This window comes from Paenibacillus sp. FSL K6-1566 (assembly GCF_038050475.1).
GTDB lineage: Bacteria > Bacillota > Bacilli > Paenibacillales > Paenibacillaceae > Paenibacillus_AQ > Paenibacillus_AQ lactis.
This window is the reverse complement of record NZ_JBBOSR010000001.1, coordinates 5,582,501-5,697,843: the sequence shown is the minus strand read 5'-3', so window position 1 is coordinate 5,697,843 and position 115,343 is coordinate 5,582,501. Positions and strand designations below refer to the sequence as shown.

Genomic DNA, 115,343 nt, shown 5'->3' with positions numbered 1-115,343 from the left:
GCTTGAATCCTCCTTCGGGCTTTTCAGGAAATGAATGGGTTGCATCTAAACGTCAAGATTGTGCTATAAAATGACCGAATATTGATAGTTCCATTAAAAATATATCAGTATAATGATATTATAACGCTTTCAACCCAATAATCAATTTTCAGAATATAGAAAGGCGGTTCCTATCATGAAATTTACGGACGGCAACTGGCTGGTACGTGAAGGCTTCTCGATTGCAGGAGCGGTACAGGCCTATGATTTTGCAGTGAAAGGCAACACGCTCACAGCGTACGCCTCGACAGCCCCGATTCCAGGCAGAGGAGCAACTATCAACGCGCAGCTCATTACCGTGCAGTTCCATTCTCCGGCTCCGGGCGTGATCGGCGTCAAGCTTGTTCATTATGCAGGCGTACGCGACCTTGGACCGGCATTCGAGCTGTATAAGGAAGAAGGCAGCCATGCAGTTATTGAGGAGAATGACGAGGAGGCTGTGCTTCGCAGCGGAAATTTGAGTGTCGTCATCAAGAAAGGCCCGCAGTGGTCGGTTCATTTCTATCGTGGAGACGAGCGTATCACGGGCAGCGGCTTCAAATCGATCGCCCACATCGTTGAGGACGGCGGACAGACCTACATGCGCGAGGAGCTGGATCTTGGCGTAGGCGAATGGGTATATGGGCTTGGCGAGCGCTTCACGTCCTTCGTGAAGAACGGCCAAACCGTCGACATCTGGAATCAGGACGGGGGCACAAGCTCCGAGCAGGCTTATAAAAACATCCCGTTCTACATCACGAACAAAGGCTACGGCGTATTCGTGAATCAGCCGGATCTCGTCTCCTTCGAGGTGGCCTCCGAGAAGGTGAAGAAGGTGCAGTTCAGCGTTCAAGGCGAGTCGCTGGAGTACTTCATCATCGATGGTCCCGATCCGAAAGGCGTGCTCGATAAATATACGAATCTGACAGGCAAGCCGGCGCTGCCTCCGGCCTGGACCTTCGGCTTGTGGCTCTCAACCTCGTTCACGACACAATATGACGAAGCTACGGTCAATTCATTCGTGGACGGGATGCTGGAGCGCGACATTCCTTTGCACGTCTTCCATTTCGACTGCTTCTGGATGAAGGGGCTGAATTGGACCGATTTCCAATGGGATGAGGAAGTATTCCCGGATCCGGAAGGCATGCTGAAGCGCCTGAAAGAGAAGAGCCTGAAAATTTGCGTATGGATCAACCCGTATATCGCCCAGCGCTCGCGCCTTTTTGAGGAAGGACGGGAGAAGGGATATCTCGTGAAGAAGCCTAACGGCGACGTGTGGCAGTGGAATCTGTGGCAGCCGGGGATGGCGCTTGTGGATTTCACGAATCCGGATGCATGCGAATGGTATGCAGGATATCTCCGCGAGCTGGCGGACATGGGCGTGGACAGCTTCAAAACGGATTTCGGCGAGCGGATTCCAACCGATGTCGTATATTTCGACGGATCCGATCCGCATAAAATGCACAATTATTACACCCAGCTCTACAACAAAGTGGTATTCGAAGTGCTTGTGGAGAAATTCGGGAAAAATCAAGCGGCCGTATTCGCGCGTTCCGCTACGGTTGGCGGACAGCAGTTCCCGGTTCACTGGGGCGGCGATTGCTACGCCGATTACGAATCCATGGCGGAGAGCCTTCGCGGCGGCTTGTCGCTCGGCCTAGGCGGCTTCGGCTTCTGGAGCCATGATATCGGCGGCTTCGAGAATACGGCGCCGGCCCATGTGTTCAAGCGCTGGTTGGCGTTCGGTCTCCTGTCGAGCCACAGCCGCCTGCACGGCAGCACGTCCTACCGGGTGCCTTGGGCATACGACGAAGAGGCCGTCGATGTTACGCGCTTCTTCACGAAGCTGAAGAGCCGTCTAATGCCGTATCTGTTCAATACAGCGGTTCAAGCCTCGGAGCACGGGATTCCGAGCATGCGGGCCATGTTCCTGGAATTCCCTGAAGACCCGGCCGTCGAAATGCTGGACCGTCAATATATGCTTGGCGACTCGCTGCTGGTTGCTCCGGTCTTCAGCGAGAAGGGAGAAGTATCGTATTATCTTCCGCACGGGCGCTGGACGCATCTGCTGACCGGCGAAACGGTGGAAGGCGGTTCATGGCGCAAGGAGACCTATGATTTCCTCAGTCTGCCGCTCTTTGTACGGGGCAACTCTTTCCTGGCGCTGGGCGCTAACGACAACCGGCCGGATTATGACTATGCAGACGGAGTGGAGCTGGGGCTGTATGCCTTGGAAGATGGCCAAGAGGCATCGGTAACGGTACGCAACATGGAAGGTCAGATTGAACTGTCCGTACGCGCTGTCCGTGTTGGAAACCGGATTAGCCTGACATCCGAAGGCAGCGGCAAGCCGTTCTCCGTGAAGCTGTACGGCACGGGCGAAGCTGTCTCCGTAGACGGAGAAGGGGCGACTCTGGCGGAAGGCCGGATTGACGTGGCCGGGGGCCGGAAAGCGGAATTCGCCGTTCAGTTGAAAGGATAGTTTTCGGAAGCGCAAGATTGGCTGCTTGTTAATAAGGAAGGTGAGCCCGGACCAGCCCTGTGCTGGAGTCGGGCTTCTTCCATCTTTTGGTTGATCAAGAAGGGGTGTTTATCCTGATATAATTGGGGAGCGGCAGGGAGTTTGGGCCACCATCGGCAATTATTTGTAACCGTTTCCTCGGATCTGCCGACGTCTATGTAAGACAGGAGCGAAAACCATTCGATGTTATCGTATTTCATTCAACTGATGAATGATATGAAAATCCGAACGAAATTGATTTTATCCTTTGTCGTGGTCGTATTTGTTCCGGTTTCAATCGTCAGCATTTTCCTGACGGGAGAGCTCCGTAAGTTTGCATTTAACAATGCCTTGGAGCAAGCGTACCAGAACGTGGACCGGGTGAAGAAGCGGTCGACAGAGGTGCTTAACGTGTCGGATGATCTATCCTACCGGCTTTCATATGATGAGCGGCTCAAAAACCTGGCCAACCGCCAATATGAAAGCGTATACGATGTGTTTGTCGCCTATCGTGCTTATCCGGATCTTCAGCAGGCGAAGCAGATGTATAAAGAGATCTCCAACATTCGCTTTTACAGCGAGAACCAGACCATGCTGAACAACTGGGAATTCATCTATCCGGAAGAAGAGATCCGGCAGGCGGAATGGTACGTCCGGGCCCAGGAAAATATCGGCGTCATTCACTGGGATTATATTGTTGATGAGCGTGACGGGAAGCACTACCTCAGCCTGATCAAGGGAGTGGACCTGGGGAGCAAAGACAACCGCGGCGTGCTGGTTATCAACGTCAACACGGGCATGCTGAATACGATTCTGAATCAGGAATCGTTCTACACGATCATAGCGGACAGCAAGAACAATATCGTTGCTGCCAACCGCCCGGATCTTTACGGCAGGACGCTGTCCGAAATCCATGATGATTCCGGCGCGGTTTATCAACCGAGCGGGTCCTACGAGGCGGTCATTGATCGTGAAGCATCCAAGGTGCTCATTGAACCGCTGAATCCGGAGATGGGGCAGAACAGCCTAAGAATTATCTCGATCTTCTCCATCGACAGCATCGTAGCCGAAGCGAACCGGATTAACCGGCTGGTGATGACGGTCATCATCATTAGCCTGGTGCTGGCCGTCCTGCTGATCTACAGCTTCTCCTCGCTCATTTCAAACCGCCTGCTAAGGCTTAGCAAGCATATTACAAAGGTAGGGACGGGCAACCTTGCCGTGGCGATGGAGATTGACGGCAAAGACGAGATCGGGCAATTGTCCCGCCAGTTCAACTCCATGGTCGGAAGCATTAATGAGCTGATGAACGAAGTGCAGGAATCCAATTTGCAGAAGCGGCGCTTGGAGCAGAAGCAAAGTGAAATCAAGTTTAAAATGATGGCCAGTCAGATCAATCCCCATTTCCTGTTCAATGCCTTGGAAGCGATACGGATGGAGGCCCATTTGAAGGGCGAGCGCGAGATCGCCCGAATCGTCCGGCTGCTCGGGAAGATGATGCGCAGCAATCTTGAGGTCGGAAGCGGAAAGACGACGATCAAGGACGAAATCGAGATGGTGCGATGCTATCTGGACGTTCAGAAATTTCGATATGAAGACCGGTTGAAATATGAGCTGGAGGTGGATCCGGATGCCGAGCCGGTCAGGATCCCTCCGCTGATTATCCAGCCTCTCGTTGAAAATGCCGTCATTCACGGCATGGACCACAAGGAAGACGGCACGTTTATCCGGGTTAGGGTTACAGCCCAGCGTGGCATGATTCTCGTCGTAACCGAGGATAACGGGGCAGGCATTACTCCGGAACGGCTCGAGATGATACACAGCTTCCTGAATGAATCCGACGAGCATGAGGGCGGCCGAATCGGCTTGCGCAACGTGCATGTCAGACTCCAGCTGACTTATGGCCCCGAATCCGGCTTGGCCATTTATAGCGAGCCGGGAGAGGGCACCCGTATAGAATTCAGTATTCCGACAGGAGGAGAAATCGATGATTAAAGTGCTGATCGTGGATGATGAGCCTAAACTGCGTGAAGGTTTGAAGAGTATCGTGCCTTGGAGCGAGCTGGGGTACGAGGTCGTGGACACAGCTGCCAACGGAAACGAAGCGCTTGAGAAGCACAAGCGTTATGCGCCGGACGTCATGCTTGTGGACATTCGCATGCCGGGCATGGACGGTCTGCAGCTGATCGAGGCGGTCCGCTCCGTCGATCCGGCGATTCATCTTCTGATCCTCAGCGGTTACGCCGATTTCGATTATGCCAAGCGGGCTATCTCCCATCGGGTTGACGGATATTTGCTCAAGCCGGTAGATGAGGATGAGCTGTCCGCTTACCTGATGCAGATGAAGGAAACGATCGAGCAGGAGCGTCAGTGGATGGCGCTGAATCAGGCCGCCTCGGAAATCAGCCGCGAGCAGCTCATTCAATCCTGGCTCCGGCAGGAACAGGAGGCGGGAGTGGATGCGGCATCCCGCCAGCTGGCCGAGCAGCTGGGACTTGCTTGGGACCATTATCAGGTTGCACTTGTTTATGTTCACGGCTCCGATGAATCGAGCGATGAACCGGATCGCCTCCTGAAGGAAAAGCTGGTGGAAGCCTTCGAGAGGGAGGGCAGCGGCATCGTATTTTCGTTGCATGGCTTCCTCGGTCTGCTTATGCCGGTACCGGTGCTGTCCGCCTCCGGAAGGAAAGAGCTGCAGGACCGGCTCGAGACGGCAGCAAGCGCGGCCGGAGCCGCTATTACGGCCGCCATGGGGCAGCCTGTGCGGGAGGCCGCCGATACCGTCAAGTCCTACCATGCGGCCAAGAAGCTGCTGCGGCGGCGATTCTTCTATGCCCCTGGCGAGCTGCTATACCCGGAGTCGGTGCCTTTCGGCGGCGAGAACGGGGCTGAGCCATCGGAAGGGTATGAGCCCGGTCCGTTCATGGAGCAGCTGTATTACGCAGTGGATGTCGGCAACGCGGACATTCAGCAGAAGCTGCTCCGCTCCGCCGCCTTGGGCATGATCCGGGATCAATACACCGAAGGGGACATGAAGAGCGCTTTCGTCGAGCTGCTGACCAGCGTGCATAACAAGCTGACGCTGCATCATACCGAGCTGCAATCGCGAACGAAGGAATACTCGGACCGGATAGCTGCAATCTTCCGCCAACGGACCGTATTTGATCTGTGCCGGCACTCCGCCCAATTCCTGGAGGAGCTGGTGTGGCAGGCGGGCAGAGGGGGGCGGGATCAGGAGATGAAGCGCATACTGGACCTGATCCAACGAAATTACAGCGACAATATTAAGCTGGAAACCTTGGCCTCGGTATTCAATTACAACAGCGCTTACTTGGGCAAAATGTTCAAAAATACAACAGGTGAATACTTTAACACGTATCTGGATAAGGTCCGAATCGACAAGGCCAAGGATTTTCTGAAACAGGGGATGAAGGTGTACCAGGTTGCGGAGAAGGTAGGGTATACCAACGTGGATTACTTCCACAGCAAGTTTAAAAAATATGTTGGAACCTCGCCGTCGAATTATCGCAAAGAGCTGGAGCTTTAAGGGAGCAGTGTGTTATCTCACGTCACGGCGGACGCCTTGGACGGGATAGCCGGCTGCAGCTTGATGCCAAGGCTTGCCGGTGCTTTTCGCTTCCGCAGGTAAGGGCTGCCTTGATTCTGCCCGAAGACGCGTCTATGGTGCGCGTCTATTTTTGTTTGTCCCTCCCCATAGGACATGGCCGGGATCGGGAGGAACAATGTCTAATTTTTATATGATTTTTGCACGAATCCTTTGGGTACCCCCTTCCTGCGGCTTCGTTTATCATCAGGGTATACAAGAGAGGAGGGGTTGGCTTGAAAGCGGTAACAGAGAGAGAAGGCAGCGTCCAACCTGCCACCAGAAAGAAGAAAAAGAAAGGCTTTTGGGCCACTTTCAAGGAGCAGAAAATACTGTACGGCATGTCGCTGCCCTTCATCATTGTCGTGTTCATCTTCAGTTATTTGCCGATATGGGGCTGGCTCATGGCGTTCCAAAGTTACAAGCCGGGCAGAAGCGTATTTGAGCAAAAATGGGTCGGGTTCGATCACTTTGTGGCCCTGTTTACGGATGAAAAGTTTTATCTGGTTTTGCGAAATACGCTGGCTATGAGCTTTATGGGGCTGATCGTCGGCTTCACGATTCCGATCCTGTTCGCTGTGCTTCTCAATGAGCTTCGTGGAAGCGTTTTTAAACGGACGGTTCAGACGATTTCGTATCTTCCCCATTTCGTATCCTGGGTCGTTGTGGCCGGGATCGTGACCAAAATGCTGTCCGTTGATGGAGGCGCTGTCAATCAGCTGCTGATGTGGCTCGGCATCATCGACCAGCCGATTCAGTTCATGGCGCAGGGAAGCTGGTTCTGGTATATCGTAACCGGCTCGGATCTGTGGAAGGAAATGGGCTGGAACGCGATCATCTATTTGGCAGCGATTTCAGGCATCGACCAAGAGCAGTTTGAGGCCGCCAAGGTCGACGGCGCAAGCCGCATCCGTCAGATTTGGCATATTACGATTCCAAGCATTGCGCCGACGATTGCGATCCTGCTGATCATGTCGATCGGACATCTGATCAGCATCGGCTTCGAGAAGCAGTTCCTGCTCGGCAACCCGCTGGTGGTGGATTACTCCCAGGTCCTGGATCTCTATGCATTGAATTACGGGCTTGGCATGGGACGCTTTTCCTTCGGTACGGCCATCGGGATGTTCAACTCGATCGTCAGCATCATCCTGCTGCTCATCGCGAACGGCGTTTTCAAAAAATTTACCAAGCAATCGATTATGTAAGGAGGAGGGACCCGCATGGCACGTACCAAAGCAGCATTCAAGCCCTCGCTCTCCGACCGGGTGTTTGATATTGTGAACTACACGTTTATGACGCTTGTCATGATCGTGACCTTATATCCTTTTTTAAACGTACTGGCCATTTCCTTGAACGACTCCGTCGATACGGTTCGCGGAGGAATTACGATATGGCCCCGTCAATTCACTTTCGAAAATTACGTACAGATTTTTCAATACGAAGGACTGCTCACCGGAGCGAAAATTACGGTCCTTCGGACGCTGGCGGGAACGCTGCTCGGCCTGCTTAGCGGCACGATGCTCGGTTATGTGCTGAGCCGGGTCGATTTTCAGGGCAGAAAGTTCATGTCGACTTTTCTTGCGCTGACGATGTATTTCTCGGGCGGCATGATACCGGTATTTATTCTGATCCGGGATCTGAACATGATGAATACGTTCCTGGTCTACATCATTCCGGGAATGGTAAGCGCGTTCAACGTGTTCGTCATCCGGTCATTCATCGACGGCCTGCCGTATTCCTTGCAGGAATCGGCCAAGCTGGACGGCGCCAATGATTTTACGATTTATTACCGGATTATCCTTCCGCTGTGCAAGCCCGTGCTCGCAACGATTGCGCTGTTTCTGGCCGTCGGGCAGTGGAACTCCTGGTTCGATACGTATCTGTACAACGGCTCCGCGCCTCATCTGACAACGCTTCAATTCGAGCTGATGAAGGTGCTGCAGAGCACGCAGGGTCAGCAAAGCGGCATGATGACCGGCCAGAACATGGCCGAGATCGTGAAACAGGTATCTCCGGAATCGATTAAGATGGCCATTACGATTGTGGTAACGGTTCCGATCCTGATCGTCTACCCGTTCCTGCAGCGTTACTTCGTGAAGGGCATGACGCTTGGCGCAGTAAAAAGCTGATGGCTTACAGCTATCAAGCAGGCCCTTATGCCTGTTAAACGATAGATTATTTACACTTTAGATTAGGGGGTAAAGCAATGAAACAGAAGAAGAGAATATCGTTGCTGTTAGCGGTCATGATGATGGCAACGTTCGTTCTTGCAGCATGCGGCGGTGACAGCGGCAATAGCGCAAACGGCGGACAAAAAGAAAACGGCGGAACGGATGCCCAGCAGGAAGAGAAGCTGGAGCCGATGACGATGACCTATTACAGCGCGGACTCCAATGCAAACTGGGTGAACATGCAGGATGCCGTCGGCAAGAAGTTGACCGAGAAAACCGGTGTTACGATTCAAGCCGAATATGCAGTTGACGGCTCCAACCAGAAGCTGCCGCTGATGGTCGCGAGCGGTGAGTATCCGGACCTGGTGTTTGCTAAGGGTGACGCTAACCTGTTCGTGGATGCGGGCGCTTTTATTGATCTGACGGATCTGATCGAAGAGCATGCGCCGAATATCAAGAAGGTGTACGGCGATTACATGAGCCGTCTGAAGTGGAGCAACGAGGACGAAGCCATCTATGTTCTGCCGACGCTTGCAGCGGTGGATCATGAAGCGCTTGATGCCGGAGGCACGTTCCAGATTCAGCATGAAGTGCTGAAGGAGCTTGGATATCCTGAGCTCAAGACGGTGAAGGACTACGAGAATGCACTGAAAGAGTACTATGAGAAGCATCCGACCATTGACGGCCAGCCAACGATTCCGCTGACGCTGAATGCGGACGGATGGAGAATCATGATCTCCGTGACGAACCCGGCGTTTATCGCAACCGGCGTATCCGATGACGGTGAATACTACATCGATCCGGAGACGACGGAAGCTAAATTGCACTACAAGCGTCCGGAAGAGAAAGAGTACTTCCGCTGGCTGAACCATATGAATGCTTCGGGCCTTTTGGATAAAGAAACGTTCGTTCAGAAGACGGACCAATATGAAGCGAAGATTTCCTCCGGCCGCGTGCTCGGCGTGATTGACCAGGAGTGGGGCTTCGGCAATGCAACGAACGCGCTGAGATCCGCCGGCAAGGAGAACCGCACCTATGCGAGATTCCCGATCCAGCTGGATGAATCGACGAAGGATGCAACGTTCCAGGATACCGGTTATGTCGCCGGATGGGGTGTAGGCATCACGTCTTCCGCGAAGGATCCGGTTCGGATTATCAAGTTCCTGGATTACCTGGCTTCCGAGGAAGGGCAAATTTTGATGAATTGGGGTATTGAGGGCGAGCATTATAACGTCGTGGACGGCAAGCGCGTCATTCCGGAAGAGGTCCAGGAGCGCAAAACCTATGACAATGCCAACTTCACTAAAGAAACGGGCATCGGTTTGTATAACGCCATCTTCCCGCGCTATGGCGACGGCGTGAAGGATTCGACGGGCAACTACTATACGACGAACTTCCCGGAAACGATCAAGGAGAACTACACGCCATCCGCCAAGGAAACGCTGAAGGCTTACGGCGTTGAAATGTGGAAGGACCTGTGGCCGAAGAAGGAAGAATTCCCTGTGAAGCCGTGGGGCGTAGCTTACAACATTCCGGTGCCAAGCGACTCCAACATTAATATTACGTACAAAAAAGTGGAAGAGATTACACGCAAGCGCATTCCGGAAATCATTCTGGCCGATCCGGCGAAATTCGATCAGCTGTATGATCAGTTCATCAAGGAACTGAACGATGCCGGAGCGGAAAAAATGGAGAAGGAATATACCGAGCTTGTGCGTCAGCGCGTCGAGCTGTGGAACAGCTAAAGTTCAAGAAGGGGCCGGCCTCGTGCAGGCCCCTTCTTATTGCGGCTTTAGCCAGTTGAGCTCGCGAAGCGTGCGAAACAAAAAACCACCCGCTATGCGGGTGGAGGGATCGAGGTTTGACCAACAAGACCATTCCGATAAAATTGAGATGTTCAGGCTCAATAATGAAAGGAATGGTCTTAGATGGCAAACAAGAGCTATAGTTTAGCTCACACGAAGTGGATGTGCAAGTACCACATTGTGTTCACCCCGAAGTATAGACGGAAAGAGATTTATAATCAAGTGAGGAAAGACTTAATCGAAATATTCAAACGATTATGTAAATACAAGGGAGTGGAGATAATCGAAGGTCACATGATGCCCGATCATGTACATATGTTGGTAGCAATTCCCCCAAAAATCTCAGTATCATCATTTATGGGATACCTGAAGGGGAAAAGCTCACTCATGATATTCGAGAAGCATGCTAGCTTGAAGTATAAATATGGTAATCGAAAATTCTGGGCGGAGGGATACTACGTCAGCACAGTGGGCTTGAATGAAGCCACCGTGGCAAAATATATCCGTGAGCAAGAAGCACATGACCAAGCAATTGATAAACTGAGTGTGAAAGAGTATGAAGACCCATTCAGCAAAAACAGTAACAAGAAGAAGTAAACCAGTTTAACTGGTAAGTGAAAGTGACAAATTACACTGAGCCTGAACAATTTTATTGTCAGGCTAGCGTCTTTAGGCGCAGTTTGGCAACAAGGGGTTATACCCCAAGAGCAAACCACCCGTTTGACGGGTGGTTCTGATTTCGGGGACCAACCTCGGCGCAGGACATTTAATATTTTTCAGTAACAGGTTCGCAAATGGGAGGGTCTGCCCTCAAAATGGAGAAATACAATCAAGAAGAAATCATTAGGAGAACAAGAACTCGCTTGGCGCACAATGGCAAATCGACGACTATGAGATGATGCACGTTACGCGAAAAGGAGGAGATCAAGCTGGAAACGAATCCGAGCAGATCCTATAAGCTATGGTACGACAAGCCGGCTTCCGTATGGGAAGAGGCGCTTCCTCTAGGGAACGGACGCCTTGGCGCAATGGTGTTCGGGGGCATTCAGGAGGAGCGTATTCAATGGAATGAGGATACACTCTGGTCCGGATTCCCGAGGGATACGAACAATTACGAGGCGCTTCGTTATTTGCAAGCGGCCAGGGAATTGATCGCTTCCGAGAAATATGCGGAGGCCGAGAAGCTGATTGAGGAACGGATGGTTGGCCGGAATACGGAAGCCTTTTTACCGCTCGGGGACCTGCTGATCGAACAAACGGGGATCGATGACGGGCAGTCGGATTACCGGCGCGAGCTGGATCTGGGCAATGGGGTTGCTTCGGTAGTGTTTCGGACCGGGCGAGGTGAGCGCTTTCAAAGGGAGATGTTTATCAGCGCGGCGGACCAGATCGCGGTGATCCGGTATACGGGCAGTGCCGAAGGGAGCATTCATCTGAAGCTGAAGCTGCAGTCGCCTCTGAGATATGAGACTGAAATTACGCCCGGCGGCGTTATGCGGCTGTTCGGACATGCGCCGACGCACATCGCGGATAACTACCGAGGTGACCACCCCCAATCGGTATTATACGAGGAAGGGAGTGGGCTCCGATATGAAATGCAGGTCGCGGTCCGGGCGGATGGGGGCCGCATCGGCATAAACGGCGATGTCTTGACGGTTACCGGTGCCGGTGCCGTGACGCTGCATGTTGCGGCAGCCACGGACTTCGAAGGCTTTGACGTCATGCCGGGGGCTAAGGGGAGCGATCCGGCAAGACTGTGCAGCGCCCGTCTTGAAGCCGCTGCAGGGTACGATGACGAAGCCTTGCGTTTGCGGCATACGGAGGAGCATCGGGCGCTCTTCGGACGGGTGGCGGTGGAGCTGGGCGATGCCGAGCATCGTGCCCGGATGGAGGCGATCCCGACGGATCAGCGCCTGGCGGCTTACGCCGGAGGTCAGGAGGATCCATCGCTGGAGGCGCTGATGTTCCAATACGGGCGATATTTGCTGATGGCAAGCTCCCGCCCCGGAACCCAGCCGGCGCATCTCCAAGGGCTGTGGAACCCTCATGTTCAGCCGCCTTGGAACAGCAATTATACGACCAATATCAATACGGAGATGAACTACTGGGCAGCGGAGACGGGCAATCTGAGCGAATGTCATGAACCGCTGATCCAAATGGTCCGGGAGCTAGCCGTCAGCGGAGCACGGACGGCCAAAATTCATTACAATGCCCGGGGATGGGCCGCACATCATAATGTTGACCTATGGCGAATGGCTAATCCAAGCAATGGAAGGGCCATGTGGGCGTTTTGGCCGATGGCCGGCCCTTGGTTGTGCCGCCATCTATGGGAGCACTATGTATTCAACCCGGATCCGGAGTACTTAAGGAACACGGCTTATCCTCTCATGCGGGAGGCGGCGCTATTTTGCCTGGATTGGCTGATCGAAAACGGTGAGGGACATCTGGTTACCAGCCCGTCGACATCGCCGGAGAATCAGTTCTTGACGAAGGAAGGCGTGCCGTGCAGCGTATCGGCAGGGTCCACGATGGATATGGCGCTGATTCGCGAACTTTTCCGTCATTGCCTTGAAGCCTCCGAGCTGCTGGAGATCGACCGGGAGCTGCAGGAAGAGCTGCGGAGCGCGCTGGAGCGGCTCCTTCCATATCAAATCGATGATGACGGGCGGCTGATGGAGTGGAGCAAGCCTTTTGCGGAGGCGGAACCGGGCCATCGGCACGTATCGCATCTGTACGGCCTGTATCCCGGCACCGATATCAATCTGCGGGATACGCCCGAGTTGGCGGAAGCTGCCCTGCAGTCGCTCATGTCCCGAATCCGGAGCGGAGGCGGACATACGGGCTGGAGCTGTGTGTGGCTCATCAATCTGTTCGCAAGGCTGCAGCAGCCGGAGCTGGCTTATCAATACGTGCGGACTTTACTAACCCGTTCGGTTCACCCGAACCTGTTCGGCGATCATCCGCCGTTCCAGATCGACGCCAATTTCGGCGGAGCTGCCGGCCTCGCCGAAATGCTGCTGCAGAGCCATCTGGGCGAGATTGTGCTGCTGCCCGCGCTGCCGGCTGCATGGTCCTCGGGTGCCGTCCGCGGCTTGAAGGCGCGGGGCGGCTTCCTGATTGACATGGAGTGGAAGGACGGCGCATTGGCATCGGCGTCGATCACGTCAACCCATGGGCAGCCTTGCAGCGTCAGCTGCGGGATCCCGGTGCGGGTGCAGCGTGAGGACGGATCAGCTGCGGCTTCGGGCGAGCGCTGCTCCTTCGACACGGTCAAGGGAGAGACGTATCGCGTGCTCCCGTTAGAGCGTGCCTGAGCCTGTTAGGGAGGGCATCTAGGCAGTGTGGCTGTGGAGGGCGCTTAGCCGCGTGGTTAGTGAGGGCTCTTGGCAGTGGCTGTGGAGGGTGCCAGGCAGTGTGGTTAGGACTGATATGTAGTGTGTGGGAACGTACAACAAGTCCTCAAAAGGGACTTGTTTGGCTAACTGGGGTAATATTTCGAGTAACAAGTCCCTAAAAGGGACTTGCTCAGGGATCTGAGGCGGAAATTGGAGCAACAAGTCCTTAAAAGGGACTTGCTCGGGGACCTGGGGCGGAATTTCGAGTAGCAAGTCCTTAAAAGGGACTTGCTCAGGGATCTGAGGCGGAAATTCGAGTAGCAAGTCCTAAAAAGGGACTTGCTCAGGGACCTGAGGCGGAAATTGGAGCAATAAGTCCTTAAAAGGGACTTGCTCAGGGATCTGAGGCGGAAATTCGAGTAGCAAGTCCTAAAAAGGGACTTGCTCAGGGACCTGAGGCGGAAATTCGAGTAGCAAGTCCTTAAAAGGGACTTGCTCAGGGATCTGAGGCGGAATTTCGAGCAACAAGTCCTTAAAAGGGACTTGCTCAGGGATCTGAGGCGGAAATTCGAGTAGCAAGTCCTTAAAAGGGACTTGCTCAGGGAACCGAGGCGAAAACTCGAGCAACAAGTCCCCTAAAGGGACATGTTCGAGGAATTGAGGTAAGGGTTGCTACTTTTGGAGGATGGAACGAGCGAAAATACTTTTTTAACGACAGATAATGGCTATGGGAGGATGGGGAACGGCTATGATTAATGATAAATTACCGAAAATGTGGTACGGCGGCGACTATAATCCGGAGCAGTGGGACGAGGAGATCTGGAAAGAGGACGACCGCATGTTTAAGCTGGCTGGCATTGATGTCGCCACGATCAACGTGTTCTCGTGGGCACTGAATCAACCGGATGAGGACACCTATGATTTCGCTTGGCTGGACGAGACCATCGACAGGCTTTACCGGAATGGCGTTTATGTCTGCCTCGCAACAAGCACGGCCGCTCATCCGGCTTGGATGGCGCGGAAATATCCGGATATTCTGCGCGTCGATTACGAGGGCCGCAAGCGGAGGTTCGGCGGACGGCATAACTCCTGCCCGAACAGCCCTACGTACCGTAAATATGCGAAGCTCATGGCAAGCAAGTTAGCGGAGCGGTATAAGGATCACCCGGCTGTTCTGATCTGGCATGTATCGAACGAGTACGGCGGCTACTGTTATTGCGACAATTGCGCGGAGGCATTCCGTGTGTGGCTCAAGCAGCGTTACGGGACGCTGGATGCGCTCAATAAAGCATGGAATACCCGCTTCTGGGGGCATACGTTCTACGACTGGGAGGATATCGTCGTCCCGAATGCACTGAGTGAGGAATGGGGCGGCAACCGGACGAATTTCCAAGGAATTTCGCTTGATTACCGCCGCTTCCAGTCTGACAGCCTGTTAGACTGCTATAAGCTCGAACGGGATGAGCTGAAACGCATCACACCGGATATCCCGGTAACCACCAATCTGATGGGCTTTTATCCGGAGCTCGACTATTTCAAATGGGCCAAGGAGATGGACGTTGTCTCATGGGACAATTATCCATCGCTCGATACTCCGTTCAGCTTTACGGCGATGACGCATGCGCTTATGCGCGGGCTTAAGAGCGGGCAGCCGTTCATGCTGATGGAGCAAACGCCGAGCGTTCAGAACTGGCAGCCGTACAACTCGGCGAAGCGCCCCGGCGTCATGCGGCTATGGAGCTACCAAGCGGTTGCCCATGGGGCGGATACGGTTATGTTCTTCCAGCTGCGCCGTTCGATCGGGGCCTGCGAGAAATATCACGGCGCGGTGATCGAGCATGTCGGCCATGAGCATACCCGCGTGTTCCGTGAATGTGCGGAGCTGGGCAAGGAGCTGCAGCAGCTCGGGGACCGGCTTTTGGATGCACGCTCCGACGCGAAAGTAGCGATCATGTACGACTGGGAGAACCGTTGGGGGATTGAGCTGTCCAGCGGTCCGACGGTCGCGCTGAATTATGTTAGCGAAGTGCATAAGTATTATGATGCGCTGCACCAGCTGCATATTCAGACGGATATGATCAGCGTGGAAGAGGATCTGTCCCAATATGACGTTGTCATTGCTCCGGTGATGTATATGGTGAAGCCGGGATTCGCCAAGCGCGTCGAGGAATTTGTGTCTCGGGGAGGCACTTTCTTGACGACCTTCTTCAGCGGCATTGTCAACGAAAACGATATCGTAACGCTGGGCGGTTATCCAGGCGAGCTGCGCAGTCTAATGGGAATTTGGGCCGAGGAGATCGATGCCCTGCTGCCGGGACAGCAAAATCAAATGATCATCCGGGGCAAGTATGGGGAGCTGGAAGGCTCCTATGACTGCGGCATTTTGTGCGATGTGATTCATGCGGAAGGGGCAGAGGTCGTTGCTGAGTATGGCTCGGACTATTATAAAGGCAAGCCGTCGCTTACGGTCAACCGTTTCGGCCAAGGCAAAGCCTGGTATGTTGCATCCAGTCCGGACGCGAAGTTCCTGCAGGATTTGATGAAAACGATCTGCACAGAGCACGGTATTCAGTCGGTGCTGGATGCGCCGGCCGGCGTGGAGGCTGCCCGCAGGGTCAAGGATGATAAGGCATTTACTTTCGTGCTTAACCATACGGCGGAAGCTAAGACCGTGCCATTAGGGGATGTGGTTTACAAGGATTTACTGACGGGCAAGGAACAGCAGAAGCAGTGTGAAGTCCCTGCGCGGGGCGTCATGATTTTGGAGAAGCTGTAGATCGGGCAAATTGAGCAGCAGCATGTAGCGGCGGATCGCCGTTAAGGCGAAGGAGCTGAACCATACTGAAAAAGCAGAGCAGCAGGGAGCATTCCCTGCTAGCTCTGCTTTTTTTTGCCCGCGAGACCGCCCGCGAGACCGCCCGCGAGACCGCCCGCGAGACCGCCCGCGAGACCGCCCGCGAGACCGCCCGCGAGACCGCCCGCGAGACCGCCCGCGAGACCGCCCGCGAGACCGCCCGCGAGACCGCCCGCGAGACCGCCCGCGTGACCACGTTACATGAAATCGGTCAAACGCTTGCGGAATTCCTTCGGCGAGATGCCTTCCTGCTTCTTGAACACGAGGCTGAAGTACTTCTCGTTCTTGAACCCGACCATCTCGGCGATCGCCGCCATTTTCAGCGCAGGGTTCTGCAGCAGGATTTTCGCCTTGGAGATCCGGAGACGGTTGATATACTCCGGTATGTTAACCTGATGCTGCTGCTTGAATTTGCGGGAGATGTACTCCCGGCTCACATGGAACCGGCTTGCGATCTCGTAAAGCGACACCTCGTTCTGGTAGTGCTGCTCGATGTACTCCGTAATGTCGCGGATCAGCTCCCCGCCGGACTGCGTTCTGGACAGCAGGACGGAGGAAAGGCGGTTCATCAAACCGGTCCAATAATGCTGCCATTCGGCAAGCGAGAATACGTATTTATTGGGATTCGGGGACTCCAATTCGGAACACGCCTCCCGGTAGAGCTTGTGCACCGATTCGGATCCGGCACCAGCCGTTTCATAAATGACCTGATTGGCAAACCGCTCGATGTCCCGGTCCCACTGGGCCAGGAGCTCAGGTGTAACCACTCCTTTTTTGCGGATATCGTGCGTCCACGCTTCGACCGCATCCGCAATCAGGTTAGGCTGTCCACTGAGAACGGCAAGCTTCCAAGGATCCTCATAGCTTCCGAACTGCAGGGCTTTGGGCGGGTCCCCGGCAAGGCTTCGCATCTCGTCTCCGTCATGGATGAAATGGCTGAGCACCGTCAAGTCGCGCGAAGCGAGGGAGGACAAGCATTTGGCATACAGCTTGGGCATGTCCTCAGGGTAGCTCCCCGCCGGGCTCGTTCCAAAATGCATATGCCGCGACAGCGTCCGGTGGATCCCATCGTTTATATCATGAAGGCGGGCGGTCAGCGCGCCGATCTGCTCCCAGACCAGAATCACGATTCGATGATGGGAGCCGAAATGGCGGAATGCGATCCCGACGCCGTCCTTTTGCAGAAATTCATTGCAAATATTCAGCAGGGCAAACATAAGAAGATCGAGATGATGGCCGAAACGCTCGAATAACGTACTGTCCGATGGATCGATCTGCAGCACGGCCAGCCGTACGCGCTCCGCTGACTCCGGAACGATGCCTTCAGTCTTCAGCCGCCGTGCAACCTGGGCATGGGCGCTCGGATCCTCGAGCAAGCTTGTCAGCAGCTTCTCGGAGTACACCGGCCGGTATTCGTTGACCTGCACGTGCTGCTGCTGCGCAGCCCGGCGCTCCGCTTCCTCCGCCCGCCAGGCCGATGCCGCCTTGTCGACGGCTTCATTGATGGCAGCCTCTTCGATCGGCTTCAAGATATAATCCGTACCGCTATAGCGGATCGTATTGCGGACAAATTCGAAATCATCATGCCCGCTGATGACGATGAATTTCGTATCCGGGTAATGCTCGTGAATCCATTTCATGAGATCGACGCCGTTCTTCAGCGGCATCAGCATGTCCATCAGGACGAGGCTCGGGCGATAAGCGGGGATCATCTCCATCGCTTCCTGCCCGTTGGCGGCCTCCTGAATTTCGGTAATGCCATGCTCCTCCCACCGGACAAGCAGCTGAATTGCTTTGCGCACGCGGCTCTCGTCATCGACGATCAATGCCTTCATCCGTTTCACCTTCCACATGTATAGTCAGAACAACACGAAAGCCACGCGGCTGGTTGTTCTCCAGATTGAACCCGGATTTTCCCCGGGAATACAGCCTAAGCCTTGTCATAATGTTGATGAGGCCGATGCCGCCTTGGTCCTCCTCGTCCTCAGAGCTAACCTGCAGCTGCTCCAGGTCCAGCTCCTCCAATTGACGCAGCTGCGCCTGCAGCGCTTCGAACGGCTTCTCCGGCATGCCGTTGCCGTTGTCCTCGACGGTAATCTGCACGAGCGAAGGGGAGAGACGCCGGCTTTGAACGAGGATATAGTTGTCCCGGGCAACCGGGTTCATGCCGTGCTTGAAAAAGTTTTCAACCAATGGCTGAATCAGCATCTTCGGGATAGTCAGTTCCAAGGTGGACTCTTCCACATCGTACCTGAAGTCGAACCCGTTCTCAAATCTCTCTTTCTGCAGCTCGATGTAATCCTTGATGTGATTCAGCTCGGTGCGAAGCGTTACCGGCTTATCGGTATTGTACATGCTGTAACGCATCATCCGGGCAAGGGCCGAGATAAGAGAGTAGATTCTCTTCATGTCATGCTCAAGCGCAAGCGTGCCGATGGTCTGCAGGGCATTGTTCATGAAATGCGGGTTCACCTGGGCCTGGAGCGCCCGGAGCTGGTTCGTCCGATTGGCCAGCTTCAGCTTGTATTCCTGCAAAATAAGGTTGTTGATCGTATCCATCATACTGCTGAACCTGCGGTACAGAATTCCGATTTCGTCCTTGCGGTCCGACTCGATATCAACCGTCATACGCCCGCTCTTTACCTGGCTCATAAACCCGACGAGCTCCCGGATCGGCGCGGTAATTCGCACCGAGATCCAGATCATGGCGGCAATGATCAGGAGGAACGATACCGCAAGCAATAAAATATTGATGAAAGCCGCTTTATCTGCGCTGCTCAGAATATAGGAGGACGGGATTTCCTTTATCATCGTCCAATTGCTGATAGAGGTCTGGACACGGTTATACACATAAATGTTATCATTATGTTCGAAATAGCCCTGCTGTTGTCCCGACTCCATAATGGCCTTATACCAATCCTCGCCAAGGGGCCTCCCAATCCGCGCCTCGTCACCGGAATACATGACAATCCCGTCTTCGCTTGTAATGTATAGCTGCTCGTTCTCAGGCTGGAATAATTGACTGCTGATCCGGCTGAGGAACGTCATGTCCAGATCAATGGCGAGCAGCCCAAGCCGCTCCGAGGATGGCACGCGCTCGATGACCCGATACAGTGTCAGCACCTTGGTATTCTCTTTATAGGGATAGGCCAGTTGAAAGCCGTAGGTATGCAGGGCATGAGGCGGCTGGATAAACAGCTTTCGGCCCTGCAGATCCGGAATTTCCCGATACAGACTGATGTCGCTGGCTTTTCTCGCTATATCTTGTGCGTACAAGGTGGACTCCCGCTGACCGTCTACGTACAGATAGACCTGCCGCGTTCCGGTAATGGCATGATACATCGACTGCATCGTTGCGGACTGCCTGCCGCCGGTGCTGATGTTGCCGTGGCTGTAATACAGACTGCGGAAAAATTCAGGATCGGAATAGACCGTCAAGGAGTTCCGGTTCAATTCTTCCAAATCGCTTTCCAGATTCATCTGCCCCTGGTACAGGAGATTTTGGTTCTCAACCACCGCTCGCTCCTTTAACGCATTGGTCGTCGTAACATAGCTGATGATCAAGGCGGCCGTCGTCGGGATGATCGTGGCCAGGATCATAAAGGCGATCAATTTTGTGCGTATGCTGTTCCAGTTCAAATCTTTCACCCGCCGATCAATTTTCTATACCTATTCGTTCACATCCTAGGGTAGTTCTATGTTACTAATCTTAGCATAATTGAATCAGAGAGAAACGATAGGACAAGCGGAGGGGGATTTACATGAATAGCAAAAGAACGGCTGCGCTGATGCAGCAGCTGGTGTATATTGGACCCGCGCTGCTGTTTTTCGGCATTACGATCATAATCCCGTTTGTCATGGGAATGTATTATTCCTTTACGAATTGGAACGGCGTATCGGGCAATGTCGAATGGGTGGGACTCGATAATTTCGTCAAAATATTCACGAGCGACCGCGCGTTTGCCGACTCCTTTTGGTTTACAACCAAGTTTACGATTGTCGGCGTCATTTTAACCAATCTGGTCGGATTTTTCCTGGCCTACTTCCTGACCAAGAAGATCAGAGGGCGGAACTTCCTGCGGACGATCTTCTTTATGCCGAACGTGATCGGCGGTCTGCTGCTTGGTTTCATTTGGCAGTTTATTTTTATCAAGGGATTTGCGACGCTTGGAGATGTAACCGGTCTCGCGTTTTTCCAGCTGCCTTGGCTGGGGGATGAGGTTACCGGATTCTGGGGAATCATTCTGGTATTCGTATGGCAGTCTTCCGGATATCTGATGATCATCTACATTGCCTCCATCACCAACGTGTCGAAGGAAGTGCTAGAAGCCGCCGAGATTGACGGGGCGAACCGCTTCCAGGTGCTGAAAAATATTATGGTGCCGCTGATTATGCCGGCGGTGACCGTCTGTCTGTTCCTTGCGATATCCTGGTCCTTCAAAATGTTCGACCTGAACCTGTCGCTGACCAAGGGCGGACCATACGGCTCGACCGAGTCGCTTGCGATGAACGTGTATAATGAAGCTTTCCTGAATAACCGCTATGGATTGGGTACGGCAAAATCCTTGATCTTCTTCATCGTGGTGGCCGTCATCACCCTCATTCAGGTCCGCCTGACGAAGAATAAGGAGGTTGAAGCTTGATGAAGACCAAATCCTCACAATCGGCATCGGCCCTGATCCTGCAAGTCGTGATGTTTATCATCGCCATCATATTTTTAGCGCCCTTTTACTTCCTGCTCGTCAACTCGGTGAAATCGCTGGGCGACATCATGGTTAACGCGGCCAATTGGCCGAGCATGTTCCACTGGGATAACTATTCGAAGGCATGGGAGCTTACGAGATTCCCGGAAGCCTTCACGAATTCCCTGGTCATTACCGTGATCAGCAATCTGATTATCGCGCTGCTCAGCGCGATGGCGGCCTACCGGATGGTCCGCGCGAATACGGTCTTTAACCGCATCGTGTTTATGATCTTCGTATCGGCGATGGTCATCCCGTTCCAGTCCATTATGATCCCGCTGCTGCAGGTGGTCGGATGGCTGAACGTCAACAACAGCATGGTCGGCCTGATTCTATCCTACCTCGGGCTGGGCATTCCGCTCTCCATCTTCTTGTTCCACGGATTCGTAAAATCGATTCCGCTGGAGATCGAAGAGGCGGCTACGGTAGACGGGGCATCGTCCTACGGCGTGTTCGCCCGGATCATTCTGCCGATGCTGAAGCCGATGCTCGTAACGGTTATCATCCTGAACAGCTTGTGGATCTGGAACGACTATCTGCTGCCGTCCCTGATTCTGCAAAGTCCGGAGCTGCGGACCATTCCGCTGGCGACCTTCGCCTTCTTCGGACAGTATTCCAAGCAGTGGGATATGGCGCTGCCGGCATTGGTGCTCGGGATTACGCCGATTATCATATTTTTCTTATCGTTGCAGAAGTATATTGTCGAAGGCGTCGCGGCCGGCTCCGTCAAGGGCTGATTCGCTTGCGACTTGCCTTCGACCCGCACGATAGTCACCTTGGTTTCTCAAACTTTATATATACATTTTCTCAAGGGGGTAACACGCAATGAAAAAAATGAAATTGACCCTGGTCATGCTGCTGGCATTCTCGATGGTCCTTGCAGCCTGCGGCGGCAAATCGTCGGAAGAGGGAAGCGGCAGCAGCGATGCAGCTTCCGGTGATGTAAAAACGGTTAAGATTTTCCAGTTCAAAACCGAGATCGTAGATGGTCTGAATGAGCTGAAGGTTGAATTCGAAAAAGAGCATCCGAACATCAAGCTGGACATCCAGACGGTCGGCGGCGGAGCGGACTATGGCGCTTCCCTGAAGACGAAATTCGCTTCCGGCGACGCACCGGACATTTTCTCCAACGGCGGTTATGCCGAAATGGAGATGTGGTTTGACAACCTCGAAGATTTGTCCGATCAGCCATGGGTAGCCGATCTGGTCGATATGGCGAAGAAGCCGATGACTAAAGACGGCAAAGTATATGGCATGCCGATGAACCTTGAAGGCTGGGGCTATATCTACAATAAAGATCTGTTCGAGCAAGCAGGCATTACCGAGCTTCCGAAAACCTACTCCCAGCTGGAGGATGCAGCGAAGAAGCTGGAAGCGATCGGCGTAACGCCGTTCGCGAACGCTTATCAGGAATGGTGGCTGCTGGGCAACCAGGGCATTAACCCTGCATTCGCGCTGCAGAACGATCCGGACGCGTTCATTAAAGGCTTGAGCGACGGCACGGAGAAATTTGCGGGCAACCCGTTGTTCGAAGAATGGGCTAAGCTGATGCAGCTGACGCTGGATCACGGCAACAAAAACCCGCTGACGACCGATTACAACACCGCCGTATCCTTGCTGGCAACTGAAAAAGCCGCCATGATGCAAAACGGCAACTGGTCTCAAACGGAAATCGACGCCATCAATCCGGACCTGAACCTGGGCTTTCTGCCGATGCCGATGGGTGAGGATGCCGAACAGAACGACAAGTTGAACGTCGGCGTACCGGCCAACCTCGTCATTAATAAAAACTCACCGGTGAAGGAAGAAGCGAAGGTATTCCTGAACTGGCTCGTCACTTCCGATATCGGGAAAGAGTACATCGTGAAGAAGTTCAAATTCATCCCGGCTTTGTCCACGATCGAAGCAACCCCTGAGGATATGGGCGACCTGGGTGCGTCGGTATGGGAATATGTGCAGGCCGGCAAAGTGCTGCCGCAGCAGGCTCCGAAATTCCCTGACGGCGTAACGCAAGAATTTGCGAACTCGATGCAGGCCTACTTTGCAGGCAAATCCGATGTGACAAAAATGCTTGAGGATATGCAGGCTTCATGGGATAGTTTGAGTCAGTAAACCCAATCAGGAGTTTGAATGTCTGAAGCATGAACAAGATGCACCGCTCTCCTGACCGGCTTTGCGGGACACAGGAGCGGTGCATTTTTATTAAAACCAAGCGCAAGAGGGAGAGATGGAGGATGAGCATTCACAAGTTTCCCCAGGATTTCAAATGGGGCGTAGCAACGGCCTCTTATCAGATCGAAGGAGCTTATAACGAAGACGGACGGGGCATGTCGATCTGGGATACCTTCGCCCATACGCCGGGCAAGGTCAAGAACGGAGACAACGGCAACGTCGCCTGCGACAGCTATCATCGGGTGGAGGAGGATGTGCAGCTGCTGAAGGAACTCGGCGTCAAGGTGTACCGCTTCTCGGTATCCTGGCCGCGCGTGCTTCCAAGCGGAAGAGGCGAAGTGAACCGGGCCGGGCTCGATTACTACCACCGATTGGTGGACGCGCTTCTTGCGAACGGCATCGAGCCGTTCTGCACGCTGTACCATTGGGACTTGCCGCAAGCGCTGCAGGATGAGGGCGGCTGGGGCAGCCGTGGGACGATTGACGCATTTGCCCAATACGCGGAGCTGATGTTTAACGAGTTCAAGGGTAAAATCAAGCACTGGATCACGTTTAATGAGCCGTGGTGCATGGCGTTCCTCTCGAACTACCTTGGCGTTCACGCCCCGGGGAACAAGGATTTGCAGCTGGCCATCGACGTCAGCCATCATCTCCTGGTCGCTCACGGCAAGGCGGTTAAACGCTTCAGGGAGCTTGGCATTCCGGGGGAGATCGGCATTGCGCCGAATACGGCTTGGGCGGTGCCATACCGCAATACGGAGGAGGATATCGAGGCCTGTCTGCGGATCAACGGCTGGTCCGGCGATTGGTATCTTGACCCGATCTACTTCGGGGAGTATCCGAAGTTTATGCTGGAATGGTATGAGAAGCTCGGATATCAACCTCCGGTCGTGGCGGGAGATATGGATATCATCCGTCAGCCAATCGATTTTATCGGCATTAATTATTACACGTCCTCGATGAACCGCTACAATCCGGGCGAAGCGGGCGGAATGCTGTCCAGCGAAGCGGTGTCGCTCGGCGTGGCCAAGACGGATATCGGCTGGGAGATTTACGCGGAAGGGCTGTATCAGCTGCTTCGTTACACGGCCGACAAGTACGGCAACCCGAATCTCTATATTACGGAGAATGGCGCCTGTTACAACGACGGCCTCGAGCAGGACGGACGCATTCACGACCAGCGGCGGATCGATTATCTCGCGATGCATCTGATTCAAGCCAGCCGCGCGATCGAAGACGGTATTAATCTGAAGGGCTACATGGAATGGTCGCTGATGGACAACTTCGAATGGGCGGAAGGCTACGGCATGCGCTTCGGTCTGGTGCACGTGGACTATGATACGCTGGTCCGCACGAAAAAAGACAGCTATTACTGGTATAAAGGCGTTATCTCTAGAAACTGGTTCGAACGATAATTCCAAACGTCAGAAAATGGATCTGCTCCGACAATGCGAATTGCGGAGCAGATTGCATATGGAGGCACTGATTATGATCAATCCGAAAATTCCGAAAATCTGGTACGGCGGGGATTACAATCCCGAGCAATGGGATAAAGCGACGATGGACGAGGACATGCGGATGTTTCCGCTGGCGGGAATCGATGTCGCCACCATCAATGTGTTTTCCTGGGCTCGAAGCCAGCGTGATGAAGAAAGCTATGATTTTGCTTGGCTCGACGAGATTATGGACCGGTTAGCGGCGGAAGGCATCAAGGTCTGTCTGGCAACCAGCACGGGAGCCCATCCGGCGTGGATGGCCAAGAAATATCCGGATGTGCTTCGCGTCGACTACCAGGGCCGCAAGCGCAAATTCGGTGGGCGGCACAATTCGTGCCCGAACAGCCCGACATACCGCAAATACGCTCCGCTCATGGCCCGCAAGCTGGCCGAGCGGTACAAGGATCATCCGGCACTGGTTATCTGGCATATATCGAACGAATACGGCGGCTACTGCTACTGCGACAATTGCGAGCGGCAGTTCCGCGTCTGGCTGCAGAAACGCTATGAGACGCTGGAGAAGCTGAATGCGGTATGGAACACCGGCTTTTGGGGCCATACCTTCTACGATTGGGACGAGATCGTCGTGCCGAATGTGCTCAGCGAGGAGTTCGACGGCAACCGGACGTTCTTCCAGGGCATCTCGCTCGATTACCGCCGCTTCCAATCGGACAGCCTGCTGGAATGCTACCGGCTGGAGCGGGACGAGATCAAGTTGGTGACACCGGAGATTCCGGTGACGACGAACTTGATGGGATTTTATCCGGAGCTGGATTATTTCGAATGGGCGAAGCACATGGACGTGGTCTCCTGGGACAACTACCCTGCCATCGATACGCCGGTCAGCTTCACGGCGATGTCCCATAACCTGATGCGCGGCCTTAAAGGCGGGCAGCCGTTCATGCTGATGGAGCAGACGCCGAGCGTTCAGAACTGGTCGCCTTACAATTCGGCGAAACGGCCGGGCGTCATGCGGCTGTGGAGCTACCAGGCCGTCGCGCATGGAGCCGATACGGTGATGTTCTTTCAGCTGCGCCGTTCCATCGGGGCGTGCGAGAAATTTCACGGCGCGCTGATCGAGCATGCGGGGCATGAGCATACCCGGGTGTTCCGCGAATGCGCGGAGCTCGGAAGCGAGCTGCAGCAGCTTGGAGACCGGATCCTCGACGCGCGCTCCAGAGCCAGAGTGGCGATCCTGTACGATTGGGAGAACCGCTGGGCGATCGAGCTGTCGAGCGGACCGACCAAGCAATTGAATTATGTCGATGAAATCCATAAGTACTATGCCGCCTTGTACGAGCAGAATATCCAGACGGACGTGATCGGTGTGGAGGAGGACCTGGATAAGTACGATGTCGTGATAGCGCCTGTTCTGTATATGGTGAAGCCGGGTGTCGCCGAGCGCGTGGAGCGCTTCGTGGCAAGCGGCGGAACCTTTATCACAACCTTCTTTAGCGGGATCGTCGATGAGCATGACCTCGTAACGCTGGGCGGCTATCCCGGCAAGCTCCGCCAAGTGACGGGCATATGGGCGGAGGAGACCGACGCGCTGCTCCCGGAACAGCAAAATCATATGGTGATGAAGCAGGATTGGGGCCCGCTGCGTGGAAGTTATTCCTGCGGCATTTTGTGCGATGTCATCCATGCGGAAACGGCGGAGGTTCTGGCCGAGTACGGAACCGATTTTTATCAGGGCACCCCGGTGCTAACGAGAAACCGGTTCGGCAAGGGGCAGGCCTATTACGTTGCCAGCAGCCCGGATGCGGCGTTCCTTCGGGGCTTTATGAGCAATGTATGCGAAGAGCAGGGGATCAAACCGCTGCTCGATACACCGGCAGGGATCGAGGTTGTGGAGCGGGTGAAGGAGGGGACTTCCTTGTTGTTCATCATGAACCACAACGCCGAAGCGATGGCATTTGATGCAGGATCCGCCAACCAAACGGATCTCCTCACCGAGCGGCCGGTTACGGGGCATGTTACGATCCCGGCAAGGGGCGTCATGATACTCGAGCGGCCAGCAGCGGACGGATCCGAATTGTAGGATCAGGAGATTACAATCGGACGTTGGCAAGGAGGCAGAAGCAGTGAGTATCTTTTTTCATGAAGAGCAAGGTGTATTTCATCTCCAAAGTGATCATTCGAGCTATGTGATTCAGCTCGTTCGCGGCTTATATCCCGCCCATGTATATTGGGGACCGAAGCTTCGCGATTCGCAGGTGGAAGGGCTTCTTACGCGGAGGGAGAGAGCTTCCTTCTCGCCGTCGCCGTTTCGGGACGACGCTTCCTTCTCGTTTGACAGCCTGCCTCAGGAATATCCGGGATACGGGAGCGGCGATTTCCGTCAGCCGGCCTATCAGGTGCAGCTGCCCAACGGAACGACGGTGGCCGAGGTCGAATACGAAAGCCATCGGATATACGGCGGCAAGCCGAAGCTTGAAGGTCTGCCTGCGGTTTACACCGAGCAGGACGATGAAGCCGATACGCTGGAGCTCCGGCTGGTCGACCGCGTGAGCGGCTTGTCCGTTACGGTGTCCTACTCCGTAATCAAAAGCTACGATGCGATTGCCCGCTCCGTATTATTCCGCAATGAAGGGGCCATGCCAATGACGCTGCTGCGGGCGATGAGCGCGAGCGTGGATTTCAGCCACAACCGATTCGACCTGCTCCACCTGCACGGCGCATGGGCCAGAGAACGGCACGTAGAGCGGAGAAGGCTGTCGCCGGGAATGCAGGGGGTCGAGAGCCGGCGGGGCGCGAGCAGCCATAACCATAATCCGTTTCTGGCGCTGCTCGCCGACGATGCCGGCGAGGAGCACGGAGAGGTCTACGGATTCAGCCTCGTGTACAGCGGCAGCTTTGCGGCGCAGGTTGAAGTGGATCAATATGAGACGACCCGCGTCGTTATGGGCCTCAACCCCTTCGACTTCTCCTGGCTGCTGGAGCCGGGACAGGCCTTCCAGACGCCGGAGGCGGTCATGGTATTCTCGGCCGAGGGGCTTGGCGGGATGTCCAGGCGATATCACAAGCTGTACCGGACCCGGCTGTGCCGCGGCGCTTTCCGTGACGCCGTCCGTCCGGTGCTGGTGAACAACTGGGAAGCGACGTACTTTAACTTCAATGCCGAGAAAATCGAGCAAATCGCCAAGGAAGGCCGGAACCTCGGGATTGAGCTGTTTGTGCTTGACGACGGCTGGTTCGGCAAGCGCAACGACGACACCACCTCGCTCGGCGACTGGGTGGTGGATCGGAACAAGCTGCCCGACGGTCTCGAGGATCTCGTTCAGCGCGTCACCGACCTGAACCTGCAGTTCGGCTTATGGTTTGAGCCGGAAATGGTGTCGCCCGACAGCGACTTGTACCGCCTTCATCCGGATTGGTGCCTGCATGTGCCGGATCGCCGGAGAACGGAAGGAAGACGGCAGCTTATCCTCGATTTCTCCAGAGAAGAGGTATGCGATGCCGTTGCGGGCATGGTGCGCGACATTTTGAAGAGCGCCCCGATAACGTACGTGAAATGGGACATGAACCGGAACATGACGGAGATCGGTTCTGCAGCGCTTCCGCCTGAGCGGCAGCGGGAAACGGCCCACCGGTACATGCTGGGGCTGTACCGCGTGCTGGAGCAATTGACATCGGAATTCCCGCACATCCTGTTCGAGAGCTGCTCGGGCGGCGGGGGAAGATTCGACCCGGGGATGCTGTACTATATGCCGCAAACGTGGACAAGCGATAACTCCGACGCGGTCAGCCGTCTGAAAATCCAGTACGGGACAAGCCTGGTTTATCCGCTGAGCTCGATGGGCGCGCATGTGTCCGCGGTTCCGAATCACCAGGTACACCGGCATACTTCCCTGCGGACCCGGGGGCATGCTGCCATGTCGGGCAACTTCGGGTATGAGCTGGATTTGACGGCCTTTACGGAGGACGAAAAGAACGAGGTGCGGGAGCAGGTGAAGCTGTATAAGGAGATCCGCCACTTGGTTCAATTCGGCGATTTCTACCGGCTGCGGAATCCGTTCGAGGGAAACGAAGCGGCATGGACGGTGGTGTCCGAAGACCGCTCTGAAGCGGTGCTGTACTATTTCCGGATTTTGAGCGAGGCGAATGAGCCGATCCGCTATTTGCGGACGCGAGGTCTGGATCCGGATGCGGAGTACCGCTGCCTTGAGGATGGCGCCGTCTACGGGGGCGACCGCCTCATGCATGCCGGATTGGCCATACCGCCGATGCATGGCGATTTCCAGAGCTTTTTGTGGAGATTTAAGCGGGTATAACCTAACCCTATCCAGACAGGACGCGTCGTTCGAGCCTTTAGGATGAACATCGTACGGGCAGCAGTAAGAATGGGCTTGAAGAAAACTGCATCGACTAAACATCAAAAGCAAAAAGCAGCCGAAGAACCGGCAGATCATGGGGATCTGCCGGTCCGGCTGTTTTTTTTGTGGTCAGGTTGGCTGAACCAGCCTACTGCGGGGTACCCGGGACATCCGGGGATGCCCCGGTCGTGATCGAGTATTTGCCCCGCTCCGTCAACAGCACGACCTGATCCTCCCTGACTTCCGTTCCGGTGAGATCGTCAAGGCCGATGACAAAGCTATCGCCCGGAAGCGGCGCTTCGTGGCCGGCGGTGATGACGACGCCCGGTCCGTGCAGGAGCAGGCAGCGGCTGTCTCCGTATCCGTCGATCGACTGGTTATGGTGTTCGCTGACGTCAAAACGCTCAAGACGCAGCTGCACCCGGTCGCGATCCCGCTCCTCTTCCTTTTCAATCATCAGGGTGTGATTGCTCTTGCCGTTAAACCAATTCGTTACGTCTTGCAGCGATGGGTTCATGGATGCACCTTCCTTGGATGAGGTTTTCCATAGTTTGTCCATTTGGAGGTTCTCTTATTTGGGTGAGGGGGAGCGGTCGGCCCAGCCTTATGAAATTTTTATATGGATCAAACCTTCTTCTCACATTTACATGATAATATAGGTAAGGATACATACCTGAACGTTAAGGAGATTTTAGAGCTATGCGGGGAAAGGGGTATTATTTCCTGGCGATGCTGTTGATTGCCGGAAGCTGGGTCGGGAACATTTGGTATGACCAAGCGAATCGCTTGGAGCGAACCGTATTCTTGGAGCATTACATCGAGGTCATCCCCGAAGCAGGCGACTACTTCGACTTGTACTATTTGGAGGACAAGCGGCTGGAAAGGAAGCTGATCGACATTTATATTGAAGGCTATCCCGGGCTGCAGGTGAGTCCTTATCCTAATTATGCAGAATATCGAAAACAGTCATTAGGGAAAATGATCGTGAGCTTCGACAGCGCAGATTCGGGGCAAGAGCCTCCGGAAATAAAAGAGCCAGCAGTCATTAGACAAGTAACCGCCTTATATAGTGACGGATCATCGGAAAAGGTGCACATCGGAGAAATCCATCTTGTGCCCAGGGATCATGTAAATCGAGACCATGATCCCATACAATGGACATCAGGTGCAGGATCCTCGGACCATTCCGGATATGATCGGTTGGCAGTCCGGCGTCCGGTCAATCTGACCGGTCTATCCTCAGTTTATATGAGCATGGTTGAGGAAGGGGATTTGCTGGTGCATGCGGACATCGTAAAACGGACACCGGGCGTCAGTCACCGTTCGGAAGCACCCTCGGAAGCCGAAATCAAGCTATCGGGTGTCCCGATTCTTGACCTTCCGCTGCCGGTCCGGCTCAATCAAGGGGATTCCGTCAAGGTCGCTTACAAGTTTAACCTGTCCTCGCCTGCGAAGCGGATGCAGGTTTACCAGCTGCGCCTTCGGCTTGAGTATGCCGAGGGCGATCGGGCACCCTGGCAAAGTGTCCATCATTTTGCCTATTACCCTTCACCGACGGAGCGGGAAATTACGGAATACGTCCGGGAAAGAAGGGGAGCGTTATGAGCAGCGCCTGTTACCGTATCGCCTGGGGACTCCTCCTAGTATTGATCAATGTGAGAGTGGGGGGATTGGACCTCCTGCCGGACCCGCTCGGCTATCTGCTGGCTGCATCCGGCTTATGGACGCTCTCCGAGAGGAGCCGTTTCTTTCAGGCAGGAGGAGCAGCAGCCCTGCTGCTTCTGATCGGGTCCATTGCCCGGATGATTGTTGGGGAGCCGGGGACAGGCTTCTTAAACGGCCTGCCGCCTACGATCTTAGAGCTATCCCTTCGATTATTGGACATGCTGCTTAGTACGCTCCTTATTTACGGGATCTGTAAGGGGATCATGTCGAGTTTCTCGGGTGAGTCTTCGCTGAATATAGCCGGTAGAGCTCGGGTTTGTCTTGGGTGGTTTATGACCGTACAAGGGCTATGGCTTGCATCTTATCCGTTCACTTTGAACATTGACCAGGATATGATGGCCATTTGGCTGTTCATCTTGGCTATAGCCGTTCTGATTTCCCAAGCTGCGGTGCTGTTGATGCTGAGGGCGGCCGGAAGATCATGGCGGGAGATGGAGGAAGGGAAATAACGCCCTGATCCTTAGTCGCCCCGGCTCGATTTATCTTTACTGGGGTGGTACACGATGGTAACGCCCAGTTGATTATATATTTCTTCGGTGTAATGGTGATCCGGGCAGTGCTTAATCAGCGCCATGTCGTCATAGCGCGAAACGAGTCTCTGTTCGCAATCCGGACAGCGGTCCTGAAAAAGATTTTTCAGTTTACTGAACACACCTGTACACCTCCACATTTCCGATATAAATACTTGGTTTTAATTATAGATCAGGATCCGGGCACTTTCAATAGCCACCTGCGCCCAGATTTGTTCATTTTCGTACCGCGTGCATAGGCTCCACGGCGGAGCGGGGCGTGGCATCTATATGAAGGTGGTCAATCAATCTAATAGAACGGAGATCGATCATCATGATCATGCAGCTCGTCATTATGGTCTTAATCGGCCTTATCGGCTCTTTCTTCTCGGGACTTCTCGGGATCGGCGGGGCGATTATCAATTTCCCCCTTTTATTGTACATGCCTGAATGGTTTGGCCTTGAAGTGTTTACCTCCAAGGAAGTGGCGGCGATCAGCATGCTGCAGGTTTTCTTTGCTTCCTTGTCAGGGATGCTGGCGAACCGGGTAAGCTCCCGTAAAGGAGAGGCCTATATCCATCGGCCGTTGGTATTGCAGATGGGTGTCAGCACGCTGGTCGGAAGCTTAATCGGAAGCCTGTCCTCCATGGTCATGAGCAGCGCGGCCATCAATGTGATTTATGGTTTCCTGGCGGTTATCGCGGTTCTGCTCATGATCGTTCCTACGCGGGCGACGATGGAGAGCCGAACGGTGCAGGAGGTTACCTTCAATCCGTGGATCGCCTCGGGATCGGCATTTCTCGTCGGAGGGATTGCAGGCATCGTTGGTGCGGGCGGGGCATTTATTTTGATTCCCATTATGCTGACCGTCCTGAAAATTCCGACAAGGATCACGATTGCCTCTTCGCTTGCCATCGTGTTTTTGTCTGCCGTCGGCGGGGTGATCGGCAAATTGGCTTCGGGAGACATTCCGCTGTGGCCGTCCCTGTTCGCGGTTGCGGGAAGCCTGCTCGGGGCACCGATCGGCGCGATGGTGAGCCGAAGACTGAATGTCCGACTGCTCCGGTATGCACTGGCTGGTTTGATTGCACTCACCGCCGTTAAAATCTGGAGCGATATTATCGGGTAAGTAATGGATGAGAATAGAGCATGATGGATATATGATGAGGAGGAATGGAGCATGTTATTCAATCGGTTAGGTTCTTCGGAGCTGCTGGTAAGCGAAATTGGTCTTGGCTGCATGTCGCTGGGTACGGAGGAAGGAAAGGCTGTTAAGTTGATCCATGAGGCGCTGGACCAGGGCGTGAACTTCCTCGATACGGCCGATCTGTACGATGAAGGACGAAATGAGGAATTGGTCGGCAAGGCCGTGCGCGGACGGCGCAGCGATGTCATCATCGCGACCAAAGTCGGGAACCGGCGCGTGCCCGGCCAGGAAGGCTGGGTATGGGATCCCTCGAAGGCGTACATCAAGTCGGCCGTGAAGGACAGTCTGCACAGGCTGGGAACCGATTATATCGACCTGTACCAGCTGCATGGAGGGACGATCGACGATCCGATCGATGAGACGATCGAGGCGTTCGAGGAGCTGAAGCAGGAAGGACTTATCCGCTATTACGGGATATCGTCGATTCGCCCCAATGTGATTCGGGAGTATGCGAAACGCTCGAATATCGTGAGCGTCATGAGCCAGTACAGCATTCTGGATCGGAGGCCTGAGGAAGAAGTGCTGGATCTGCTGAAGGAGCAAGGCATCTCCCTTATCGCCCGGGGGCCGGTTGCGCGAGGCATCTTGTCGGGAAGCGGCGAAGCCAAGGCGGAGAAGGGCTATCTGGATTACAGCAAGGACGAGCTTTTGAGCCTGCTGAAGCAGCTGGAAGAGCATGCAGACGGCATGGATGTGTCCCATCTCGCCATTCGATATGCATTATCCCATGCTGCTGTGGCCTGTACGATCTCGGGAGCAAGCTCGCTGGATCAGCTGCTTCATAATCTAGCCGCCGGCGAGATGGAGCCGCTGTCTCCGCAGGTTGTTCAGCGGGTTCAGGCGATCACCCGGGCCAACCGGTATGAGCAGCATCGCTGAACCATTCATGCGGTCAATGATTCAGTCCGTAAATGATTGAGCGGATGAATTGCCAGCAGGCACTGCCCGCTATCCGTTAGGGATAACGGGCTTTTTATAGTGGCAGTCTGGATTTGGTGCCGCGTCCTAAAGGGCAAGGTAATTAATTCCGAAAGACATGGTATTTCCAAAAGGCAAGGCTGTTCCGAAAGGCATGGCTATATGATTTAGCACTCCAAGCCTTTTTGACCTGATCTTGAGATGGCCTTCCGTTTGGCCTACAATGATTTGGCCGCGTTACAAGCTGCGCTACGTTATACGCATTTTTTTGTTCATTTAGATGCATTGGTTAAACTTTTTTTCCGCCCTGTTCGTTTTCAATACAGAAGCCGCGCGGCTTAACGAATCAGGTCCATAAGAAATAGCTGAAAGGGTTATTGCATGATTACCATCGAGCATTTATCGAAGACGTACCGGAAAGGGGCATGGGCGCTCCTTGACGTGTCGCTCCAATTGGATAAAGGCATGACCGGATTGCTCGGGCCTAACGGGGCGGGCAAAACGACGCTGATGCGCATATTGGCGACACTGCTGGCCCCGACATCCGGACAGGTGAGGGTAAATGGCATTTCGATCACAAGGCCGGAGGAGATTCGCCCGATGATCGGTTACTTGCCCCAGCATTTTCATATTTATCCGCAGCTGACGGGCAGAGATTATCTCGACTACGCAGCCGTAATGAAGGGCATAAAGGATCGGGAGGCGAGGAGAAAGGAGGTCGCCAGACTCTTGGAGACGGTGAATCTCCAGGATAAAGCCGACAAGAAGGTTCGTACTTATTCGGGCGGTATGAAGCAGCGCCTGGGCATTGCTCAGGCCCTTCTCGGATCCCCCGATATCCTTATCGTGGATGAGCCGACCTCCGGCCTGGATCCGCAGGAACGGGTCCGGTTCCGCAACGTCCTTACCCGCTTTAGCATTGACCGGACCGTGCTGCTGTCCACGCACATCGTCGCTGACATTGAGAGCAACTGCCGCCGGATCGCCGTCATGAACATGGGGAGACTGGTCATGTCCGGAACGCTCGGCGAGCTGCAGGCCTGCGGCAACGGACAAGTGTGGGAAGCGGTGCTGTCAGCCGATGCGTTCTCCCGCGTAGATCCGATGCAGGTTGTATCCACGAAAGCTGTACCGGAAGGCATTTTGTGCCGTTTTGTAGGAAAGAGGCCGTTTGCGGGTGCGCACCCGGCTGAACCGTCCCTGGAGGACGGCTATCTGGCCCTGCTGCGGAGGGATCGGGATGTGTAAATGGTGGAGACATGCCGTGCTGGAATGCCGGCTGCTGTTCGGCAATCCGGTGTTTGCATCCTTGCCGGTCATCTATGCGATTTTGTTCGCCATGAACATGTTGAATAGCGGAGGCGGCACCGAGCAGAACCTGTATACGATGGCTTACAAGTTTCATATGCTCGGGCACACGATGACGCTCGGTCCCGCGATGCTGATCGGCATCTTATCCATGCGAAGGGATGTTTTACGGCGCTCGTTCGAGTGGAATCACAGCTTGCCAGTATCGTTCCTGACGCTGTTATCGTCCAAATATGCCGTAAGCATGCTGTATTTGTCCTTGTTCACGCTTCCGACAGCGTTTATCTTCTACACGATCTCGATCAGCCAGGGGATTGCGGGCGGAATCGCTATGCATTATACGATGCAATTCGCCATGCAGTACGAGATCTCGTATATGGTCACCCTTGCGCTGGCCATGGTGCTGGGGGCCAGCATTCCGAATCGGATTGTCTATTTGATCGGCTTTTGCGCATGGATGTTCGGCACCTTTTTCATGGATATTTTTATTATTACTCAGCTCGGATGGTATCCGGCCGAAGTCTTTCATTTGAATCAGTTCTTCATTCAGTCCGAAGCATTACAATATGAAAATTGGAGCTATGCCCTCATATCTGCGGATATCTCCCGTTCGCGCTGGTTCGTGCTGGCCTTTACGGGGTTGTTGCTCGCGGTAAGTCTGCTGCTACTGAACCGGAAGCGCCCGACGATGCATGTAAAAAGGATTTGGGCGGCGGCGGTGGCAGCCCTCGTGTTGGCTGGAGCCATCTTCATGCCATACGGCAGCTTATGGGCAGAGCGGTATGAGCAGCTGGGCAGCAAGCTATCGGACCCATCCATCGGGCTTACCGATGATCCGGTGCCGGCAACGATATTTACGGTATCCTCCTATGATCTCGAGCTGAAACGGCTCCCTAACGATAATCTGCGAGTCACAGCCCGGCTTCGAATCCCCGCTGGGGAGCTGGCAGGGAAGTCGGAGCTTCCGCTGACGTTGAACCGTTTCTTCACGTTGGAGCGTGTTCGAATTCAAGGCAACGACGCTCCTTACCGGAGGCGGGGGGAGATGCTGACAATCAGTCTTCCGGCGAATTCGCGGCAGGAAATCGAGGCCGAGCTGGTTTATTTCGGAAGCGTAATGGATTACCGCACCGATTATTCGCGTAATGATTTTGCGGCCTTCAGTCTTGGAGACGAGGTGAAGCTCGAGGGCCATATGGCCTGGTATCCGCTTCCCGGCCACCAGCATGTTTACCTCAAGCAGGTCGAGACGTCTTCGCCTTACATTACCTTGGCCCGGCGTTACGGGATTCAGCGGTATTCTGTAGGTGATATGAAACTGAAGGTAGAGGGATATTCAAAGCCGCTATACAGCAGTTTGAAGGAAGTCGAGCGAGGGCCCGGATACCAGATCTTCGAGTCGAAGGGGATCGGGCAGAATGTTTCCCTGTACGGGGGAAGCTTCTGGACCGAAGTGCATCGGCCGGATTTCAAGGTGCGTATTGTGACAACCCCATACCTGGAAAAGTGGGCTGAGGGACTATTGACGGAACTGAAAGGGAAGTATGATTATTTTGCAGCATGGATTCCGGGAATGTCCACGGACATCGACACCATTCTGTGTTTGGGACAGGGGATCGAGTGGCCTCACGCGGAGCATTCCCTCATCCTGTCCTCAAGGGAGTATACCTACTTCAGCAGCAATCTGCCGGGTGAGTGGGTGAACTACATGCTGTTTGGCGATCAGCCTGCTTATTATGGCAATTATGAGCATCCGGAGCAGGATGTCCGGAATAAAATCGGCAGCCTGTTCTGGTACGTGTATTATATAGAGGAAAAAGGGCTGAGCGATAAACAGCTGCGCAGTGCTTACGGACACTTAAGATCAGTCCAGGAGCTCCTGTTCAAGAACGGGGACGGGACCGATCCGCAGAATAAGATCGGGATCGGAATGGCAAGACAAGTCCGGCGGGCGATGAAGGAAGGAAAGGCAGAACAGGTCAAGAAAGTGCTCGCCCATTATTATGGGCACGGCCTTCAGTTTCCGGATACGGAACGGTATCCTGCGATGAAGCCGGAGGCTCCGGTCACTTATGAGGAATGGGTGAAGCGATGGAAGCAGACGGTTGGGGAATAACGGCTTCTGCATGCGATAACAGTGCCGAGATTCAATCGGGAAGGCATCGATTGATGGATGAGGCACGGAATGGGTAAATTACGGATATATCGATCCAGAAAGGGGGGAGGGGCATGATTTCCGATCAGCAGCTGTCCGAACGGATGGCGGCGGGTGATCAGGAGGCGTTCGAGCTGCTGGTCACCCGGTACCATGGTCCGCTGTTAAGCTATACGACAAGGCAGCTGACCGACAGGCAAAAGGCGCAGGATATCGTCCAGGAAACGTTTATCCGCCTGATCCGGCATCTGAGGACCCATGGGACGCTGGAACATGTCAGATCCTGGCTGTACCGCGTAGCCCTGAACATGTGTAAGGATTACTGGAAAAGCGCAGCCTACAGGTCCGAGGGGCTTGCCGGTGAAGAGCTGCCGGATGCCCATGATCCCGCACCCGGGGCGCAGGAATTGATAGAGAGGCAGGAGACGTCCCATGAAATTGCGGTGTCGCTCGGTACTTTGCCGGACGTTCAGCAAGAGATCATTACGCTAAGATTTTTCCATGACCTTAAGCTTCAGGAAATCGCGGATCTGGTGGACCTCCCCCTTAGCACGGTAAAGACGCATCTATATAACGGATTAAGAAAGCTAAAGAAAACGCTGGTCCAAGAGCAAGGAGAATTGGTTCCGATGCCCCCGGCCGGAAGATCGGAACGGGGAGGCCGTTCCAAGAGAAAGGTCCTGAGCCGTTCAAGCACGGAAGAAGAGCCGGATGACCGGCGCAAGGCTACAGAAAGTGAGGTGTGTATCCATGGATCATCCATTCGATCGTGAATTGGGAAAACTTGAGGACGAGCTGCGGGGACCGCTTCGGCGCGCGATTCTCCCTCCGCCGACACCGGAGGAAACCTCACGGCTCATTGCTTCGCTCCAAGGGGAGTTCGATCTGCTTAAGGTTGAGCCGGAATCACCGAAGCTTGATTTCAATCCCCAGGTGGATCCGCCGTCGCTGAAGCAGATCCTCCGCAGCCAGCTCAGGCTGAATCAGCGATCCATTCTGCTGACCAGCAGCGCGGTATTTCTGATGCTGGTGCTGCTGATCGATCCAGCCTATCCGCTGGATCACTTCGGTGGGCTTCCCGGCGGCATATTTCCGCTGATTACCCCGCTTCTGCTCATCGTGTCCATGCTATTCAGCAGCCGTACATGGGATAAAGGGATGCGGGCTGTGGAGACGCTGACGCCGTATCCGCCGGCGCTAGTCTTGTATACTCGGCTGCTGCTCGTCACAGGCATCGTGACCGGAATGGCACTGCTCAGCACGATCGTTATTGGCTTCAAATCGATGCAAGCCGAAAATTCAACGTTCCTGTTCGGGCCATTCGTTCTCGAATGGATGGGCATACTTCTGGTCACCGGCGGAGCCGCCATGTATATGCTGTTTCGGAAAGGAATGATCGCCTCGCTCGTCTCGGCCGTCCTTGTGTATGGACTCTGGATCATCCTCCAAGGACAAATCATGGATCACGGGGTTTCCATGAGCGGCAAAATGGCAACGGATATCGTGCTCCTGATCATCGGCGTTTCACTGCTCGTATCCTCTTATGGCCGCAGCCTCAAATGGAATGCTGCGTCCTGGAGAGCTTCCACATGATTCGGATCGAAGGACTGGAGCGGCAGGCCGGCACGTATCGGCTGGAGATCGAGCGGGCGGTCATTTCCTCCGGCCTCAACCTGGTCGTTGGCGCGAACGGAGCCGGGAAGACCACGCTGATCGAGCTGCTGACCACGCTTCAAACACCGGACGCGGGCGACATTTTGTACAGCGGTAGGAAGGCTGCAGACCATCTCCCGCTCATCCGGAGCCAGATCGGGTATGTTCCGGCCGATATCGAGCTGTACGGGGATATGAAGGCAGGCAAGCTGCTGAAGTATATGGCTGAATTGAAGGGAGTCTATCAGCCGGAAGCGATCGACAAGCTGATCGGGGACTTCAGGCTGGAGCCGTTCCGCAAAAGCAAGGTCAAGCATTTATCGCAGGGGGTGCAGCGGCGCATCGCGGTCGTGCAAGCCCTTTTGGCCTCGCCGTCCTTTCTGTTTCTGGATGAGCCGCTGAACGGGATGGACGCCGAGGAACGCAAATTTCTGATCACCTACCTTACCCAATACGCCAAGGGGAGGATGGTCATTGTCGCCGCCCACGAGCTGAACGAATGGGAAGAGGCGACGGATAATGTCATCTGGATTCACCGGGGGCGCCTTCGGTACAACGGATCGCCGCAGCAATGGAAGCTGAGCGTAGCCTCAAGCGTATGGGAGGGGGAGGTGGACCTCAGCGACTTTGAACGAATTCCGCAAGAGAGGCTCATTCATTTTCAAATGACCGATGAACGCATGAAGGTCCGCCTGATGGCCAAAAAGCAGCCGGGCCCCGAATTTTTGGAGAAGGAGCCGACACTGGAGGATGCCTTTTTCCTCCATATGGATGCATTGGCGAGACGCGGCTAAATGTTCTTCTCTTTTCGCTCTTGTAAATAAACCTAATATATGAAAAAATCATCATCCGTTTGGACGATGATTTTTTTCTTTTCCGCGGACCATGACATTCGAATTGGATTAAATCTCCGTTAAGGATGGGTTTAACCCTTTCCCTTCTTTCTGTGTCTCCAGCGATAGATCCAAGCTGCAACCATGGCCGATGGCCAGAATGAACTCTGCGCGTTGTAGTGAAGCTGCTCTTCCTGAAAGGACATCTTTTTATAATACTCTTCCTGACTGATGCCTTTTCTTCGAGGGTCCTCATTCAGTTCCTTGATATAGCGATACTGGACAGGGATCATGATCAGAAATGCTGCGAACAGAACGCCGGCGATCACCCACAACATCGAACCCATAAGTTCACGCTCCTTCGTATCGTCAGACCTATGCTTTTATATACGTCATATATTGGATGCGGTTTCAACAATTATCTTCAGGGCAAATCAATCTTTGGGGATCCGGGTAAAAATAGTTAGTAGGTGTGTGCATCTTCACGGATGTACGCATGAAATCATCGATGCGAGAGGAGACGTATTATGGGAACCGCAGGACAACAAGGAGTCGAGAAGGTAGCGCTGGTGACCGGAGCAGGAGCAGGAATCGGCAGAGGCATTGCGAAGATTTTGGCGGAAAAAGGATATCGGCTCGCGCTCACCTACAACTCGAGCAAAGAGGGGATATTATCCGTTGCCGAGGATATCGGCCATATCTATGGCAAGGAGCCTCTGATCATCCAGAGCGATCTCACGATTCGGAGCGAAGCGGAGAACACGATCCGCAAGACGGTGGAGCAGCTTGAACGCATAGATCTGCTGGTCAACAATGCCGGGATCGGCTTTCATAAGGAGCTCACCGAAATGGAGGAAGAGGAGCTGGATACGACCATCAACCTCGATTTCAGGGCTCCGTTGCTGCTTAGCAAATATGCAGCCAGGGAAATGATTGCCCGCGAGATCCCTGGCAATATCATCTTTATCACCTCCTCGCGCGGCGAAAGAGCTTACCCGAAGGACAGCATTTATGGCGGCATGAAGGCAGCTTTGATTCGTGCGGCCCAGTCGCTGGCGCTGGAATGGGCGCCGCATGGAATCCGGGTAAACTGCGTCGCGCCGGGGGCTACGGTTCACAAATTGGAGCAATCCGCCGAGAAGGAGCCGCTTGGAGATAAAATTCCGCTGGGGAGGCTCGGAACCCCTTCCGATATTGGTGAAGCGATCGCTTGGCTATGCTCGGATGCAGCATCCTATATTACAGGCATCAACTTGCGCATCGACGGGGGGCTCATCCTTCCGGGGATGCCGGAGGATACGTCGCCGGAAGCGGGATACGGCTGGGGCAAGGTAAATCCGCACGGTGAGGATAAAGATAAATAAAAGCCGCAGAAAAAAACTTCTAATTCCGATGAAAATAGTTGGTAATGACTCTTTTCAAACTGTGGAAAGTATGAGAGAATGATGGAAATCAGCAATCATACTATTTTCCATATGAAGAAAAGGGAGGAAACATCCATGTCAGAAGAACGTCAACTATCGATTGAAACGTTAGCGGTTCATGCCGGCCAGGAGCTCGACCCGACAACCCTATCCCGAGCCGTTCCGCTCTATCAGACGACATCCTACGGCTTCAAGGACAGCGAGCATGCGGCAAACTTGTTTGCCTTGAAGGAATTCGGCAATATTTATACGCGGATCATGAACCCGACGACCGATGTATTCGAGAAGCGGATCGCGGCGCTGGAGGGAGGAGCAGGCGCACTGGCGACAGCTTCCGGACAAGCCGCTATTACGTTCTCGATTCTGAACATTGCCGGTGCGGGAGATGAGATCGTTTCCTCCTCCAGCTTGTACGGCGGCACGTATAATCTATTCTCCACCACGCTGGCAAAGCTCGGAATCAAGGTGCACTTCGTCGATTCCTCGAATCCGGAGAACTTCCGGGCTGCCATTAACGACAAGACGAAAGCGCTGTTCGCTGAGACGATCGGCAACCCGCAAGGAAACGTGCTAGACGTGGAAGCGGTTGCGGCAATCGCCCATGAGCATGGCATTCCGCTCATCGTAGACAACACGTTCCCGAGCCCGTATTTGCTGCGCCCGATCGAGTATGGAGCCGATATCGTCGTTCATTCGGCAACCAAATTTATCGGCGGTCACGGAACATCGATCGGCGGCGTTATCGTCGACAGCGGCAAGTTCGATTGGAGCGCAAGCGGCAAATTCCCTGGATTGACAGAACCGGATCCAAGTTATCATGGCGTCGTGTATACCGAGGCCGTCGGTCCAATTGCATATATCATCAAGGCGCGCGTACAGCTTCTGCGGGATATCGGGGCTTCGCTGTCTCCATTTAACGCCTGGCTGCTGCTGCAAGGATTGGAGACGCTTCATCTCCGCGTGCAGCGCCATAGTGAGAACGCGCTGAAGGTTGCCGAGTATCTGGAGAAGCATGAGGCCGTCGAGTGGGTCAGCTATGCGGGGCTGCCAAGCCATCCTTCGTATGAGCTGGCGCAGAAGTATTTGCCGAAGGGCCAAGGTGCTATTTTGACGTTTGGCATTAAGGGCGGCGCCAAAGCCGGGCAGAAGGTCATTGAGAACGTGAAGCTGTTCTCCCATCTGGCCAACGTCGGCGATTCCAAATCGCTGATCATTCATCCGGCCAGCACGACGCACCAGCAGCTGAGCGAGGAAGAACAAGTCAGTGCCGGCGTGAATCCCGAGCTGCTGCGGCTATCGATCGGTACGGAATCCATCGACGACATCCTGTATGATTTGGAGCAGGCGATTGCGGCCAGCCAGAAGTAAGGCCAATCGAACTATTTTCAAATAAGATGTCAGGGCACTTTCCTCATTTGGGGAATGGTGCCCTTTTTTTGATGCTAAATGGCAGCTAAGCCATTGTATTGAGAGAGTCGAGCCAGGGATGGCCTTCTGGAAATTGCGTCCGAAGCGCATGGGCAAGCCATACTCTAGCCGTGTCGTTGAGGCAGGGAAGGACCTTCATGAAATCCTGCTCATCTTTTTCGCGGATATTCTTGCTGCCCCCTTTGTACAAGAGCTGTATCTCCGGCTTCAGGTAGGGGACTCCCTGTTCTGTCTTCAAGGCTATATCTCGGAGCGGCCTTCGGATCGATGGTTCCCTGCGATAAATCCAATGGTCCCCTTCGGTTTCCACCAACATGATTTGAAATGAAAATGGGGCTTTATGATCCTTGCTGACCCACACATCCCCGACAGAATACAAATATTCGCCTTCCTCCCATAACGACAAGGTTCCTTGATCAGCTTTGTACAGCGTCCAGTCTTGGGCTAATGCGGCGTAAACGACGGCCTGCTCTTCACGAAGAATCAGGATATCGATATCGTCATGTTCTCGGGTCTGCTCCCCCAAATGCAAATCCAAAGCCCAACCGCCTGCGACATACCAATGCACAGGGATATCGGCAAAAATCCTGACGGCATCCGGTATGCTAATGGGTCTCCAATGATCGTAATCGGTTCTCATGTCGATCTCTCCTTTTCGTTTTCCGGCATGAATCCATTCCTCCATTTTAAATGTTCTATACGTCTCGTCAAATGGATGATGAGCAGATGTGGCCCATAAAGCACCGTGCCTTGGAACATGGTTTCTTGGCGGGCGTGCGCCCCGCTCGTATTATGTACCGAGATTTTTCAGCGGCTTTTATCCCGTGTACTGTATATTTCCAAATGTTTCATAATACGCTGTAGGGTAGGCGGCAACATCCAATACATGGCGAAAGGGAGTAGAACGATAACCATGACGGAAAGGCAATGGGGAACCGGCAGCGAATGGGGAGAGCGTTTAAATGGGGAAGCCGTGAATGCCGTGGACTTTGCGGCCGGCGATTCCTCTCCCGAGACGGATCTGCTGAAGCATTTTGCGATGGCGGGCGGTATAACGCATGAGGAGGTACTGTTGCTGTTGGCGGCCCCGGAGGACATCGACGAAGCGCTTCGGGTTTCGGGAATTCGGCACAGCGGAACCATCAGCCCCTCCTTGCATCGGCTGCTCGGATGGAGTGACAGGAACCGGAGGCTTAAAGTCATGAGCCGCACCGCCGTCCCTGAGAGGATAGAGCGCGATATTCGCCAAGGAGCCCAGGGGATCGGACTGATCCGGGGCGAGGAAGCTCTCCAGCATGGACTGCTGCAGGAAGTGTATACGGCCTGGCTGAAGTCGCGGGGAGAGAAGTCTTCCATGCTGAGACGGAGGCTGATTATGCTGTGGACGGCGTACTGGGTCTCGGTATTCCAGGCAGCGAAGGGGTCTCGATGTGCGGTAAGCCTGCTGGAAGACCCGGCGCTGTCCCATGCGATGGAGGAGCGGGAAGCGCAGGACGCCCAACTGGAGTCGATGTTCCGGGCATTGGAACAATGCGGGGAACAGGGCATGGAGTGCCAGCTGGAGCTTCTGGCCGTTCAGCCTGAGCATGCCGATGAATTTATGGACATCCATCATTTTATCGAGGAGGTTGCGGAGCAGACGCTAATGGACCAAAAGCGTTTCGTACGCATCCGGTACGGAGCCCTGCTGGACGAGCGAACGAATCCGGCTGCGGCAGCGGAAATCGCGCGGATGGCGGATGTGATCGTCCTGGATATGGAGGGCACCGAAAGTGGGGGAGATCCGGGATTGACCGAGGATGCGGCGAGGGGCTTTGCCGATATCATCGAGCGGATTCGGCGCATCAAGCCGCAGTTAACGTTAAGGATGAACGGGGCGGGAACCGGCGACCTGAAGATGGTTTACCGCCATGGAATCCATGAGGTGAGCTGCAGCTCTACGGATCTTGCCGCCGTGCGGATTTTGGGGGCACGGCTGGAGCTGCGCAGAAGATGCTCCTCATCCCAAACCGCCCAAACCAACCAAGCAACTCAAGCTTCTCAAGGATAAACCGGAATGAGAGCGCTTCACACTTAGACTAACATTAGATGTAACCGACAGCGAGGATCGGACTTATTTACGGATTGAACGATAACGAGTAAGCCTTTTGCAAGGGACATTCCCGCAGAAGGCTTTTTTTATTGAATTTTGCCTGTTTAATTTTTTATGATCATCCGGCAAAAACTGGTTTACAAACGGGACATTCGTGAGTATGATATAGGTATAAAGTTGGTTTAGGGAAAATAAATTGTATAAGATCAAAAATGATTTTCATTCTCATTTAGCATGCTGCTTCGGCTTAGCCGGGGCAGCATGTGCCATTTTTAGGGCATTAATAATGGGTCTCATTCTCAACTAGGAAGGTGATTGTAATGGAACTGATGCAAAGTCAAACAGCTGCAAGCATATCTTCAATCGAACATGGAGCTGATCCGCGCGAGCCGCGTCAGCCTGGAAAATGGGATATCCGGAGCCTGCTCTCCAATCCGGAGGTGCTGGCTGCATTGGGCAGCGGGGTTCTCATGCTGGCGGCTTGGATGGCCGGCCAATGGTCGGAACCGTTGTCCGTTGCGCTGTATGTGATCTCATACGCCATTGGCGGCTGGGTCAAGGCGAAGGAAGGCGTGCAGACGCTGCTTAAGGAGCGCGATCTGGATGTGAATCTGCTCATGATTGCCGCCGCCATGGGTGCCGCCTCGATCGGTTACTGGAACGAAGGGGCGATGCTGATTTTTATTTTCGCGTTAAGCGGAGCGCTGGAAAGCTACACGACCGAAAGAAGCCGCAAGGACATCTCTTCCTTAATGGAGCTGCAGCCGGAAACGGCGCTGCGTATCGAGAACGGGAACATGGTCTCGGTATCGATCGCCAAGCTTGAGATCGGCGATTTGATTCTGGTTAAGCCGGGAGAACTGATTCCGGCGGACGGGAAGGTGTATCGCGGAGGCTCGTCCGTGAATCAGTCGTCCATCACCGGCGAATCGGTTCCGGTCGATAAAGCCGTAGGAGACGAAGTATTTGCAGGAACGCTTAACGGAGAAGGCGTCTTATACATCGAGGTTACAAAGTCGGCGGACGCGACGCTGTTCGCCAAAATCATCCGCCTGGTTGAGGAAGCGGAAAGCGAAGTGCCGGCATCACAGCGGTTCATCAAGCGGTTCGAGGCGATTTACGCCCGGGTCGTCGTCGTCGTGACGATCGCTCTGATTGCTTTATCTTCACCGCTGTTCGGCTGGGATTTCAGCACAGCCTTTTATAAAGCGATGGTGTTTCTTGTCGTTGCTTCCCCTTGCGCCCTGGTATCCTCGATTATGCCGGCGATGCTGTCGGCGATTTCCAACCGGGCCCGCAAAGGCGTGCTGTTTAAGGGCGGTGCGCATATTGAGAATATGGCGCGTACAGCGATCGTTGCTTTTGACAAGACAGGAACGCTGACGCTTGGAACGCCGAAGGTAACGGATTTCATTGCGGGTGAAGGCTGGGACGATCGTGAACTGCTTGCCATCAGCGCATCGGTTGAAAAGATGTCGAAGCATCCGCTCGCCATAGCGGTTGTAAGAGCTGCGGAGGAATCCGGAGTGCCTCTGAAGCAGGTAGAGAACAGCCAATCTTTAACGGGATGGGGCATGCAGGGCGAACTGGAGGGCGACATCTGGAAAATCGGCAAGAGCGATGTGCTGGATGCCGTAACCGATGAAGCAGAGCTTTCCTTATCTCATCAAGCTATTAAAGATCAGAACGACCATCCGCCACAGACCGAACGCCCGAACGGGAAGGCCGGATGGATTGCGCAGCGTCAACGCCTGGAATCCGAGGGCAAGACCGTGTCCGTTATTATGAGAAATGACGAAATTGTCGGCATGATCGCTTTACAGGATGCGGTGAGACCGGAGGCTGCTCTTGCCGTTAAGCGGCTGCAGTCGATGGGGATTCGCGTGGCGATGCTGACCGGAGACAGGAAGGCTACTGCACAGGTTATCGCCGAGCAAACCGGCGTCGATATGGTTTTCTCCGACCTGCTGCCGGAAGATAAGGTCAACCATATCAAAGAGCTGCGTGAGCGCCATGGGCATGTTGTCATGGTCGGCGATGGCGTTAACGATGCGCCTGCGCTGGCAACGGCCACGGTCGGCATCGGCATGGGCGTTTCGGGAAGCGGAACGGCGCTGGAAGTCGCGGATGCGGTATTGATGAACGATAATATCGATGAAATCGCAGGTACCGTGAAGGTAGCCCGCCGGGTTCAGCGGATCGTGAAGCAAAATATGGTGTTTGCGATTGCGGTCATCCTTACCTTGATTACGGCGAATTTCCTGGAAGGCGTGGCGCTCCCGCTCGGCGTAATCGGACACGAAGGCAGTACGATTCTCGTCATCCTGAACGGATTAAGGCTTCTTCGCTCGGGAAACTGACCGCTTAGGGAAAGAGATTCAAATGATGATGCCAGCATAACGGATCCCCTTTCTTTTCGATATTCGAGAAGGAAGGGGATTTTTCATATAATGAAGCAGGGAGCAGACGTTTGTAGCGAATCTCGATAAGGAAAGGCGGAGGAGAATGGCGGCAATCTACGATTCGCCCAGGGGCGAAGCTTACGAGTGGCTGATCGATTACGCGGTGGAACGGTCGGATATGTTCATGGTGGCAAGAAGGGGCTACCTTCAATGCATTGACGGCGAAGATCGATTCATGCTGGCTGGTGAGGGCAATCCGGAATGGATGGAAGGGGCAGGGCGGATTTTTGCACTGCTTGAGCCTTATCTCGTTGAGGAGTACACGATAACGAGCGAGGAGCATGAACTAAGGTTTGAGAGGGATATAACGCCGGGGAGGGGAATCGAATATAGCCCAGGGTCATTTTATATGTACCGGTGCTGCAAAGAATCTGCGGCTGTGTTGAAGGAGGCTGCAACGGCATTATATGATTGGCAGCATCCCCGGTTGCCAGAGGATTTGACGTTTGTGGACCATGAGGGCCGGGAGCTCTTGTATCAAGTTGCTCATGAACGTATGGGCGGTCTTCAGGTTGAGGAAGATGAAGCCAGAAGGCTTGCGCAAGAGGTACCCGGCTTGTTTTTGTGCCTGCCGGAGCATCGGGAGTTTGAAGCGTTTTGGGAAGCAGTTCTGTTTCACCAGCCGCGCAGATTGGAGATATTCGGATTTGGCATTACGGAAATACCGGAGTCCATTCGTCAGCTGACGGACCTGCGGGAGTTGATGGTTCACGAAAGCTATGTGACCCGCCTGCCCGAGGGAATGTTCGAGCTAAGGAGCCTGGAATCGTTAACCGTATATACAGCGAATTTGCTGGAAATCCCGGCGGGGATCGGCAAGCTGAGTTCACTTCGACATTTGACCATCGCATGTGGAAGCTACCATGACTCGGTCGACGTTATTTTGCCTAGGCAGGATGTATCGTTAAACCGCATTCCTCCCGAGATCGGGCAACTGTCACGGCTGGAGAACCTTTGTATTAATTATACGGCGATCACGGACGTGCCTGTTGAGCTGCGAGAGCTTAAGAAGCTGCGGTGGCTGAGCCTGGGCCGAAACCGTTTGGCGAGTGCCCCGGCTGTTATTGGTGAACTACCGCAATTGGAGTATGTCGACCTCGACGATAACCTGTACAATCCACGGTCGATGGATTGGAACTCATCGCTGTAATTTTTCAAAGGTTTCACAATAATTTCATCCTGGTTGCAGCATGGTCTATTGACATGCGGTCAATATAGAATCATAATAAATATTAATTTATAATGATTATAATTAAGCGTTACATATACAGGAGGGAAACGACATGTATAAATCCGTTATTATAGGTACCGGCCCCGCTGGCCTGACTGCTGCAATCTATTTGGCTCGCGCGAATCTGAGCCCGCTCGTGATCGAGGGGCCACAGCCTGGCGGCCAGCTGACGACAACTACTGAAGTCGAGAACTTCCCGGGCTTCCCTCAAGGGATTATGGGTCCCGAGCTGATGGACAATATGCGCCAGCAGGCTGAACGCTTTGGCGCTGAATTTCGTACGGGCTGGGTCAACAGCGTAGAGTTCGGCGAGCGTCCGTTCAAGCTGAACGTTGAAGGCTTGGGCGAAGTCGTAACGGAGACGCTGATCATCTCCACGGGCGCAACGGCCAAGTATCTTGGCATTCCGGGCGAGCAGGACAATGTAGGCCGTGGCGTAAGCACCTGCGCAACATGCGACGGCTTCTTTTTCCGCGGTAAGGAAATCGTCGTGGTTGGCGGCGGCGACTCCGCATTGGAGGAAGCGAACTTCCTGACACGCTTTGCTTCCAAGGTAACGCTGGTGCACCGCCGCGATGAGCTGCGTGCGTCCAAAATCATGCAGGACCGCGCACGTGCAAACGAGAAGATCGAATGGGCGCTGAACCGCACGCCGCAAGAAATCATTGCGGACGAACAAGGCGTGAAAGGCATTAAAGTGGTGAACAACGAAACGGGCGAGGAAGAGATGATCGAAGCAAGCGGCGTATTCGTGGCCATCGGGCATCATCCGAATACAGGCTTCCTCGGCGGAAGCATTACGACGGATCCGAACGGCTACATCGTGACGACGCCGGGTACGTCCGAGACGAATATTCCAGGCGTCTTCGCATGCGGCGACGTGCAGGATACCCGTTACAGACAAGCGATTACGGCTGCAGGCAGCGGCTGCATGGCGGCAATGGATGCCGAGAAGTACATCGAGAGCTTGGAACATAACGCGGTCGTATTGTAAACTGATAGATAGAAGAAGCAACGAAAATCATAGCATAGAGGAGCTGGATGAACCATGGAAAACGTCATTGTCTACACATCGAATAACTGCCCGCACTGCAAGCAGGTCAAAGGCTTCTTGTCCGAGCAGGGCATCGAATTCGAAGAGCGCAATATCGAGCAAAACGAAGAATATGCCCAGCAAGTATGGGATATGGGCGTACGCGCCGTACCATTGACCATAATCGGTGAGCACCGCATTCTCGGCATGAACAAGCTTCAGTTCAACAAAGCTTTGAACCCGGAAGGCTAAGCTTAAGCTGCATGAACCTGTGATCGTCTATACGAAGAAAGGCTCTTTCCCGCGAAACGGGGAAGAGCCTTTTTCATGTTGGATGACCGGACGCGCCGGTCTGAGAAATCCTGCCCATCATTTGTCGAAGAACAGACTCATGATCAATTGAAACACAATGTACACGCCTACGCCGGAGCCCATGAGGGTGAAGCCGGCTTTTTTCTTGCCCTGAAACAGCCTCATAATGCCAAGGCTGAACAGCGGGGCAATCACAAGGAGAAACAGCAGCACGGTAATAAACATTTGCGGGGAAATATCCTCGGTGCTTACATAGGTCATTAGAGCGTTTCCTCTCCCTTTGCTATAACATCACACGCGTTTCATACCGAAACGGTGGTTGAACATGACAGAACAAGATTAATTATAGCGGAAAACGAAAGATTTTGCCTTAATCCTCCACAAGGGAAATATGGCAAAATCTAGTCATTTACGTAGCTGGAACCGAAACTCTGACCGGTCCGAGGAATTGCGAAATGGCGGAATAAGCAGCGCCGATCATCGTTGAGCGGCTGCCGAGCTCCGCAAAGCGGATTTCCATCAGCTCTTTGTGATATGGCAGCGTACGCTCGGCAACGACCTGCTTCAGCGTGTCCCCGATCCAGGCCCTTGCATCCGACAGCGGTCCCCCGATGATGACCGACTGCGGATTGAACCCGTTCACCAGATTCGTGATGCCGATCCCCAAATAGCGCCCCAGCTCTTGAAAATGGCGGATGGTCTCCGCATGGCCTTCCTCGGCATGGCGGATCAATGCCGAGGTTCGCCTTGCCGGAAGCCGATCGCCCTTATCGTCATATGATTTCTCCGAAGCATACAGCTCCCAGCAGCCCCGGTTGCCGCATGAGCACGCTTTGCCATCGGCCTCGATCGACATATGCCCGCTCTCCCCGGCATACCCGCGGGCACCCTTGTACAGCTCGCCGTTAATGATGATGCCCGAGCCGATCCCGCTCCCGGCGCTGATATACAGAAGGTGGCGGGCATCCTGTCCCGCCCCGAACCTCAGCTCGCCTTGGGCGCCCGCATTGGCCTCATTGTCAATGGTCACGGGAAGACCGAGCTCCTCCTCCAGCCGCTGCTGCAAGGGCACCATATCCCAACCCAGGTTGGGGGCGAAGAGGACGGTGCCGTTGCCGTCCACCATGCCCGGCACGCCGACACCGATCCCGATGATGCCGTACGGCGATGGAGGAGCCTGCTGCATGAGCTCCTTAATCATTGCAATCATGCGCTGCGTAACAGATTCAACATCATGCTCCGCAAGCGAGTCGTCTGCCTCGGCGGCGATGTTGCCTTCAAGGTCCGTCAGCACGCCCGTCATTTGGTTGACGCGCAGCTCAACGCCGACCGCGTAGCCGGCTTGGCCGTTAAAGAGGAGCAGCTGCGGCTTTCGGCCGCCGCTGGATTCTCCGGGGCCGATTTCCTGAAGCAGATGATGGGTCGCCAGCTCCTGAACGAGGTTAGAGACGGTGGCTTTATTCAGCCCCGTCAGCTCGGAAACCTTGGCACGGGACACGGGAGCATGCCGGCGTATCGTTTCGAGAATGATCGAGCGGTTTATTTTCTTGACCAGAGCCTGGTCACCGGTAATTTTGGTCATAGATATATTCATCCTTTTAGCTTGCTGACTGAGACTAGATATGCTCATAGTCTAGGCGTAAAGGCCGGAAAATGCAACAGGTCGAGGAGGAGCAGGGGGACCAAGGGCCTTGTTGAACGGATGTGCCTTGGAAGGGCAGCCACATGGCGAGAAGGACAAGTGTGCCAACGCGGGCAAACCGGTTGCAAATTACTTTGTTTAACCAATAGACAAAGTTCGCCCGACTGTGTTAGGATATCCCTGTAAGCGTTAACCACACCTTATCAAGGTATAGGAGGACTCAATCAATGGCTTATTTTAATAACATCGGCAAAGTAGAGTATGAAGGAAGCAAATCGACCAATCCTTATGCTTTTAAATTTTATAATCCGACCGAAGTGGTAGCCGGCAAAACGATGGAAGAGCATTTGCGTTTCGCCATGGCTTACTGGCATACATTAACCGCTGGCGGCTCCGATCCGTTCGGCGCAGATACCGCCGTTCGCCCTTGGGGTCAATACTCCGGCATGGACCTTGCGAAAGCCCGCGTAGAAGCCGGCTTCGAGTTCATGGAGAAATTGAATCTGCCGTACTTCTGCTTCCACGACGTGGACATCGCTCCTGAAGGCAGCAGCCTGCGCGAGTTCTACAGCAATATCGACACGATTGTCGATTCTATTGAAGAGCACATGAAATCTACCGGCAAGAAGCTGCTGTGGAACACGGCGAACATGTTCACGAACCCGCGCTTCATGCATGGCGCAGGCACGACCTGCAATGCGGACGTATATGCCCATGCCGCCGCACAGATCAAGAAGGGCCTTGAAGTGGGCAAGCGTCTCGGCGCTGAGAACTACGTGTTCTGGGGCGGCCGCGAAGGCTACGAAACCCTGCTGAATACCGACATGGCGCTTGAGCTGGATAATCTGGCCCGCCTGTTCCATATGGCTGTCGATTATGCGAAGGAAATCGGCTTTGACGCCCAGTTCCTGATCGAGCCGAAGCCGAAGGAGCCGACGAAGCATCAATACGACTTCGATGCTGCAACGACCATTGCGTTCCTGCAGAAATACGGCCTCGATAAGCACTTCAAGCTGAATCTTGAAGCTAACCACGCTACACTGGCTGGACACACGTTCGAGCATGAGCTTCGGGTAGCGCGCATCAACGGCATGCTCGGCTCCCTCGATGCGAACCAGGGCGATATGCTGATCGGATGGGATACGGATGAATTCCCGGTAAACATCTACGATGCTACCCTGACCTTGTACGAAGTGCTGATGAACGGCGGCCTTGGCCGCGGCGGCGTGAACTTCGACGCGAAGGTTCGCCGTCCGTCCTTCGAGCCGGAAGATCTGTTCCTGGCCCATATCGCTGGTATGGACACCTATGCCAAAGGCCTGAAAGTGGCAGCGAAGCTTATCGAAGACCGCGTATTCGAGGACTTCATCGAGAAGCGCTACAGCAGCTTTAAGGAAGGCATCGGGGCAGACGTTGTGGCAGGCAAGGCGACATTGGCTTCCTTGGCCGAATACGCCCTGAACAATGATTCCCCTCGTAAAAATGAATCCGGACGCCAAGAAATGCTTAAAGCGATCCTGAACCAGTACATTCTTGCGAACTAATTCATCGAACAGCTGATATTGCTGAACCATGAAATTCAAACCTTCACCGGCTCCCCCCAAGGAAGCCGGTGTACTTATTTCACAAACTTGGAACGTTTGAAAGCTATTTTCGAGATTTCAGTTTCACAGGATTGATGTTCAAAATGAATCGTTAGGAGGATGCAGATGAGTTACGTGATCGGAGTTGATTTGGGCACCAGTGCGGTGAAGACGGTGTTGGTAGACCGCAGCGGCAATGTTGTCGCCGAGCATTCGGAGTCGTATCCGCTGAGCCAGCCGAAGCCCGGCTACAGCGAGCAGCGTCCCGAGGATTGGGTAGACAAGACCCTGCTGTCCCTGCGTCTCTTGCTTGAAGAATCGAAGATATCCGCTTCGGACGTGGAGGGACTTAGCTTTTCCGGGCAGATGCACGGACTGGTGCTGGTAGACGGCAAGGGTGCCGTGCTGCGTCCGGCCATCCTGTGGAACGATACCCGTACGACGGCACAGTGCCGCCGCATTGAAGATACACTTCAGGAGAAGCTGCTCGGCATCGCCCGCAACCGCGCGTTGGAAGGGTTTACGCTGCCGAAGATATTATGGGTACAGGAGAACGAACCCGAGCTGCTGAAGCAAGCGGCCCTGTTCCTGCTGCCGAAGGATTATGTGCGATACCGGTTGACCGGGGAGTACGCGATGGATTATTCCGATGCGGCGGGAACGCTGCTGCTGGATGTAGCCGCAAAATCGTGGAGCACCGACATTCTCGATGCCTTCGAGCTTCCTCATTCCATTTGTCCTCCGCTCGTCGAGTCGTTTGATCTGTGCGGGACGCTTCTGCCGGAGATTGCGCGGGAGTCCGGCCTGCTGCCTGAGACGAAGGTATTCGCAGGCGGCGCCGACAACGCCTGCGGCGCGATCGGAGCCGGCATTCTGGCCGAAGGACAGACGATGTGCAGCATCGGCACATCCGGCGTGGTCCTCTCCTACGAGGAGCGAAGAGAGGTGGATTTCGAAGGCAAGGTCCACTTTTTCAATCACGGCGAGAGAGACGCGTACTACATTATGGGGGTCACCCTGGCTGCAGGATACAGCCTGACCTGGTTCAAAGATACGTTTGCGCCGGACGTCTCCTTCGACGAGCTGTTAAGCGGAATCGGCGACATTCCGGCCGGCAGCGGCGGCCTGCTGTTCACGCCGTACATCGTCGGCGAGCGCACGCCGCATCCGGATGCGGATATCCGCGGCAGCTTCATCGGTATGGATGCAGGGCATAAGCTTCCGCATTTTGCGCGTTCGGTGCTGGAAGGGATCACGTTCTCGCTTCGTGAATCGATTGATATTTTGCGGGCATCGGGGAAGCGGATCGACCGCGTCATTTCCATCGGCGGCGGAGCGAAGAACGAGGATTGGCTGCAAATGCAGGCCGATGTGTTCAATGCCGAAATCGTGAAGCTGGAGAGCGAGCAGGGGCCTGCAATGGGCGCGGCCATGCTTGCGGCATACGGCGCCGGCTGGTTCCCGAGCCTGCAGGCATGTGCGGAGGAGTTTTTGCGCGAGGCGCGCACTTATAAGCCGAATCCGGACACCGCCCAGCAGTATGAGAAGCTGTTTGGGCTGTATCAGACGGTATATGGCGCTACTCGGGAGCTGGGCAAAGGATTGGCCGAGTTTCGCGGGTAAATTGAACGAATTGTAAGGAAACAGGTCGGGGGGAAGGATCCCCTGGCCTGTTTTTTATATTTGAGGCATTCGGTCCCGTCAAATGTGAACCATTCGTTGCATTTGCATTGCTGCCTAACGGGGTTTATGATGGCCCGAGAGGTATATATAAGAAAGGGGAGGCATAAACGATGCAGCTTACTGATATATTGAAGCGTGACAAGCTGGTGGCAATTGTAAGGGGAATTACGAAGGAGCAGGCGCGAACCATCGGTGAAGGGCTGACCCGGGGCGGCGTTCGGCTCATGGAAGTGACCATGAACACGGAGGGGGCCTTGGATATGATCTCCGATTGGCGCAGCCGTTACGACGGTACCGCGTATGTCGGCGCCGGTACAGTGCTGGATGTGGACATGGCGAAGGAGGCCGTCTCTGCCGGAGCGCAGTTTCTCATTTCGCCGAATACGGATCTGGCGGTGATCGAGTATGCGCTGGAGCGGGGCATTGATATATGGCCGGGGGCGATGACGCCGACGGAAATCGTGGCCGCCTATTCGGCGGGTGCGGAAATCATCAAGCTGTTTCCGATGGCCAGCCTCGGGCTTGCTTATCTGAAGGAGCTGCAGGGGCCGCTGAGCCATATTCCGCTGCTTGCAACCGGAGGGGTCACGTTGGATAATCTTGAGGACTATTTTGCGGCTGGGGCGGCAGCGGTAGGTCTCGGAAGCGCTCTGATTCCGAAGGATGCGCTGCTGACCCAGAATGTCGAGACCGTGGCGGAGCGGGCACAAGCCTTTGTTGACAGGCTGAAGCAGGTCTAGTGGAAGAGGAGTTCGAGAGATGGGCAGATTACAATGTGCTTATCGTTTTCCCTGAGGCTTCCCTCGATCCATAGGACAAGCGAACGCGAGCCTGATATCTATGCATCTGATATATGATGAGGAGCGTTAAATTTCAGGATGATGGCATTCCTCATTTTATAGGTAACAGTTCTGGCATCTTTTTGTAGCTTCCTACATAAGGAATATATAGACAAGTTATGGTATTATTTAGATAGCTTGGTAATATGGCGTTTCAGCGGAGTGCTTATCCTACATAGAACCTGCAGCCGATGCTGAGAAGCGATGGTAAATTCCAAGACATGGGGAGGAGCGAATAAAGTGAAATCGAATTCAACCGGAAAGAGGAAGGCACACGTTAAAAAGACCGTGGCGGCTGTCACGGCAATGTTATGCATGGCTCAGCCGGCCTGGGCGGCATCGGCTACAAACAGCAGCGCGCCTGCTGCTGAATCCGTTACGGTAAACAGCAGTGACGGCAGCATCAGCGTGACCGACAACGAAATTCCGAAAGGCGCCAAAATTTCGTCCAAGAAAGCGGAAGAAATTATCCGGAATGCGTTTCCGATCCTTAAGAATGTCAAAGTCACAAACGCTCAATTTTCGGAAACGGATAATTTTGGAGGCAACACGCTTTCGTGGGACTTGCAATTATCGATTACGAGAGGGTACTCGAGTATTGGATTCAGTGCACAGGTCAATGCCGTTACCGGGGAGATCATGAATGTGCATATTCCGAACGGGTTGAGAGACGACACCGACAAGCCCGTATTGACACGAGAAGCCGCCAAGGAGAAGGCGCTGCAGTGGATCAAAACGCACACCTCCGACGTCAAAGTGGAGGACCTGAAGGAAAATAACGGCTATTTGGGAATGCAAGCTGCCTTGTTCACGCCGCCGGTATTCGCTTTTTATTTCCAATCGACCGTGAACGGCATCGAATCCGACCTGAACAGCATCAATATTTCCTTGGACGGACAGGGCAATGTCACCAGCTATAACCGCAGCTACAGCAATCAGAAATATCCTTCGGCGATGCCTAAGCTAGACGCGAACGCGATCCGCAAGCTCTACGAGAAGCAGTTCTCGGTCGACTTGGCCTACGTGCCGGAAAATAGGGATAATAGCAATGGGAAGAGCAAATATTTTCTGGGGTACATACCGAACGAGCAGGCGGGATCGTACCTGGATGCGGATTCGGGCAAGCCGATCGGCTACATGGGGATTGAAACCGAAATTATCCCGGTAGAGGATGGACGCATCCCGGCGGCGAAGGAGACCTTCAAGCCGCGTCAGGGCACATTCTCCGGAGGAAATGATGCCGCTGAGTGGGTGAAGTCCCTCATCCCGGTTCCGTCCGGCATGAAGCTGGAGGCGAAGTCGCTGGGCAACCGGTGGAATAACCCCGAGGTGCGTACATGGAATATCCGATGGATGGAAGAGAAGGGTGCTCCTTACGGAGCGGGGGAAATGGTTTCGGCCGAGGTTGATGCCAAGACCGGGCAATTATATTCCTACATGAGATACCGCTATGATGTCTTTGAAGCAGCGGAAGTGAAGCAGCCGATCTCGCAGCAGGCCGCATTGAACCAGGCATATGAGGTGGTATCGAAGCTGGTGCCGAACGCGTCTGAAGAGTGGAGGCTGACCATGGCGGAGGGGCCGTCCAAAGGGAGCAAGAGAGGCTCTTATCAATTCAACTTCCAGCGTTATGTCGGCGATATTCGGATTATGGGCGATTCGATCAGCCTCGCCATTGATCTGAACGGCCAAATACAGAACTTTAGTCTGAATGCGGCTGCCAACCTGTCCGAGCTGAAGGCGGATGCCAAGCCGGCCGTGACGCCGGAGCAGGCCAAAGCGAAGTATTTGGGCGAAATCGAGCTTAACCTGAAGTATGCCTATTACGGCGGCTACCGGACGATTGCCGGTGAAATGGAAGAGCCGACCATCAAGCTGGTCTATTATCCATCGCATAAGCAGCAGAAGGAATATTACGGCGGGATCCATCTGCCGTTGGATGCAGCAACCGGAAATTGGCGGAATTTTGTAACGGAAATCGGAACAAAGGACGTTCCGGCCGTGACGGACATTGAAGGCCATGCGTCGGAACAGGCGCTGCAAGAGCTGGTGAAGTTCCGGGTGCTGGAGCCGGACAAGGACGGCAAAGTATATCCGGATCGCCAGATAACGCTCGGGGAATGGTACCAGCTGGTCGCGGCTTCCGTCAACCCGTCGTATAAGGATATGTACAATAGCACCGTCGACCCTTATGCCGGGCTGCAGCCGGACCATCCGTATTATCCGGCCATTCAAGTCATGGTAGGGCAAAACTGGTTGTCCTACGATCCTGAAGGCACGCTGCCGCTGGATCGCAAGCTGACCCGGGATGAGCTCGCAGGCTCGCTGACCCGCATTCTTAACTACGAGAAGCTGTCAAAAGTATTCAGCCTTCCTACCGATGTGCTGGGCGTATCGGACGCGCAGGCGATCACCAATAAAGGAGCGGCCCTGATCTCCATGAAGCTGGGTCTGCTGCCGGCTGTTGACGGCAAGTTCCTGCCTCAGCGCGAGGTGACCCGGGCAGAAGCGGCTGAAGTGCTGGTTGCGCTCTCGAAGCTCTCGGGCCGCAGCGATTCCTTCATGTCCACGTATTATTGGTAAGCTTCGGTATTCGTGCTTGATCGACATAAATATAATCCTTAAACACTGAGAAAATATGGTACAATGGAGGTGTTTAGGGATTAGGTAGATGAAGGGCGGTATACCGATGAAACGAGGCCGATCAACGATAGCCAAATTATTGCTCGCAGGGAGTTTAGCCGTAACCGTGGCCGCTGTCCCCGAGCCGGCTAATCTTATAGATGTGTATGCTACTTCGAACAAACCGGTCATCAAGTCGGTCGGTGCTATCCAGGAGGAGCTGCTGGCGGCTATGAACGACAGACAGTCCACCGTGCGGTTTGCTTATCAAGGGGAAACCAAGTCGCTGAAGTCCCAGCTGAAGGATGCGCTTGACCAGGCGATGGCCAGCGACCCGTATATCCACTACACCATTGCAAGCTACAGCTATGACTATCATGGAACAGCTAGCGCGGCAAATGTGACGGTCCAGTTAAGCTATCGCGAGACTGCGGAGCAGACCCGATATGTCGATATGCGGTCTGCCGCGATATTGAAAAGCATCATCAAGGCAGGGATGAATGATCATGAGAAGGTGAAGGCCATCCATGATTGGGTGGTCCTGAATTTGAAATATGACACGACCCTGACGAAATATACCGCCTACGATGGATTATACACGGGCAGTACGGTATGCCAGGGTTACTCCTTGCTGACCCATAAGCTGCTTAAAGAAGCCGGTATTGAGAATAAGATTGTGGAAGGTACGGCGTATTCCCCGGATAATCCGAAAGGTCAGCTCCATGCGTGGAATCTCGTGCTGCTGGACGGCAAGTGGTACCATATGGACACGACATGGGACGATCCGGTCCCGGACCGCCCAAATGAGGTGTCGTACACGTATTATCTTCGGACAGATAAGCAGATGGGCCGGGATCATACTTGGGTGAAGTCCTACCCGAAGGCGGACACTCTCTACCGGGACACCCTGTCGTCGCTGACCCGCAAGGACCGGGCGAAAGCGGCCGTTTATAAAGCGATCAAGCAGGATCTGGAATATCATCTTTATGATGCAAGTGCGATCGTCAGATCCTATAAACAGCTGCAGCCTCTCGTGAAGGACGCCCAGGCTGCGAAGAGCCGTAAGCTGGTGTTCCGATATGACGGCAGCGAAAACGAGCTTGTTCAGACGCTCCAGCAATTACAGCTGAAGAACAATCTGGGCTCTATCAAATATTATCACAGCGCATTCGAGGATACGGATGATTTGAGAGTGCAGATCGCCTGGTAGCATGGAAGTGGGTGCTCAATACAAGCGAGTCAAACCAAATGTAAGCCAATAATGAAGAAAGGGCGGTCCCCCGTAGATGTTATTCTACGGGGGACCGCCCCTTTGTATGCCGTCGTGACATTAGATATGCTCTTTTCCCTTATGGGCAGAACAATGACAGATTCAAAATCGCAAAAGGTATATACTTCTTCGCACTGCCTTATTTGGAATCGGTGCTTAAGTCGCATTCCTGCAGCGGCACGATACGGCTCTTCTTAAAGAGCTTGTAGCCAAACCAGATGGCCAGGAAGAGCGGGATGCTTACATAGGTGGCAATGATGGTCAGCCAGTCGATATCTCCGCTGAAATTCCCTTGGCCGATAATGGCAACAAGACAGAGCAGGAAGGCGAAGAGCGGTCCGAACGGGAACCAGCGTGCCCGGAACGGCAGCTCCTTCAGATCATGTCCTTGCGCGATATACGCCTTGCGGAACCGGTAATGGCTGACGGCAATCGCGAGCCAGTTAATGAAGCCGCACATTCCCGAGGCGTTCAGAAGCCACACATACACAACGCCATCCCCGAAGAAGGAGGCCAGGAAAGCGAGCATTCCGACTGCGGTCGTCACGATCAGGGCCGCCACGGGAACGCCGCGGCTGTTCAGCCGGCTGAGCCACTTCGGTGCCATGCCCTGCTTCGCCATGGAATAGAGAACTCGGGTGGAGGCGTACATGCCCGAGTTGCCGGCCGACAGGACGGAGCTGAGAATGACGGCATTCATGACGGAAGCGGAGAAGGCAAGTCCGGCGCGTTCGAACACGAGCGTGAATGGACTGACCCCGATGTTATCGACGCCGGATTGAAGCAGACTCGGATGCGTATACGGAATCAGCATGCCGATAACGAAAATCGCGAAAATGTAGAAGATCAGAATGCGCCAAAACACTTGGCGGATGGCCTTCGGCACATGCTTTCTCGGATTTTCGCTTTCGCCGGCGGCAACCCCGATCAGCTCGGTTCCCTGGAAGGAGAAGCCGGCTGCCATAAATACGCCTACCAAGGCGAAGAAGCCGCCGTGCACAGGACCGCCGTCCATCGTAAAATTCGAGAAGCCGACGGCTTTTCCGCCAAGGATGCCGGCGATCATCAGGATGCCGATAATCAGGAAGATGATGACGGTCGCAACCTTAATGATGGCAAACCAATATTCCGATTCGCCGTACCCTTTGCTCGACAGATAGTTCAGGCCGAACATGATGGCCAGAAACAGAAGGCTCCACAGGAAGGACGGGCTGTCCGGGAACCAGAATTTGATAATCACGGTAGCCGCCGCAAGTTCAGCGGCAATGGTAACCGCCCAGTTGTACCAGAAGTTCCAGCCGACGGCAAAGCCGAAGGCGGGACTGACGAACCGGGAGGCGTACGTGCTAAACGAGCCGGCATCCGGCAAATACGTGGCCAGCTCGCCCAAGCTGGTCATCAGGAAGTATACCATCAGGCCGACGGCGGCATAAGCAATGAGTGCCCCGCCAGGGCCGGCGGAGGATATAGCCGTTCCGCTTGCCAGAAACAGGCCGGTGCCGATGGATCCGCCCAAGGCGATCATCGTCATATGACGGGCCTTGAAGCTTGGCTTCAGGGAGGCTGCTGGTGCTTTTCTAGAACTCAAGATCAAACACTCCTTCTATATAGTAAGAGATACGACTACAAGTCATTTTACCCCGAATAAAAAGAATAGACCCCAGGTCCTGTACCTGCGGTCTATGTGTAATCCGCATCAAACCCTCCATGAAGATAGCGCAACACGGGCGATTGCGTCATGCAATTCCCGTGACAGTTCCGTCCCTTTCGGCAACGACCCCAGCACAGAATACAAGAGTATATCCTGCACTTCGGCAGCCATGCCTTTCATCTGCGCTTCCCCGGCTCCTCTTCGCCTCGACGCGATTACTGATCATGTCTGCAACCTCTACCTCATCTTGGATTGATGAGGCTATCCTTCTATTCAGTTCTAACAAGAGATTCCTAGTATAAATCACATCGCGTGTGAGAATCAATGGTTAATTTTGTCGCCTGGAGTGTTGACCCGATTTCGTCCCGGCCATCCGCTTTAGGGGGCATGGACGGCATGACGCCCGCTTACGAGCGGGTACGCTTGGCCATTTGCTGCCACACCGTGCCGGCCGCTTCCTCGCCGGATTCGATCCGCTCCAGAGCCATGCGAGCCTGCAGGCTGACCTCGAATTCAGGGTCGTTCGCCGCCTCTTCGAGCGCCGAGCGCGCTTCTTCGGTTCCGACCTCATAGAGGAAGCGGGCGGCGCGCCAGCGTACGATCTTGCTGGTATCCTTCAGCGATTCGATCATAACCGGCGTAGCGGCAGCATCGCCGATATCGGACAGCGTATCGCCGGCTGTCCGGCGTACGGCCGGTGCGTCGTCACGCATCGCCTCGTACAGCAGCTCCATCGCATCAGGCGTGCGAATGTCGCCGAGATAAACGACGACAAGCCGCCGGATTTGCATCTTCGGATCCTGCAGCGCTTTGCGGAGCAGAGGGATATGCTTCTCGCTCGGCTCCAGCACCTCGAGTGCGGCATAGCGGACGCGCCAGTCATCATCCGAAAGGGCGGTCTCGATTTCTTCATCGCTCAGCTTGCGCCGCTGCTCCACGAATTCCTCGTCGTTGGCGCCGTGGGCAATCGCCTGCGCCACGACGCGATCCAGACGCTCCTGCGGAAACGCCGCTTCCAGCTCCTGCTCGACCTCGCGCGCGATATCGGCAAGCTCGCCGTAGCGGACGCCGTATTCCTTCAGCTTGCGCTCTTTAATGAGGGTAGCGGTCGCAACCTCGGTCACCGCTTTGGTGAACCGGTCGGACAAGGCGATTCTCTCCTCCTTGGCGCCGCTCTTTACGCGGATCTGCATCGGAATGCCGCGGAAATACTGCACGAACACCTGGGCTTCGCCGAAGGCGGCCTCTTGTTCGCCTTCATTCAGTCCTGCTGCCAGACCCTCCTGGCCGAATATCTCCTGAACGGCGCCCAGGATGGAAGGCCAGTCCGCATTGCCTTTGCGATCGAGCGCGATGAAGTCCGCTGTATGGAACACGCTTTTCACACCAGGAATGTGCAGCAGCTGGCGGATCCAGGATGGAGCAGATCTTTCGTTTTCAACCGTATATGTTTTGCGTATGCCCGGCTCCAGCGTTTCGTCCAAGTGAAGCTTCATGGAGTTCGGGCTTGGGGTCGGTTCGATGAATGTAATCTTCATAGTTCAAGTATCGCCTCCTTATGCTCCTATTGTACCTCAGTTCCCCGCGGGAAAAAACATCGCATCCCGGCCTGGCCACCGGCAAGAGCGAATTTTTGGATAAAAAGAGGAAAGGTTTGTCAAACTATCCTTGAGCAGGACTGATTGACCTGAAGGCGACTAGCCTGACAGGATACCTAATTCTGTGCTTCTTACGGAGGACTTACATAGAAGCTTATATAGAAGATTTAGAAGAGCGATTCCAAAGTGGAGGGAGAAGACCGGGCATGTACCGTAAGCAGGAGAGAACGCTGGCCCTGGTGTGCTGGATCGTTGCCGCGATTATGCTGTACGGTGCCGTGAAAGGGTATCTGCGTTTCATCCATTTTTTCGGCTGATGCGAAGGAGAGGATGCGTGTTAGGCGGTTGCTAAACCGGAGCGATCCCGGATAACTCCGAGACGCCTGAGCAACCCGAGCAGCTATTAATATGAAGGAGTGAGCCTTAATGTCTTCACTGGATCCGGTATTAATGAGCCGGATATTGACCGGTTTGACCCTGTTTGTTCATATCGTGTTGGCGACGATCGGGGTGGGCATCCCGATTATGCTGGCACTGGCCGAATGGAGGGGGATCCAGACGGGAGATGACCATTATACGCTGCTGGCGAGGCGGTGGGCGCGGGGATATGTCATCACGGTTGCGGTAGGGGTCGTGACAGGGACGGCGATCGGACTGCAGCTGAGCCTGCTGTGGCCGACCTTTATGCGCGTAGCCGGCAAGGCGATTGCACTGCCGTTGTTTATGGAGACCTTCGCTTTTTTCGTGGAGGCGATCTTTCTGGGCATTTATTTGTACACCTGGGACCGGTTCAAAAATAAATCGACGCATTTGCTGCTGCTCATTCCCGTAGCCATCGGCTCATCCGCTTCGGCTTTCTTCATTACCAGCATGAACGCCTTCATGAATCAGCCGCAAGGGTTTGAGCTGGTTGACGGCGTGTTCACGAACGTGAATCCGTTTGTCGCGATGTTCAATCCGGCAACGCCGACGAAGGTGAGCCATGTGCTGGCCTCCGCGTTTACGACGAGCGCAGGCGTGCTGGCAAGCATTGCGGCTTTTAGCCTTCTTAAGGGAAGCACGCATGTATATTTTAAAAAGGCGCTGAAGCTGACCGTCGTCTCCGCCTTCGTATTTGCAGTTGCCACGGTGGCCATCGGGGACTTCTCGGGCAAATTTTTGGCCAAATACCAGCCGGAGAAGCTGGCGGCGGCGGAGTGGCATTTCGAGACGATGACGAGGGCGCCGCTCATTTACGGCGGCATCCTCGATGAGAATCATGAGGTCAAATACGCTTTGAAAATACCGTACGCGCTCAGCATTTTGGCAGGCAACAACCCCGCAACGAAGGTCATCGGGCTGAACGAGTTCCCCGAGGATGAACGGCCGCCGCTCTCGGTCCATTATTACTTTGATCTCAAGGTGACGATCGGGGCGCTTCTCGTGCTGATTCCGCTGTTATATTTGTTTCGCCGCAAGCTTCCGGGCAAAAAGCCTTATCCAAAATGGCTGCTGCTCAGTATAGTGGCATTAGGGCCTTTAGCGATGTCGGCGATTTGGCTGGGGTGGTTTTTGGCGGAGATCGGAAGGCAGCCGTGGATCGTGCGCGGCTACATGAAGGTGGCGGACGCGGCGACAACCTCCACCAGCGTCGGCTGGATGCTGCTCCTGTTTATCGTATTGTATCTTGTGCTGTCGGTGTCTGCGATTCGCGTGCTCAGCCAGCTGTTCCGGAACAAGAGCGCCGAAGAGGAAATCCGGGCGCTGGGACTTGAAATCGAAGGAGAGGACCGCGCATGAGCTATGCAATGGTAGCCATTACGATATTATGGACATTTCTGTTCGGTTATTTGGTCGTTGCTTCGATTGATTTCGGCGCGGGCTTCTTCAGCTTTTACAGCGTGCTCACCGGACATCGGAACAAGATCCACAACATTATTCAGCGGTATTTGTCCCCCGTATGGGAAGTGACCAACGTCTTTCTGATCTTCTTCGTCGTCGGGCTGGTCGGCTTCTTCCCGGACGCGGCCTTCTATTACGGAACGGCGCTGCTCGTGCCCGGCAGTTTGGCGCTTGTCCTGCTTGCCATCCGCGGAGCGTATTACGCGTACCATACGTACGGGAGCCAGACCGAGACCCGGACCAATAAAGTCTATATGGCCCTGTACGGGGCGACAGGACTCCTCATTCCGGCTGCGCTGTCCACGATCCTCGCGATCTCCGAGGGGGGAATCATTGATAAGGATAACGGGAAGGTTGTGCTTCATTGGTACAGCTTCTTTACGAATCCGTACACCTGGTCCGTCATTATTTTGGCGCTGGTGAGCGTGCTGTATATCTCGGCGATGTTTCTGACCTACTATGCCCAGCGGGCAGGGGATGAGGTTGCCTTCGGGATCGTTCGGGGGTATGCGCTGGCATGGAGCGGGCCGACGATTCTCGCATCCTTATTCGCCTTCTTCCAGATCAACCATCAGAATCCGGTGCATTTTCAGAACATGCTGCATATGGCCTGGATGTTTATTGCTTCCTTCTTATGCTTCTGCATCGCCGTTTATCTCGTTTGGAAAAAAATCAAGCTGGGCCTGGCCTTTGTCATGGTGATGCTTCAATTTGCGTTTGCCTGGTATGGATACGGCAGGTCGCATTTGCCGTACATTCTATACGATTATATTCACGTCCATGAGAGCATCACCAACGATACGATGGCAGTCGCGCTCATCACCGCATTTGTGCTGGGGCTGTGCGTGCTGATCCCATCGCTGATCCTGCTGATGCGCCTGTTCCTGTTCGATGCGAATTACATTCGCGGCAAATCCGCGAAGAGAGGGTGAGACGATGGAGGATTTCGGTATCTTTGTCGCCCCGTTTCTGACCGTAGCGGCAGCCGTGGTGTTCCTGGCCGTCTATGTCGTCAAATATAAGGACCCTTCAGATTAATCAGGGGGAGTATTATTCGTGCCGTCGATTTGCTGATTCGCTGCATTTCATTTGCGTTATAAGAAACAACAAAGCGCAAAAGTTGAGCGGATAGGCCGGTACAGGGTACAATACTGGATATGGAAGGAGGAGGCTGCATGCCAAAAGTCCGCTATAACAATATCGATAATGTCAGCACGGACAAAACGTTAAAGCAGTTTAAGCAGTGGCGTGACGAGCGCCGTCAGAAGAAGAAGGACTATTCGTATGTCATTCCGAACCTGACGCCGGATTTGCCGTATTTGCACAGCAACCGGCACGAAACCTCCGTTACATGGGTCGGGCATGCGACCTTTTTCATTCAATATGAAGGTATGAATATCGTTACCGATCCGGTATGGGCGCGGAGAATGGGATTTACAAAAAGGCTCGGTGAGCCCGGAATTCCGATTCAAGACATTCCGCCGGTCGACGTCATTCTGATCTCGCATTCGCATTACGATCATATGCATTTTGCGTCCATTCGGAAATTGTACCGGTCCGAGACAACGATTATCGTCCCGGTCGGACTGCGGCGCAAGATGGTCAGAAAGGGCTTTCGCCGCGTGATCGAGCTGCAATGGTGGGAATCGGCCACGATCGGCAGCGTGAAAATATCGTTTGTCCCGACCCAGCACTGGACGCGGCGCACGCCGTTCGACACCAATACGTCGCATTGGGGAGGCTATGTGCTGGAGCCGGCGCAGCAGGAAGGGCGGACGCAAGACGACGGCGCGGACCAGGACAGCTGCGACGTGGCACAGGGCGGGGAAGGAGCACGCCTGCTCCCGCCGAATCTGTATTTTGCCGGGGACAGCGGCTATTTTCAGGGCTTTAAACTCATTGGCGAACGGTTCAACATCCATATCGCCTTAATGCCGATCGGAGCGTATGAGCCGGAATGGTTCATGACCTCCCAGCATGTCAATCCGGAGGAAGCGCTGCAGGCGTTCCAGGACGTAAAGGCCGAGACGATGATCCCGATGCACTACGGAACCTTCAAGCTGGCCGATGATACGGCCAAGGAGGCGCTCGACCGCATGGAGGCGGAACGCCAGCGCCTTGGGATCGCAAAGGAACGCATCCGGGTATTGAAATACGGAGAGACGTTCAAGATCCAGCCGGAATGCCGGAATGCAGAGTCATAGTTCCCTGTCGATGATGCGGGGGGACGCGTGAATTGAATTGGACCTCTCACTATTCGCTGATTGTCAGAGCGGGTGGTGGGAGTTTTTTGTTTAAACTGTTTTTAATCCGCCGATACGCTTCGATAACTGCCGGACTTATGCTATAATGTGCTGTAACCACAGTGAAAAAGGATGGTAATGCGATAATGATCAGTACAAGCGGCGTAACGCTCCGCTATGGCAAACGAGCACTATTTGAAGATGTAAATATAAAATTCACGGCAGGCAACTGTTATGGCCTGATCGGCGCCAACGGGGCGGGCAAATCGACATTTCTGAAAATTTTGTCCGGCGAGATCGAACCGAACCAAGGCGAGGTTCATATGACCCCGAACGAACGCTTGGCCGTTCTGAAGCAGAACCATTATGAATATGACCAATATCCGGTTCTGGAGACCGTCATTATGGGACATGCGCGTCTGTACCAGATCATGAAGGAGAAGGATGCGCTGTATGCGAAGGCCGATTTTTCGGAAGAAGACGGTATGCGCGCAGGTGAGCTGGAAGGCGAATTCGCCGAATTGAACGGCTGGGACGCCGAGCCGGATGCGGCTGCACTCCTGATCGGTCTCGGCATTCCGCGCGAGCTGCATGACAAGAAGATGGCAGAGCTTTCCGGTAACGAGAAGGTGCGGGTTCTCCTCGCCCAGGCGTTGTTCGGACGTCCGCACAACCTGCTGCTTGACGAGCCTACCAACCACTTGGACCTCGAGTCGATTCAATGGCTGGAGAACTTCCTGATGGATTACGAAGGCACCGTTATCGTCGTATCCCATGACCGTCACTTCCTGAATAAGGTATGTACGCATATTGCGGATATCGATTTCGGCAAAATCCAGCTCTATGTCGGCAACTACGACTTCTGGTACGAGTCCAGCCAGCTGGCGCTCCAGCTGCAGCGTGAATCCAACAAGAAGAAGGAAGAGAAGATCAAGGAGCTTCAAGCCTTTATCCAGCGGTTCTCCGCCAACGCTTCGAAATCGAAGCAGGCGACGTCGCGGAAGAAGCAGCTGGAAAAAATCACGCTGGAGGATATCCGTCCTTCCAACCGGAAATATCCGTTCCTTAACTTCAAGCCGGAGCGCGAAGCAGGCAAGCAGCTGCTGACCGTTGACGGAATCACCAAGAGCGTCGAAGGCGAGAAGGTGCTGGATAATGTCAGCTTCGTGGTGAACAAAGGGGATAAAATCGCATTTGTCGGGCCGAACAGCTTGCCTAAGACGACGCTGTTCCAGGTCATCATGGGCGAGACTGAAGCCGAATCCGGCGAATACAGCTGGGGGGTTACGACAACCCAAGCCTATTTCCCGAAGGACAACTCGGCGTATTTCGACGGCGTGGATCTGAACTTGGTCGAGTGGCTGCGCCAGTATTCCAAAGACCAGGACGAGACATTCCTGCGCGGATTCCTCGGACGCATGCTCTTCTCCGGCGAAGAGGCTTTGAAGAAGGCCAGCGTATTGTCCGGGGGCGAGAAGGTCCGCTGCATGCTTGCCAAGATGATGCTGAACGGCGCGAACGTGCTTGTGTTCGATGAGCCGACGAACCACTTGGATTTGGAATCGATCACGGCCCTCAACAACGGGCTGATTGATTTCGACGGAACGATTCTGTTCACTTCGCATGACCATCAGTTCATTCAGACGATTGCGAACCGGATTATCGAGATTACGCCAAGCGGCATCATCGACCGCGTCATGAGCTATGACGAGTATCTGGAGAGCGAAGAGATCAAAGCTCTTCGTGAACGCATGTATGCTGTAGAAGCTACCTCGTAATAACGCCGCGCCGGGTCCTCCCGGCAAGGGAACGTGAGGTACGATTAAAAAATGCTGCATCTCTTCATGAAAGAGACGCAGCATTTTTTTTCGCGTTTTCGGATAGCAGCGATGGCAGGCTCTTTTAGGAGCCGCCGGTGCGGCGACGCTGATTGTTTGGTTTTTTGTTATTTTGGCTTTTCAGTTTAGGGGTTTGGCCAGGCTGGAACTGCCCCGGTTTGCCGGCAGCCGAGTTCTGCTGCTTCTTCTGCTCCAGCTTTTGACGGATGGCATCCGCCAAATTGATTTTTCGCGATTCCTGATTCTCGGGCATGGGATCACCCTCTCCTTCGTGGTTTAGCTGTTCTCATTTTATTCGTTTTTAAAACCCCCCGCAAGGGTAACAATAATTAATACTGTTTTTTACGAATGACCCGGGCTCGATGCGGTACATCCGGTGAAGGCGCTTATTAACATCGACGCGACAAGAATAGCCATAGCCGGTGTGAATATGGATAGGATCAAGAGGTTCGCTTCATGCTGCCTTGTTAAGCTGAGTTAAAGGAGAGACGCGCATCGTGGATGTCTATGAGAATATAAAAAAGGGGGAGCGCGGGGCATGGGTCAGCATCGGGGCATACCTGGCGCTCTCGGCATTTAAAGTTGTAGGCGGCAGCGTATTTGCCTCCAGCGCTTTGCTTGCCGACGGCTTTAACAATATGACGGACATTGTAGCTTCGGCAGCCGTATTAATCGGCCTGCGCATCTCCCGAAAGCCGCCCGATTCCGACCATGCTTACGGGCATTTAAGAGCCGAAACGGTCGCTGCACTGATCGCATCATTTATCATGGCGTTTGTCGGAATTCAGGTGCTGGTTGAGGCGGGGCGGTCTTTTTTTGAAGGGGTCAAGCAAATCCCGAATGTATGGTCTGCGGGCGTGGCTTGCATTTCCGCGATCGTGATGCTGGGTGTGTACCGGTATAACCGGAATCTCGCCCGGCGCATAAACAATCAGGCCTTAATGGCTGCGGCCAAGGATAATTTATCGGATGCATTGGTCAGCGTGGGGGCGGCGGTAGGCATCATCGGCTCACAGTTCGGTCTCCCTTGGCTTGACACGGCCGCTGCAATTGCGGTAGGTTTGCTCATATGCCGGACAGCCTGGGGGATATTTAAAGAGTCGACCCACAATTTGACCGATGGCTTCGACGAAAGCCGCCTGTCCGATCTGCGGGCTACGATTGCTAGCACCCCCGGCGTGGAAGGGATCAAGGATATGAAGGCGAGAATCCATGGCAACCGGGTCCTGGTGGATATCGTTATTGAGGTAGATCCTCATATCAGCGTTCTCGAGGGGCATCGGATCAGCGACCGGATCGAGGAAAGAATGGAGAAAGTCCATGACATCATGAGCGTGCACATCCATGTGGAGCCCAAGGGAACTGGATGACCGTGTCCTGAAGCGAATCATAAGCATAAAACGCAAAGAAACCGTTCTGTTATGTAATGCGGGTAAAGGACCCAGCCATTGACGAATGAACGGTTTCTTTTATGCGCTTAATACTTTATTGCTTAGCAAGCAAAAACAGACTTACTAAAAATTATGTGTTTAATAGAGCAGCTCAGCGGCTTTAGATTAATCGACGTAAATCCAAGCGGTACCGAGCCAGGTATAAATTTCAACCCATTCTCCACCGCGAGCGTCTTCAAAGCGATTGCCGGTTGTATCGACTTTTTGCGGTGCCAAAGCGCCGACTTTTTTGCCGTTAGGCGCGTTATAGAAGTAGGTAACCTTGGTCAGCTCATGCATTGGCGTTGGGTTCAGGACCACTTCGTCAGGCTTAATGATCGGCTCTTCCGTATTGTTGTACGTTGCGTTTGTAACCGTTCCGGTGATCGGATCTGCGCTGGCAACGGCTGTAAGGGACAGGGCCAGAGCAAGTGCTGCGGTAATGCCTAAAGTTTTTTTCATCAATAAACTTCCTCCTTGGGACCGTAGAATGATTTGACAAAAACGTAATACCACAATCTGGATAACTTGAATCACTAAATTGTGGATCTTTTCGCTCAAAAAGTGACAAGCCTGTCTTCTTCATATATACTTTGAGACGAAAGAAGCCTATTATACAGCGATATTTTTACTTCGTAAAGGGGGGACTGCGATGGCGCGCCGAAAAAAAAGAGCCGGTCGATTTTTCCTGGTCATCCTGATCCTTTTGCTTGTCGTAGCCGGTGCTGCCGTCTGGTTTGTATATCCTACCCAGACTCTTGATTTAAAGTACCGCACCGTAGATTTCAAGGAAAAGCTGATGACGATGGTTTCGGACCGGGACACCCGCATGAAGCTGAGTATTGAGGAAGTATCGCAGCTTAGCAAAAAGAATTTGGTCAAATATATGAATACCCATGACTTGGGCGTTGAAATTACAGGGGCCGATTTTCAAATGAACGGCACCGTGATGACAGCACAAATGAACGGCCGGTATGGCGTGCTGCCCTTTGGTGCTGTTTTGAAATTTCAAATGTCGGCAAGAGGAAGCCATCTCATCCTGAATCACCAATCCACGACAATCCGGGGCGTCGAGGTGCCTCAAAAGGTGTTCATGCTGGAACCGATTGAAATCTCGATCAAGGATTATCTGCCGGATTTGGTAACCGTTAAGGATGTTAAGTTTTTATCTGACGGACTGGAGCTGAATTTTTCGCTCGATTGGATGTCCATACCGTCGCTGTTTAAGTAAGCGGATAGGCGAAAGACCCAGAAATCGAATCCATATTCGATTCTTCTGGGTCTTTTTTGATGTCAGGAATTTTTCAGAAAAACCAAGAAAATTTAATATGTAAAGATTGACACGAGTATTTTCGCCTACTATAATCATTAATTGTTTAACAAAAAATCTTTTAGTACTAAAGTATTTAGAGAGCCGTGTTTCGAGAGACCCCGGGCTCTAAATCAATCGGTGCTGGATGGTAAAGGAGCGGGCGGGACGATGCCGATTCGGAATGAAATCCTGGAGTTGGAGATGTTATTCAAGAAGATGCTTCGGACGATTCAGAATGAATGGCAGAAGGAAGGCTTCCCTAAACTAGGCAGGACGCAATATACGGCTTTGGAAAAACTTCATGAGCAGGGCCCCCTTCGGTTGTCGGATTTGGCCGATTCGATTCATGTTACTTGCGGGGCCGTGACCGGTATCTCGGACAAATTGATTGATGGCGGATTTGCCCGCCGTGTTCGGGATCAGGTGGATCGCAGAGTCGTGCATCTTGAAATTACCGAGCAGGGCAGTGAGCTGATTACCCAGCTATCCAAGAAGCGGAATGAATTGAGCGAGATGTTGTACGGTTTTTTGACGGATGAAGAAATTAAGCAGCTCGGCTGCTTGTACCGAAAGATAACAGCGAACATTGAGCATATCCAAGGTAAGCTGTCCACATAGAAAAATCCGTAGTTGTGCAAACTTACTTAAGAAAGAGAGTGAAGCGATGATGAGTACCCATACTGCGGTTCGCCCCGGCGAACCTGTTAAGAAAGGGCCAATTATAGCAGCCCTGATGATCGGCGCTTTCGTCGCCATCCTGAATCAGACCCTGATGAACGTTGCTCTGCCCAGCATCATGGAGAATCTGGCCATTAAGCCGACGGTTGCCCAGTGGCTGACAACCGGCTTTATGCTCGTAAACGGCGTTCTTATTCCTGTAACGGCTTATTTGATCGCGCGTTTTTCGACGAGGCAATTATTTATAAGCGCGATGCTTCTGTTTACGATTGGGACATTGGTCTGTGCTATCAGTCCGAATTTCGCATCCCTGTTGACCGGACGTCTTGTCCAGGCTGCAGGTGCAGGCATTCTTATGCCGCTGATGACAGTTGTGTTCCTGAACATCTTCCCGGTGGAGAACCGGGGCAAAGCGATGGGCATGATGGGTATCGCGATGATCTTTGCGCCTGCAATCGGTCCGACGCTCTCCGGCTACATCGTGGAGCATTACGATTGGCGCGTTCTGTTCTATATGATCCTTCCGTTCTCGGTGATCGCTACGCTGATCGGTATTTTCTTCCTGAAAAATGTCACGGAAGTCAGCCGGCCAAAGCTGGATATGCTTGCCGTCATTCTGTCGACGCTCGGGTTCGGCGGCCTGTTGTACGGCTTCAGTGATGCTGGCAATGACGGATGGTCAAGCACGCCGGTCATTTCGACGCTTGCCGTCGGTACGGTTGCGCTAATCCTGTTCGTGTGGCGCGAGCTTAAGGTCAAGGATCCGATGCTCGAGTTCCGAATCTTCAGATACAATATGTTCACGCTGACCACTCTCATTAACGTCATTGTTACGATGGCCATGTACGCCGGTATGATTCTGCTGCCGATTTATTTGCAGCAAATCCGCGGCTTCACTCCGGTTGAATCCGGATTGCTCATGCTTCCGGGAGCGATCCTGATGGGCATTATGTCCCCGATTACCGGCGCGATCTTCGACCGGGTCGGAGCGAAGTGGCTTGCCGTAATCGGCCTTGCCATCACGGTCATAACGACTTGGGAGTTCAGCAATCTAAGCGAAACGATGTCCTACGGTATGATCATGATCATCTATACGGCCCGTATGTTCGGCATGTCGATGCTGATGATGCCAATCCAGACCGCCGGACTGAACCAGCTGCCACGCAGCCTGAACGCGCACGGAACGGCCATGTCCAACACGCTCCGTATGATTTCCGGCTCGATCGGTACAGCCATTCTCGTAACGGTCATGTCTACGCAAGCTCAAAGCCATGGCGAGGCTTTGATGAAGACCGGTACGTTCGATCCGAATAACCAGGCGGATCTTCTTCGCCTGAGCCATGAGTCTACGATATATGGCATTAACTACGCCTTCGTCATTGCGACTTGGATCGCTGTCGCCTCGCTTATTCTGGCCTTCTTCATTAAGAAGACGAAGCCGGCGAAAGAGCCTGCCCCTTCGGGAACCAAGGAAGCGGCAACGACGGTGTAATGGAACATTACCAGATAACGAACTAAAAACGGGTGTCCCCCCTGCAGCATGGCCGCAGGGGGGACACCCGTTTCTTTTTGTGCAGAGGAGGAGGTTGCCGTTCCTCTTTATGTCTAAGCTGTAAGCAAAGAGCTTCTGATATCACTACATGCTTCGTCTGCGTCCGGTAAATAGAGTAATGATAAACAGGACGACGAAGATGAAGAACAGCACCTTCGCGATGCTGGCGGCAGCTTCTACGATGCCGAAGAAGCCGAAGATTCCTGCGATCAGCGCAATAATCAGAAAGATTACGGACCATTTCAACAAAAGGATTCACCCTGCTTTCTGAATTGATTTTTGGAACAGTTTGAAGCAGTCGGATATGGTTCCTTTAGGGTGCCGGCAAGCCGAATATCCGGACCGGCTGGAATCTGACGTGGATCGTCTCTATGCGGCACCCCGCCTTCGTAGTGTTCTTTAACCGCGGCGATCCGAGCTGAAACAAGGCTGCTTGGCCGTATCCCGTGAATAAAGGTGCAGCTGGCCGGAGCTTGTTTCGCGGGCTGAGGGATAGGGTAACTATTGCGTAACCAAAACCAACATACGGGAAGGAGAGGTCGTACATCATGCTAACCCAAATCAGTGTTGCGATCATTGCTGTTGCTTTCGCGGTCCTGGTCGTTTATCTGATCAAGACGTTGAAGGCAGCGACCCAATCGCTCGAAAAAGTAACCCAAACCCTTCAGGAGGTTCGAACCACGATTGACGAATTGAGCTATGAAGTTAAACAGACGATCCGCAACACCAATGATATAACGGTCGATGTTCAGCACAAAATGAAGCAGATCGACCCGGTCATGGACACCGTTCGTAATCTGGGAGAAGCGCTGAGCGAGGTAACCTATGCGGTTAAACAGATATCCGCCGGCATGGTCAGCCGTTTCAAGCAGGCCCGGCTTGAGAAGAAGCAGCCGGTGGAAGCCGAGCAGCCGAAACATCTGCCTCTGACGGCCGAAGAACGTACGTTGCAATCCTATGACGCGGTATACCATCAGCAGGAGCAAAGCAAGCCGTCAAAGAGCCGGAATTGGCTCGCTTACGTAGATACTGCGATCGGGCTGTGGAACAGCTTCCGCCGCCAAAAAGCAAGATAAGCTGACGCTGATGTCAGGATGCCATTTTTACGTAAGCAGTTAAGCGGAAGAAAGGAGGAGGTCGCATGTGGAAGGTCATCGTCTTAGCAGCGGGACTTTTGATGTACTTGGGGGGTGAAGCGGGGAATCCTGCGAACACGGCAGGCATGTCCCCGGGGATCGTTCATGCCGCAGAAGCCGGGCAAGCACACAGCAGCGACAACTCTCCGCAGAGCTACGGATCGTTAAACGGCATAACCTTGACGGATCGCAAGCAGGACGTTATACGCAAGCTGGGAATGCCAGACCAGGTCAAGCGTGATGCTATAAGCGGAGTGACAGAGTTTCATTATAAAGATATGGAAGTCGGGATTCGACGTGGCTTGACCGAGTATGTTCATGTGAAGCCATCGGCCAAAAGCTTCCGGGTTGAGGACCGGTCGGTTGGAATGACTTCGGCACAGATCCGGACGGCGCTGGGCAAGCCGTACTTTAAAGCGGAGGACGGCGATGTATATTTGAACAACGGCCGTGCGCTGAAGGTATTTAAGAATCGTGAAACCGGACAAATAACCGGCGTTGATTTATTTTTCGATTATCTGGAGTAAAAGGTGTTTCAAAGCAGAGCGTTATGGTTAATAACCATTGGACTATAACCTATTATATCGAGTAAATCATCAAATAGGGGAGGTTTTCGTTATGGCATCAACAAATACGAAGTCTTATGCGAAAGTGGTGGAGAACGGGACGCTGGCCGTTCAGGAGGTTCAAAATCTGAGGCAGTCCGGTTATGATAACGACCGCATATATGTACTGGCTCATGATGCGAATCATACGGACCGGATTGCTGACGTATCGGATGCCAGCACGGTAGGTTTGAAGGAGGAAGGGGTAATCGATGCGGTGGCGAATTTCTTCCGCTCGCGCGGCGATGAACTGCGTGCCAAAATCGTATCCCTAGGATTTACGGAGGCGGAGGCGGCTTTCTATGAGAAGCAACTGGATCTTGGCAAAGTGCTTGTTGTTGCCAAAAGAGACGATTGACCTAAGCAGAAGCGGTGTCTGTGTTGATATTGAGGGAAGGCACAAGTATAGCGGGTCAAAGCATAGATAAGGAATGGGACTTTGAGAGGTCTCATTCCTTATCTGTGTTTTGCAAGAATACGTTATGGCCATCCGCTAGACGATGGAAATATCATGGAGAAGAGCCTTTTTCTTAGATGAGAGATTAGGATTATTCGTATAGTATACTAGTAGGAAAAATAGATTTCTTTCGTATCAGAGAGCGTTGAAGGAGAGGACAATGAGAATATTAATCGTGGACGACAATCCGACTAACGTCATTATTATTCGAGAGATCTTGAAGAAAGAGAAGTATCGGGACACGCTATCTGCATCTTCAGCGCTTGAAATGTTCGAGCATCTTGGCCTGGAAGATCACGGAAGGGCGAAGTGTCCCCGAAGAGCCGGGATTGACCTGATTCTGTTAGACATGATGATGCCGGAGATGGACGGAATCGAAGCTTGCCGTATTGTCCAGCAATACGATCATTTGAAAGATATACCCATTATTATGGTCACCGCCGTCGGCGATTCGAAGAAGCTTGCAGAGGCATTGGATGCCGGGGCCGTGGATTACGTGACCAAGCCGATCAATAAGGTAGAGCTCATGGCGCGTATTCGCCTCGCGCTTCGGCTGAAGCATGAGAAGGATTGGCATATTGAGAGAGAGCAGCGGGTCCAGGAGGAACTGAGGCTGGCGGCAAAGGTGCAGAACGCGGTGTTAAGCTCTCCGATTGAAGATGAATTGCTTGAAATTCACGCGCTATACCAGCCTTCGGCAGAGCTCGCCGGTGATTTATACGCGTGGTATCCGCTGGGAGATGGACGCTATGGCGTCATCCTGCTGGATATGATGGGGCATGGGATCACTTCGTCCCTCTTTTGCATGTTCATCGCTTCGGTCCTCAAGGACACGGTGACCACCTATGTTGAGCCGGAGAAGGTCATTCAGGAATTAAACCGCAGGTTCAACCAGCTGCATATCGAGGATCAATTGATCCAGTACTACTTCACGGCCATCTATCTGGTGGTGGATACCCGCCTGAAGCGGGTGGACTATGTAAACGCCGGTCATCCGCCCGCACTTTTCTTTGGGGAAGATGGAAGCGTCCAAACTCTGGATCAAGGCTGCTGCCCGGTCGGTCTGTTCGACCGGATTGACGAGATGGAGCCAAGAAGCCTTCATTACGAGGGCGACGGCCATTTGGTGTTGTACACGGACGGGATATTGGAACAGGTTCCGGGGGGGCATGACGAGAAGCTGGAAGATCTGAAGCAGCATTTGAGCGGCCCTCATCACTGGAGAGAGAACGAAGTCATGGAGCGCTATTTCGTCGACGATCCGTCCCAGGAACGTGAGGATGATAAATGTTTGGTCTGGATCACGCTTAGAGAGAGGGAGAGAACAGATTCATGAAACTTAGAAGCAAGTTAATTATCGGTTTTTCGACCTTGCTTGCCCTTATGCTCGTTCTTACATTGATCGGATACGACCGGGTCAGTTATATGAAAAGCCAGATGGATACGATATATGATGAGCGCTATGACAAGGTTCGGACTTCAAGCGCTCTTCGAGGTGAAGTCAATGACATGGCGCGTTTACTTACAAATGCGGTCATAAGCAATGATCAAGGCACCTTCTCCGTATCAAGGCAGCAGATTGAGACGATGACGGAGGAAGCATTCGAATATTTCAAGTCAATTAGTGGAACCGTCAATACCGCCGAGGAGCAGCAGCTCCTTACCCGGATTGATAAGGCGCTCAATGACTATATCGTGTATCAGAATAAAACGCTGGATCTGCTCTCGAAAGGCAGCTCGGCGGAGGCGAACACACTCCGCAACACCACGGGGCAGACCGTCCAGGAGGAGGCTCTGTCGAGCCTGAATGAGCTGAGTGCCTATCAAAATATGAAAATCTCCGACGATATTGCCGCCGCCCGGGCTGCCTATAACCGTTCGGTCCAAATCTTCATCTATATTATGGCAGGCGGGCTGCTGATCGGGCTTCTGGTTATAGCCTGGATCCTCCCAAGCATTACCCGAGGCATTAATGTGGTATCCATGATGCTGAAGAGCTTTGGGGAAGGCCGCCTGAAGGCGATCCGCCGCATCAAGGTAACGTCGAAGGATGAGTTTGGCGATGTGGCGCGCGTATTCAAGGAACTGTCCGATGACATTTTGGAGAAACAGCAAATTGAGCAATCCTATTTGCAGGCCCAGCAGGATCAATCCTGGATTAACTCGAACATGGCCAAAATGACGGAGCTGCTGCAGGGCATCCATTCGCTCGAAGAAGTCGGGCAGCGTTTCATTAGTGAATTTACGCCGGTGCTTGGCGCGCATTACGGCGCGATTTATATCCGCCAGGAGGACAAGCATCCCAACCGGTTGGAAATGAAAGGATCCTACGCGTACGAGGGAGATGGGGAGCCCAAGGATGCCTTCATGGTTGGAGAAGGGCTTGTCGGGCAGGCGGCGCTGGATAAGAAGCCGATTTTGCTGAATAGCCCGCCTGAAAGCTATATAAATATTCAATCGGCCTGGGGCGCCGCTAAACCAAGCTCCATTATGATTTACCCGCTGCTGTTCGAGGGTGAGGTGCTGGGGGTTGTGGAGCTGGCATCCTTTGAAGAGAGAACGGTGCTGCAGGAGCAGCTGATGTCCCAGCTTAGCGAGTCCCTCGGCATCATTCTGAATAATATTATGGGGCGTCTGCGGGTTGAACAGCTGCTTCGGGAATCCCAGGCGATGACGGAGGAGCTGCAGGTGCAATCCGAGGAGCTTCAGACCCAGCAGGAAGAGCTTCGCCGCACCAACGAAAATCTGGAGGAGCAGACGCAGGCCCTTAAGCGCTCGGAGGATTTGCTGCAGCGTCAGCAGGAAGAGCTGGAGCACTACAATACCGAGCTTGTAGCGAAGACGCGTGCGCTTGAAGAGCAAGTGCAGCAGGTCGAAGAGAAGAACTACGAAATCGAGAAGGCGCGCGAGCAGCTGGAGAAACAGGCGCAGCAGCTCGCAACGACAACGAAATACAAATCCGAGTTCATGGCGAATATGTCCCATGAGCTTCGAACGCCGCTGAACAGCTTGCTGATTCTCTCTCAGCTTCTGACCGAGAATAAGGAAGGAAATTTAAGCGAGAAACAGATCGAATATGCCCAGACGATCTATATGTCCGGTTCCGATCTGCTTAAGATGATCGATGAAATTTTGGACCTGTCCAAAGTCGACGCCGGCAAGATGGAGATCAATTACGAGGAGGTTCAGCTGCCGGAGATCGAAACCTTCGTGGAGCAGAACTTTGCAGCGGTTGCGGCCCGTAAGCAAATCGATCTTCGTGTACGCTTCGGGGAACGAATCCCGGAATCCATCGTAACCGACGGACACAGGCTGAAGCAGATTCTACGCAATCTGTTGTCGAATGCATTTAAGTTTACGACGAGCGGTTCCGTGGAGTTGAAGGTGGAGCTGGCGGATAAAGACCAGCTGCCGCCAAATCTGATTGCGGATGCCGACTATATTGCTTTCTCCGTGCAGGACACCGGAATCGGCATCCCGGCCGACAAGCAGGACTTGATCTTCGAAGCGTTCCAGCAGGTCGATGGCACGACAAGCCGCAAATATGGCGGTACCGGCCTGGGGCTGTCGATTAGCCGGGAGCTCTCACGGCTTCTTGGAGGCGGCATTGTGTTGGAATCGGCTGAGGGACAAGGAAGCTGCTTTACGCTGTTCCTGCCGACCCGCCTGCCTGAAGCAATCTCTCGGAGTAAGGGGGAGGCAGCGGCATCGATCGAGGCGCCAACGACCGAATTGGTAATGCCGAAAGCGAAGCTTGTAGCCAAAGAGGTTAGGCCAGCAGTCCAGGTTGACGACGACCGAACGAATTTAGGACCGACCGACAAGGTGCTCCTTATTATTGAGGATGATATCAAGTTTGCGAATATTTTGCTGGATATGGCCAGAGGCCGCGGCTTCAAAGGCTTGGTTGCCTTACAGGGCGACATCGGCCTGCAGATGGCCAAGTCGTATAAGCCGGATGCCATCATCCTAGATATCCAGCTTCCGGTCATCGACGGGTGGTCTGTCCTTGGCGAACTGAAGAGCTCGGCTGAGACCCGCCATATCCCGGTGCATGTCATTTCGGTCGTGGATGAAGTCAAGCAGGGGCTTATGATGGGCGCCATCGCTTATCTGAAGAAGCCATCGTCCCGTGAAGCGCTCGAGAACGCATTTACGCATATCGAATCGTATACGGAGAAATCGATGAAGCATCTGCTCATCGTCGAGGATAACGACGTTCAGCGCAATTCGATCATCGAGCTGATCGGCCACGATGACGTGTCCATAACGGCTGTATCCACAGGGGCCGAGGCGCTCAGCGAGCTGCGGAAGAAGCGATATGATTGCATGGTGCTGGATTTGATGCTGACGGATATGACGGGCTTTGAACTGCTGGATCAAATTCGTGACGACGAGGATCTGACGGATCTCCCGATCATTATATACACCGGTAAGGATCTGGATTCGAAGGAAGAATTGCAGCTCCGGAAATACGCAGAATCGATTATTATCAAGGATGTGAAGTCGCCTGAACGGCTTCTGGACGAAACAACGCTGTTCCTGCACCGGGTAGAGGCTGATCTGCCGGAGGACAAACGGAAAATATTGCAGAAGCTTCATAATAAGGAAGAGCTGTTTGAAGGCAAGAAGATTTTGCTCGTAGATGATGATATCCGGAATGTTTTTGCCCTCTCCAGCGTGCTTGAAGGATACAACATGGATGTGACGTTTGCCGAGAACGGCCGCGAAGCGATCGAGCTGCTTCAGGAGAATCCGGATTACGATCTGGTCTTGATGGATATGATGATGCCGGAGATGGATGGCTACGAAGCGATGCGCCGTCTGCGGGAAATGCCTGAGTTCGAGAAGCTCCCGATTATTGCCCTGACAGCTAAGGCGATGAAGGAGGATCGGGCGAAATGCATTGAGGCGGGAGCGTCCGATTATATGAAGAAGCCGATTCAAACCGAGCAGCTTCTGTCGTTGATGCGGGTTTGGCTGTATTCGTAAACGGCTTTTATGGGTAATGAACAAATAGCATAGAAGTCTGCGTTCAAAGAGCCGGTTTTTTCAGCACTTTGAACAACCTCTATAAACATTTGGAAAGCGGTGCAGAGGGTAATGTCATCTAAGGACCATACTGAATCAGAAATATGGAGAGAAGATAACGGCAAGGAGCTGGAGCAGATCGAGATCGAGCTGTTGCTGGAAGGCATCCATCGCTTTTACGGCTATGACTTCCGCAACTATGCCATCCCCTCCCTCCGCCGGAGAATTTGGCATCATGTCCATGCGGAGGGCGTACAGACCATATCGGCGCTCCAGAATAAAGTGCTTCATGACCGCGAATGCTTCCAGCGGTTGGTATATAATCTGTCGATCCCGGTAACGGAGATGTTCCGGGACCCGAATTTGTTCCTGACGTTCAGGCAAAAGGTCGTCCCGCTGCTTCGCACGTATCCGTACATTCGGATATGGCATGCGGGCTGCTCGACGGGCGAGGAAGTTTATTCGATGGCGATTCTTCTTCACGAAGAAGGGCTGTTCGAGAAGTCCCGGATCTATGCGACGGACATGAATTCCCGTTCCCTTCAGCAGGCCAAAGAAGGCGTGTTCGACATCAGACGGATGAAGCAGTATACGAAGAATTATATGGAGGCGGGCGGTACCCGTTCGTTCTCCGAATACTATACAGCGAAATACAATTCGGTTATTTTTCAACCTTTCCTGAAGAAGAACATGATTTTTGCAGAACATAACCTGGCAACGGATCGCTCCTTTAATGAATTCAATGTGATCTTTTGCCGCAATGTCATGATCTACTTCAACGACGAGCTTCGGAATCATGTACACGGACTCTTCCATGAAAGCCTGAGCCACTTCGGGATTCTGGTTCTCGGAGCGAAGGAGTCCATTCATTTCACGGATTATAGCGATTCGTACGAGGCGCTGGATCGAGTCGAAAAAATTTACCGGAAGATTAATTAGAAAGCTTTTCTAGGAGGATTCCATGGGGTTTCACGAACCGATTCATATATTGCTGGTAGATGATCGTCCTGAAAACCTGCTTGCCCTTGAGGCTGTTCTGGACAGCGAACAGTATACGCTGGTTAAAGCAACCTCGGGGGAAGAGGCTTTGAGGTACTTGTTGAAGTATGATTTTGCCGTTATTGTACTCGATGTCCAAATGCCGGGCATGGACGGGATCGAAACCGCAAGACTGATTAAGGCGAGAGACAAGACGAAGGATATCCCGATCATATTCATTTCCGCTAACAGCAAGGAAGCGGAGCATTTGTTTGCCGGTTATTCCGCCGGCGCCATCGATTATATGGTGAAGCCGTTTATCCCTCAAATCTTGAAATCGAAGATCGAGGGCTTTGTTGATATGTATCAGACGAATAAGCGGCTGAAGATTCAGTCGATGCAGCTGCATCAGAAGACGCAGGAGCTTGAAAAAATCAATCAAGAGCTGATCAAGGCCAAGGAAGAGGCCGAGATCGCCGCCAAAGCCAAGACGGAATTTCTGGCCATGATGAGCCATGAGATCCGCACGCCGATGAACGGCGTCATTGGCATGATCGATTTGCTGATGGATACCGATCTGGAGGAGGAGCAGCGGGAGTATGCAACGATTATCCGGAAAAGCGCGGACTCGCTGGTTGCCATCATTAACGATATTCTCGACTTCTCCAAAATGGAATCCGGCAAGATGGAGCTGGAGGAATATCCGTTTGATCTTCATTCCTGCGTACAGGAAGTGTTCGGCCTGTTCTCCGGTGAAGCGGCCAAGAAAAGTCTGGAGCTTTCCTATTACATTGAAGATTCCATTCCATCGATGGTTTTCGGCGATATGGGACGTCTGCGTCAGGTCCTGATCAATCTCGTCTCCAATGCCGTGAAATTTACGAATGAAGGCGGCGTCTATCTGGTCGTGTCGCTCACCCAGGCTGAGGGGGACCAGTTGACGCTTCAGTTTACTTTGAAGGATACGGGAATCGGAATTTCCGCCGAGAAGATGGACCGCTTATTCCAACCGTTCTCCCAGCTGGATTCCTCGATGACCCGCAGATACGGCGGCACCGGATTGGGTCTGGCCATCTGCAAATCGCTGGTTCAAATGATGGGCGGCCAAATCGTCGTGGAATCCAAGGAGGAACAAGGGGCGACCTTTGTGTTTACCATTTGTGTCCGTGCGCATGAGGAGGATAACCACCGTTTGCGGGAAGAGCAGCAGAACTCAAAGTACAGAGTGCGCGGAGTAAATCAACCCAGAATTATGATCGTGGACGACCATCCGATAAATCGCAAGCTGATGGACAGCATGCTTGGCAAGATGGGCCTTCGTGCAGATATGGCAGAGAACGGCAAGCAGGCTGTCGACCTCGCGGCCAGTTCCAAGACCTCCTATGATTTGATCTTTATGGATTTGCAAATGCCCGTCATGGACGGCCTTGAAGCGGCACGTCAGATCCGGGGGTTATGTTCAGAAGAGGACCGTCCGGTGCTTGTGGCCATGACCGCTAATGTGATGGACGGAATCCAGAAGCGCTGCCAGGAGGCCGGGATGGACGAGTACCTGAGCAAGCCGGTCAAATTCAGCTGCGTGGAGCAGCTCTTGTCCCGTTATATTCCTTGGGAATCGGAAGATCAGAGGATGCATGCTTCCCCGATACGGATTGGTAACGCATAGGGCTTGCAGCGGGTGCAGCAGGATCTGCGAATTCCCATAAATTAGCTTCGCCGCATTTGCTGCATTCTGATTCAACAAGCAACATATCGGGTTATGAAAAGAGAAAACAAATTTCGGGAGAGAGTGTCTATGAATACAAAAACGAATGATAAGTTCAATGCCAAGACTCATATGAATGATGGTGTATGCACCGTGTTTTTGAGCGGTGAACTTGATTTATCCGTCGCTCCTGATTTTCGGTTGGTCATGGAACCCCTTGTCGGCAACTCTGAAATAGACTTGATCGTCAACATGAAGGAAATGACATACATTGACAGTACAGGCATAGGTATTCTTCTATCGATCCTGAAAGCGAGACACGGCATGCAGGCCCGTTTTGCGGTTGAGGAAGTTCCGCCTCAAATTCAGAAGTTGTTTGATATGACGGGTATTGCGAAGTTCTTTCAGACATAGAAGAATTCCCATAGGAAAGGATCGAAAGAGATGAATTCAGATGTACAAACCGTAACACTGCGTTTGCCGGCCAATGCTGAGTATGTGGATATTGTCAGGTTGAATTTGTACGGGATCGCCTCGAAGATGGGGTTCTCGTATGAGGAAATTGAAGATATGAAGGTCGCCGTGTCCGAGGCATGCAACAATTCGGTACTGTATGCGTACGGGCAGGAAGGCGGCATGGTTGAGGTTCTTTTTCAAGTGGCCGATGAGTCGTTATCCATTACGGTCAGAGACGAAGGGGAGAGTTTTGACAGTGTGGGAACGGTTGGCAGCCCGACCCTCCATGATAAGGATCTCAGCGAGGTCCAGATCGGAGGACTCGGTTTCTATCTGATGGAGGCGCTGATGGATGAGGTGAGCGTAACGAACCAGACAGGGAAGGGAACCGAGGTTACGCTGACCAAGCGCCTTGCAAGAAGTGAGGAGCGGGTATGAGTGATAAGGCGACTCCCCCAGAGTCCAGAGATGAAGCCGTAGACTTAATACGGGAATATCAGCAGACGAAGGATAACGACGTTGCAACCGTGCTGATACAAAAATATGAGCCGATGGTAAAAATGGCGGCAGGCAAGATTGCCCGCAATCGCCCCGACCTGTACGAGGATCTGTACCAGGTGGGCCAGATGGCTTTAATTCGCTTGCTTCAACAGTATGATATCAGCTTAGGGATTCCTTTTGAGCCCTATGCCATGAAGAGCATGATCGGTCATATGAAGAACTTCCTCCGGGATAAGTCATGGTATATCCAAGTGCCGCGCCGGATCAAGGAGAAGGGAGCTTTGGTGCAGCAAGCCATCGATGAGTTAATGGTGAAGCTTGAGAGATCCCCTGATGTGAAGGAGATTGCGGAATACTTGGATTTATCGGTTGAAGAAACCGTCGAAGTGCTGGCCGGACGCGAATGCTATCATTATGTATCATTGGATTCTCCGTTATCCCAGGAAGAGACGGGGGCCACGCTTGGTGAATTAATCAGCTCGGATGTGAATGATTTCGATTCCGTGGAGAAGCGCATGGATCTTCAACAGGCGATGAGCCAATTGAAGGAACAGGAACAGAAGGTGCTGCTGTTGGCATTTCAGGAGGGACAGTCCCAGCGGGCAATTGCCCAGCGGCTGGGGGTATCGCAAATGAGCGTTTCCCGTATCCAGAAACGCGCAACGGAAAAACTGAAGCAGATCATGTCGAGCAATCTTTACTGATATGGACAAGCCTCGGGATGACAGAAGCAGAAGTAACGGCATATAAGGCATGCTTTCCCCTTAATGAGGATAAGCGTGCCTTTTTTGGAATTAATAAAGATATACGCTCATAAGTGGAGGTGGGAGATGATGCTAAGACCGGATCAAAGCGATGGCCGTGATGTATATTCAATTGCAGGAGGATGGACGTGGTTTGATGTCCGGACGAATGACTGGCTGTCTCCGTGGATCGGCGAGCTCCGGATGCAGTACCCCTACTCGGGGGAATGGTTTGACCTTGCCTCGTCTTTAAAGGGGCGGAATTACTTGTCCGTCCGCTTTAAAGGGGGAGTGGAGCCCGTTCTTATGGGCACGATGCTTTACCATGTTACGGAGGGGGCTCCGCAGGTCAGCCGTTCGGAGCAGTTTTATTTTTATGTGGAAGACGGGATTCTGATCACGGTTAATCTGGATGATTACACACGCAGTGCCATGGCTGAGGAGGACAGGAGATCGATGCTCCATCAGTGCGAGCGGCCGATCGATGGTCTCTGTGTTCTTGCCCGTACCATCCTGCATTATTTCCATGAGGGTATGGATCGTTTCGAAGGGAATCTTCGCCTTGTGGAGCAAGACATGCAGAAGCACAACCGGCGATCGCTATTGGACCGGATTTTGACAGCGCGGTTTGAACTGCTGGATTGGAACAACTTGTTCATTCCGTTTCAAGAGCTGATTGCGGCGATGAAGGAAGGATATCATGACAGCCTCGAAGGCAGCCGTTCTTTTCAGCAGCTTCGTCACCGGGTGGAGAGGCTTGAGCAGCTGTTCCGCCATTATGAGCGGGAAATCGATACGCTGGTATCGATTGATGATGCGGTGTCCAGCTTCCGGGGCAATGAGATCATGAAGACGCTGACGATCTTTACGGTCGTGTTTACACCCCCTACCGTGATCGGTGGGATCTGGGGGATGAACTTCGAAAATCTTCCAACCATTAAAACATCATGGGGATTTACCGTGATCATCCTGGTTACCCTTATATGGATGTCAGGCATCTATCTATGGATGCGGAGTAAGGGATGGACAGGGGATCTGCTTCGGGTGAAGTCCAGAGATAAAAATATATAAGATTCAAAATAACATCTACAAGATAACGAACAAAGGTCCCTTCCTAGGGCTTGCAGCCAACCTTAGGAAGAGACCTTTCGCTTTATGGGTTGCATGGAACAAAGGATAAGAAATCCGTCAACGCGGTTACCTTGCCTGATCGACATAGCCTTGCAGATCCGCTATAAAATCGCCGATCATCGGCACGTTGACGAAGAAGCTGAGAATGTAGCCGAGGAGACCGAGGACAAGCGCAGTGCCTAAGGTCAAGCCAAGCCCCCGGGCAAGCCCTGCCGTCAGATTAGCGATAATGCGTTTCTTGGGGTTCATGTAATTGTCGATCAAATCCTTCATCTCGGACTTTTCCAGAGTCCCCGCGATTTTGTCGAGCCGCGAGTTCAGCTTCTTCACCTCGTGCCGGAGCTCAAAGGGATGCTCCTGCACATCCTCAGGGACGGCAGCCTTCCGTTCTTCCTCTTTCGTCCGCGATTCGTAGCGCGGCCTACGCTCGCTTCGAGAAAGGCCGGCGAAACGCGACCCGCTATCATACGGATTTGCTTTACTCATGGATTTCCCCCCTTTCATGATGGGATATTCAATGAAGACATCTTTCGGCTGAAAAAAAAGCTTCCCGGCCGGAACAACAATGGCCAGCTTTAGTCAGCTGGCCATGAAGCGACCTAATTCGGCCGTATGTCGAAGGCTTAGTAATTCGTCGTTTGTTTCAAATCGCGGTTGACGTCGGAGGAGGTTTCCATCGCCTTGTCCTTCACATCTTGAGAGGCCTTGGATACCTCATCGGATACGTCCGCAGACGCCTCCTTGATACTGGACATCACGCTGCTCCGGCCTTCGTTCACTGTGGCCATGACTTCCGAGGCCTTGCTGCCCACGGTCTTGGCCAGCTCGGTTGCTTTATCGCTTACCGAACTGCAGACCTCTTTGGTTTTATCGGTCACGACACTCAGCTTCTCGGACAGATCCCCGCGAAGCTCACGTCCTGGCTTTGGTGCGAACAGCAGCGCTGCGGCAGCGCCCACCAACGCTCCGATAAATACACCTTTGAAAAATGGAGAGCCGCTTTGAACTGGATATTCTTGTTCTGTGTGATTCATAACTTTCACTCCTTTAAGTTAATATAATGTGGAATATGAATACGAGACTTTAGGCTGTGCGTCGTTTAAACAATTTGGCAACGAGGCCGAGCAGGAACACGAAGATGGCGGTTCCGATAACGGCTGGGACGATCGCAAATCCGCCAATGACAGGGCCCCAGGCTCCAAAGAGCCACGGTCCGATCCAGGCGCCGATGAAACCGGCGATCATGGACCCGACGATACCGCCCGGCATTTCATGACCAACCAGCGCATCTCCGATAATCCCGATGATAATTGCCATGACGATGCTAATAACTATGCCCCACATAAAATCGCCTCCTTTTCAGAGCAATGACTTTCGAGTGGGCTTGCTTATCTCGTATTTAAACGGGAGCCCTGACCGTGAAACAAGATCAACAACAATCGACAATGAAATTAATGTCCGCCCGTTGTGGAATTTTGGCTCATGCCATTTGCTGATATTTGTCTTATACTGAATACAGATTGGCAAAAATTCAGGTTCATTGTCGGATGCGCTGTCAATATGACTCAAAACCTATTCACATAGGAATGCGCTGTATACGGAATATAGAAGGAGTTCATGCTCATGGAAAATGTATTGGTTCAAGAATATCGGGCGGACATGGTGGAGTGCGCCCACAATGGACATATATGTATCGTGAATGAGGAAGGAGCGATACAGGCATATACGGGCGATCCGGGTTTTGTCGCGTTTACCCGTTCTTCCGCGAAGCCGCTTCAAGCGATTCCTGCCATTCGAGGAGGAATGGCGGAGTTCTACGGATTAACGGACGAAGAAATTGCCATCATGGTCGCTTCGCACCGCGGGGAGCCCCGTCATATTGAAGTGCTTCAGCAATTCGCGCGCAAGGTGAACATTCGTGAAGATCTTATGGTTTGCGCACCCAGCTGGCCGCTTGATGATGCAAGCAAGGAAAGCCTCCTGCGCACAGACGGAGACCGGAGCCGCTGGTATCACAATTGCTCAGGCAAGCACTACGGCATGCTCGCATATTGCCAAATGGCCGGTCTGCCTTTAAGCGGCTATGACCAGCCGGATCACCCGCTGCAACAGGAAATCCTAAGAACGATCGCCGATCTCGCCGGGCTTGCTCAAGGCGACATTCGCACGGGAACCGATGGGTGCGGGCTGCCGGTGTTCGCCATGCCGCTGCAGGCGCTGGCGACGGCCTACATGAAGCTGGCATGTCCTGACCGGATCAAGGACGAGGCAACAAGAGAGGCTGTGCTGACCATAACGTCTGCGATGAACGCATCCCCGTTCATGGTAGCCGGCAGCGGCAAGGTCGATACGGTTCTTCTGGAGGATAGCAACATTGTGGCGAAGGGCGGTTTTAAAGGAGTGTACTGCTTCGGTCTTAAGAAGGAAAAACTAGGTGTTGCCTTTAAAATCGTGGATGGATCGGAGGAGGAATGGGGCTGGATTGCAAAATCCATCTTGGAGCAGATCGGTTATGCCAATAAAGAAACCATTTCGCGCTTGGCGCAGGCATTCCCGACCGACATTCTGAACGACAGCGGCCGCAAGGTCGGCAGGGCGGAGACGGTCTTCAAGCTGGGCCACGGTCCTAGTCCGAACTGATTAGATCAATTTCCGCCGGGGTATTGATTAGTAAAACGGCGGAGGTGAACCGAGCATGATCAAAATCATGACGGCTGCGGAAAGACATACAACCCATCATAACGGAATACACGGTGAATTCAGCTTTTCCTTTGGAGATTATGTGGATCCGCATAATGAGCATTTCGGGAGCTTGCTGGCTCATAATGAATATAAGCTGGGTCCGCTGGAGGGCTTCGATCGAAGATTTCACCATGACCTGGTCATCGTTTATGTCGTGCTTGAGGGAATGCTGACGTATGAGGACGACACCGGCAATCAAGAATTGAAACCGGGGACCGTACATGTCGTAAACACGGGATCCGGCGTATATCATGCCGAGAGAAACAGCTCTCCCGCGGCGGATGTATCGTATTTGGAGATGTGGTTCCTGCCGGCCGAACCGGGTCTTCCATCCAGTTATCATGAAGGTGCTTTTGCAGGGCAGCCGCAGAATCCACTGTCTCCGATCCACATAACAGGAAGCGGGGCGGGGAGCCTGCCGATGACATTGGATGTGAAGATGTACAGCGGCAGGCTGGAGACCGGACATGAACTGACGTTGCCGTCCGAGGATCGAAGGATCCATGTATATGCCATTAGCGGCCATGTCGAAATCACGACGGAGGAAGGGGTGTTCGACCTTACCTCCGGAGATACCGCTCGAATTCAGAAATGCGATAAGGTCAAATTTCGCGGGAATGCGAGTGAAGGCTTCTCGGAGATGATGATCATTGACATGCCATAGGGATGAACCCAATAAGCCCCCGGTGCTCGTTTAGGACAGGTGAGCATCGGGGGCTTTGGTATGGTAAATGCGTTTATTCTGCAAGAGCGTCAAATCCAAGATTTGATCAGGCACGGACAGGGTGCCGCGGTACTGGCAAGAATATTCAGGCGAGGGGCTAGAGAGGTTCTAATTACTTGCCCCGAAGGCGGCCGAGCTCCGAGACGACCGCTTCGACTTCCGAGATGCTGAGGTTATGTTTGGTAATGACCATTTCATATAAGTCATAAATATCGTCGTATTGGCTTACCGAAAAAGCGGAAGCCTGCATGGCGGCCGCACTGGCCATGCGCAGTTTTGATTTGATCTGTTCAATCATATACTCGACGTTGGCTTGGGTCTTTTCATTCAAATCCATGGTTAACACCTTCCTCTCAGGTGGATTACGCAATTCATCCCTGTATTGTAACACGGCCCTGACAGAACGACCAATAGTTTTGCCAAGAACGAGGAGAATGGGGTAAAATCAGGGAAAACCCGTTGCCCATTTTTCGATTCCGGCACGAATGGAATCCATGGGCTGGATATTGATGAGGAGGTCCGTCATGAGCGATCAAGCAGGCAAGCTCCCGATGGCACAGACTGCAAGAGTCAGGATGTCGGGCCAGGAGCTGGGGCCATTTTTTCGGGAAATTTCCAAACGGCATGACGCTGAAGATGTTGTGTTCTTATGCATTGGAACCGATCGTTCGACGGGGGATGCACTGGGGCCGTTAACCGGAAGCCGACTTCTGGAATACGGCTTCCCGCTTGTGATCGGAACGCTGCAGGAGCCCTGCGATGCCGGGAACCTCGAAACCCGGTTGAAGGAGATTCCGGAAGGAAAGATCATGATCGCCATTGACGCTTGTCTGGGCCAGCCTTCTTCCGTAGGCTTTTTCTACACGATGGAGGGTCCGCTTACGCCGGCCGCGTCCGTGGGCGGCAAACTGCCTGCCGTCGGCCAGTATAGCGTTGCCGCCGTTGTCAACGTCCACGGACCGAAGCCCTATTGGACGCTCCAGGTAACATCCTTGTATCAGGTCATGCAGATGGCGGAGCAAATCGCTTCCCAGGCCGCCTCGGCCTTTGGCCTTAGGCCGTGAGACATTCGTTTCAACCGGGGATTTTTGGTTTAATTATAGAGCATTCTTTTATAAAATGTGGGTGTCTGGCTGACGGCACCCGCTGGATAGAAAGAAGGGTATCGCTATGGAAAAAGTACAATGCAACGGCACCACAATTTGTTATGTCGATCAGGGACAAGGGGAGCCGATCATCCTCCTCCACGGATTTTGCGGAAGCTCTGCCTACTGGGAGCAGCTTCTGCCGCACCTTCCCGGATATAGACTCATTGTACCGGATCTCCGGGGACATGGCCGGTCCGATGCGCCGATGGGATCGTATACCATCGAGCAGATGGCGGATGATGTACAGCTCCTGATGGATGAGCTGGATATTCAGAAGGCTGTGCTGCTCGGTCATTCGCTCGGGGGCTATATCACGCTCTCGTTTGCCCAGCGTTACGCTTCTCGACTTCACGGCTTCGGCTTGATCCATTCGACCGGCTATCCGGATTCTGAGGAAGCGAAGGAGAAACGGGTGAAGGCGGTCAGTACGATACAAGGCGAGGGCATCACCTCCTTCGTGGATAACCTCGTGCCTGGCTTGTTTGCGCCGGACACTGAGAAGCTTAAGCCGGAGTGCATCCAGCGGGCGAAGGAAATCGGGTATTTGACACCTCCCCAAGGCGCAATCGGCGCTGCCTTGGCGATGCGGGAGCGTCCGGACCGCCGGGATGTGCTCTCTGCTTCGACGCTGCCGATTCTGCTGGTAGCCGGAGAGAAGGACGCCTTAATTCCGCCGGAACGCAGCTTTACGACAGACCATGACAATGTGACGAAGGTCGTAATTGAAGGAGCAGGCCATATGAGCATGATGGAGACGCCGGAGAAGCTTGGCGAAGCAATCGTTGCTTATATGAAGTCGCTGCATGCGGAAAGTGAATGAGCGCTTTAATCGAATAGATGCATACGAATGAGCGGATATTCCCGAACAGGGGTATCCGCTTTGTTCTGGCCGCTGGCTTTCTGATTCCGAATAGCCTACAATTTAAACGTCAGCAATACACGGTAGATTAGCCATTGCCCATGTCAGGGATAATGAGGGGAGGCAAGCTCATGTTACGGAGAGATTATCTTATGCGGATGGTAGAGGATATGACCCAAATGATTGCCAAAGTATTTGCCCTGAAGCAGGAGCGCAAGCATACTGAGGCTTTATGGGAGCTCGACGACATGCTCCGGCGCCAGTTTCGTCTGAATTCCAAGCTGCTGCGTTCACTGTCGGCCTCCGATATCGAGCAGTTGTTTTACAATCACGGTTACTTGGAAGCAGACAGGCTTCAAGGGGCTGCCAGGCTGCTTGAAGAAGAGGCGGAGATCGAGCAGGAGCTGGGCCGTGAGGATGAGGCTGTTCATCTCTACACCAAAGTGCTTCAGCTGTATTTGAAATCCGCATTGAACGGGGCCGATCCCGGATTATTCGATTTGCCGGGGAGAATCCGGAGCGTTAAGGAACGGCTCCGCGCGTACGAGCTGCCCGCTCGGCTGGTTCGTGACGATATGGCCTATGCCGAGCAGGAAGGACGTTACGCGGATGCGGAGAATCTGCTTTATCAGCTTCTGCAAAGCAGGGGGATCGATGCCGATGAAGCGACCCGCTTCTATCATCGGCTTCTGCTGAAGCCTGCGGAGGAGCTGGAGAGAGGACAGCTCCCGCTTGCGGAGGTTCATGAGGGCATGGAGGAGCTGAGCCGGCGATTCATGCCGGGGAAGCAGGAAGAACTGTCCGGCCGGGAGTAGCCGGTCTATCTAATAAGGAAAGTGAGATGTACCCTTTGGAAGCTTTAAGAAAATTGATTCATAACATCATGGAGCAGTCTGCGTTAATTACAGCGACACTGAGTCAGCTTCGCAAACGGGAAGGCATGACCTACAGCAAGGTGACGGTCAAGCCGGTCGAGCTCAAGAGCAAGCTTCATTACCAGTTTGCCTACTATTCGGGCACCAAGGTGACGCACCAGAATGTGCCGACGGAGGAAGCGGAGGCCGTCCTGATCGATATGTTCGAGAATGTCTTCCGCCAGGCGATGATTTACACGCCGGAAGCCGATTATCAGGTTCTGATCTCGAAAAAATACAAGGTGTCGATTCTGACAAAGTCCCCGACCAAGACGTCTGTGGACATGTCCCATAACCGCAAGAAATCGTACATTCTTGAAGAAGGCGAGCCGGTTCCGTTTCTGGTAGAGCTCGGCATCATGAACGAGGACGGGAAGGTATTCGCACGCAGGTACGATAAATTCAGGCAGATTAACCGCTTCCTGGAGATGGTGGAGGATGTCCTCCCCCATTTGCCTGAGGATCGTCCGCTGACGATCGTCGATTTCGGATGCGGCAAATCGTATCTGACGTTCGCGCTGTATCACTATTTGGCGGTGAAGGCGCGCAGAACGCTGAATATTGTCGGATTGGATCTAAAGGCGGATGTGATCGAACACTGCAGTATGCTGGCGAAAAAGCTGAATTACAGCCAGCTGCGTTTTCTTGTCGGCGACATCGCGGAATATGACGAATTGGAGCGGGTCGATATGGTCGTCACCCTGCATGCTTGCGACACCGCAACCGATGCCGCGTTGGAGAAAGCCGTACGCTGGGGGGCTTCGGTCATTCTGTCGGTGCCTTGCTGTCAGCATGAGCTGTTCGCCCAGATCAACAGTCCGGTCATGGAGCCGCTCTTGTCGCACGGCATTTTGAAGGAGCGCTTCTCGGCGCTGGCCACGGACGCCATCCGGGCGAAGCTGCTGGACCTGATGGGATACAAGACGCAGCTGCTGGAGTTTATCGATATGGAGCATACGCCGAAAAATATTTTGATCCGCGCGGTCAGCGGCTCTGCCGGAGAGCGGGATAAGCTGTGGCAGGAATATACCGCATTTCGCGATTTTCTGAAGGCCGATCCTTATTTGGAGCGGGCCTGCAGGGATTTGCTGCCGGATCAATCATCGATTTAACGTTAATAATCAGGGCGACAGAAGCGGGAGTGTCCGCTTTTGTCGCCTTTTTGTATGCCCTCACGCACTGAACCCCTACGATGCCAACCATATATCAAGCGGGCGGGGGTTCGCTTCAAATTGCATCAGGAGCGGCAAATCAAAGCGGCATCTACACACTTTAGAAATCGTTCGTTCCTGTAGAATATCCTCCCCCGGGCATGTCCACACTTGCTAATAGATCTTGAATATGGGAAATATGAGCCGTTCATCGTTTATACGTTCTAACCCTTAGGAGGAAGCGGCGATAAGGACGGCGAACGGACGGGAGGGGAGGCGGCACGAATGGCACAGAGGTGCTCATGGTATGGCGGTCTGCTGCTGACAGGGCTGCTCCTTACGGCCTGCAGTCAAACCGGCTGGTTCTTTGATTCGGATTTGTATTTGGCGGCTGCAAGCTGGGCGGGTCTTCTTTTGCTGGTTTTCGGTCTAGCGCGGATCAGCGGATACCGTCGGTCCTCTCACCACCGGGCTGCTCTTCCGGTTATTACGAGAGATCCTTACCGGGCAATTGCAGCGGTAGGTATCGGGGGAATCCTTGGGATCTATGTGCTGCATGGTCTTCAAGGACCCGTCAGCATGGAAGGTACGCTGAAGGAGATCGTCCTGTGGGGACTTTACGGTTCGTTTGCGGCGGCAGCCTGGGAAGTAAGCAGGACAGCGGAAGGCATGGCATCCTTGAGGCTGGGATGGCATCTTATCGGCGCGGTGTTATGCGGAAGCGCGCTGCTTCACGTCTATGGCGTGCTGGATCTGCCGTACGGTATCTATCATACGGCAGATCCGGCCGTTAGCGCGACTGGCGCGAGGCTTGGCGGCCTGCTGCAGTACCCGAATACGTTCGGGGCCGTGATGGCCGCCTTCCTGCTTGAGCGCCTGTTCGCGCTGGCGCCCGCGCTGCAGGCACGGCCGGGCGCGCTCCGCGCAGCGGCTGCGCTGCTGCCGCTGCCGCCCTACACCGCCGCGCTGCTCCTCACGGAGTCGCGCGGCGCCTGGCTCGCGGCCGCAATTGCGTGCGCGGCCGGGCTGGCCCTTGAGCGGCGGCGGATTGCGCCGCTCCTTACTGCCGCCGCAGCGCCTTTGGCGAGCGCGGCGCTGGTGTACCGCCAGTTGGCCGATGCCAAGCTGGCGCCCGCGGTGCTGCCCGGCCTGCTGTGGCTGGCCGGGCTTTGGGCCGGCGGCGTGCTCGCCGGCCTGCTGCTGTGCCGCTTGCGGCACAGCGGGGGCCCCCGGCGGCGCGTGCTTGCGCCGGCGGCCCTGGTTGCTGCTGCGGCGGGATGCGCCGCAGCGGGGCTTGCGATCCTGCACCAGGTGCAGGATCGGGCTCTTGGCGGCGCGGCTACGCTTAGCGCGCGCCACCTGATCTATAGCGACGCGTGGCAGCTGGCCAAGTCGTCGCTGTGGCTGGGACAGGGAGGAGAGACGTGGCGGCAGTCTTACCGCGCCATCCAGTCCCAGCCTTATGTCGGGGGCGAGGTGCACAGCGGGTATCTCGATATGCTGCTCAATACGGGCATTATCGGCCTGCTGATTGCCTGTGCCGCGCTGCTTGCTTTGATTGCAGGGATCGGCAGGGCATGTCCGAGACTGCTGCCGCCATTTCTCGTGCTGACGGTGCATGCAGCCATCGATTTTGATTGGAGCTATCCGCTGGTATGGCTGCTTATGCTGTGGCTGTCCGCAATGGGAACAGGAATGGCTCCTTTGGCGTGTCGGACCATGAGGCAAGAAGAGGGGGAGAACGCTTTCGTGCGAGAAGTTTCTATCACAGAACGCCCCCAACCCATCGGTGCATTGCGTCATCTCCTATCTAAGCCGACTGGAATATGGAGCCGTACCGCATCCCAGCGTTCGGGGCTGAAGGGCCGGATGTCATTCCCGCCCTCCGAATTGCGAAGACCGATACTGTGCTGGCGATTCCGTCTGCTGCACTGGATCTCGTCCCGTAAGCCGACCGTACGGTACTACCGACATCAACGCACCGACTCCCCCAAGGAGGGCTTTCGGCGATACTTCCCGGGTACTCCGCTTAAGCCATTCTGTATGCCGCACCGGTTTGCGCTCCGGCTGTCCGCACAATGGCATTGTCTCCCGCTTCTCCTTGGGTTCCTATGCTGGGCGGTCTTAACCGCTTCATTGGGCATGAGCGAGATGAAGCTTCGATTGGCGGCTTCAGCGGGTGAGGCGGAGCGGGGCGGGTTGCTCCGAGCCGCCTTGTCGTGGAATCCCGCAAATACCGCGGCTGCGTTCGGCTTGTCCGAGCTGCTGCCGCCAGAGCAGCAAGTGATTGTGCTGGAGCGAAGCCTGCGTTATGCGCCTCAGCATGCAGGTTTGAGCTGGAGGCTCGCGGAAGCGCATGCGTTGGCAGGGCGTGCCGATACGGCCGCCGTTTGGTATCGCAAAAGCCTTGAGCTGGATCGCTACAGTTCCGATAAGCAGACGCGGGCGGTGCTGGCGCTAACCTCGCTTGCCGTGAAGCAAAGCGCCGCCGGGGATGTGTCCGGAGCCGGACGCTCCGCTTCGGCGGCAATGGGTATGCTGAAGCGCTACCGCGCTCTCGCCGAAGGGGTTCATGCATCGCCTGGTCTCCGGAACGACCGGCGATTTCATTTGACGGCGCAAGCCCAGCGGCAGGCTGCCTTTTTAGAGGGATGGAGCGGGCGCGGGAAGCGGCAGCTGATCCGGCCGCGCCCGGGGCAGGCCCCAACACACCCGCCACTGCCCTAGCTGCTGCCAGCTCGCGGAAAGCTCTGGCTGCCCGCTTAAAGGCATGCTGTATTCACCGAGGCTTTGTGCGCTCCAAGTAGCGCGAATGCTCCCACCGCAAGCCTTGCTTTACATAGCTAGGTTGGCCATGCTCCGTCCCCAGCATTGCTGCTCCCAGCGCAAGCGTTGCTGTTAGTTACCTAGACCATGCTGCTCTCGCTGCAGGTAAACTGCACATTTAGAGCTCCCGCGCTCCCGCCGGATTCTGCCGCTCCCACCGGGTTCTGCCGCTCTCACCGAAGAAATTGCCACCCTAGCCGCGAGTCTGGCAGCAACCAGGGGCGGCGCTTGTTACTTAGGCCAAACGCGGACCACGATGGCCTAACCGCCAAAGGCATCGCGGAATGCCGATGCGAGCTGCCGCTCCGGAACCTGCCACAGCTCCGCGATCTCGCCGCAGACCTCTTTTTCCCACCAGTCGCACAGCAGCTTTTTATTGCTGTAATTATCATGAATCCAGATCAGGTTGCCGATGACTTTCCGGTAGTACAACTCCTCTCCTTGCTTAACGGCTTCCGGCGGAATGAATTGCTTCAGACGTTTGGCCGTCCGGTACAGTTCCTTGCTGCAGGCACGCCTGATGCCCCGCGGCGAGGGGATCTTGCTGCCCGGTTGTTTGGTGTGCGGAGAATACATCGCTATTCACTCCTTTTGCTTCACCATATGTCCTTCTTCGGGCGAAAGTCACAGTGTCTCCGGCAAATGGGCGCAGTAGAAGGCATGTCCGGGGCTATGGTAGAATAGGCTAGTAGAAGAAATCAGCGCAAACAGAAAGAGGTGGGCCTTGGCGTGGAATTCTTTTACGATATTGTCGGCCGGTTGTTTGAATGGATTCAGCAGCTGGGATACTTCGGGATTATGCTTGGCTTGATGGTGGAGGTGATCCCGAGCGAGATCGTCTTGGCCTACGGTGGTTATTTGATATCGCTGGGCGAGGTTCATTTTCTCGGAGCCATGCTGTTCGGGACTGTCGGCGGCGTACTGGCGCAGCTGTTCGTTTATTGGATCGGCCGCTATGGCGGCAGGCCGTTTTTGGAGAAGTACGGGAAGTACATATTGATTAAAAAGCATCACATGGATTACGCTGAAGAATGGTTCGCCAAATACGGCACCGGGGTTATTTTTACGGCGCGGTTTGTGCCTGTAGTGAGACATGCTATCTCGATCCCGGCAGGGATCTCGAAAATGCATGTGGGCCGCTTCACGCTCCTGACGACGCTGGCGGTCATTCCGTGGACGGCTTTATTTTTATATCTGGGCTGGATGCTGGGAGACCGATGGGAACAGATTGGCGAGAAGGCAAAGCCTTATACGCAGGAAATATTGCTGGGGGCTTTGGCGGTCATGATTCTTTATTTTTTGATCAAATGGATAAAATCAGCGAAAGTGAGGTCGAAACAAGATGAGTAAACATGTGGCTTCCTATTTGGGAACGGGTATCACCCCGCAGCAGTTTGTCGAAGGAATGCAGAAGAACCAAGAGGCCTTCAAAGCGGGATACGAGCAGTTCGAGTGGGCGAATGCCGAAGATCAGGAGTTCTTCGAAAGTCTAAATTACCGCGATGATCTGAGAGTGCTCATCCTGGCAGCGGATTGGTGCGGGGATGTTGTCCGTAACGTGCCGGTCGTATTTCGGGCAATGGAAACGGCGGGGATCCCGACAGAAGTGTTCATTCTGGAACAAAATTTTGAACTGATGGACCAGTTTCTTACAATGGGCGGGCGTTCGGTGCCGGTCGTTATTTTTGCGGATACCGGCGGTTATGTGATGGGGACTTGGGGGCCTCGGCCTGCGCATGTCCAGAAGCATATGATCGAGTTTAAACAGAACAATCCTGACCGCGAAGCCGCGGATTACCAGGACAACCTCGCTGCTGCAAGACAAAAAATCATCCAAGCCTATGGGGAAGGATATGAGTTTCATGCCGTCATCATTAAGGAACTGCGTGAGCTCATTTCGGGGTTTTAAACGATGGCGCTTCATATTGAAACCTTTAGCTTGGGCCCTCTGGAAACCAATGCGTATTTGCTGACAGGCAGCGAGGAAGGCAAAGCGATCATCATTGATCCGGGCATGAATCCGGCTCCGCTTGTGAAGCGGATCGCGGATTTGGAGATTGAAGCGATCCTGCTGACGCACGCGCATTTTGATCATATCGGCGGCGTAGAGGAGATTCGTAAGCTGAAGGGATGTCCGGTTTATCTGCACACTATGGAGAGCGAATGGCTGACCAATCCGAAGCTGAACGGATCGACGAGATGGCCGGAGGTTTGTCCGCCGCTGTCCACCGATCCTGCTGAATATGATCTGGCAGATGGGCTAGAGCTGCAGCTGATCGGCGAAACCTTCAAGGTGTACCATACGCCGGGCCATTCGCCGGGAAGCGTCAGCTTTCTGTGTGGAAATGATCTCTTCTCAGGGGACGTTCTGTTCCGGATGGGGGTTGGACGTACCGATCTCCCTGGCGGGCGGGAACGGGATTTAATCCATTCCATCCAAAATACGTTGTATTCCTTTTCCGACGAGGTTGTCGTATATCCCGGACACGGACCCCGGACCAAAATCGGATATGAGAAACAGCATAATCCGTACGTGCCGGCCAGAAGTTAACATAATTACGACAAAAAACGAGAAATTTGTCTAGACAAACGAAGACAAGATTGATACAATACGGTTAATTAAATGTTACCCATTGCGAAGCACGCAGACTGTGGAATCCGTCCCGGTTTGCGTTCTTTTATTTTATGGGCCTTTATGCGCGGTTTTATGTTGGGGTTGGATGTTATTAGGGGGAGTCGCTGTGAGAAAAGATGAGTTGTCGCTTTTGGACGGATATGTAGCCGGAAGCAAGGAAAGCATGTCGAGAGACCATCATCTGCGAGCGCAACCGGAGATATCATCAATCGTGTGGAGTCGGCTGGTAAAGGGGGAAATGCTCGTCCGGCAGCCATGGCATCAGCGTCTGCAGTATAGAAGGTACCATGAGTAGGTAGGCTTGCATGGAGGCAGAGCGGATAACGTAGATCAATCAGGGCAAGGTGAATATTGTAGGTCAATCAGGGCAAGGTGAATATTGTAGGTCAATCAGAGCGGATAAGGTAGCCCAATCAGGGTAGGACGGATAACGTAGAACAGTCAGGGCAGGGCGAGTAACGCAGATCATTCAGTAATGCAGAATCAGTTTGTATTATAGAATTAATCTGTATTGTAGAATCTAATAATGTAGAACAATACATGGTTAAGGGTTGATTTAGGGAAATGAGTCGAGGGCACCTTTTTATGATGGCGTCGATGGAAGTCATATTTGTTGTCATACAGGTATACCTTGAAGCTCCTTATTTAGGGCGCGGTGTTCAACATGCGTTCTAAATAAGGGGCTCTTTTATTTGTGGCAGCTTTGTTGATCCGCTGTCCTGGAGCGCAAATCGGCCACTTTATCCGGAGCAAGTCCCTTTTAGGTACTTGAGAAGCGCAAAGGGCCCTCCATTGCCAGAACAAGTTCCTTTTAAGTACTTGAGGAGCGCAAACGGCCCTCAAATGCCGGAACAAGTTCCTTTTAGGTACTTGAGGAGCGCAAACGGCCCTTAAATGCCGGAACAAGTCCCTTTTAGGTACTTGAGGAGCGCAAACGGCCCCCAAATGCCGGAACAAGTTCCTTTTAAGTACTTGAGGAGCGCAAACGGCCCTCAAATGCCGGAACAAGTCCCTTTTAAGTACTTGTGGAGCGCAAACCGTCCTCCATTGCCAGAACAAGTTCCTTTTAAGTACTTGTGGAGCGCAAACAGCCCACTTTGTCCGGAACAAGTCCCTTTTAGGTACTTGTGGAGCGCAAACGGCCCTCCATTGCCGGGACAAGTCCCTTTTAAGTACTTGTGGAGCGCAAACGGCCCTCAAATGCCGGAACAAGTCCCTTTTAAGTACTTGTGGAGCGCAAACCGTCCTCAAATGCCGGAACAAGTCCCTTTTAGGTACTTGAGGAGCGCAAACGGCCCTTAAATGCCGGAACAAGTCCCTTTTAAGTACTTGTGGAGCGTAAACCGTCCTCCATTGCCGGAACAAGTCCCTTTTAAGTACTTGTGGAGCGCAAAGGGCCCTCAAATGCCGGAACAAAGTCCCTCTTAGGTACTTGAGGAGCGCAATCGGCGCCCCAGCACGCGGTTTACTGCCCCTGCACATAGCCTGCTGCTCTTACGCTAGGGCCATTGAGGCCCTAGCGCCCTTGGCTTTGCCCTATCGGAACCCTTAGCTTTGCCCTATCGGAGTTCATGCACGCATCCTATTAGTTGCCCTTGCGTGTTATACCGATAAAAGAAAATATAAATCGATTTGAACGATTCCATAGAGCAGATCGTATTACGATGGAAGAGAAAGAAGGTGATGGTTTCGCAATGATCCTTGAAGAAGAGGATTGGATACGAAAAGCGCAGCAAGGCGATACGAATGCAATGGGGCAGCTTTTTAAGCACCATTACAGCTTTTTATATAAATACCTGCTGAAGATCACGATGGATCAGAACGTGGCAGAGGATACCGCTCAGGACACCGTGATTCGGTGCATGGAGAATTTGCAGCGATATAACGGGACCTCGTCCTTCTCTTCATGGATGATTACGATTGCCACCAGGCTCTATATCGACCGCACCCGAAAGCGGAAGCGGGAGAAGAGGTGGCTCGAGGAAGAGCACCAGCGGTCGGTCAGACGGCTTCGCTGGCAGATGGAGCGGCAGGGGGAGGAGTGGACCGATTTATTGGATGGCCTTGCCGGGTTGTCCGAAGAGCATCGGATCGCGATTCTGCTGAAGCATTATTACGGCTACAGTTACGAAGAGATCGGCGGTATGCTCGGCATACCGGAAGGTACGGTTAAATCTAGAACCGCTTATGGCATTAAGCAATTGTGGAAGGAGTTGAAGAAGGATGGCGAACAAGCCTGATAAGGAGGACGAGGTTTTGCTGGAGGGCTTAAGCAGGGACCTCGAGCGCCTGGAGCGGGTGTTTGACGAGGGACCGTCGCCCTCCTTGGAGGAATTTCAGCTGCTAGCGGCGCATACCCTTCGGCGGAAGCGGCGCCGGATGAAATACGAGCTTGTGCTCTTTATGCTGACAGCCTTGCTCATCGTAAGCATCGTTTGTATGGCAGCGATGGCCGCTCCGATGGTGCTGATCTTGATCCATGGAGCCAGCATGCTGGCAGGCATCGCGATTCTCGCAAGCTCCAGGAAACTAAGATCCGCGGGAAAGAAGGGATCCCATGAATGATGTAAGCACGGTCCCGGTATGGTTGATTGTACTGATTGTCGTGCTGGTTATGACTCAGGGAACCTCCCTGTTCGTTGACGCGCGCAAGCGCGGGCTCGGGAAATGGGCTTGGTTCTGGGGGATATGGGGCTCTACCACGTTTCCGCTGCCGCTGCTGCTTTATGTTTTGCTGGTGGTTCGGAGACAACAAAACGGGAAATGAGGGGACCGGTTTCTATTAAACATGAAGGGTGATCAAAATGGAGATCAATTGGGGATTAATCTGGCCGATTATTGCGCTGCAGGCTGTGCTGGCAGTAACGGCCCTGGTGTCTTTAACCAAGGCGGAAACGGAACAAATTCGAGGACCGAAATGGATGTGGGTGCTGATTATCCTGCTTGGGAACATCCTCGGCAGCGTCGCTTACTTCATCGGAGGGAGAAGGGCTTCATGATGGAACCTGTGCTTCGCATTCACAACTTGACCAAACATATGGGGAGCTTGACTCCTGTCAAAGGCATTTCATTCAACCTGGAGCGGGGCAGCTGCACCGCACTGCTCGGACCCAACGGAGCCGGCAAAACCACGACCCTGCGCATGCTGGCAGGCCTTTTATCACCATCCCAAGGAGAGATCCGATACGGGAATTCTGGGGAAACCGGTGCGGATAACCAGCGATGGCAAAAGCGGATCGGATACCTTCCCCAGTACCCGAAATTTTACGGTTGGATGTCCGGCCTGGAATATTTGATCTTCAGCGCCAAGCTGTCGGGCTTGCCCGGCAAACAAGCCAAGCTGCGGAGCCTTGAAGTGCTTGAAATGGTCGGCCTGCAAGAGGCCGCCAATCGCCGGATATCAGGGTATTCCGGAGGAATGAAACAGCGGCTAGGCATCGCCCAGGCGCTAGTGCACGAGCCGGAAATGATTTTGCTGGACGAGCCGGTATCCGCGCTTGATCCAATCGGGCGACGTGAAGTGATGGATCTGCTGGACCGGCTTCGTGGCGAGGTGACGATCCTGTTCTCGACGCATGTGCTTCATGACGCAGAGGAGGTCTGCGATCGCATGGTGCTGATGGTCGACGGACGAATTGCCGAACAAGGCGAATTGTCCGAACTGCGGGCGAAATACCGTCAACCGCTCCTGCTGCTGGAGGTTGAGCCTGGGGAGCGGGAAGCTGATTGGCTAAGAAGTTTACCGGAGAGACATTTTATCGAAGAGGCCGAAATTCGCAATCGTGCTGCCAGGCTGGTCGTTCAAGATATGGATGAAGCAAGGGCGGCATTGGTGCGGGAAATGGCCGATGCCGGAATCCGGTTTCAGCGCATCGAAGCAGGGGCTTCCTCATTGGAGGATATGTTTATGAAGGTGGTAGGGGCATGAGCATGTTTTGGATTCATTTTAAAAAAGAAATGTTGGAAGCCGCACGGTCATATAAATGGATATGGGTACCTGCGGTATTCCTGCTCCTGGGCGTCATGCAGCCGGTCATGATGTATTACTTGCCCGACATCTTGATGATGTCCGGCGATATTCCGCCGGAAGCGGCTGCATTGATTACGGTACCGCCGCCTGAGGAAATCCTGGCCTCTACTTTGAGCCAGTTCAGCACGATTGGTCTGCTGGTACTTGTGCTGTCCGCCATGAATACGGTGGCAGGGGAGCGCTCAAACGGAACGGCGGAGCTCGTGCTGCCCCGGATATCATCCGTGCTGCCCATGATGATCGCCAAGTGGGCGGCGATGATGTCTCTGCTGATTCTTTCGTTCGTCCTGGGCTATGCAGGCTCGGCTTATTATACTTCTCAGCTGATTGGTACGCTGGAATGGGGCCCGATGCTCGGGGCGGGTGCATTCTACATCGCTTGGCTGGCTTGGATCGTAACCCTGGTGCTCCCGCTCGGGGCGGTGCTTCGCGGTCCAGCTGCGGCATTCATCGCTTTGGGCTCGGCGGCCGCGCTGACGATGCTCGCTTCCTTGCTCCCTTCGCATCTTCAATGGAGCCCTGGCCGTTTGAGCGCAATCGCTACGGAATGTCTGACAGGCGGAGATCCATCAGCGTGGGCACCTGCAGTGTCGGCCGTGTGCTTTATGGCCCTGTCAACGATAGCGGCGACTCTGCTGCTGAAGCGTCGGCCGTTGTTGCCGCAAGCCTAGTTTCGACGGAGTTCGGTTAGATTTCCTTATTGAGCATGGACATCTCTAGCTTTTTCTAGTAGACTATGGAGATAAGGATAGACAACTCAGGAGGTAGACGATGCTTCGTTTAGGGGAAAAGATTACAATCGTCGCGGACGCCTTTGAGCAGAATCTTCCAATCGGTCAATACGGATATTTGATCGCCTATGACCGAAATCCGGACAATGCGTTTGATTACGTTATTCGGATTCCGAACCTCAACCGTAATTTTTTCGTTCCGGCAAGCGATGTCGAGCTGGAATCTGTCGTGTTGAAACAGGAAGCCGAGCGGATCGAGCGGGAAGCGCTCATCGATTTCGCCCTGTCGACATATAACGAGAAGCTGTTCCATCAGGTGATGAACGGCGAACTGCAAGCTGTTGAAGAAGAGGAAGAATCGAAAGAAACGATGTCCCAGGCCGATTTCATCAAGCAAGTGAATCTTCGTGCCTGGATTTAGAAGAGTCGGCTTTAGCCGGCTCTTTTTTGTTTGATATCAGAAAGTATAAGGCCTTTGGCGATCTGCTGCCTGATAACGAAAGAGAAATTAGCCCCGTTATCCATCGTTCAGTGCTCCTAGTCATCCTAAGTTCGCACGGATTCGTCCTGGACAAGCCTCGCAAATGATTCATCCCGGAAAAAACGGTGGGGACCCGAGCTTTCCGTTTCGATTGAATCTTGCATGCTTCTACAATATAATGAGAAAAGTTATCGAGACAGACTTTACCCCTTTCATCATCAGGGGCACGAAGGAGGAAGTCCAAGCCATGAGCATTACGGTCAAAGATGTTCAGCATGTTGCCAAGCTGGCCCGTCTGAACTTGACGCCGGAAGAAGAAGAGATGTTTACCGGCCAACTGAACGCGATTTTACACTATGCCGAGAAGTTAAATGAACTGGATACAGACGGGGTAGAGCCAACCACGCACGTTCTTCATCTAAGCAATGTCATGAGGGAAGACGAGGTTCGCGAGAGCCTGCCGATTGAGAAAGTGCTGCTGAATGCGCCGGATGAAGAAGACGATCAATTCAAAGTACCAGCTGTACTGGAATAGCCCGAAGGGAGGAGACATACTTGAGCCTGTTTGATTTGAAATTGTCGGAAATACATAACAAGCTTCATGATAAGGAGCTTTCCGTATCCGATTTGGTGGACCAAGCCTTCACAAGCATCGGTGAGCGTGAGGACCGTGTGAAGGCTTTTATTACGTTGGATGAAGAGGGAGCACGTTCGGCGGCCAAGGCCTTGGACAGCAAGCTGGCCTCCGGCGAGAGCCGCGGTTTACTGTTTGGCCTTCCTGCCGGCATCAAGGATAACATTGTTACGGAGGGACTGCGGACAACCTGTGCAAGTCAATTCCTGTCCAATTTCAATCCGGTGTATGATGCGACGGTTGTCGGCAAGCTGCGTCAGGCGGATATCGTGACGATCGGCAAGCTGAATATGGACGAATTCGCAATGGGAGGCTCGAACGAGAACTCCAGCTTTTATCCGGTTCGCAATCCATGGGATCTGGAACGGGTTCCGGGCGGCTCAAGCGGCGGTTCCGCTGCGGCTGTAGCCGCGGGCGAAGCTTACTTCACGCTGGGCTCCGACACCGGCGGATCGATCCGCCAACCCGCTTCCTATTGCGGCGTGGTCGGACTGAAGCCGACGTACGGACTCGTATCCCGTTTCGGCTTGGTTGCATTCGCATCCTCGCTCGACCAGATCGGACCGATTACGAAAAATGTCGAGGATTCCGCATACGTCCTGCAGGCGATCGCCGGATATGATCCGATGGATTCGACTTCCGCCAAAGTGGACGTGCCGGATTATTTGAGCGCGTTGACCGGCGACATCTCGGGACTGCGTATTGCCGTGCCGAAGGAGTATCTGGGCGAAGGCGTCGATGCCGAAGTGAAGGAAACGGTCATGAATGCGTTGAAGGTGCTCGAGAGTCTCGGCGCCGTATGGGAAGAAGTTTCCCTTCCGCACACGGAATATGCGGTAGCGACGTATTACTTGCTGGCTTCCTCGGAAGCTTCTTCGAACCTGGCCCGTTTTGACGGCGTACGTTACGGCGTTCGCGCCGATAACTCGGGCAGCCTTATCGATCTGTACCATGAATCCCGCAGCCAAGGCTTCGGGGATGAGGTAAAGCGCCGGATCATGCTGGGTACTTATGCGCTCAGCTCCGGTTATTACGATGCTTACTATTTGAAGGCGCAAAAAGCGCGGACGCTGATCAAGCAGGACTTCGACAAGGTATTTGAGCAGTATGACGTGGTGATTGGACCAACCGCGCCAACGACGGCATTCAAGCTGGATACCCAAGTCGATGATCCGCTGACGATGTACTTGAACGATATTTTGACGATTCCGGTCAGCTTGGCCGGTGTACCGGCCGTGAGCGTGCCTTGCGGATTTGCGGACGGATTGCCGGTTGGCATGCAGATCATCGGCAAGGCGTTCGACGAGTCGACGGTTCTGCGCGTTGCGCACGCCTTCGAGCAGAATACGGACCATCACAAGCGCCGCCCTGAGCTGTAAGACGCGTGGAAGAAGGAGGGAAAACGAGAGAATGTCTACATCAAAATATGAAACGGTCATCGGACTGGAAGTCCATGTCGAGCTGCACACGAATTCGAAAATTTTCTGCGGATGCTCCACGGCGTTCGGGGCTCCGCCGAATACCCATACATGCCCGATCTGCCTCGGTCATCCCGGCGTACTGCCGGTGCTGAACCGCCAGGCCGTCGAATATGCGATGAAAGCTGCAATGGCACTGAACTGCACGATCAGCGACGTCAGCAAGTTCGACCGGAAAAACTATTTCTATCCGGACTCGCCGAAAGCTTACCAGATTTCGCAATATGACCAGCCGATCGGACTGAATGGATGGATTGATATCGAGGTAGACGGGAAGACGAAACGGATCGGGATTACCCGTCTCCATTTGGAGGAAGATGCGGGCAAGCTGACGCACGTTGATGGAGGCTACGCATCGCTCGTTGACTTTAACCGGGTAGGAACACCGCTGGTCGAGATCGTATCCGAGCCGGAAATTTCCTCGCCCGAGGAGGCGAAGGCCTATTTGGAGAAGCTGCGTGCGATCATGCAGTACTGTGAAGTTTCCGACGTGAAGATGGAAGAGGGCTCGCTTCGCTGCGACGCCAACATCAGTCTCCGTCCTTGGGGACAGAAGGAGTTCGGAACGAAGGCCGAGCTGAAGAACATGAACTCCTTCCGGGGCGTGCAGCGGGGGCTTGAATATGAGCAGTTCCGTCAGGCTGAGGTACTCGATGAAGGCGGTGTGATCGTTCAGGAGACCCGCCGCTGGGATGAGGCGCAGGGCAAAACGTTCTCGATGCGCGGCAAGGAGCAGGCGCATGATTACCGCTACTTCCCGGATCCGGACCTGGTATCGGTGCATATCAGCGAGGAGTGGAAGGAAGCGGTCCGCGCGACGATTCCGGAGCTGCCGGATGCGCGGAAAGCACGATATACTTCGGAGTATGGTCTCCCGGATTATGATGCGGCCGTCATTACGGCTTCCAAGCCGCTCGCGGACTTTTTCGAGGACAGCCTGAACTATACGAAGGATGCCAAGTCGGTGTCCAACTGGATCATGGGCGATTTGCTGGGGTATTTGAACGCGAACAATCTGGAGCTTTCCCAGGTCAAGATTACCGGACAAGGCCTCGGTGAAATGATCGGCTTGATCGAGAAAGGCACGATCAGCAGCAAGATCGCCAAAACGGTCTTTAAGGAGATGCTGGAAAGCGGCAAGCTCCCTGCCCAAATCGTTGAGGAAAAAGGACTTGTCCAAATCAGCGACGAAGGCGCGATCAAGAGCATTGTGGAGCAGGTGGTTGCGAATAACCCGCAATCCGTGGAGGATTATAAGGCCGGCAAGCAGAAGGCTATCGGCTTCCTGGTTGGTCAAGTGATGAAAGAGAGCAAAGGAAAAGCAAATCCTGCGCTCGTGAATAAACTGCTGGTAGAAGTGCTAAACGGCTGATCAAGGCGATCTTGGCATCAACCTATACCAGCAGGGATCTATCCGATATGAAAGGAGCTTGTCCCTCTGACAGGGGCAAGTTCCTTTTTAAAATATGCGAAGAAGGAGCTTACCTCAATGATTACCCGTTTATCTCTTGAAGACCGGGACACGGTACAGCAAATATGGAGTCTGCAGCATATGGCCTATCCGCTCGAGGCCGAATTGATCGGCTTCTCTGAAATTCCGCCCCTGCTCGATACGTTTGAGACGCTGCGTGAATGCGGGGAAACCTTCTATGGGTATATAGATGATGATGGAGAATTGATTGGCGCCATCGCGGTTGAACCGGAGCCGCATCAGGTAACGATCTCCCGAATGATGGTGCATCCCGGCCATTTCCGGAAAGGGATCGCCGGCTCGCTGGTCCGGCACGTCCTGGACAGCTACGGGGAAGTTCCTTTATTTATCGTTTCGACGGGAACGCGGAATACGCCGGCCGTCGCCCTGTACGAGAAGTTCGGTTTTGTGAGGGATCATGCCTTTGAGGTAGCTCCGGGTGTGGAGCTGACCGAGTTCCATCTCAGGGTTCACCCGTAGAAAAAACAAGTTTAAACTTGGAACGCAATCATCATGAGGAGGGCACTGCATTTTGAATAATCCATGGGTGATCGACAATGTGACGATACTGCTTCGTCTGCTGCTCTCCATGCTGCTTGGAGGCCTGATCGGGTTTGAAAGGGAGCGCTCGAACCATGCCGCCGGTTTGCGCACGCATATTCTGGTTTGTCTCGGCTCTGCGTTAATTATGCTGCTATCCATCTACGGCTTTGCGGATTTTGTTGCCGAGGTCAACGTCCGGATCGACCCAGCGCGCCTGGCTACCGCCGTCATTACCGGCATCGGATTTCTTGGAGCGGGCACCATCCTGTTCACGGGCAAATCGATCACCGGCTTGACGACGGCAGCCTCGGTTTGGGTCGTAGGCGCCATCGGGCTTGCCGTGGGGGCGGGGTTTTATTTTGCGGCAATCGTGTCGACGCTGTTGATCCTGTTGAATCTGGTGGTCTTCAATAAGCTGGAGCAGCGCTATATTCGGGGGAGCAAGCTCCACCTGATTACCGTGCATGCTGCAAACACGCCCGGTGTCCTGGATGAGGTATCCGGGATTCTTGAGGAGCAGGGCTTCGTCATCAAAAAATTGGTCGTGAATGAACGCAGTACGGTTCCTTACGGTGAATTACAGCCTGCGCTCCCGATGCTGGAGATTTCCCTGCAGGTTTTAACCGACCGGAGATTCGAGCCGGTTGAAATTACGCGGCGCATACGGACCATTGGGCAAGTCTGCATGGTGACGGCGGAATGATACATGATGAAGGATAACGTTACTGAAAAAACGGCAGCAGCTGATCAAAGGCAGCTGCCGTTTTTTTAGGGGAAACTCCTGGCCCTGCATAAGGCCCTGGAAGGGCTCTATCCAGTTTTTTGCCAGTTACTTCACGCTTTGGTTAGGGTACTATCAAAGAAAACAGCGAACGCCGCGATCTACGCAAACACGGTATGCCGGAAGGAGGGAAGGTTATGCGTACAGCACCGGAACAAAGAGCCGCTCGCGGGAACAAGCCGCGCAAAATTCGTGTGAAACGGTATCGGGGCATGCGGGGCAGGCAGCGGAAGCGCATCGCCCTTTTATTGGCTGCGCTCATCCCGGGCATGGGTCATATTTACCTTGGCATGTACCGCCGGGGAATAACCTTCATCATGCTCCTGCTGCTGGATATCTCCGCATTATTGTATTTTTCCTCGATCGGTATGCAGATTAATGTTCCTTTGCTCGTCGTGCTTGGACTGCTGATCCCGGTCGGCTATTTTTATAATGTGTATGATGCGCTGCAATCAGCCGAGGTGATCATTTCCCATAAGAGAAGGAGCGAGGGCGGCGGAGCCTCGGTTATTGACGGAAAGCGAAGAGGAAATCCATTTCGCGGCGAGCGGGGAGCAGCCTTTGGCATTACGCTGGTCGGCTGCGGAGCCTTGCTCATCTTATTCCATAACAAACCGCCGTGGCTTCAAGCCGTTATTCGCGATTATGGCACGGAAGCTACTGCAGTGGTGCTGATTGCCGCCGGGATATGGGTTGCGGTTCGGGAAGCGACTCGGCATCGTAAGAGCACACGCAGCTTTCGCGGACGGGACGCTTCTTCCCAGGAAGACAAGCAATTAAAGATATAGCATAAGCGGCGAAGGGAGGAGACGGATGAAGCCTAGAGTTAGAGTAGGGCGCTATACAGCGGCGGTATTACTGATCAGCACCGGGGTATTATTGCTGATGGACGAGTGGAAAGGGACAGACTATGTGTTCTTGCTCCAGTGGTGGTGGCCGATGCTGTTCGTGCTGCTCGGGATGGAATACTTGGTGCGTTATTCGTTGTCAGTCGTTCTGGGACGCCGGAAGGAATTCCGGTTTCGCCCCGATCTCCGCGGCGTCGGCCTTGCCGTCTTTCTAACGGCGTCCGTATTCGTAATCTCCCAGCAGGAGCATTTTCTGCATTTATGGAACCGCGTCAGCTTGAATTTGACAGCGGCCGGCGTCGACTACAGCGAAGCGGCGGACAATCGCTTTGACAAGCCTGTACTGGAAATCCCGGCTGAGCTCAGCACGGAGAAGATCGTGATTGATCATCTGAACGGCGACATTTCCATCGTGCGGCGGAATGTGGATGATATTATCGTTGAGGCGGAGATTTGGGTCGATCAGGAGGAGCCGAGCATGGCCGCAGCCATCGCTGAGCAAAGCATCGTTGAAGCCACGGAGGGAAGCACCGTCACGATTCGCTCGAAAGGAAAATCATACGGGGAATCGGGCAAAAGGCAGCCCCGTATCAATCTTAATATAACGCTGCCGGATGACAGACGGTTCAATATGGAAGTACGGACGATGAACGGCGCGATCTCGCTTAGAGACGTGCAGGCGATCGATAAAATCTCGCTCGAAACCGGCAACGGTCCTATCTCGCTTGCCGGCATCTACGGAAACGTGACGGGGAAGACGCTTAACGGGGAGGTTATGGCCCGGGGGATTATCGGCGATGTCAAGCTGTCAACGAACCGGGGGAGCATGACCGCTGTCGACATTGCAGGCGAAACGGATCTCAGCTCACAAGTCGGCAACATGACGGTTAAGCGGGCATTAAACCATATTCGCGTTCAGACCAGAAATGGCCATATTCTGGTTAGCGACGTTCCGGCCGATCTGAGCGCAGAGTCGTTGAACGGCAGCGTGACGATCCGCTCAACGAAAGTCGGCGGCGATTGGAACATTTACAGTGCGGTGGGAGAAATGAAGCTCCACATTCCGCTTGAAGGGGATTACAAGCTGGAGGGTACGATCAGCTACGGCCGTATTTTAACCACGCTGCCTAATCTGTTCATCGAGCAGAAGACGATTTCCGGGGAATCCGGCGCTGGCGAGCATTCGATCAAGATTGAGGGCAACAGCGATCTGAACATCTACCGAAGCTACCCGGAAAGCTCCGAGAGCATCAACAACAGGGGCATGGCGCCTCTGCCGCATTGACAAAAATCCAACAGCCGCCGTACAATAAAGGATAAGAGCGGCTTAGGCTGCGGATAATCCTAGTTCAACTTGAAGGCGGTGGGCAACCATGGCAACTTCCGTGCAGCATGCGCTGGAACAACTTAAAACGACCGGTGTCCGTATTACGCCGCAACGTCATGCGATTTTAACATATTTGGTGGAATCCATGGGCCATCCGACTGCGGATGATATTTATCGGGCTCTGGAGCCGAATTTTCCAAGTATGAGCGTAGCTACTGTATATAATAATTTGAAAATGTTTATTGAAGCCGGTATGGTGCGCGAATTGACTTACGGCGATAATTCCAGTCGTTTCGATGCGAATGTATCGGATCACCATCATATTATTTGCGAGAAATGCGGAAAAATTGAAGATTTCAGCTACCCGTCCCTTAAAGATGTGGAAGTGCAGGCTGAGAAGTGTACCGGGTTTGAAGTAAAAGGGCTTCGGATGGAGCTGTACGGGCTCTGCAAGTCCTGCAAATAAACATCGGTTAAGTAAGAAGAACGCGCGGAATCCACGATTCCACACGTTCTTATTTTTTTGAAGCCATTTGTAGGCGTACCCAGAACATGAATAGCTGGGGAAACGGCGGGGATAAGGAGGAGAGGTATTGGCAAGGAGAAGATATCGAAGAAAGCGTCGTGCCAGGAGAGGCTCCTTTTATATAGGTGTCATACTGATTGCTGCGGGGATCTGGTGGATCATGAATGATTTGGCGTCGAATTCGAAGCATATCGTTCCGGACTGGCTAGGAATGGACAAGCCGATCTTCGTTCAAGGAGAGCTTATGGAGCATTCTGCCCGGGGGACAAAGGCGGATCTGAAGCTGCCGCTGCCGGTGATCCAAGAGGCGGTCGACAGTAATATCCGTTATGAGCCGGATTCGAAGTCCATTATTATAACGACCACGGAATCGGTGCTGCGGATGAAGATTGGATCCCGGGAGGGCGAGCTGAACGGCAAGCCGCTAACTTATCCGGTTGCACCCGAGCTCGTTGACGGCATCGTGTATGTTCCGATGAAGCCGCTTAAAGAGCATTACGGCATAGCGGTACATGAGGATGGGGCCGACGGGGCGGTTATCCTGATGCGGGCCGGCGATTCGATTCAGCTCGCTGAGGTCGCGCCGGCCAAGCCTGACGGAACGGTTGCGATGAGAGAGGGCATGGGGAAAAAATCGCCGATCGTGCTCGATCTTTCAGCTGGGCAGCGTCTGCGCATATGGCGTGAGGAAGCAGGATGGTATTTTGTACAAACGGATAACGGATATACCGGATATGTTCCGGTGGAGCGGGTTGCGAAGAGGGATCTGAAGGAAATTCCGGTTATCGCCCAAACGCCGTCCCGAGCGGAGCGCGAGTGGAGGAATAAATCCGTTAATTTGGCGTGGGAGGCCGTGTATACGAGAAATCCAAGCCCTGATCATATTGAGCCGATGCCTGGCGTGAATGTGGTCAGCCCTACTTGGTTCAGCATTTCCGATGCTGAAGGCAACGTCAAATCCAAGGCTTCGTTGCCGTATGTTAACTGGGCGCATAAACGGAACATGGAGGTGTGGGGTCTGCTGGACAACAGCTTCGACCCTGAGCTTACGACCGAAGCGCTGTCGACGTATGAACGGAGATCCCGCATAATCGGGCAAACACTTTCCTATGCCAAGCAGTATAAGCTTGACGGAATTAATATCGATTTTGAGAATGTTCATACCAAGGACAAAGATAAGGTCGTGCAATTCGTGCGTGAGCTGAGACCGTTCGCAAAGGATCGGGGCTTGATCCTCTCCATCGATGTGACGCCGAAGTCCAACAGCGAGATGTGGTCCCTGTTTTTGGATCGAAAACGGCTTGGGGAAGCGGTCGATTACATGATGGTAATGGCTTACGACGAACACTGGGCATCCAGTCCTCGAGCCGGATCGGTCGCCTCGCTTCCATGGGCGGAGCAGTCGGTTAGACGCATTATCGAAGAGGATGGAGTACCGCCATCCAAGCTGGTATTAGGCGTGCCGCTATATACAAGGGTATGGACTGAAAAGAGCGATGGAGGAGAAGTCAAAGTCTCGTCCAAAGCCATTGGGATGGAAACAATGCAGACTCTGCTTAAGGAGCGAAAGCTTTCGGGAACCCTTGATTCAGCGACGGGACAAAACTACGTACAGTTTAAAGAAGGCGGCGCCACGAACCGAATATGGATGGAGGATGGCGTATCCCTTAAAGCCCGCGTTCAATTGGCTAAAAAGCTGGAACTTGGCGGCATTGCGGCATGGAATCGAAGCTTCGCAGTCCCTGAGGCATGGAAAACGCTAAACACGATCCATGATTAGATTTACGGCAATCCTTGTGTTAACTATTGAGAAAATAAATAAAACCGGTTATCCATAAGGGTAACCGGTTTTTTGTCTGTTTATGAGGTTTATAAAAGGGCTGGCGGCCAATCCTTGGATAGGCCGATCTTGAGCGGTCTGCTAGGTCGTGCTCTTCTGTGACTCCAGTTCCTCTGCGGTGATGTTGGCCTGGTTCGGATCCAGTGTCAAGATGGTGTGGCAGAACATGCAGCGGTCGGTTTTACCCAGCATCTTGGTCAGCTTGTCGCACTCCGGACACTGGATTTGAACAGCGCTCGTGGAGAGCATCCCGGCCCAGAAGTAAATGGCCAGACTGCCCATCATCATAATGAGACCGAATACTAACCCGACTCCTGCAAATACTTTGCCGGCTTGGCCCCAGAAGACGATACCGGCCGTTCCTAGGACCATGAGTCCCATGCCCAGCATGGTCAGCAGCAGGCCCCATGTGCGGAAAGCGTTGATTTTTGCGTTCTTAAAGATCATGGCTTCATAATCTCCTGTTCTTAAAATGTTTAATGGACTGTTCCATGAATAAAACGAGCATAGTTTGATTACAGCATCTAAAAAATGGGTTGCATTCTTGCTAAGTGAAGCAATCCGGTGTCCCTTTTTTCTTATCTCCTAAAAGAAGGAACTGACATGGACATGTAGAATTACATTATAACTGAAATGGCTGAAGTTCGCCAAGGAATGTATGGAGGGGAACCGTGGAATTAGCCAACTTTTCTTTATATTATGGAAATACGGTAGATGAAGGAGCTATTGGAGCGATCGCATACCGTAATAAGAACGATGCAGTACTTGGCTCGCCTGTTCATGATTTTGAGATGAATCTCGTTGTCGTCTATGATGGAATACCTGACGAGCCTCCCAACCAGCATTCTGTAGTGAACGGTGATCGGTGCCAGGTGATCAGCATCGGCATGGATGCATTGGAGCATGAGCTTCTTGAAGGGGAGCATAAAGTATTGATTCGGTGTTTTCTCGAAGGGGATATCATTAGTGATCATGAGGATCGCCTCGCCAAGCTTCGACGTGATTTCTTAAGATTCGCCGAGCCGATTCGGGAGCGAAAGCTGTTTATTGGGTTTGCTCATTTTTTGCAGAAATATGTGGACATCAAGCTGCTGATCAAGCAGGACCGGATTTTGGATGCATATCATACGCTTCTGGACGGGCTTCATTGCTGGGCCGAGCTGGAACTGATCGAACGGGGCATTCATCCGGAAATTGCGGTATGGGAGCAAATGACGGGACTCAATACACCGGTGCGGAAATTGTACGAAGAGCTTACGGTCAGCTCGGAAACGCTTGATCAGCGGTTAGAGCTTGCGCTCCTAGCCTATGAGTTCTCGATGGTCTCAAAGCTGGAGAAGTGTGCGGCATTGCTTCTGCGCGTGATGCGCAGTCGCCGCACGCCGTGGACGATTCAGGAGCTGATCCTCCATCCGGAGCTTGCCCCGGTGGCTGCAGAGCTCCAGATCGTACTGCGCAACCTGGTGTATCGATCCTTGGTTAAGGAAGCGCCTGTGTGCAAGGAGTCCCGGCATAACGGCTTCTCTACCATCCGATATTATTCGGAGTGCTGAAGAAGGACGAGAGTCCTTCTCAGGCTGTCGAGAAACCCCCTGTTTTTTTGCAGGGGGTTTAAAATTGCCTCGTCGGTCACTGAAGTAGGGTTCTCAGAGCGCTTTAAATCGATTTTTATTTTAAAAGATATGATTCCCCATATAAAAAATAGAGTGTCGAAAAGTCCGTTGGACTTTCTCGACACTCTGAGAAGGACGAGAGTCCTTCTTTTTTTGTTTCTTTAATAAGCGAC

At 53.5% G+C, this 115,343-nt stretch carries 103 protein-coding genes and 1 riboswitch; of the genes, 84 read left to right on the top strand and 19 right to left on the bottom strand.

The annotated features are described in order from the left end of the window. Positions 1-175 precede the first annotated feature (175 nt). The 9 genes from yicI to NST08_RS25530 all read left to right on the top strand — a co-directional run bounded on the left by yicI (position 176) and on the right by NST08_RS25530 (position 16,209). Complete coding sequence (yicI, locus tag NST08_RS25570; RefSeq protein WP_341342425.1) at positions 176-2,500, top strand: alpha-xylosidase; 2,325 nt, start codon at positions 176-178, stop codon at positions 2,498-2,500. A gap of 222 nt (positions 2,501-2,722) precedes the next feature. After that, positions 2,723-4,513, top strand: a complete 1,791-nt coding sequence (locus NST08_RS25565; RefSeq protein ID WP_007131739.1) for a cache domain-containing sensor histidine kinase — start codon at positions 2,723-2,725, stop codon at positions 4,511-4,513. Further along, positions 4,506-6,065, top strand: a complete 1,560-nt coding sequence (locus NST08_RS25560) for a response regulator transcription factor (protein ID WP_007131738.1) — start codon at positions 4,506-4,508, stop codon at positions 6,063-6,065. Before NST08_RS25565 ends, NST08_RS25560 begins: the two co-directional genes overlap by 8 nt. Before the next feature lie 293 nt (positions 6,066-6,358). After that, positions 6,359-7,327, top strand: coding sequence for an ABC transporter permease (locus NST08_RS25555; RefSeq protein WP_341342424.1), 969 nt, complete (start codon positions 6,359-6,361; stop codon positions 7,325-7,327). A 15-nt stretch (positions 7,328-7,342) separates the two neighbouring features. Then, complete coding sequence (locus NST08_RS25550; RefSeq protein WP_007131736.1) at positions 7,343-8,251, top strand: carbohydrate ABC transporter permease; 909 nt, start codon at positions 7,343-7,345, stop codon at positions 8,249-8,251. Between the two features lie 77 nt (positions 8,252-8,328). Next, complete coding sequence (locus NST08_RS25545) at positions 8,329-10,038, top strand: ABC transporter substrate-binding protein (protein WP_007131735.1); 1,710 nt, start codon at positions 8,329-8,331, stop codon at positions 10,036-10,038. Positions 10,039-10,221: 183 nt separating this feature from the next. Further along, complete coding sequence (gene tnpA, locus NST08_RS25540; RefSeq protein ID WP_007127619.1) at positions 10,222-10,695, top strand: IS200/IS605 family transposase; 474 nt, start codon at positions 10,222-10,224, stop codon at positions 10,693-10,695. 326 nt (positions 10,696-11,021) lie between these two features. Next, the gene (locus tag NST08_RS25535) at positions 11,022-13,412 is read left to right on the top strand and encodes a glycoside hydrolase family 95 protein (protein WP_341342655.1); all 2,391 of its coding nucleotides are present in this window, start codon (positions 11,022-11,024) and stop codon (positions 13,410-13,412) included. A 769-nt stretch (positions 13,413-14,181) separates the two neighbouring features. After that, positions 14,182-16,209, top strand: a complete 2,028-nt coding sequence (locus NST08_RS25530; protein ID WP_341034910.1) for a beta-galactosidase — start codon at positions 14,182-14,184, stop codon at positions 16,207-16,209. 275 nt (positions 16,210-16,484) lie between these two features. Here the strand turns inward: NST08_RS25530 and NST08_RS25525 are convergent, their stop codons facing one another. Next, positions 16,485-18,122: a response regulator transcription factor gene (locus NST08_RS25525; RefSeq protein ID WP_341342423.1), complete on the bottom strand. Its 1,638-nt coding sequence runs from the start codon at positions 18,120-18,122 to the stop codon at positions 16,485-16,487. After that, complete coding sequence (locus tag NST08_RS25520; RefSeq protein WP_276824946.1) at positions 18,100-19,935, bottom strand: cache domain-containing sensor histidine kinase; 1,836 nt, start codon at positions 19,933-19,935, stop codon at positions 18,100-18,102. The genes NST08_RS25525 and NST08_RS25520 overlap by 23 nt, the downstream gene beginning before the upstream one ends. 113 nt (positions 19,936-20,048) lie before the next feature. Here NST08_RS25520 and NST08_RS25515 point away from each other — a divergent pair, with 113 nt between their 5' ends. From NST08_RS25515 to NST08_RS25490, 6 genes are all read left to right on the top strand, one after another. Then, positions 20,049-20,930, top strand: coding sequence for a carbohydrate ABC transporter permease (locus NST08_RS25515; protein WP_144878276.1), 882 nt, complete (start codon positions 20,049-20,051; stop codon positions 20,928-20,930). Further along, positions 20,930-21,766 (top strand): carbohydrate ABC transporter permease, encoded by an 837-nt coding sequence (locus NST08_RS25510; RefSeq protein ID WP_210095716.1) that lies wholly within the window; start codon positions 20,930-20,932, stop codon positions 21,764-21,766. The genes NST08_RS25515 and NST08_RS25510 overlap by 1 nt, the downstream gene beginning before the upstream one ends. A gap of 88 nt (positions 21,767-21,854) precedes the next feature. Further along, on the top strand, positions 21,855-23,141 hold the full coding sequence (locus NST08_RS25505) for an ABC transporter substrate-binding protein (RefSeq protein WP_210095708.1): 1,287 nt from the start codon (positions 21,855-21,857) through the stop codon (positions 23,139-23,141). A 122-nt stretch (positions 23,142-23,263) separates the two neighbouring features. Next, the gene (locus NST08_RS25500) at positions 23,264-24,616 is read left to right on the top strand and encodes a GH1 family beta-glucosidase (RefSeq protein ID WP_144878273.1); all 1,353 of its coding nucleotides are present in this window, start codon (positions 23,264-23,266) and stop codon (positions 24,614-24,616) included. 73 nt (positions 24,617-24,689) lie between these two features. After that, positions 24,690-26,738, top strand: coding sequence for a beta-galactosidase (locus tag NST08_RS25495; RefSeq protein WP_007131725.1), 2,049 nt, complete (start codon positions 24,690-24,692; stop codon positions 26,736-26,738). 43 nt (positions 26,739-26,781) lie between these two features. Next, positions 26,782-28,971: an alpha-galactosidase gene (locus tag NST08_RS25490; protein WP_007131724.1), complete on the top strand. Its 2,190-nt coding sequence runs from the start codon at positions 26,782-26,784 to the stop codon at positions 28,969-28,971. A gap of 190 nt (positions 28,972-29,161) precedes the next feature. On the opposite strand, the gene NST08_RS25485 is transcribed toward NST08_RS25490, so the two are convergent. Further along, a complete protein-coding gene (locus NST08_RS25485) occupies positions 29,162-29,572 on the bottom strand; it encodes a hypothetical protein (RefSeq protein ID WP_244152765.1) in 411 nt (136 codons plus the stop codon). Positions 29,573-29,712: 140 nt separating this feature from the next. Between NST08_RS25485 and NST08_RS25480 the strand changes: the two genes are divergently transcribed. Both NST08_RS25480 and NST08_RS25475 read left to right on the top strand, forming a co-directional pair. Further along, positions 29,713-30,618, top strand: coding sequence for a hypothetical protein (locus NST08_RS25480; protein WP_007131722.1), 906 nt, complete (start codon positions 29,713-29,715; stop codon positions 30,616-30,618). Then, complete coding sequence (locus NST08_RS25475) at positions 30,615-31,187, top strand: hypothetical protein (protein WP_007131721.1); 573 nt, start codon at positions 30,615-30,617, stop codon at positions 31,185-31,187. The genes NST08_RS25480 and NST08_RS25475 overlap by 4 nt, the downstream gene beginning before the upstream one ends. An 11-nt stretch (positions 31,188-31,198) precedes the next feature. Here the strand turns inward: NST08_RS25475 and NST08_RS25470 are convergent, their stop codons facing one another. Continuing rightward, positions 31,199-31,390: a hypothetical protein gene (locus NST08_RS25470; protein WP_007131720.1), complete on the bottom strand. Its 192-nt coding sequence runs from the start codon at positions 31,388-31,390 to the stop codon at positions 31,199-31,201. Positions 31,391-31,581: 191 nt separating this feature from the next. On the opposite strand from NST08_RS25470, the gene NST08_RS25465 reads away from it, so the two are divergent. From NST08_RS25465 to NST08_RS25435, 7 genes are all read left to right on the top strand, one after another. Beyond that, entirely contained in the window at positions 31,582-32,376 is a 795-nt protein-coding gene (locus NST08_RS25465) for a sulfite exporter TauE/SafE family protein (RefSeq protein WP_144872289.1), read from the top strand. 51 nt (positions 32,377-32,427) lie between these two features. Next, positions 32,428-33,333 carry an aldo/keto reductase gene (locus NST08_RS25460; RefSeq protein ID WP_341342422.1) on the top strand — a complete coding sequence of 302 codons (906 nt, stop codon included), beginning with the start codon at positions 32,428-32,430 and terminating at the stop codon, positions 33,331-33,333. Between the two features lie 420 nt (positions 33,334-33,753). Beyond that, positions 33,754-34,620 carry an ABC transporter ATP-binding protein gene (locus tag NST08_RS25455; protein ID WP_144878269.1) on the top strand — a complete coding sequence of 289 codons (867 nt, stop codon included), beginning with the start codon at positions 33,754-33,756 and terminating at the stop codon, positions 34,618-34,620. After that, positions 34,613-36,796, top strand: coding sequence for an ABC transporter permease (locus tag NST08_RS25450; RefSeq protein ID WP_144881268.1), 2,184 nt, complete (start codon positions 34,613-34,615; stop codon positions 36,794-36,796). Before NST08_RS25455 ends, NST08_RS25450 begins: the two co-directional genes overlap by 8 nt. Positions 36,797-36,909: 113 nt before the next feature. Next, the gene (locus NST08_RS25445) at positions 36,910-37,608 is read left to right on the top strand and encodes an RNA polymerase sigma factor (protein ID WP_144872281.1); all 699 of its coding nucleotides are present in this window, start codon (positions 36,910-36,912) and stop codon (positions 37,606-37,608) included. Next, positions 37,586-38,428: a hypothetical protein gene (locus NST08_RS25440; protein WP_007131714.1), complete on the top strand. Its 843-nt coding sequence runs from the start codon at positions 37,586-37,588 to the stop codon at positions 38,426-38,428. Before NST08_RS25445 ends, NST08_RS25440 begins: the two co-directional genes overlap by 23 nt. Beyond that, complete coding sequence (locus NST08_RS25435; protein WP_007131713.1) at positions 38,425-39,282, top strand: ATP-binding cassette domain-containing protein; 858 nt, start codon at positions 38,425-38,427, stop codon at positions 39,280-39,282. Before NST08_RS25440 ends, NST08_RS25435 begins: the two co-directional genes overlap by 4 nt. A 131-nt stretch (positions 39,283-39,413) precedes the next feature. Here the strand turns inward: NST08_RS25435 and NST08_RS25430 are convergent, their stop codons facing one another. After that, entirely contained in the window at positions 39,414-39,668 is a 255-nt protein-coding gene (locus NST08_RS25430) for a DUF3949 domain-containing protein (protein WP_144878267.1), read from the bottom strand. Between the two features lie 180 nt (positions 39,669-39,848). On the opposite strand from NST08_RS25430, the gene NST08_RS25425 reads away from it, so the two are divergent. Together NST08_RS25425 and NST08_RS25420 are read left to right on the top strand one after the other, a co-directional pair. After that, entirely contained in the window at positions 39,849-40,685 is an 837-nt protein-coding gene (locus NST08_RS25425; RefSeq protein WP_144878266.1) for an SDR family NAD(P)-dependent oxidoreductase, read from the top strand. Between the two features lie 111 nt (positions 40,686-40,796). Next, positions 40,797-42,113, top strand: coding sequence for a homocysteine synthase (locus NST08_RS25420; RefSeq protein WP_260842871.1), 1,317 nt, complete (start codon positions 40,797-40,799; stop codon positions 42,111-42,113). 85 nt (positions 42,114-42,198) lie between these two features. Here the strand turns inward: NST08_RS25420 and NST08_RS25415 are convergent, their stop codons facing one another. After that, the gene (locus NST08_RS25415) at positions 42,199-42,813 is read right to left on the bottom strand and encodes a nucleotidyltransferase domain-containing protein (protein WP_144873178.1); all 615 of its coding nucleotides are present in this window, start codon (positions 42,811-42,813) and stop codon (positions 42,199-42,201) included. Between the two features lie 273 nt (positions 42,814-43,086). Here NST08_RS25415 and NST08_RS25410 point away from each other — a divergent pair, with 273 nt between their 5' ends. From NST08_RS25410 to NST08_RS25390, 5 genes are all read left to right on the top strand, one after another. Further along, complete coding sequence (locus NST08_RS25410; RefSeq protein WP_028405754.1) at positions 43,087-44,223, top strand: hypothetical protein; 1,137 nt, start codon at positions 43,087-43,089, stop codon at positions 44,221-44,223. 362 nt (positions 44,224-44,585) lie between these two features. Further along, a complete protein-coding gene (locus NST08_RS25405; RefSeq protein ID WP_341034919.1) occupies positions 44,586-46,625 on the top strand; it encodes a heavy metal translocating P-type ATPase in 2,040 nt (679 codons plus the stop codon). A gap of 145 nt (positions 46,626-46,770) precedes the next feature. Beyond that, positions 46,771-47,877, top strand: a complete 1,107-nt coding sequence (locus NST08_RS25400) for a leucine-rich repeat domain-containing protein (protein ID WP_144873158.1) — start codon at positions 46,771-46,773, stop codon at positions 47,875-47,877. A gap of 133 nt (positions 47,878-48,010) precedes the next feature. Then, a complete protein-coding gene (gene trxB, locus NST08_RS25395; protein ID WP_028405756.1) occupies positions 48,011-48,952 on the top strand; it encodes a thioredoxin-disulfide reductase in 942 nt (313 codons plus the stop codon). 54 nt (positions 48,953-49,006) lie between these two features. Continuing rightward, on the top strand, positions 49,007-49,243 hold the full coding sequence (locus NST08_RS25390; RefSeq protein ID WP_007131704.1) for a glutaredoxin family protein: 237 nt from the start codon (positions 49,007-49,009) through the stop codon (positions 49,241-49,243). 117 nt (positions 49,244-49,360) lie between these two features. Here NST08_RS25390 and NST08_RS25385 read toward each other — a convergent pair whose 3' ends face one another. Next, positions 49,361-49,564: a hypothetical protein gene (locus NST08_RS25385; RefSeq protein ID WP_007131703.1), complete on the bottom strand. Its 204-nt coding sequence runs from the start codon at positions 49,562-49,564 to the stop codon at positions 49,361-49,363. A 148-nt stretch (positions 49,565-49,712) separates the two neighbouring features. After that, on the bottom strand, positions 49,713-50,885 hold the full coding sequence (locus tag NST08_RS25380; RefSeq protein ID WP_144870045.1) for an ROK family protein: 1,173 nt from the start codon (positions 50,883-50,885) through the stop codon (positions 49,713-49,715). A gap of 287 nt (positions 50,886-51,172) precedes the next feature. Here NST08_RS25380 and xylA point away from each other — a divergent pair, with 287 nt between their 5' ends. From xylA to NST08_RS25355, 5 genes are all read left to right on the top strand, one after another. After that, complete coding sequence (gene xylA / locus NST08_RS25375) at positions 51,173-52,489, top strand: xylose isomerase (RefSeq protein WP_028405759.1); 1,317 nt, start codon at positions 51,173-51,175, stop codon at positions 52,487-52,489. A gap of 165 nt (positions 52,490-52,654) precedes the next feature. Then, positions 52,655-54,151: a xylulokinase gene (gene xylB / locus NST08_RS25370; RefSeq protein WP_251537541.1), complete on the top strand. Its 1,497-nt coding sequence runs from the start codon at positions 52,655-52,657 to the stop codon at positions 54,149-54,151. 170 nt (positions 54,152-54,321) lie between these two features. Continuing rightward, the gene (locus NST08_RS25365; RefSeq protein WP_007131699.1) at positions 54,322-54,951 is read left to right on the top strand and encodes a bifunctional 4-hydroxy-2-oxoglutarate aldolase/2-dehydro-3-deoxy-phosphogluconate aldolase; all 630 of its coding nucleotides are present in this window, start codon (positions 54,322-54,324) and stop codon (positions 54,949-54,951) included. 339 nt (positions 54,952-55,290) lie between these two features. Beyond that, complete coding sequence (locus NST08_RS25360; RefSeq protein ID WP_341342421.1) at positions 55,291-57,633, top strand: YcdB/YcdC domain-containing protein; 2,343 nt, start codon at positions 55,291-55,293, stop codon at positions 57,631-57,633. Positions 57,634-57,739: 106 nt separating this feature from the next. After that, positions 57,740-58,882: a transglutaminase domain-containing protein gene (locus tag NST08_RS25355; protein ID WP_007131697.1), complete on the top strand. Its 1,143-nt coding sequence runs from the start codon at positions 57,740-57,742 to the stop codon at positions 58,880-58,882. Positions 58,883-59,081: 199 nt separating this feature from the next. Here NST08_RS25355 and NST08_RS25350 read toward each other — a convergent pair whose 3' ends face one another. Next, positions 59,082-60,473 (bottom strand): amino acid permease, encoded by a 1,392-nt coding sequence (locus tag NST08_RS25350; protein ID WP_232239355.1) that lies wholly within the window; start codon positions 60,471-60,473, stop codon positions 59,082-59,084. Between the two features lie 175 nt (positions 60,474-60,648). Then, positions 60,649-60,841, bottom strand: a riboswitch (Lysine riboswitch). A 159-nt stretch (positions 60,842-61,000) separates the two neighbouring features. Further along, positions 61,001-62,131: a virulence factor gene (locus NST08_RS25345; RefSeq protein WP_028405763.1), complete on the bottom strand. Its 1,131-nt coding sequence runs from the start codon at positions 62,129-62,131 to the stop codon at positions 61,001-61,003. Between the two features lie 486 nt (positions 62,132-62,617). Between NST08_RS25345 and NST08_RS25340 the strand changes: the two genes are divergently transcribed. The 5 genes from NST08_RS25340 (at position 62,618) to NST08_RS25325 (ending at position 68,093) form a co-directional block, all read left to right on the top strand. Continuing rightward, complete coding sequence (locus tag NST08_RS25340; RefSeq protein ID WP_341034921.1) at positions 62,618-63,970, top strand: cytochrome ubiquinol oxidase subunit I; 1,353 nt, start codon at positions 62,618-62,620, stop codon at positions 63,968-63,970. Beyond that, positions 63,967-65,004 carry a cytochrome d ubiquinol oxidase subunit II gene (locus NST08_RS25335; protein WP_007131692.1) on the top strand — a complete coding sequence of 346 codons (1,038 nt, stop codon included), beginning with the start codon at positions 63,967-63,969 and terminating at the stop codon, positions 65,002-65,004. The genes NST08_RS25340 and NST08_RS25335 overlap by 4 nt, the downstream gene beginning before the upstream one ends. Before the next feature lie 4 nt (positions 65,005-65,008). Then, on the top strand, positions 65,009-65,110 hold the full coding sequence (gene cydS, locus NST08_RS29985) for a cytochrome bd oxidase small subunit CydS (protein ID WP_007131691.1): 102 nt from the start codon (positions 65,009-65,011) through the stop codon (positions 65,108-65,110). Positions 65,111-65,247: 137 nt separating this feature from the next. Further along, positions 65,248-66,276, top strand: coding sequence for an MBL fold metallo-hydrolase (locus NST08_RS25330; protein WP_007131690.1), 1,029 nt, complete (start codon positions 65,248-65,250; stop codon positions 66,274-66,276). Positions 66,277-66,461: 185 nt separating this feature from the next. After that, positions 66,462-68,093: an ABC-F family ATP-binding cassette domain-containing protein gene (locus tag NST08_RS25325; protein WP_007131689.1), complete on the top strand. Its 1,632-nt coding sequence runs from the start codon at positions 66,462-66,464 to the stop codon at positions 68,091-68,093. 124 nt (positions 68,094-68,217) lie between these two features. On the opposite strand, the gene NST08_RS25320 is transcribed toward NST08_RS25325, so the two are convergent. Further along, entirely contained in the window at positions 68,218-68,406 is a 189-nt protein-coding gene (locus NST08_RS25320) for a hypothetical protein (protein ID WP_007131688.1), read from the bottom strand. 241 nt (positions 68,407-68,647) lie between these two features. Between NST08_RS25320 and NST08_RS25315 the strand changes: the two genes are divergently transcribed. After that, positions 68,648-69,523 (top strand): cation diffusion facilitator family transporter, encoded by an 876-nt coding sequence (locus NST08_RS25315; protein ID WP_040739873.1) that lies wholly within the window; start codon positions 68,648-68,650, stop codon positions 69,521-69,523. 186 nt (positions 69,524-69,709) lie between these two features. Here NST08_RS25315 and NST08_RS25310 read toward each other — a convergent pair whose 3' ends face one another. Further along, positions 69,710-70,045 (bottom strand): hypothetical protein, encoded by a 336-nt coding sequence (locus tag NST08_RS25310; RefSeq protein ID WP_028405767.1) that lies wholly within the window; start codon positions 70,043-70,045, stop codon positions 69,710-69,712. Positions 70,046-70,235: 190 nt separating this feature from the next. Here NST08_RS25310 and NST08_RS25305 point away from each other — a divergent pair, with 190 nt between their 5' ends. The 3 genes from NST08_RS25305 to NST08_RS25295 all read left to right on the top strand — a co-directional run bounded on the left by NST08_RS25305 (position 70,236) and on the right by NST08_RS25295 (position 73,065). After that, positions 70,236-70,814: a hypothetical protein gene (locus tag NST08_RS25305; protein ID WP_144870055.1), complete on the top strand. Its 579-nt coding sequence runs from the start codon at positions 70,236-70,238 to the stop codon at positions 70,812-70,814. Between the two features lie 249 nt (positions 70,815-71,063). Beyond that, positions 71,064-71,513 (top strand): MarR family winged helix-turn-helix transcriptional regulator, encoded by a 450-nt coding sequence (locus NST08_RS25300; protein ID WP_007131684.1) that lies wholly within the window; start codon positions 71,064-71,066, stop codon positions 71,511-71,513. Between the two features lie 49 nt (positions 71,514-71,562). Beyond that, positions 71,563-73,065, top strand: coding sequence for a DHA2 family efflux MFS transporter permease subunit (locus NST08_RS25295; protein ID WP_144870100.1), 1,503 nt, complete (start codon positions 71,563-71,565; stop codon positions 73,063-73,065). A gap of 144 nt (positions 73,066-73,209) precedes the next feature. On the opposite strand, the gene NST08_RS25290 is transcribed toward NST08_RS25295, so the two are convergent. Continuing rightward, complete coding sequence (locus NST08_RS25290; protein ID WP_007131682.1) at positions 73,210-73,374, bottom strand: DUF1328 domain-containing protein; 165 nt, start codon at positions 73,372-73,374, stop codon at positions 73,210-73,212. A 299-nt stretch (positions 73,375-73,673) separates the two neighbouring features. On the opposite strand from NST08_RS25290, the gene NST08_RS25285 reads away from it, so the two are divergent. From NST08_RS25285 to NST08_RS25235, 11 genes are all read left to right on the top strand, one after another. Next, complete coding sequence (locus NST08_RS25285) at positions 73,674-74,201, top strand: DUF948 domain-containing protein (protein WP_007131681.1); 528 nt, start codon at positions 73,674-73,676, stop codon at positions 74,199-74,201. Between the two features lie 65 nt (positions 74,202-74,266). Next, the gene (locus tag NST08_RS25280) at positions 74,267-74,788 is read left to right on the top strand and encodes a hypothetical protein (protein ID WP_144870059.1); all 522 of its coding nucleotides are present in this window, start codon (positions 74,267-74,269) and stop codon (positions 74,786-74,788) included. Positions 74,789-74,879: 91 nt separating this feature from the next. Continuing rightward, positions 74,880-75,224 carry a general stress protein gene (locus tag NST08_RS25275; protein WP_007131679.1) on the top strand — a complete coding sequence of 115 codons (345 nt, stop codon included), beginning with the start codon at positions 74,880-74,882 and terminating at the stop codon, positions 75,222-75,224. Positions 75,225-75,483: 259 nt separating this feature from the next. Continuing rightward, entirely contained in the window at positions 75,484-76,659 is a 1,176-nt protein-coding gene (locus NST08_RS25270; RefSeq protein WP_007131678.1) for a SpoIIE family protein phosphatase, read from the top strand. Continuing rightward, positions 76,656-80,315, top strand: a complete 3,660-nt coding sequence (locus NST08_RS25265; protein WP_341342420.1) for a response regulator — start codon at positions 76,656-76,658, stop codon at positions 80,313-80,315. Before NST08_RS25270 ends, NST08_RS25265 begins: the two co-directional genes overlap by 4 nt. A 111-nt stretch (positions 80,316-80,426) precedes the next feature. Next, positions 80,427-81,293: a CheR family methyltransferase gene (locus NST08_RS25260; RefSeq protein WP_028405770.1), complete on the top strand. Its 867-nt coding sequence runs from the start codon at positions 80,427-80,429 to the stop codon at positions 81,291-81,293. 22 nt (positions 81,294-81,315) lie between these two features. After that, the gene (locus NST08_RS25255; RefSeq protein WP_213617149.1) at positions 81,316-82,998 is read left to right on the top strand and encodes a response regulator; all 1,683 of its coding nucleotides are present in this window, start codon (positions 81,316-81,318) and stop codon (positions 82,996-82,998) included. Positions 82,999-83,127: 129 nt separating this feature from the next. Beyond that, positions 83,128-83,451, top strand: a complete 324-nt coding sequence (locus NST08_RS25250; protein ID WP_007131674.1) for an STAS domain-containing protein — start codon at positions 83,128-83,130, stop codon at positions 83,449-83,451. A gap of 30 nt (positions 83,452-83,481) precedes the next feature. After that, positions 83,482-83,931, top strand: coding sequence for an anti-sigma B factor RsbW (gene rsbW / locus NST08_RS25245; protein ID WP_007131673.1), 450 nt, complete (start codon positions 83,482-83,484; stop codon positions 83,929-83,931). Beyond that, positions 83,928-84,698, top strand: coding sequence for a sigma-70 family RNA polymerase sigma factor (locus NST08_RS25240; protein WP_007131672.1), 771 nt, complete (start codon positions 83,928-83,930; stop codon positions 84,696-84,698). Before rsbW ends, NST08_RS25240 begins: the two co-directional genes overlap by 4 nt. Positions 84,699-84,827: 129 nt before the next feature. Further along, positions 84,828-85,808, top strand: coding sequence for a magnesium transporter CorA family protein (locus tag NST08_RS25235; protein WP_445933650.1), 981 nt, complete (start codon positions 84,828-84,830; stop codon positions 85,806-85,808). Between the two features lie 126 nt (positions 85,809-85,934). On the opposite strand, the gene NST08_RS25230 is transcribed toward NST08_RS25235, so the two are convergent. The 3 genes from NST08_RS25230 to NST08_RS25220 all read right to left on the bottom strand — a co-directional run bounded on the left by NST08_RS25230 (position 85,935) and on the right by NST08_RS25220 (position 87,212). After that, positions 85,935-86,354, bottom strand: a complete 420-nt coding sequence (locus tag NST08_RS25230) for a DUF5665 domain-containing protein (RefSeq protein ID WP_028405773.1) — start codon at positions 86,352-86,354, stop codon at positions 85,935-85,937. A 137-nt stretch (positions 86,355-86,491) separates the two neighbouring features. Continuing rightward, complete coding sequence (locus tag NST08_RS25225) at positions 86,492-86,902, bottom strand: YtxH domain-containing protein (protein WP_007131669.1); 411 nt, start codon at positions 86,900-86,902, stop codon at positions 86,492-86,494. A gap of 49 nt (positions 86,903-86,951) precedes the next feature. Next, a complete protein-coding gene (locus NST08_RS25220; protein ID WP_007131668.1) occupies positions 86,952-87,212 on the bottom strand; it encodes a GlsB/YeaQ/YmgE family stress response membrane protein in 261 nt (86 codons plus the stop codon). Between the two features lie 279 nt (positions 87,213-87,491). Here NST08_RS25220 and NST08_RS25215 point away from each other — a divergent pair, with 279 nt between their 5' ends. Together NST08_RS25215 and NST08_RS25210 are read left to right on the top strand one after the other, a co-directional pair. Further along, positions 87,492-88,508 (top strand): asparaginase, encoded by a 1,017-nt coding sequence (locus NST08_RS25215; RefSeq protein ID WP_007131667.1) that lies wholly within the window; start codon positions 87,492-87,494, stop codon positions 88,506-88,508. Positions 88,509-88,563: 55 nt separating this feature from the next. Then, on the top strand, positions 88,564-89,274 hold the full coding sequence (locus tag NST08_RS25210; protein ID WP_007131666.1) for a pirin family protein: 711 nt from the start codon (positions 88,564-88,566) through the stop codon (positions 89,272-89,274). A 172-nt stretch (positions 89,275-89,446) separates the two neighbouring features. Here NST08_RS25210 and NST08_RS25205 read toward each other — a convergent pair whose 3' ends face one another. Continuing rightward, positions 89,447-89,671 (bottom strand): DUF1128 domain-containing protein, encoded by a 225-nt coding sequence (locus NST08_RS25205; RefSeq protein WP_007131665.1) that lies wholly within the window; start codon positions 89,669-89,671, stop codon positions 89,447-89,449. Between the two features lie 187 nt (positions 89,672-89,858). On the opposite strand from NST08_RS25205, the gene yyaC reads away from it, so the two are divergent. The 5 genes from yyaC (at position 89,859) to NST08_RS25180 (ending at position 96,133) form a co-directional block, all read left to right on the top strand. Beyond that, positions 89,859-90,398 (top strand): spore protease YyaC, encoded by a 540-nt coding sequence (yyaC, locus tag NST08_RS25200; RefSeq protein WP_144878980.1) that lies wholly within the window; start codon positions 89,859-89,861, stop codon positions 90,396-90,398. A 106-nt stretch (positions 90,399-90,504) separates the two neighbouring features. Then, positions 90,505-91,302 (top strand): alpha/beta fold hydrolase, encoded by a 798-nt coding sequence (locus NST08_RS25195; RefSeq protein WP_144870069.1) that lies wholly within the window; start codon positions 90,505-90,507, stop codon positions 91,300-91,302. 170 nt (positions 91,303-91,472) lie between these two features. Then, positions 91,473-92,156, top strand: coding sequence for a DUF6483 family protein (locus tag NST08_RS25190; RefSeq protein ID WP_144878981.1), 684 nt, complete (start codon positions 91,473-91,475; stop codon positions 92,154-92,156). A 26-nt stretch (positions 92,157-92,182) separates the two neighbouring features. Next, positions 92,183-93,367: a class I SAM-dependent methyltransferase gene (locus tag NST08_RS25185; RefSeq protein WP_144870071.1), complete on the top strand. Its 1,185-nt coding sequence runs from the start codon at positions 92,183-92,185 to the stop codon at positions 93,365-93,367. A 324-nt stretch (positions 93,368-93,691) separates the two neighbouring features. Continuing rightward, positions 93,692-96,133: an O-antigen ligase family protein gene (locus tag NST08_RS25180; protein ID WP_341342418.1), complete on the top strand. Its 2,442-nt coding sequence runs from the start codon at positions 93,692-93,694 to the stop codon at positions 96,131-96,133. Between the two features lie 360 nt (positions 96,134-96,493). Here NST08_RS25180 and NST08_RS25175 read toward each other — a convergent pair whose 3' ends face one another. Beyond that, positions 96,494-96,808 carry a hypothetical protein gene (locus tag NST08_RS25175; protein ID WP_028407077.1) on the bottom strand — a complete coding sequence of 105 codons (315 nt, stop codon included), beginning with the start codon at positions 96,806-96,808 and terminating at the stop codon, positions 96,494-96,496. 153 nt (positions 96,809-96,961) lie between these two features. Between NST08_RS25175 and NST08_RS25170 the strand changes: the two genes are divergently transcribed. From NST08_RS25170 to NST08_RS25075, 20 genes are all read left to right on the top strand, one after another. Next, on the top strand, positions 96,962-97,582 hold the full coding sequence (locus NST08_RS25170) for a DedA family protein (protein ID WP_007131658.1): 621 nt from the start codon (positions 96,962-96,964) through the stop codon (positions 97,580-97,582). Next, positions 97,575-98,141 carry a thioredoxin family protein gene (locus NST08_RS25165; RefSeq protein ID WP_028407078.1) on the top strand — a complete coding sequence of 189 codons (567 nt, stop codon included), beginning with the start codon at positions 97,575-97,577 and terminating at the stop codon, positions 98,139-98,141. Before NST08_RS25170 ends, NST08_RS25165 begins: the two co-directional genes overlap by 8 nt. A gap of 3 nt (positions 98,142-98,144) precedes the next feature. After that, positions 98,145-98,783, top strand: coding sequence for an MBL fold metallo-hydrolase (locus tag NST08_RS25160; RefSeq protein WP_144870077.1), 639 nt, complete (start codon positions 98,145-98,147; stop codon positions 98,781-98,783). 190 nt (positions 98,784-98,973) lie between these two features. Continuing rightward, entirely contained in the window at positions 98,974-99,162 is a 189-nt protein-coding gene (locus NST08_RS25155) for a hypothetical protein (RefSeq protein ID WP_028407080.1), read from the top strand. Positions 99,163-100,531: 1,369 nt separating this feature from the next. Continuing rightward, the gene (gene sigY, locus NST08_RS25150) at positions 100,532-101,107 is read left to right on the top strand and encodes an RNA polymerase sigma factor SigY (RefSeq protein WP_341342417.1); all 576 of its coding nucleotides are present in this window, start codon (positions 100,532-100,534) and stop codon (positions 101,105-101,107) included. Continuing rightward, positions 101,091-101,432 (top strand): YxlC family protein, encoded by a 342-nt coding sequence (locus NST08_RS25145; protein ID WP_007131653.1) that lies wholly within the window; start codon positions 101,091-101,093, stop codon positions 101,430-101,432. Before sigY ends, NST08_RS25145 begins: the two co-directional genes overlap by 17 nt. Continuing rightward, positions 101,425-101,634: a hypothetical protein gene (locus NST08_RS25140; protein WP_007131652.1), complete on the top strand. Its 210-nt coding sequence runs from the start codon at positions 101,425-101,427 to the stop codon at positions 101,632-101,634. The genes NST08_RS25145 and NST08_RS25140 overlap by 8 nt, the downstream gene beginning before the upstream one ends. A 37-nt stretch (positions 101,635-101,671) precedes the next feature. Further along, positions 101,672-101,866, top strand: a complete 195-nt coding sequence (locus tag NST08_RS25135) for a PLDc N-terminal domain-containing protein (RefSeq protein ID WP_007131651.1) — start codon at positions 101,672-101,674, stop codon at positions 101,864-101,866. Continuing rightward, positions 101,863-102,795, top strand: coding sequence for an ABC transporter ATP-binding protein (locus NST08_RS25130; protein WP_007131650.1), 933 nt, complete (start codon positions 101,863-101,865; stop codon positions 102,793-102,795). The genes NST08_RS25135 and NST08_RS25130 overlap by 4 nt, the downstream gene beginning before the upstream one ends. Next, complete coding sequence (locus NST08_RS25125; RefSeq protein ID WP_007131649.1) at positions 102,792-103,568, top strand: ABC transporter permease; 777 nt, start codon at positions 102,792-102,794, stop codon at positions 103,566-103,568. Before NST08_RS25130 ends, NST08_RS25125 begins: the two co-directional genes overlap by 4 nt. 100 nt (positions 103,569-103,668) lie before the next feature. After that, a complete protein-coding gene (locus NST08_RS25120; RefSeq protein WP_007131648.1) occupies positions 103,669-104,049 on the top strand; it encodes a hypothetical protein in 381 nt (126 codons plus the stop codon). Positions 104,050-104,356: 307 nt separating this feature from the next. Further along, the gene (gene gatC, locus NST08_RS25115) at positions 104,357-104,644 is read left to right on the top strand and encodes an Asp-tRNA(Asn)/Glu-tRNA(Gln) amidotransferase subunit GatC (protein ID WP_341342416.1); all 288 of its coding nucleotides are present in this window, start codon (positions 104,357-104,359) and stop codon (positions 104,642-104,644) included. 20 nt (positions 104,645-104,664) lie between these two features. Next, positions 104,665-106,122 (top strand): Asp-tRNA(Asn)/Glu-tRNA(Gln) amidotransferase subunit GatA, encoded by a 1,458-nt coding sequence (gatA, locus tag NST08_RS25110; protein ID WP_007131646.1) that lies wholly within the window; start codon positions 104,665-104,667, stop codon positions 106,120-106,122. 31 nt (positions 106,123-106,153) lie between these two features. Further along, complete coding sequence (gatB, locus tag NST08_RS25105) at positions 106,154-107,593, top strand: Asp-tRNA(Asn)/Glu-tRNA(Gln) amidotransferase subunit GatB (protein WP_007131645.1); 1,440 nt, start codon at positions 106,154-106,156, stop codon at positions 107,591-107,593. Between the two features lie 117 nt (positions 107,594-107,710). Then, a complete protein-coding gene (locus NST08_RS25100; RefSeq protein WP_007131644.1) occupies positions 107,711-108,172 on the top strand; it encodes a GNAT family N-acetyltransferase in 462 nt (153 codons plus the stop codon). Positions 108,173-108,224: 52 nt separating this feature from the next. Then, positions 108,225-108,938 (top strand): MgtC/SapB family protein, encoded by a 714-nt coding sequence (locus NST08_RS25095; RefSeq protein WP_007131643.1) that lies wholly within the window; start codon positions 108,225-108,227, stop codon positions 108,936-108,938. A 215-nt stretch (positions 108,939-109,153) separates the two neighbouring features. Continuing rightward, complete coding sequence (locus NST08_RS25090; RefSeq protein ID WP_341034927.1) at positions 109,154-109,804, top strand: hypothetical protein; 651 nt, start codon at positions 109,154-109,156, stop codon at positions 109,802-109,804. 25 nt (positions 109,805-109,829) lie between these two features. Beyond that, entirely contained in the window at positions 109,830-111,149 is a 1,320-nt protein-coding gene (locus tag NST08_RS25085) for a DUF4097 family beta strand repeat-containing protein (RefSeq protein WP_007131641.1), read from the top strand. A gap of 88 nt (positions 111,150-111,237) precedes the next feature. Next, positions 111,238-111,657 (top strand): peroxide-responsive transcriptional repressor PerR, encoded by a 420-nt coding sequence (gene perR / locus NST08_RS25080; RefSeq protein ID WP_007131640.1) that lies wholly within the window; start codon positions 111,238-111,240, stop codon positions 111,655-111,657. 127 nt (positions 111,658-111,784) lie between these two features. After that, positions 111,785-113,497 carry a glycosyl hydrolase family 18 protein gene (locus NST08_RS25075; RefSeq protein ID WP_341342415.1) on the top strand — a complete coding sequence of 571 codons (1,713 nt, stop codon included), beginning with the start codon at positions 111,785-111,787 and terminating at the stop codon, positions 113,495-113,497. Positions 113,498-113,638: 141 nt separating this feature from the next. Here the strand turns inward: NST08_RS25075 and NST08_RS25070 are convergent, their stop codons facing one another. Further along, positions 113,639-114,004 carry a DUF2614 family zinc ribbon-containing protein gene (locus NST08_RS25070; protein ID WP_028406927.1) on the bottom strand — a complete coding sequence of 122 codons (366 nt, stop codon included), beginning with the start codon at positions 114,002-114,004 and terminating at the stop codon, positions 113,639-113,641. A gap of 224 nt (positions 114,005-114,228) precedes the next feature. Between NST08_RS25070 and NST08_RS25065 the strand changes: the two genes are divergently transcribed. Further along, positions 114,229-115,110 (top strand): nucleotidyltransferase-like protein, encoded by an 882-nt coding sequence (locus NST08_RS25065; protein WP_341342414.1) that lies wholly within the window; start codon positions 114,229-114,231, stop codon positions 115,108-115,110. The last annotated feature ends 233 nt before the right edge of the window (positions 115,111-115,343 follow it).

Coding starts and splice junctions, on each gene's coding strand:
- yicI (WP_341342425.1), top strand. CDS start 176: ATGAAATTTACGGACGGCAACTGGCTGGTACGTGAAGGCTTCTCGATT.
- NST08_RS25565 (WP_007131739.1), top strand. CDS start 2,723: ATGTTATCGTATTTCATTCAACTGATGAATGATATGAAAATCCGAACG.
- NST08_RS25560 (WP_007131738.1), top strand. CDS start 4,506: ATGATTAAAGTGCTGATCGTGGATGATGAGCCTAAACTGCGTGAAGGT.
- NST08_RS25550 (WP_007131736.1), top strand. CDS start 7,343: ATGGCACGTACCAAAGCAGCATTCAAGCCCTCGCTCTCCGACCGGGTG.
- NST08_RS25545 (WP_007131735.1), top strand. CDS start 8,329: ATGAAACAGAAGAAGAGAATATCGTTGCTGTTAGCGGTCATGATGATG.
- tnpA (WP_007127619.1), top strand. CDS start 10,222: ATGGCAAACAAGAGCTATAGTTTAGCTCACACGAAGTGGATGTGCAAG.
- NST08_RS25530 (WP_341034910.1), top strand. CDS start 14,182: ATGATTAATGATAAATTACCGAAAATGTGGTACGGCGGCGACTATAAT.
- NST08_RS25525 (WP_341342423.1), bottom strand. CDS start 18,122: ATGAAGGCATTGATCGTCGATGACGAGAGCCGCGTGCGCAAAGCAATT.
- NST08_RS25515 (WP_144878276.1), top strand. CDS start 20,049: ATGAATAGCAAAAGAACGGCTGCGCTGATGCAGCAGCTGGTGTATATT.
- NST08_RS25510 (WP_210095716.1), top strand. CDS start 20,930: ATGAAGACCAAATCCTCACAATCGGCATCGGCCCTGATCCTGCAAGTC.
- NST08_RS25505 (WP_210095708.1), top strand. CDS start 21,855: ATGAAAAAAATGAAATTGACCCTGGTCATGCTGCTGGCATTCTCGATG.
- NST08_RS25500 (WP_144878273.1), top strand. CDS start 23,264: ATGAGCATTCACAAGTTTCCCCAGGATTTCAAATGGGGCGTAGCAACG.
- NST08_RS25495 (WP_007131725.1), top strand. CDS start 24,690: ATGATCAATCCGAAAATTCCGAAAATCTGGTACGGCGGGGATTACAAT.
- NST08_RS25485 (WP_244152765.1), bottom strand. CDS start 29,572: ATGGACAAACTATGGAAAACCTCATCCAAGGAAGGTGCATCCATGAAC.
- NST08_RS25480 (WP_007131722.1), top strand. CDS start 29,713: ATGCGGGGAAAGGGGTATTATTTCCTGGCGATGCTGTTGATTGCCGGA.
- NST08_RS25475 (WP_007131721.1), top strand. CDS start 30,615: ATGAGCAGCGCCTGTTACCGTATCGCCTGGGGACTCCTCCTAGTATTG.
- NST08_RS25465 (WP_144872289.1), top strand. CDS start 31,582: ATGATCATGCAGCTCGTCATTATGGTCTTAATCGGCCTTATCGGCTCT.
- NST08_RS25460 (WP_341342422.1), top strand. CDS start 32,428: ATGTTATTCAATCGGTTAGGTTCTTCGGAGCTGCTGGTAAGCGAAATT.
- NST08_RS25455 (WP_144878269.1), top strand. CDS start 33,754: ATGATTACCATCGAGCATTTATCGAAGACGTACCGGAAAGGGGCATGG.
- NST08_RS25450 (WP_144881268.1), top strand. CDS start 34,613: ATGTGTAAATGGTGGAGACATGCCGTGCTGGAATGCCGGCTGCTGTTC.
- NST08_RS25445 (WP_144872281.1), top strand. CDS start 36,910: ATGATTTCCGATCAGCAGCTGTCCGAACGGATGGCGGCGGGTGATCAG.
- NST08_RS25440 (WP_007131714.1), top strand. CDS start 37,586: ATGGATCATCCATTCGATCGTGAATTGGGAAAACTTGAGGACGAGCTG.
- NST08_RS25435 (WP_007131713.1), top strand. CDS start 38,425: ATGATTCGGATCGAAGGACTGGAGCGGCAGGCCGGCACGTATCGGCTG.
- NST08_RS25430 (WP_144878267.1), bottom strand. CDS start 39,668: ATGGGTTCGATGTTGTGGGTGATCGCCGGCGTTCTGTTCGCAGCATTT.
- NST08_RS25425 (WP_144878266.1), top strand. CDS start 39,849: ATGGGAACCGCAGGACAACAAGGAGTCGAGAAGGTAGCGCTGGTGACC.
- NST08_RS25420 (WP_260842871.1), top strand. CDS start 40,797: ATGAAGAAAAGGGAGGAAACATCCATGTCAGAAGAACGTCAACTATCG.
- NST08_RS25415 (WP_144873178.1), bottom strand. CDS start 42,813: ATGAGAACCGATTACGATCATTGGAGACCCATTAGCATACCGGATGCC.
- NST08_RS25410 (WP_028405754.1), top strand. CDS start 43,087: ATGACGGAAAGGCAATGGGGAACCGGCAGCGAATGGGGAGAGCGTTTA.
- NST08_RS25405 (WP_341034919.1), top strand. CDS start 44,586: ATGGAACTGATGCAAAGTCAAACAGCTGCAAGCATATCTTCAATCGAA.
- NST08_RS25400 (WP_144873158.1), top strand. CDS start 46,771: ATGGCGGCAATCTACGATTCGCCCAGGGGCGAAGCTTACGAGTGGCTG.
- trxB (WP_028405756.1), top strand. CDS start 48,011: ATGTATAAATCCGTTATTATAGGTACCGGCCCCGCTGGCCTGACTGCT.
- NST08_RS25390 (WP_007131704.1), top strand. CDS start 49,007: ATGGAAAACGTCATTGTCTACACATCGAATAACTGCCCGCACTGCAAG.
- NST08_RS25385 (WP_007131703.1), bottom strand. CDS start 49,564: ATGACCTATGTAAGCACCGAGGATATTTCCCCGCAAATGTTTATTACC.
- NST08_RS25380 (WP_144870045.1), bottom strand. CDS start 50,885: ATGACCAAAATTACCGGTGACCAGGCTCTGGTCAAGAAAATAAACCGC.
- xylA (WP_028405759.1), top strand. CDS start 51,173: ATGGCTTATTTTAATAACATCGGCAAAGTAGAGTATGAAGGAAGCAAA.
- xylB (WP_251537541.1), top strand. CDS start 52,655: ATGAGTTACGTGATCGGAGTTGATTTGGGCACCAGTGCGGTGAAGACG.
- NST08_RS25365 (WP_007131699.1), top strand. CDS start 54,322: ATGCAGCTTACTGATATATTGAAGCGTGACAAGCTGGTGGCAATTGTA.
- NST08_RS25355 (WP_007131697.1), top strand. CDS start 57,740: ATGAAACGAGGCCGATCAACGATAGCCAAATTATTGCTCGCAGGGAGT.
- NST08_RS25350 (WP_232239355.1), bottom strand. CDS start 60,473: ATGACGATGATCGCCTTGGGCGGATCCATCGGCACCGGCCTGTTTCTG.
- NST08_RS25345 (WP_028405763.1), bottom strand. CDS start 62,131: ATGAAGATTACATTCATCGAACCGACCCCAAGCCCGAACTCCATGAAG.
- NST08_RS25340 (WP_341034921.1), top strand. CDS start 62,618: ATGTCTTCACTGGATCCGGTATTAATGAGCCGGATATTGACCGGTTTG.
- NST08_RS25335 (WP_007131692.1), top strand. CDS start 63,967: ATGAGCTATGCAATGGTAGCCATTACGATATTATGGACATTTCTGTTC.
- cydS (WP_007131691.1), top strand. CDS start 65,009: ATGGAGGATTTCGGTATCTTTGTCGCCCCGTTTCTGACCGTAGCGGCA.
- NST08_RS25330 (WP_007131690.1), top strand. CDS start 65,248: ATGCCAAAAGTCCGCTATAACAATATCGATAATGTCAGCACGGACAAA.
- NST08_RS25325 (WP_007131689.1), top strand. CDS start 66,462: ATGATCAGTACAAGCGGCGTAACGCTCCGCTATGGCAAACGAGCACTA.
- NST08_RS25320 (WP_007131688.1), bottom strand. CDS start 68,406: ATGCCCGAGAATCAGGAATCGCGAAAAATCAATTTGGCGGATGCCATC.
- NST08_RS25310 (WP_028405767.1), bottom strand. CDS start 70,045: ATGAAAAAAACTTTAGGCATTACCGCAGCACTTGCTCTGGCCCTGTCC.
- NST08_RS25305 (WP_144870055.1), top strand. CDS start 70,236: ATGGCGCGCCGAAAAAAAAGAGCCGGTCGATTTTTCCTGGTCATCCTG.
- NST08_RS25300 (WP_007131684.1), top strand. CDS start 71,064: ATGCCGATTCGGAATGAAATCCTGGAGTTGGAGATGTTATTCAAGAAG.
- NST08_RS25295 (WP_144870100.1), top strand. CDS start 71,563: ATGAGTACCCATACTGCGGTTCGCCCCGGCGAACCTGTTAAGAAAGGG.
- NST08_RS25285 (WP_007131681.1), top strand. CDS start 73,674: ATGCTAACCCAAATCAGTGTTGCGATCATTGCTGTTGCTTTCGCGGTC.
- NST08_RS25280 (WP_144870059.1), top strand. CDS start 74,267: ATGTGGAAGGTCATCGTCTTAGCAGCGGGACTTTTGATGTACTTGGGG.
- NST08_RS25275 (WP_007131679.1), top strand. CDS start 74,880: ATGGCATCAACAAATACGAAGTCTTATGCGAAAGTGGTGGAGAACGGG.
- NST08_RS25270 (WP_007131678.1), top strand. CDS start 75,484: ATGAGAATATTAATCGTGGACGACAATCCGACTAACGTCATTATTATT.
- NST08_RS25265 (WP_341342420.1), top strand. CDS start 76,656: ATGAAACTTAGAAGCAAGTTAATTATCGGTTTTTCGACCTTGCTTGCC.
- NST08_RS25260 (WP_028405770.1), top strand. CDS start 80,427: ATGTCATCTAAGGACCATACTGAATCAGAAATATGGAGAGAAGATAAC.
- NST08_RS25255 (WP_213617149.1), top strand. CDS start 81,316: ATGGGGTTTCACGAACCGATTCATATATTGCTGGTAGATGATCGTCCT.
- NST08_RS25250 (WP_007131674.1), top strand. CDS start 83,128: ATGAATACAAAAACGAATGATAAGTTCAATGCCAAGACTCATATGAAT.
- rsbW (WP_007131673.1), top strand. CDS start 83,482: ATGAATTCAGATGTACAAACCGTAACACTGCGTTTGCCGGCCAATGCT.
- NST08_RS25240 (WP_007131672.1), top strand. CDS start 83,928: ATGAGTGATAAGGCGACTCCCCCAGAGTCCAGAGATGAAGCCGTAGAC.
- NST08_RS25235 (WP_445933650.1), top strand. CDS start 84,828: ATGCTAAGACCGGATCAAAGCGATGGCCGTGATGTATATTCAATTGCA.
- NST08_RS25230 (WP_028405773.1), bottom strand. CDS start 86,354: ATGAGTAAAGCAAATCCGTATGATAGCGGGTCGCGTTTCGCCGGCCTT.
- NST08_RS25225 (WP_007131669.1), bottom strand. CDS start 86,902: ATGAATCACACAGAACAAGAATATCCAGTTCAAAGCGGCTCTCCATTT.
- NST08_RS25220 (WP_007131668.1), bottom strand. CDS start 87,212: ATGTGGGGCATAGTTATTAGCATCGTCATGGCAATTATCATCGGGATT.
- NST08_RS25215 (WP_007131667.1), top strand. CDS start 87,492: ATGGAAAATGTATTGGTTCAAGAATATCGGGCGGACATGGTGGAGTGC.
- NST08_RS25210 (WP_007131666.1), top strand. CDS start 88,564: ATGATCAAAATCATGACGGCTGCGGAAAGACATACAACCCATCATAAC.
- NST08_RS25205 (WP_007131665.1), bottom strand. CDS start 89,671: ATGGATTTGAATGAAAAGACCCAAGCCAACGTCGAGTATATGATTGAA.
- yyaC (WP_144878980.1), top strand. CDS start 89,859: ATGAGCGATCAAGCAGGCAAGCTCCCGATGGCACAGACTGCAAGAGTC.
- NST08_RS25195 (WP_144870069.1), top strand. CDS start 90,505: ATGGAAAAAGTACAATGCAACGGCACCACAATTTGTTATGTCGATCAG.
- NST08_RS25190 (WP_144878981.1), top strand. CDS start 91,473: ATGTTACGGAGAGATTATCTTATGCGGATGGTAGAGGATATGACCCAA.
- NST08_RS25185 (WP_144870071.1), top strand. CDS start 92,183: ATGTACCCTTTGGAAGCTTTAAGAAAATTGATTCATAACATCATGGAG.
- NST08_RS25180 (WP_341342418.1), top strand. CDS start 93,692: ATGGCACAGAGGTGCTCATGGTATGGCGGTCTGCTGCTGACAGGGCTG.
- NST08_RS25175 (WP_028407077.1), bottom strand. CDS start 96,808: ATGTATTCTCCGCACACCAAACAACCGGGCAGCAAGATCCCCTCGCCG.
- NST08_RS25165 (WP_028407078.1), top strand. CDS start 97,575: ATGAGTAAACATGTGGCTTCCTATTTGGGAACGGGTATCACCCCGCAG.
- NST08_RS25160 (WP_144870077.1), top strand. CDS start 98,145: ATGGCGCTTCATATTGAAACCTTTAGCTTGGGCCCTCTGGAAACCAAT.
- sigY (WP_341342417.1), top strand. CDS start 100,532: ATGGAAGAGAAAGAAGGTGATGGTTTCGCAATGATCCTTGAAGAAGAG.
- NST08_RS25145 (WP_007131653.1), top strand. CDS start 101,091: ATGGCGAACAAGCCTGATAAGGAGGACGAGGTTTTGCTGGAGGGCTTA.
- NST08_RS25140 (WP_007131652.1), top strand. CDS start 101,425: ATGAATGATGTAAGCACGGTCCCGGTATGGTTGATTGTACTGATTGTC.
- NST08_RS25135 (WP_007131651.1), top strand. CDS start 101,672: ATGGAGATCAATTGGGGATTAATCTGGCCGATTATTGCGCTGCAGGCT.
- NST08_RS25130 (WP_007131650.1), top strand. CDS start 101,863: ATGATGGAACCTGTGCTTCGCATTCACAACTTGACCAAACATATGGGG.
- NST08_RS25125 (WP_007131649.1), top strand. CDS start 102,792: ATGAGCATGTTTTGGATTCATTTTAAAAAAGAAATGTTGGAAGCCGCA.
- NST08_RS25120 (WP_007131648.1), top strand. CDS start 103,669: ATGCTTCGTTTAGGGGAAAAGATTACAATCGTCGCGGACGCCTTTGAG.
- gatC (WP_341342416.1), top strand. CDS start 104,357: ATGAGCATTACGGTCAAAGATGTTCAGCATGTTGCCAAGCTGGCCCGT.
- gatB (WP_007131645.1), top strand. CDS start 106,154: ATGTCTACATCAAAATATGAAACGGTCATCGGACTGGAAGTCCATGTC.
- NST08_RS25100 (WP_007131644.1), top strand. CDS start 107,711: ATGATTACCCGTTTATCTCTTGAAGACCGGGACACGGTACAGCAAATA.
- NST08_RS25090 (WP_341034927.1), top strand. CDS start 109,154: ATGCGTACAGCACCGGAACAAAGAGCCGCTCGCGGGAACAAGCCGCGC.
- NST08_RS25085 (WP_007131641.1), top strand. CDS start 109,830: ATGAAGCCTAGAGTTAGAGTAGGGCGCTATACAGCGGCGGTATTACTG.
- perR (WP_007131640.1), top strand. CDS start 111,238: ATGGCAACTTCCGTGCAGCATGCGCTGGAACAACTTAAAACGACCGGT.
- NST08_RS25070 (WP_028406927.1), bottom strand. CDS start 114,004: ATGATCTTTAAGAACGCAAAAATCAACGCTTTCCGCACATGGGGCCTG.